The following is a 115,343-nucleotide window of genomic DNA, read 5'->3' on the forward strand; positions in this document are numbered from 1 at the left end:
CGGGTCTCCTGACGAAATGCCGTGTTCACCGCTCAATACCCTCAAACAACTCAATCCAAGGGCGAACGTAACGGTACACCCCCACAAAGCAAGACGGAAATGCCGCACACGCAGAATGAATTCGGCCTGACGGCGAACCGCCACACCACGGTCAAACGCGTAGGAACGCAAAATGCCGCACCCGGTGTGACGTGGGCGCGGCACAGTCAGTTTGGCGGCGGCAGCCAAGGCGATTGCCTCTTGGGAGAATTCGACGCCACACATGTTCGCGATCGCAGCGAATGGCCGGTTTGACGGCCGGATTGCAGCCACCTCCCGACTTGGTCCACGGCAGCTCTGCGCTGCTAGCGCCGCACCGGCTGGAACGTGGGCGCTAGCATGGGACGACGCAGACTATCTGCGCCGCCCCTTTCTTTTCTTTTCCAGCCAGAACGGCGGTACATCGCCTGCCATCATGCAGCCGTAGGGGTCAATGTAGTCGACGATTTCCGCCAGTCCGAACTTTCCGATCTGACGAACCACATTGTCGGCGTTCTTGTAGGACGACGGCAATTCTGACGCGTCAATCCCGCCCGCCGGAAAGCGGACATCTAGGCCCTTTGTCTCCGCCTCCAGCGCCTGTTGGGCTGTTGTCTCGCCCAGACGCCGCCTGTGTTCGGTCCGGGAAAAGTTCCGGCCGGCCCCATGCGGCGAGAAGCCAAGCGAATGCCCCGCGTCCTTCCCCCGCACCACCAGCACAGGCTGTGCCATGTTGAGCGGAATCAGGGTCAGGCCCGTTGCGTCCGCGGCATAGTCGTCCCAGCCCGGTGTGGCCCCCTTGCCGTGGTAGAACAGATCGTCCCGTTTGAAGACGAAGTTGTGTTCGTTCCAGAACCGGTCCTTCGGCTGGGCACCCGAGAACTCGACCGTGGCCTGATGGATGGCGTTGTGGTTTGCCTTGGTCCACTTGCGGATCAGCTGCAACGCGTCCCAATAGGCCTGCCCATCCTCGGTGTCGGCAGGGATCCAGGCGTTCTGCTTCAACGTCTCGGGTGACAGCCGCTTGCGGTATCTCTCGGCGACCTCCATCCCCAGTTTGTAAAGCACCGCGCCCGGCCCGCGCGATCCATGGTGCGTGACCATGGCCGTGCGTCCCGTGTTGCGGGACCGGCCCACGAACAGGAAGTGGTTGCCATCGCCCTGCGTGCCGAGGTGTTCGACCGCCATCCGCAAGATCTTGGGGTTGCTCAGAAACCGGTTCGCGCGGAAGTCGTCCATCAGCGCCTGCGACATGGTGAACCGCTGACCGTTGCGCCGCCCGCCGGGGCCGAAGTGCGTGACCTTTTCGGCTGCGTCCAAGACCGTCTTGGGGTCGATCTCGCCCAGATCCGTCATCATGACGGAACAGCAAATGTCGGCCGAGTGCATCCCCGGGTGAATCGCATTGCGCGTGGCAACGACGCCGCCAACGGGGATCGTGCCCTCGGGTCCTGCGGGGCAGGCATCGGGCATCACCGCGGCCGAGACCACCGTCGGGGTCCGCACCACGATCTCCATTGTCTTGCGCACATCCTGAAGGTTCTTGACCTCGTCAGCGTCGTCGCTGGCTTCGATGTTGAAATGCAACGGCACGTCCGCCGCATGTTGCAGCGTCAGCGCGGGCGGCGGCTTCATGGCATCAAGCTTGGCGCGGATCTGGTCGTGACCGATGCCCGCGGCCTCTGCGGCCTGCGCGATTTCAAGAAGGCGGCCAAAATCCCGGCCGGGAATATGGCCCCACGCTTTCAGTGTGTCACTCGTGATTTCAATCTGTGTCATCATTCATACTTTCAACTTGCACGGAGACCGGAACAAGGGCCGTGCAGGATAACAATCCGTCACGACGCCTGCTCTGGCCAGGGACGAGCCTGCCGTCCCTCCTGTCGTCTGGCTGGAAGGGCAGGGATCGAACCTGCGACCTGCGGTACCAAAAACCGTTGCTCTGCCAGCTGAGCTACCTTCCAATTCTGGCGTGGATGCCGGCGGTTGAACCTGCGACATCCGGGATGGGGGAGGACAAGGGCTTGGCGAGACGCATACATTTGGAAGATGTAGTCCCGCCGGCATTCCTCCGGTTCGTGTTGGGTCTGGCAACAAGGGTTTGGCGAAACGAACTTGCTCGACCAACTGAGCTGCCCTGAGAAGTGAAATCAGGGACGGGAATCGAACCCGCGACACTGTAGTTCCGCCGGCATTTGCCAGAGTCTTGGGGTTTGGCGACAAGGGTGAAGAAACAGTTGGGGTCCCGCCCCCGCCCATTTGCATGGGCAGTTTGCCGTCTGGGCGCCTGCAAGGAGAGGAGTCGAACCGTCTCGGATGATCCCATGGGGAGCAATGTAGTTCCTTCGGCATTCGCCAAGTTTTTCTGCGATCCCGGCGACAAGTTTTGGTGAAACATGTTGTCTAAGCTACACGGCGTGAACCGTGGCGGGGATCGAACCCGCGACCTCCGATCCTGCGACCGGCGCTCTACCAGGGAGTTCCACCAGCATCCGCCGGGGTGATGTCCTTTGCGTTTTTTTTCTGTGCGGGCCGGGCAAATCTGCCCGACCCCTTTTTTCAGATGGCGATCTTTTCGATCTCGCCGACCCAGTGATCCGGACCCATCCTGCCGCCTGCATAGGCGGCGATCTGGTCAAAGACCGCGTCCGAGAACCCGCCGACGTTCAACACGTCGTCGCGTTCTTTCGCCTGTGCCGTCCCGTAGGGGGCGATATCGATGCAGACCAGCCTGGCCCCCGGGTTCCGCTGCTTCAGCTTTTCCCAGGCGTGCATCATCGCCGTCCCGGACCCGCCATGGGCATTGTGTGCCCAGGACTGGTTGTCCGAAACCATGACCACCAGATCGACCGGCTTGCGCCGTGCCAGCAGCCATTCCAACGGTGCCGCGCAGTTGGTCCCGCCGCCCCACTTTTCCGCCAAACGCCCGGCGTTTGTCAGGATCGTGTCGCGGGGTTCCAGCCGCATTTCCCGGACCTCCACCTCGAACGGCAGGACCAGTGCGGACGGGTTGCGCCGAAGCACGGCCGCCGCGACCAGACCGGCCACATCCACGAACCGCGTCGCGGTGGTGGCCCCCTTGCGGTAGCCGGTCACCGGACCAGACATGGAGCCCGAGACATCCGGACAGACGACAACCCGACCCGGAAGTTCCGGCACATTGCGTACCGCAAGCTCCATCGCGTCGTGCAGCGCATCCCTGATCTCTTCAGGCATCTCCGCCGACATGGCCTGATAGGCCGTCATCAGCTGGTACGGGAAGACCCGCGCCTTGGCGATCAGTGCCGGATCCCGCAGACGCGCCGCGATCATCCGGCGCATCTCGGGCAGGGCCAGAACCCCGTGCCGCAGAAACGTGTTCAGGTTCATGCGGGTCATCTGCCAGGATGCGTTTTCAGCGATCTCTGCCCATTGTTTCGTGGACAAAGGCAACTGCGTCAGCATCTGGAACGGAACATCGGGCACAGGGCCCGTGCCCGCCTCTTTGAACCGCAGGAAATCCTGCACGGCGTCCGGCAGCAACGCGACATCACACGGCTTGCCGATGATCCAGGCAAACAGCGCCTCACGCGCCGGGTTGCCCGGTTTCGGGTGCACCAACTTGACCACATCCGCCAGCGACGGATCGTTGCCCACGGCGGCCTGCAAAAGCGCCTTGTCGGACGCTTCGATCAGCCAGTTTGCAACCATCCGCTTGGGTGCCGAACCGAGCGATTTCCGCCCGGTCTGGCCCGACCGCATGATCTGCACGAAGGTCCGAAGCATCTTGCCGTTATCGACAACCTGCCCAAAGACCTGCCGGAACAGAACCGGATCCCGGCCCGCCAGCACCGCCAACAGCAGCGCGGGCATGTCCTTCATGTTACCGGACTTGCGCGTGTAGACGGCGGTCTTTGCCAGAAAGGTCGGGTCGACCGCGTTTGCGGCTGCCAGCACCTTCGCAAGCTCCTGCAGCGGGTCCTGATAGAATGTTGCGCCAAAGGTCCCGGTCATCGACAGCTGGGCCAAGGCATGGGCATCGGAATAGGCGTAGGCCGGCGCTTGCGCCAGATTGGTCGTGTCCGCCTTGGACAAGAACCGGCCTTTGATCGATGCAAACACGGATTTGTTTGCCATTGCTTTCGTCCTTCTTCGTTTGGTGAGGCTGTTTTCGGACAAAAGACGCATCCAGCGAAGATAAATCTGCTTTCCTTATAACCTATTGATTTAATGGTATAAATCGGCGTTACCGGGCGGATCCCCGTCCGCAACTATATTATTTCATATAGTATATTATCCTGTAATATAGGGTCATGAAAAAGAGCGTCGTCATAGGGTTTCTGGGCACGAATCTGGATGCAGGAAAGCGCCGTCGCTGGCGGCCTTCTGTTCAGATCAATGACCACCCCGACTTTCCGATTGATCGGCTCGAACTCATCCATGGCCGTCGGTGGAGCGGTCTGGCGAACAAGATCAAGGCCGAGGTAGAGCGCAGAAACCCCGAAACCGAAGTGCTCTTGCATCAGATGGAAATCGCGGACCCCTGGGATTTCGAGGAAATGTACGGCGCGATGTTCGATTTTGCCCGCGATTACGGGTTCGACGATGATCGCGAAGACTACTTCGTGCATCTGACGACCGGCACCCATGTCGCACAGATTTGCTGGTTCCTGCTGACCGAGGCACGGCATATCCCCGCGAAACTGGTTCAGACCGGCCCGCCCCGGGGGGATGACGACGGTCCGGGGTCCTTGCAGATCGTTGATTTGGACCTGTCCAAGTACAACGCGCTGCAGCAGCGCTTTGACCTCATTACCAAGGAATACAACACTCTTCTCAAGGGGGGGATCGACACCCGGAACGCCGCCTTCAACGCCATGATCGACCGGATGGAAGTGGTCACGTCCAATTCTGACGCGCCGCTACTTCTGGTGGGGCCGACGGGGTCGGGGAAATCCGACCTTGCCGGTCGGTTGTACGAGTTGAAACTGCAGCGCCGCCGCATCAAGGGTCGGCTGGTGCATGTGAATTGCTCGACCCTGAAGGGGGAACGGGCCATGTCCACGCTGTTCGGCCACAGGCGGCAGGCGATCCCGGGCGCGGCGGCGGACCGGCGCGGTCTTCTGCAGGAGGCGGACGGCGGGGTGCTGTTCCTCGATGAGATCGACGAACTTGGCCTCGATGAGCAGGCGATGATCCTGCATGCGATCGAGACCGGGAAATACTTTCCCCTTGGGTCGGATTATGAGGTCACGAGCCGGTTTCATCTCATCGCCGGGGCCAGCCGAAACCTTGCCGCTCTCGTGGCCGAAAACCGGTTTCGCGCGGATCTCTATGCGAGGCTCAACCTTTGGACCTTTGTCTTGCCGGCCCTGAGGGATCGGCCGGAGGATATTGCGCCAAACATTGCAAGCGAGATGGCCCAGATGGAAAAGAAGCTGGGGCTGCGGGTTACGTTCAATGCCGATGCCCACGCGGCCTATCTCGCCTTTGCGACAGATCCCGGGACCCAGTGGCTTGGAAACTTCCGGGATCTCGGGGCCTCGATACAGCGGCTTTGCACACTGGCCCCACGCGGACGGATCACCCAGGCCATGGTCGCCGAAGAAATCGCCATGCTTCAATCCACCTGGCAGGAATCGTCGCGCGACGAGGATATGCAATTGCTGACCGATCTGATCGGGCCGGAGGCGCTTGGCATTGACGAATTCGACAGGGTGCAGCTTGCAGCGGTCGTTCGGATTTGTCGCCAATCCTCCAGCCTCAGCGCCGCGGGACGGCGCCTTTTTGCAGCGTCACGGACGATGAAGACCAGCCGAAACGATGCCGACCGGCTCAAGAAGTACCTTGCACGGTTCGGGCTGGATTGGTCGGCCTGCCAGCAATAACCGGATCACCTGCAATCTCGGTCGGACGGATATTCCCCCTCATTGCTCTGCAAGTACAACAGCCTGACCCGCGAACCGCCGGAAACACCTTCGTGCCGAGTGGGCGTATGTGATTTGACCTGTGTCATGGCGGTGCACTGCCGCCCGACCTAGGCTGGGACTATGGGTGCGGGCCGGTCCGCGCCCCAACCCGCGAGGCCTAGATGATCATGCAACACATCTCATCCGACCCAACCGAAATCCGGGCCGAGATCGACGACCTTTTGGCCCTGATCGCCCGCAGCCCGACCCGCCGTCCGGCCGCGCAACCGCGCCTGCATCGGCTGTTGACGGCCCTGAAGGCGGCGGGCGCGCCTGTCCCGCTTGATCTTCTGGCGCTTGACCAGAAGCTGGTGGATGAAGCGGTTGAAGATATGTTCGACAACCTGCCGGTCTAGAGGGCGGGGTCCACGGCGGCCAAGTAGCCCTTGCCTCTTGGGGCGCCTTCTTGCCTAATGGTGCCAGCTAGGGGAAACCGGGGGCGGTCTGAATGGTTGGTTTGGTGAAATCCCGCATACATGACGGGATCGCCGTGATTGCCTTGGACAATCCGCCGGTCAATGCGCTTGGCGCTGGCCTGCGACGGGATCTGGCGGGCATTCTGGATCACCTGCGCGGTCGTTCGGGCGTTCTGGGCGCGGTCATCGGGGCACCGGGGCGGTCGTTTTCGGCCGGGCTTGACCTTCAGGATCTGGATGCCCCCATCACCCCGCCGTCCCTGCGTCAAATATGCGACCAGATCGAGGGGCTGCCCTTTCCAACCGTTGCGGTCCTGACCGGAAGCACCCTTGGCGCGGGTCTGGAACTTGCACTGTCCTGCACCTGGCGTCTGTCCGACCCCGAGGCGGTGATCGGCCTTCCGGATGTGACCCTTGGCCTTGTGCCGGGCGCGGGCGGAACCCAACGCCTGCCACGGATCGTGGGGGCGGCGCAGGCGCTGAACATGCTGATGAGCGGGCAATCCATTAAACCCGGCGCGGCACAGAAGGCCGGGTTGGTGGACGGGATCGTGCGGGGGGAACCCCTGTCCGGCGGGGTACATTTCCTGAAGGCCAAGCAGGCATCGGGCGCGCCTGTGGTGGCCAGCCGGGACCGGCGCGACGGCTTTGCCGACCCGGATGCCTATTTGCGGCTGGTCTCGGAACGCAAGACCGCGCTGCGACAGTCCCGCTATCTTGCGCCGCGCCGCATTGCCGACTGTGTCGAGGCGGCGATCCTCTTGCCATTTGACGCCGGAATGGAGTTCGAGGCGGTCGCGCATGAGGAATGCCGGTCGGGGCCGCAATCCCATGCCCTGCGCCACATGTTCCGGGCCGAGCGCCGGATCGACCCGCGCTTTCTGTCGCGCGCAGACGGCAAGGGATGGGCGCTGCATCCGGAGGGCGAGGCGGTGGCCGAACGGCTGCGCCGGGCCTTGCGGGCGGCGGTGGACCATTTGGCAAGTCTCGGCGTGACGCCCGAGGCGATTGACCGCGCTTTGCTGGATCTGGGGTTCACCCAGGTGCCGTTCGGGCATCGGGTTGCGGGTGGCGCGTCGTCACGGGGGCATGACGCGGTGCAGCGGCGGGTCGTTGCCGCGCTGATGGCCGAAGGGTGCCGGATGGTCGAGGCGGGCGTTGTCGCCCGCGCGTCAGACATCGACGCCATCGCCGTCCACGGCATGTCCTACCCGCGCTGGCGCGGCGGGCCGATGCGCACTTCGGTGCAGTTCGGGTTGCTGGGATTGAAACGGGACATGGCCCATTGGGCCAAGGAAAGCCGCATCTGGGAGGCGCCCGCGCTGGTCGGTGAGGCCGTCAAATACGCCGCCGGGTTCGAGGCGCTGCCGACCGTCTAACCTTGGTCGCTCAGGTCAGGATGACCCCGACCAGAACCAGAAGAAGCCCAAGGATCGACAAGAGCAGCGCGCCGATGTTGATCGGCAGGATGCGCGACATCCGCGCGCGCAGGGCATCGTCGTCCAGCCCGGCTTTGCGGGCACGGGCCACGGCGAAAATGCTCCAGACAATGCCGATCAGGCCGATGACAGAAATGCCTGCGCCGATCCAAACCAGTAGTTCCATCTTGCCCGTTCCCGTCGTTTCAATTTCCGCCGACTGCCTAGACCCATCGCCCCCGACAGGCAAGGGCAAGCGGGCTTGCAGGACCGGGCGCGGCGGGCTAGGGAAGGGGCCTTGAATGCAACTTCCGATCAGGTCCGGGGGCCCAATGTCCGAAAACGAATCCAGCGGCGGCGTCTATGGCGCAGAACTGCGCCAGTTCATCGAGCGCTTCGAACGGCTTGAAGCCGAAAAGAAAGACATCGCCGATGCCCAGAAAGAGGTGATGGCCGAGGCCAAGGGCCGGGGCTATGACACCAAGGTCATGCGCAAGGTGATTGCGCTGCGCAAGCGCGAACCCGATGATCTGGCCGAGGAAGAGGCGATGCTGGAAATGTACAAGGCCGCGCTGGGCATGTGACCCGGCCTTGGGCCAGAACGACAAAGGGCGCCGCTGGCGCCCTTTTGCATTTTCAGCCCAATCATTTGATGCCGGTCAGGGCGCGATGAAATTGACCCCCGGCATCCGGGCGATTTCGTGGACGTCGTCGTCGTAAAGCTCGGTCAGCTGGTCCATCACCTCTTCGGTCCAGCCGGGCAGGTCGTATTCCTCTTCCACCTCGTCATCCTTGGCGAATTTGTCGAGGAAGGCCGAGATGATCCGCCGTTTCTGCAATTCGGACTTTGGCGGATGGCCCTTGATGTAGGCCAGAAACCGGCTCATGCCTTCGTCGGTCATGATCGACTGGATCAGGTCGAACCCACCCTTGATCGGGGTCAGCGGGTCGATGCCCGACAATTCGCGCAGCAGCTGCGCCCAGATCAGCGGCGTGTCTTCGTTGCACCAGACCGTGACCGACGCGCGCGGGACAGCGGCCCGGATCCGGGCGATCAGGCTGGACCAACGAATGTCATCCAACGCGATCCCCCCCAGAAACTGGGCAAAGTCGTTGCGGTTGTCGCAGTCCCGAAAGACCGCCGGAACAAAGGTGGCCGGATTGCGGATGCCGATGAACAATTCCAGATCGTCCTGCGGAAACAGGTCGGACAGGCCGGTGACCTTTTGTTCGGCAAGACCGTAGAACTGCCCCTCTTCAAACACCCGGTGCGGAAAGCAGATGAACCGGTCGTGGCTCATCACCACCCGGTTGGCCTGTTCGTCGTCCAGGATCGCATCCAACAGGATATCACGCGTGTCGGGCGCGGGCTGTGCCCCATCAAGGTTCTGAATCGTTTCGCGGATCAGGCGGCGGTATTTCCCCGGCCCGGGAACCTTGATTCCCTGATCGGTGAAGGACTGCGCGTTCTTCAAAAGGGATTTGAGGAGCCGCTCCTCATCGGTGCAATTAGCCCCGATATGGTAGACGATCTGCATTTCCCGACCTGCCCGTCGTTCGTGTTCCGGTTTTCGTTTTGGGCAGTATAACGTCATTTCTGGACAGTGAAACCGGTTTCCGATAACCGAGCCATATGTCCGAGCAAACTGGTCAGATATTCACGCCGCGCCGGTTCCGCACCGATCCCTGGTCGGTCGGGGCGATTGTGATCGCCGTTCTTGTCCTGCTGCCGATCGTGGCGGTTCTTTGGTTCGCCGCGACGCCGACCGACAATATCTGGCCGCACCTGATGCGCACGACCCTGCCACGCTATCTGGGCAATACGGCGATCCTGATGTTCGGGGTTGGGCTGCTTACGGCGGCCATCGGCACCGGGGCGGCCTGGCTGGTGACGATGTACCGCTTTCCCGGAGTGGGCTGGATTCAATGGGCGCTTTTGCTTCCGTTGGCGGTTCCAGCCTATGTCGGGGCCTTTGCCCTGGTGGATTTCCTTGAATATGCGGGGCCGGTGCAAACCGCGCTTCGGACGGCCTTCGGTTGGGGCAATGCGCAGGACTACTGGTTCCCCGCGATCCGGACCCGGACGGCGGCGATCATCGTGCTTGCCGCCTCGCTGTACCCCTACGTCTACATCCTTGCCCGCGCGGCGTTCCGCGAACAAAGCGGCGCCGGGTTCGAGGTCGCCCGCGCGTTGGGTGTCGGTCCCCTTGGGCGGCTTCTTCGTGTCGGCCTGCCGCTGGCGCGCCCGGCCATCGCCGCCGGTGTGGCCGTGGTGATGATGGAAACGGTCAATGACTTCGGCACGGTCGATTATTTCGCGGTCCAGACGCTGACGACGGGCATTTTCACCGTCTGGCTTCAGGGCGGCAACCTTGGCGGTGCGGCGCAACTGGCGACGGTCGTGCTTGGGCTGGTGGTCATTCTGGTGACGCTGGAAAAGATCAGCCGCCGCAAAAGCAGGGTCTACGGGTCGGCGCGCGGGATGCGCCCGGTCACGGCCACGCCCTTGCCGGGGCTGGCGGGCTGGGCGGCGACGCTGGCCTGCCTGCTGCCTTTCACGGCGGGGTTCCTGTTGCCGGTGGGTGTGCTTCTGAGCCATGCGTTCGACGCCTCGGACTGGGCCGCGCCGGGGCTGGTGCGGGCGCTGTGGCACACGGTTGCGGTGGGCGGCATTGCCGCCTTTCTGACGGTGCTTGGCGGGGTCTTCATGGTCTATGGGGTCCGGCTGTCGGGCTATCGCCTGCCGCGGCTTCTGATGCCTGTCACGGCGATCGGCTATGCCGCGCCGGGGGCGGTTCTGGGCTTGGGCATTCTGGTGCCGCTGGCGGCCTTGGACAACCGGGTGGCCGATGCGATCTGGGGCGCGACGGGCTGGGACCCCGGCCTGATCCTGACCGGCAGCGCGGCGGCGCTGGTCGTCGCCTATGTGGTGCGGTTCTTTGCGATTGCGCAGGGGGCGGCGGATGCGGCGCTGGGCCGGGTGTCACCGTCCCTGCCAATGGCCGCGCGGTCGCTGGGGCAAACAGCGGGGGGCGCCTTGCGCCGGGTCTACGTGCCGCTGATCCGTGCCTCGATCGGGTCGACCCTGCTTCTGGTCTTCGTGGATTGCGTCAAGGAACTGCCCGCGACCCTGCTGCTGCGCCCCTTCAACTACGACACGCTGGCGACGCGGGTGCATGAAAAGGCCAGCCTTGAAAATATCACCGAGGCGTCGACCGCCGCGCTGATGATCGTGGCGGTGGGGCTGATCGCGGTCGGTCTTTTGGCGCGCGCGAACCGCTGAAACAGGGTTGCAAGGGCCGCGCCGCCCGCGTAAATCCGTGCCCGAGTGCCCCTATAGCTCAGCTGGTAGAGCAACTGATTTGTAATCAGTGGGTCGGGAGTTCGAGTCTCTCTGGGGGCACCATTTCAGCAAAGGGCCTGCCCGATCGGGGCGGGCCCTTTGCTTTGTCTGATGTGGCAAAGCGCGGTCTGGCGCGCGACGGCATCAAACGGCCAGCCTTGCAGGCTGCATCGCCGATATCTGCCTGATTTTTGTGCGCGACCGGGCCGACTGCCTGAAAGGCGGGCGCGTCCGTGGCGCAATTGCCTTTCCACATGCGGGATTTTGTCTGTAGCGTGAGGGAGATGTCTGGCCATGATTACGAAGGACTGGGGAAGACCTGATGACCGACGCGGCACTATTCGACGAGATGTGGGGCAGCGACAACGCCCTGCGCGACCCCTATCGTACGTTTCACGGTTGGCTGGATCAGGAAGACCCGGCCCGGCTGCGGGCCAAGCAGCGCGAGGCGGAAGACCTGTTTCGCCTTACCGGCATTACATTCAACGTCTATGGCAAGGCCGATGCCGAGGAGCGGCTGATCCCCTTCGACATCATCCCGCGCATCATTTCCGGCGCGGAATGGTACCGGTTGTCGCGTGGGATCGAACAGCGGGTCCGGGCAATCAACGCATTTCTGCACGACATCTACCACAAGCAGGAGATCGTGAAGGCCGGGCGCATCCCCGAAGAGATGATCAGCCGGAACGAGGCCTTCCTGCCGCAGATGATCGGGGTGGAGCCGCCGGGTGGTGTCTATACCCATATCGTGGGCATCGACCTTGTGCGTACTGGTCCGGGCGAGTTTTTCGTGCTCGAGGACAACGCCCGCACCCCGTCCGGGGTGAGCTATATGCTGGAAAACCGGGAAACCATGCTGCAGATGTTCCCAGAACTGTTCTCGCAGAACCGCGTGCAGTCGGTGCAGAACTATCCGGTGGATCTGCGCCGGTCCCTGTCGGCCTGCGCGCCCGCCTGTGCGGCGGCGGATCCGGTGGTCGCGGTGCTGACGCCCGGGATCTACAATTCGGCCTATTACGAACATGCCTTCCTTGCCGACCAGATGGGCGTGGAACTGGTCGAAGGGCACGATCTGCGGGTCGTTGACGGGCGGGTCGCCATGCGCACCACCCGTGGCTACAAGGCGATTGACGTGCTGTATCGCCGGGTCGACGACGATTTCCTTGATCCGCTGAATTTCGATCCCGAAAGCATGTTGGGCGTTCCGGGGATCATGGATGTCTACCGGGCCGGGGGGATCACCATCGCCAACGCGCCGGGCACCGGCATTGCCGACGACAAGGCGATCTACAGCTACATGCCCGAGATCGTGGAATTCTACACCGGAGAGCAGCCGCTGCTGCCGAACGTCCAGACGTGGCGCTGTTCGGAACCGGACGCGCTGGCCTATGTCCTCGACAATCTAGAAGATCTCGTCGTGAAAGAGGTGCACGGGTCGGGCGGCTATGGGATGCTGATCGGCCCGACCGCGACGAAGAAGGATATCGCGACCTTCCGCAAGAAACTTCAGGCGCGGCCGGGAAACTACATCGCCCAACCGACGCTGTCGCTGTCCACCGTGCCTATCTTTTCCCGCGCGGGGCTGACCCCCCGCCACGTGGACCTGCGGCCCTTCGTCCTTGTCAGCCCCGGCAAGGTGCATGTCACCCCCGGCGGGTTGACCCGCGTGGCCCTGAAGAAGGGGTCGCTCGTGGTCAATTCCTCGCAAGGGGGCGGGACCAAGGACACCTGGGTGCTGGAGGACTGATGGCCATGCTGGGGAAAACTGCAAACGGGCTGTTCTGGATGTCCCGCTATCTTGAGCGGGCGGAGAATATCGCGCGGCTGATCGAAACCGGGCAGCGGATCGGGCTGACCCGCCTGGGCAATAGCGAAGAGGAATGGACTTCGGTGCTGGAATCCGCCGGGTCGCTGGGGGCCTTTCTGGCGGAAAACGGCACGGTGACGAAGGAGGCGGCGATCAACTGGATGTTGCGCGCCCGCGAAAATCCGTCGTCGATTCAGTCCTGTATCCATTCGGCCCGCCAGAACGCGCGGCTTGTGCGCACCGCGATCACGGGCGAACTGTGGGAGGCGATCAACGCCACCTATATGGACAGCAAGACCCTGCTGGCCCGCAAGGTTTCGGAACGGGACATGCCCCATGTCATGCGGCTGATCCGGCAGAACGCGGCACTGGTGCGGGGCATGACCCACGGGACAATGCTGCGCAATGAAATCTATGATTTCCTGCGCCTTGGCACCTTTCTGGAACGGGCCGACAACACCGCCCGCATTCTTGACGTGAAATACTACGTCCTGCTTCCCTCGGTCCGGTCGGTCGGCACCTCGATCGACAACGTCCAGTGGGAAAGCATCCTGCGGTCGGTGTCGGCGCGGGGCGGGTTCCGCATGGAATACGGGGCCACCGGCGGGCCGCAGGAAATCACGCATTTCCTGATCCTCGACAAACGGATGCCGCGCAGCCTTGCCTTCTGCGTCAACAAACTGAAAACCAACCTCGGATACCTCAATTCCGGCCAGCCGCAGCGCTGCCCGGCGCAGCGGCTCGTTGCCGATTTGGAAAGCCGCTACCTGTCGCACGACGTCGCTGCGATCTTCGACTACGGGCTGCACGAATTCATCCAGGATGTGCTGGACAGCCTGTCAAAGGTGTCGCGGCAAATCGAAATCGACTTCAGGTTCTATGAGTGACCCCATGCGTCTGACCATCCATCACACGACCCGCTATCGCTTTGCCGAACCGGTGACCTTTGCCTTGCAGCAAGTGCGCAAGACGCCAAAATCGACCGCCCAGCAAACGGTTGTCGACTGGCAGACCAATGTGCAGGGCGGGCGCAAGGAGTTGTCGTTCGAAGACCATCACAACAACACCGTCGAACTGGTCAGCATGGACCGCGGGGTTGTCGAACTGGACATCGTGTCGGATGGGACAGTGGACTTGACCGAAACACACGGCGTTGTCGGGCCGCACCGGGGGCCGGCGCCGCTGTGGCTCTACCTGCGGTCCACCGACCGGACCGAGGCCGGGCCGGGCGTCCGGGACCTGCTGCGCGGCATGGACGCAGACCAGCCGCTTCCCGCCCTGCATGAGCTGTCCGAACGGATTCGTGACAGGATCGCCTATGAGATCGGCGCTTCTGAATCCAGCTGGGGCGCAGAAGAGGCGATCGCCGCCGGGCGCGGCGTTTGTCAGGACCATGCCCACGCCTTTCTTGCCTGCGCCCGCCGCCTTGGCATCCCCGCACGGTATGTGTCGGGCTATCTGATGCTGGACGACCGGACCACGCAGGACGCGATGCACGCCTGGGCCGAAGCCCATGTCGAGGGGCTGGGCTGGGTCGGGTTCGACGTGTCAAACGGCATTTCCCCTGATACCCGCTATGTCCGGGTCGCAACGGGGCTGGACTATTCCGATGCCGCGCCGGTATCTGGCACACGGGTCGGCGGCGCGGGCGAGGTGCTCGAGGTGCGGATCGACGTGGCACAGCAGTGAGGGCCGGATGACATATTGCGTTGGAATGATGCTGGACGCGGGCCTTGTGTTCATGTCCGACACCCGCACGAACGCCGGCATCGACAATATCTCCAGCTTTCGCAAGATGACGGTCTGGGAAGAGCCGGGCGACAGGGTCATTACCCTTCTGTCCTCTGGCAATCTTGCCACCACGCAGGCCGTTGTCAGCCTGCTGGACGAACGCACCAAGACGCCCGAGGATCGACAGCCTTCCCTGCTGGCCGCCCCGTCGATGTTTCAGGCGGCGCGGCTGGTTGCCGCGACCCTGCGCGAGGTGATCAGCCAGCACCGCGAGGGCGGGCAGGAAGCAGCAAGCTCTTTTGGGGCGACCCTGATCCTTGGCGGGCAGATCGCGGGCGGGCCGCCGCGCCTGTTCCTGATCTACCCCGAAGGCAATTTCATCGAGGCCAGCCCCGACACCCCGTTCTTCCAGATCGGCGAGACGAAGTATGGCCGTCCGATCCTTGTCCGGGCCTACAATCCCGCCATGGGCTTTGAAGAGGCGATGCGCCTTTTGCTGGTCAGCTTCGATTCGACGGTAAAGGCCAATCTTTCGGTGGGCGCGCCGTTCGATTTCCATATCTACAGCACCGACAGCCTTGCGGTCGAAACCCGAGGCCGGATCGACGCGGATGATCCCTATCTTCTGTCGATCTCGGAGGGGTGGGGCGACGCGCTGAAGGCGGCGCTGGACCGGCTGCCGCCCTTTACCCTGCCCGCGGAATAGGCGCGGGTCAGCAGTAGCGTTCGACCGACTTCCATTGGCCTTCCGAATATCGGTCACCGTGGGCAAAGCCCGCGGGCAGGACGGATTCGATCCGGGCAATGTCTTCGGCCGAGAGATGGATCGTATCCGCATCGGCCCAGTCTGACAGGTGTTCGGCGGTCCGTGTGCCGGGGATCGGGATCACCCGGTCGCTGCGCGACAAGAGCCAGGCCAGCGCCAGCGCCGACGGGGTCTGTCCCATCTCTTCGGCAAGGGTGCGGAACCGCTGGATATGGGCAAGGTTGGCAGGGTAGTTTGCGGGCGAAAACCGGGGAATGTCGCGACGCAGGTCGTTTTCGCCCATGGTCGCCGGATCCGGCGCGACCCGCCCGAACATGCCCCGCGCCAGCGGTGCAAAGGCGACAAGGCTGATCCCCAGCGCCTCGCAAGTCTGAAGCACGCCCAGTTCCGGCAGCCGGGTCCAAAGCGAATATTCGCTTTGCACTGCAAGGCAGGGGTGGATGGCATGGGCGGCGCGGATCGTGTGCGGGGCCACCTCGGACAATCCATAGCCGCCGATCTTGCCCTCCGCCACAAGGTCGGCCAGCCCGCCGATCGTGTCCTCCAGCGGCACCGAAGGATCACGCCGGTGGACGTAATAGAGGTCCACCCGGTCCACCCCCAGTCGCGCCAGCGATCCCTCCAGTTCAGCCCGCAGATAGGCGGGGTCGTTGTTGGTAGGCCGGGCCGGGTCGCGGGTGATGCCGCCTTTGGTGGCCAGCGTGACCTGCGTGCCCGTAGATTTCAGCCAGCGGCCCAGAACCTCTTCTGACCGGCCCGCGCCATAGATATTGGCCGTGTCCAGAAAGGTGATCCCGGCATCGACGGCGGCGTCCAGACAGCGAAAGCTGTCCTCGTCCCGCGCCGTGCCGAAGGCCCCGGCAAAGCTCATGCAGCCCAGTCCGATGGCGGGGATCGTTGGCCCGTTCTGGCCCAGTGTCCGGTCTTGCATGGTGCGTCCTTTCGTTGGGTCAGGCGTAGCGGCGGTCGGGGGCAAAACCTGCGATGGGCAGGTTCGGCTGCCGACCTTCGGCAAGGTCCGCGACGATCCGCCCGGTGATCCCTCCAAGGGTCAGCCCAAGGTGCTGATGCCCGAAAGCATGGATGATCCTGTCGCTGTGCGGCGCGCGGCCAATCACCGGCAGGCTATCGGGCATGGTCGGCCGGTAGCCCAGCCAATGGCTGGTCGGTTCGGGCAGGGGGCCAAGCATTTCGGCCCCTTTACGGGCGATATAGGCGAGCCGACCCTGATTGACCCGCTTGCGCAGGGATGCGATTTCAACCGTTCCGGCAAGGCGCAGCCCCTGTGCCATGGGCACCGCGTAGAACCCGCCTTCGGCCCAGCCGACGGGGCGGGTGACCCGGTGCTTCTCCCCACCAAAGATCAGGTGATAGCCCCGTTCGGTCCCCAGCGGCAGATGTTCGGCCCCCGACCCGCGCACCGATTTCGAATGGGCCCCGGCGGTGATCACCACATGGGCGGCATCAATCCGATCCTCGCCGCAGGTCACTTCGACGCCGCCCGTGTAGGCCCGTGTTTCGGTGACGGCGGCCTGTTTCCACTGCCCGCCAAGCGCAAGGAACCTGCGGTGCATCCGGGTGATCAGCTCCTGTGGGTCTTCGATGGACCGGGCGGCGTGGTAGTGCACTGCTGAATGGATCGGCTGTTTCAGGCCGGGTTCGAGGGCCAGCGCTTCTGCCGGTCCGATTTCGCGAAATGGAATGCCCTGTGCCTTGCGGAACTCCAGCCCGGCGCGGTCGCCTTCTGCAGCCGCACGGGTGGACCAGACGGACAATTGCCCGCGATTGTGGATCAGGTCTTCGGCCCCGGCCTCGGCGATCAAGGGGTTCAGCCCGGCATCGGCATGGCCCATGATATCCGCCAGTTGCCGGGCGATATGATCGGCGCGGGCGGGGCGGCAATTGGCCAGAAAGGACAGCATCCACAGGGGGTTGCGCATCGCGTGCAGGTAGTCGACCGACAACGGGCTGTCCGATCCGAACATCAGTTTCGGCAGGTTGCGCAGGATGGACGGGTTGTTGACCGGCATCACCGCATAGGTCGCCAGCGTGCAGGCATTGCCGAAACTGGTGCCCGATCCGGGCGGGTTCGGGTCGCACAAAAGCACCGACAACCCCCGCTTGCGCGCCCATAGGGCCGAGGCCGTGCCGACGATCCCGGCGCCTACCACCACAAGGTCAAAGTCCTGCATCCACGTCCCCTTTGCTTGCGGCAGAAGTGGCCACGGGGCGGGGGGCTTGTCAATTGGCCTTGGTTGACTTGGCTTCGGGTGACCCGCATAGGTTTGGCCGAGTGTTCAACGGGGCTTGGCGCATGGGACTTCGTCGCCGGATCGAGAATTCCGACCTGCTGGCCGGGCTGATTGCCCGCGGGCTGGCGGGATACCTGCGCCTGTCGTTTCGCAGCATGTCCTGGCAGATCGAAGGGCGGGATGCCTTTGAACAGGCGGCCCGGTCGGGTCCGGTGGTTCTGGTCATGTGGCATTCGCGTATCCTGCTGGCCCCGGCGATCGTGAAACCCACGGGCGCGCGGTTGGTCACCCTGCGCGATCCGTCGCCTATGGGCCGGGTGTCGGGCGCGGTGCAGCAGCGGTTCGGATTCCTGTCGCTGGCGATGTCCGCGGCGGCGTCGAACCGGGCCACGTCCAAGGCGATCATGCGCCAGTTGAAGGACGGCCACGGTATCGCCCTGACTGCCGACGGCCCGACGGGCCCGGCGCGGGTGCTGAAGGCGCCACCGCTGGAATGGGCGCGGATCAGCGGCGCGCCGGTCTTCACCTTTGCCTTTTCGACCACGCGGCAGCGGCGGCTGAACAGTTGGGACCGGATGCTGTTTCCCCGTCTGTTCGGGCGCGGGGCGGCGGTGTTTACCCGCTGGGACCACGAGGTGCCGCGCAAGCGATCTGAGGCGGAGCTGGCCGACCTGACCGAGGCACTGACCGGGGCGCTGAACCAGACGCAGGCGCAGGCCGACGCGCTGTTGGACCTGCCACCGGGGCCTTAGCCGATTTCACACAAGGGGCAGGCACGCGCCCGTCCGGGTGGGCGTGGAACACGCCCGCCTTGGGGGCGGGCGTGTGCCGGGCCGCTGCGCAACCCGGCGATGACCTAGTGGAAATCCCGGCTTTTGGGGATGATCCTTGCGTTGCGTGGGTGCCGGTGGGTCGGGCCGGGGATCGGTTTGACCACCTCGTCGGCATGGGACAGGGGCGGCGCGATCCCTTCCGGGGCCAGCCGCATCAGCGCATCGGTCCGGTCTTCCAGATGCTGGGCGATGACATGGATGATCTCGGCATCGCGCTGCACATAGCCTTCGATCATCAGCAGGCGCGATTGCATCACCACCTTGCGATAGACCTCCATCACCTTGGGCCAGACCACAAGGTTGGCGACGCCCACCTCGTCCTCGATGGTGATGAAACAGACGCCCTTGGCGGTGCCGGGGCGCTGCCGGATCAGGACCAGCCCGGCCATGCGCACCTTTTGCCAGTTCTGGGTGGATTTCAGCGCGGCGATGTCGATGAACCCCTGCTTGCGCATGCTTTGACGCAGAAAGGACATCGGGTGCGCCTTCAGGGACAGGCGCAGGGTCTGGTAATCGGCAACCACCTGTTCGCAGACCGGCATGACGGGCAGGGGGACGGGCACCTCGTCCCCTTCATCGCGGGAGGTGCGGAACAGGGGCAGGTCGGGGGCATCGCGCAGGGCCTTCGCCTCCCACAGGGCCTGACGGCGGTCGATGAACAGGGACCGCATCGCGTCGGCCTCGGCCAGCCGGCGGATATGGGCGGCGGACAGGCGGCCCCGTTCCTGCAGATCCTTCACGTCGCGATAGGGCGCGTCGCGGGCGGCGATCAGCCGGGCGGCGGCCTCTTCCCGGAACCCGCCGATCTGACGCAGCCCCAACCGCAGGGCAAACCGGGGCGGCCCGCCAGCCCGGCGCGGGGTGGTGTCGTATCGGTCGGCGATGGGTTCCAGCGTGTTGTCCCAGTCGGAATAATTCACATCCGGCGCGCGCACCTCGACCCCGTGGTCCTGCGCGTCGCGGACGATCTGGGCCGGGGCGTAGAAGCCCATCGGCTGGGAATTGAGAAGGGCACAGGCAAAGGCCGCCGGGTAATGCCGTTTCAGCCAACTTGAGACATAGACCAGATGGGCGAAACTGGCGGCGTGGCTTTCGGGAAACCCGTATTCGCCAAAGCCCTTGATCTGATCAAAGCAGCGGTGGGCAAAGTCGGGGTCATAGCCACGGGCGACCATGCGGCCGACCATCTTGTCTTCCAACAGACCGATGGTGCCCTTGGACCGAAATGTCGCCATGGCCTTGCGCAGCTCGTTCGCCTCGGCCGGGGAAAACTTGGCCGCGTCGATGGCGATCTTCATCGCCTGTTCCTGAAAGATCGGCACACCAAGGGTGCGGCCCAGGATGTTTTTCAGTTCCAGCGGGTCGTGCGGCGGCGCGGGCGAGGGGTATTCGACCGCCTCTTCGCCATTCCGGCGGCGCAGGTAGGGATGGACCATATCGCCCTGGATCGGGCCGGGGCGGACGATGGCGACCTCGATCACAAGGTCGTAAAATTCGCGCGGACGCAACCGGGGCAGCATGTTGATCTGGGCCCGGCTTTCCACCTGAAACACGCCCACGCTGTCACCCTTGCACAGCATGTCATAGACGCGCGGGTCTTCGCGCGGGGTATCGGCCAGCGTCAGCGGGCGGTGGTAATGGGCCTTTAGCAGATCGAACACCTTGCGGATGCAGGTCAGCATCCCCAGTGCCAGAATATCGACCTTGAGGATCCCCAGCGCGTCGATGTCGTCCTTGTCCCATTCGATGAAGGACCGGTCGACCATGGCCCCGTTGCCGATGGGCACGGTTTCGGTCAGCGGGCGTTCGGTCAGGATAAAGCCGCCGACATGCTGGCCCAGATGCCGGGGCATCCCGATCAACTGGCGGGCGACGATCAGGGTGCGGCGCAGGGTCCGGTCGGACAGGTCCACGCCCGCCTCTTTCGCGTGGCTTTCATCGACGGTGGTGCCCCAGCTGCCCCAGACGGTTTTCGCCAGCGCCCCGGTCACATCCTCGGACAGGCCCATGACCTTGCCCACCTCGCGGATCGCCGAGCGGGGGCGGTAATGGATCACCGTGGCGCAGAGCCCCGCCCGGTCGCGCCCGTATTTCTGGTAGATGTGCTGGATCACCTCCTCGCGCCGTTCGTGTTCGAAATCCACGTCGATGTCGGGCGGCTCTTTCCGTTCCTCGCTGATGAAGCGTTCGAACAAAAGCTGGTGCTGGGCCGGGTCCACGGCGGTGATCCCAAGAACAAAGCAGACGGCGGAATTGGCCGCCGATCCGCGCCCCTGGCACAGGATCGGCGGGGTCGCCTCGTGCCGGGCATAGCGGATGATGTCATGGATGGTCAGGAAATAGCGGGCGATGTCGAGTTTCTCGATCATCGCCAGTTCCTTTTTCAGAACCGCGCGCGTGGGCAGGGGGATGCCTTCCGGGTAACGCTCTGCCGCGCCCGCCCATGTGAGCTGCTCCAGATAGGCTTGCGGGGTCATGTCCGGCGGCGTCACCTCGCGCGGGTATTCATAGGACAGGTCGGACAGGTCAAAGGTGATCCGGTCGGCGATTTCGCGGCTGGCGCGGATCGCGTGGGGCCATTCGGCGAACAGGCGGACCATCTCGGACGGGGGGCGCAGGTGGCGTTCGGCGTTGGGTTCCAACAGGCGGCCCGCGCGGGCCAGCGTGGTCTTTTCCCGGATGCAGGTCATCACGTCCTGAAGCGGGCGGCGGTCGGGCGCGTGATACAGGACATCGCCCGTGGCCAGCAGGGCCAACCCGTGGCGGGTGGCCAGCCGGTCCAGCCGGGTGATCCGGGCCCGGTCGTCGCCCCGGAACCGGTGGGCGGCGGCGATATGGGACAGGGTCGGCAGGCGGCGGATCAGCCGGGGCAGGGCGCGGGCGAACCCCTCCAGATCCTCGGGCGGGACCGCGATCAGGATCAGCCCCTCGGCATGGGCGGCCAGATCATTCAGCGTCAGGTCGCAGACCCCCTTGGCCTGCCACGTGCCGTCAGGATCGTGCCGCTTGCCCTTGGTCAGCAGGCGGGACAGGCGGCCATAGGCCTCCCGGTCGGTGGGATAGGTCAGAAACTCCTCGCCCCCCAGAAGCCGCAGGCGGCAGCCGGTCAGCGGGCGCAGGCTGGCCTTGCGGGCCTCGGACCACAGGCGCACCACCCCGGCCAGCGTGTTCAGGTCGGCGCAGCCGATCGTGTCATAGCCCTGCGCCCAGGCCTCCTGCGCGATGTCCACCGCGTCCGAGGCGCCGCGCAGGAAGGAAAAACAGGTGGCCAGTCCCAGTTCGACAAAGGGCGCGCGCGGGTTGGGGGGGAAGTTGCCATCCTCGGGCAGGGTGCGGCGGGGGATCGCATGGTCATTTTCCGGCATGACGGCCCCCGCCGGCGGGCCATGGGTTGAAACCCATGGTGACTTGGTGCGCAGCGGTCGGGATGGCGCAGGTCGGCGGGCCGGGCAGGGGGGCGCTGCCCCCCGTCCGCTTGCGCGGCCTCCCCCCGGGATATTTGTAACCCAAAGAAGACAGGGGACAGGTCCAGCCCCCCGGACGGTTCAACGCTGCCGGGGGGCCTTCTCCGGGTGCGGCCATCGGCGTCCCCGCCTGTTCCGCACCTTCTTCATGGCCCATTAAGGTTAATGGTTCCTTGCTTCTTTGGGTCAATAAATATCCCGGGGGTGAATTCGCGCAGCGAAGAGGGGGCAGAGCCCCCTGCCTTTCCTTGCCGCCGGGGGCCCCACGGCGGGCGTGTTCCCCGCCCCCCCGGGCGGTTGCGTGCCTGTGGTGGATATCCCCCTCTTCGTAGGTCATCGGAACACCCCGTGCACGAACCATTGTGGCATGTGCCCCCGCTGGTCCCCCAACACCCCGTCCCGGTAGATCCACAGCCGCAGCCCATGGTCGCTTTCGACCTTGTAGTAGTCCCGCAGCCGGGTGCCGGGGCTGTCGGCCCACCATTCCGGGGCGATCCGTTCGGGTCCGGAAAACCGCGCCACCCGGCGCGGCACCCGGCGCCAGACGAACTGCGCGGGCGGCCCTTCGGGCACGGCGTAGAGCACCCGGATTTCCTCGGGCGTGTCGAACAGGTGCAGCGGCCGGTCCGGCCCGGCGGGGGCGGTGGCGGCGGCCCGCCCGGCGGGGGCATGAGGCCAGCGTTCGGCCCGTTCGGGGATATGGCTGTGCGACAGCGCCGGAGACCGCAGCGTGCCCGGCCCCAGCCGCGCGCCGATCCGGTCCATCAGCCGCGCCACTTCGGTCCCGTCGTCGCTGCCGCCCTCGATCCGGGTTTGCACCCGGTCCACCGGTTCGGTCAGCCCGGCCTCGAGCGTGATCAGGTCAAAGCCGAAGCCGGGGTCGATCCGGTCGAGCCGCCCGTCGAACAGCCGCGCCATATGCGCCCCGTCCCGGCTGGCCTGCGCCAGCCGCAGGCTGACCGAGGAGACCTCTCCATCCGTGCGGTAGACCGTCAGCCGGACCTGCCGCGCGCCCATGCCCGCCGCCGCCAGCCCGCCGCATAATTCGTCGCACAGCCCCGGCACCCAGTCCGAGGGATCGGCCACGGGATCGGCCAGCCGCGATTGCACGGCAAAGCGGGGCGGCTCTTCGGGCGGGCTGACCGGTTCGGCCAGCCGTCCCATCATCTGGTCCAGCCGCAACAGGGGATTGTCGGGCAGCTCTGCGCGGTTGAACCGCCGCGCCAGCGACAGCCGGGGCACGGCGGCAAGGTCGCCCACGGTTTTCAGCCCCAGCCGGTTGAGGAGTTGCACCGCATCGCCCCGCAGCCGCAGCGCCCGGACCGGCATCGGCCCCATCCGCAGGGCCAGCCGGTCCGGGGCGCAGACCTCGCGCACGCGGCCGAACCGCGCCAGCGCCCAGGCCGCCCCATGGGTGGGCGCCACCGCCAGCGCGGCGCTAAGCCCCAGCCGCGACAGCTCCTCCTCCATCCCGCGCAGCATCGCCGCCTCGCCGCCCATCAGGTGATCCGATCCGGTGGTGTCCAGAACCAGCCCGTCATCGCCGTCCACCGCCGTCCAGGGGCACCAGCGCCGCGCCCAGAGCATCAGCCGCTCCAGCGCGGCCCGGTCCCCGGCGAGATCGGCGTAATCGACCCGCAGTTCGGGGCAGAGCGCGCGCATGTCCACCACCCGCGCGCCCCGGTGCACCCCGGCCTGTTCAGCGGGCCGGTTGGTGGCATGGATCACCGGCCCGTGCGGCCCTTCCACGGCCAGCGCGACGGGCAGGTCATCGGGCGGGGCATCGTTGCGCCCGGCGGCCCATTTCTGCCAGCGTTCCATGGCGAAGCGGGGCAGGTGGATCGCGGTGATCCGCCGCCCCAGCGGATTGCGTTCGTCCCGGTCCCGGCCTTCGCGCTGGGCGGGGGTGGCGGCCCCGGCCCGGTCGGCGCGGGCCTTGCCGGGATCACCCCCGGCCCGCCAGGCGGGGCGCGCGGCGGGGCTGTCCTGCCGGGGCAGTTGGCGCAGGTCCGCCTCCAGCGCCCCGCGCAGCACGGACAGCGCCTCGTCAAAGGCGGTTTTGTCGCCCGTCTGCGGGGCCTGCTGGGCAGTCTGCGAGAGGACGGGCAGCTTGTCCTCGTGTTTCATCGGGTTCGTGTCCTGCGTTAACCTGTCCGTTCTTCGGGTGGGGCGGCGTTCTGTTCCATGCCGTGGTCAAGGTGCAGCCCGCCGTCCTGCATCGGCCGGGCCACCCATTGCCCCGGGGGCCGCCAGCGGGCGCGGAACAGGTCGGCCTGCCAGACGGGCGCGCCGGGCGCGCGGCTGTCGTCGGGGTGGGTCAGCGATTGCAGCGATCCGACCCGCCAGCGTTCCCGCGCCGCGGACAGGTTTGCCTGCCCGCCCCGCCGGATCAGCCAGCAGGGCACGCCATGCGCCTCGGCCCGCATTGCCAGCCGTTTCGTTGCGGTGAAATCCAGCGCGGGCGGATCGCCCCAAAGCTCTCCGATCACGGCGCCAAGGCCGGGGCAGCCGACCCCCTGTTCCAGCACCCACAAAAGATCGGCGGCCTTGCCGACGCAGGCGTAGAGGATCGGCCGGTCGTGTCCGGCCTGCGCCAGCCCGTGCAGATAGGGGCGGCCCATGTCGCGCCGGGTCACCCGGTCCTGCACCCAGAGGATCGGCTTGTCCGTCGCGCCCTTGCGCCCGGCCTGATCGGCGCGCAGCCGGGCCAGCACGAATCCCGTCGCCGCCCCGTCCATTGGGCTGTCGGCAAAGACCTCGGCCAGGGTTGGAGCAGAGACGGAGGCCTCGTCCGTCCTGTCCGTCTGTCCGGGGCGCGTGGCGCGGCCCCGCAGCAACTGGGTCGCGGTTTTCGGAGGGGGAGGGGCGCTGTGCATGAGTCTCCTCGCCGGTTAATGTTCTCTTTTTGTTCTAGTCCGGAAGGCGGGATTGGTCAAGAAAAGGGAGGGGGTGATCTGACCGGCATGGACCGGGCGACCAGCCCGGAGCGGGCGCGGCCCTCAATGGCGCGGGAACAAGGCCGAAGGCCGCCCGCGCATCGCCGGCCCGTCCCGGCGGGCTGGCGATATGGGGACGTCCGGAAGCCGCGGCAATGTCATTCGGGGTGACCCGATAAATCGCGCCGCCCAACCGGCACAATCGCCATCCCACGGGCCGGCGACGCGCGGGCAATGCGCCTCTCAGGCTGCGACGGCCTTGCGCACGAGGTTGAGGTAGATCTCTTCGATCTCGGCAAGGTCAAGACGGCCGCCCTTGCGATACCAGTTCGTCACCCCGGTCAAGAGGGCGATCACCGCCATGGTGGTCACCCGCAGGTCGGTGACGCTGAAATCGCCGGTTTCGACGCCGGCCTGCAAAACGGCCTCCAGCCGGTCCTCGTAGGCGCGGCGCATCGCTTCGACCCGGGCGAAATTGTCCGGCTCCAGATTGCGCAATTCCATATAGGCGATGAACACCTGATCGGCCCGGTCCATGTGGAACCCGATATGGTGACGCACGAAATGGTCCAGCCGGGCCGGGGGCGGGGCAGTGGGGGCTGCCGTGCCATCGAAAGAGGCCAGCAATTCCGACAGGTGGTCCTCCATCAGGTCGAACAGCAGGCTTTGCTTGTCCGGGGTGTAGTTATACAGCGCCCCGGCCTGCACCCCGACCTCGGCCGCGATCTGGCGCATCGACACGGCGGCATAGCCGTGACGGGCGAACAGCCGCCGGGCGGCCTCGCGCACCTTGGGGCCTGTGATATCAGAATGGGAACCGCGTTTCCGTGCCATGCACCCATGTAACTGAACGAATGTTCATTTGAAAAGGGGGCGGCCGCGCCGGGCGGGCCTTGCGGGAGGGGGCGGGCTGCCTGTATCGTCGGGCGAAACCACGGGGCCGTCACGCCGAATGAAATTCAAGTATCTGATACCATTGGCACTTCTTGCCGCTTGCGCCGAATTTCCGGCGCTGGACCGGGTCGATGTCGCTTCGGCGGAACGGGCCCCCTATCCGGCGATCATTCCGCTGGGTCCGGTTCTGGCCGGGCTGGACCAGACCAGCGGCCAAAGCCCGCTGACGCCGGAGTTTGCCGCGAGCCTGACCGCCCGGCTGCGGGCGTTGCAGGCACGGGCGGCGCGGCTGCGGGGTCCGGTGATCGACGGCACCACCCGCGCCCGAATGCGGGCCGGGGTGAACAGCACCGCGTTGCAGTAGGGCCGACTTCCGGGTAACAGCCTTTCGAACTTGCAAGAAACCTACGGGAATCCCCATGTCCGAACCCCTTCGTCTTGGTATCGCCGGTCTTGGCACTGTCGGCGTGGGCGTCGTCAAGATCGTCCGAAAACACGCCGCCCTGCTGGAGGCCCGCGCGGGCCGTCCGGTGACCATTTCGGCGGTCTCGGCCCGGTCGCGCGGCAAAGATCGTGGCGTGTCGATTTCGGACTTCGCATGGGAAGACGACCCTGTCACGTTGGCCAAGCGGGACGATGTGGATGTCTTCGTCGAACTGATGGGCGGGGAAAACGGCCCGGCCAAGGCCGCGACCGAGGCGGCGCTGGCCGCGGGCAAGGATGTGGTCACCGCCAACAAGGCGCTTCTGGCCCACCACGGGCAGGCGCTGGCCATTCAGGCCGAGGCCGCAGGTCGGTCGATCCGCTACGAGGCGGCCGTCGCGGGCGGCATCCCGGTAATCAAATCCCTGCTGGAAGGGCTGGCCGGGAACCAGATTTCCCGCGTCATGGGCGTGATGAATGGCACCTGCAATTACATCCTGACCCGGATGGAAAGCGCGGGCCTGACCTATGATCAGGCCTTTGCCGAAGCCGACGGGCTGGGCTACCTCGAGGCCGATCCGCAGTTGGACGTGGGCGGCATCGACGCGGGCCACAAACTGTCGATCCTGTCGGCCATCGCGTTTGGAACGCAGGTGGATTTCGACGCGGTCGAGCTTGAGGGGATCGGCGCGATCACCATCGAAGACATCCGCGCCGCCGCCGACATGGACTATAAGATCAAGCTTCTGGGTGTGGCTCAGATGACGGGCCGGGGGCTGGAACAGCGCATGTCGCCCTGTCTCGTGCCCGACAGCTCGCCGCTGGGTCAGTTGCAGGGTGGAACCAATATGGTCGTGCTGGAAGGTGACAGCGTGGGCCAGATCGTTCTGCGCGGCGCCGGTGCGGGCGAAGGCCCGACCGCCAGCGCGGTGATGGGCGACATCGTCGATATCGCGCGCGGGATCCGGCTGCCGGTCTTCGGCCAGCCCGCGACCGGGCTGCGCAATGTGCCCGCCGCCCGCGCCGCCGTGCCCGCCCCCTATTACCTACGCATCCAGTTGCAGGACAAACCCGGCGCGCTGGCCAAGATCGCGCGGGTTCTGGGCGAAAGCGGCATCTCGATCGACCGGATGCGCCAATATGGGCATGAAGACACCACCGCACCGGTTCTGATCGTGACGCACAAGACCACGCGGTCGGCGCTGGAACAGGCGCTTGCCGGGTTCCGCGAAACCGGCGTGGTCGAGGGCGAACCGGTCGCGATCCGCATCGAAGCGGTCTGATCGCGGCGGGCGCTGTGCCCGTTAGCGTTATCATCCCTCTGCGGTTGCGGGTCGGGCTTGTCATCGGGGCGTGTGGGCGGCTAGGTGACCGTCAACGCACTCCGGAACAAGGGACCGACCATGGCCAAGGCTTCTGAATTTCACGACCGCATGTTGTCCCTGGGCCTTGCCCGCGTGTCCGAGGCGGCGGCGCTTGCCTCGGCCGGGCTAATCGGGCGCGGCGACGAAAAGGCGGCGGATCAGGCCGCGGTCAACGCCATGCGCGAACAGCTGAACCTGCTGGACATCGCCGGCGTCGTGGTGATCGGCGAGGGCGAGCGGGACGAGGCACCGATGTTGTTCATCGGCGAAGAGGTCGGCACCGGCAACGGCCCGGCGGTGGATATCGCGCTGGACCCGCTGGAAGGCACCACCCTGACCGCCAAGGATATGCCCAACGCGCTGACCGTCATCGCCATGGGGCCGCGCGGGTCGATGCTGCACGCCCCCGACACCTATATGGACAAGCTGGCCATTGGGCCGGGGCTGAAGCCGGGCACCGTGACCCTTGCCATGTCCCCGTCCGAACGGGTGTCGGCGCTGGCCGCCGCCAAGGGCTGTTCGACCGAGGATATCACTGTCTGCGTCCTTGACCGCCCCCGGCACGAAGAGATGATCGCCGAGATCCGGTCCACCGGCGCGGCGATCCGACTGATCACCGATGGCGACGTGGCCGGCGTGATGCATTGCGCCGAACCCACCACGGGCATCGACATGTATATGGGGCAGGGCGGCGCGCCCGAGGGCGTTCTGGCCGCCGCCGCGCTGAAGTGCATGGGCGGGCAGATGTTTGGCAAGCTGGTGTTCCGCAACGAAGACGAGAAGGCCCGCGCCGCGAAGGCCGGGATCACCAACTTTGACCGGGTTTACACCCGCGACGACATGGTGACGGGCGACGTAATCTTTGCCGCGACCGGCGTGACCGACGGATCGATCCTTCAGGGGATCAAGCGTGATCCGGGGATGCTGACCGCCGAAACCATCCTGATGCGGTCCAAGACCGGGTCGGTCCGGCGGATGACCTACCAGCACCCCACCGGGAAATGACAGCGCCCGCGCTGATCCTGATTGATATCCAGACCGGTTTCGACAGCCCGGTCTGGGGCGACCGGAACAACCCCGACGCCGAGGACAAGGCGGGTGATCTTCTGGCCCGCTGGCGAAGGGCGGGCGCGCCGGTAATCCACATCCGTCACGTCAGCACCGAACCGGGCAGTCCGCTAGGCCCCGCGACGGGCGGCACCGCGTTCAAACCGCAGGTCACGCCTGTGGCCGGCGAGGTGATTTTCGACAAATCGGTCAACTCTGCCTTCATCGGAACCGGGCTGGAGGCGCATTTGCGTGACATCGGGGCGACCGATCTGGTGATTTGCGGTCTGACCACGCCGCATTGCGTGTCGACCACTTGCCGGATGGCCGCGAACCTTGGGTTCCGGGTCAGCCTTGCCCATGATGCCTGCGCCGCCTTTACGGGCAATGCGAACAGCGGGTGGGCCGACCTGCCCGCGATGACGGCGACAGAGATACACACCAGCGCCGTGTCGCATCTGCATGGCGAGTTCGTCACGGCGGTCCGGGCGGAAGACGCGCGACCCTAGGCCCTACTCGGCCGCCAGCGCATCCGGCAGGTATTGGGCCACGATATGGCGGACAAGGCGGCGCACGATGAATTGCGACACATGCACCTTGTCGGCGTCGTAGGCCACGATCCCGGCGGTGCGCACCGTTTCGTAGATCGGGACATAGTCCAGATGGGAATGCGCCTGCCAAAGCTCCTCGACCACGATGCGCAGCACGGATTTCGAATATTCATTGGCGGTGACGCAATCCATCCCGGTAAAGCTGTTGCCGATGGGGACCGGGGACACCGTCAGGATCACGTTGACCCTCAGATCGCCCAAGCGTCCGATTGCGGGGTCGAGGAGCGACAGCGCCGTGTCTGGCCCAAGACGGCGAAAGGTGAACCGGTTCGGGTCGCGTTCGGCGATGCGCGGGTCCGGCAGACGGTTCAGGTAGCATTGGGTCAGATGGTCGAACCAACTTTCGACATGACCCAACGTGATCACGACGGTCGAGGATTGCGGCAACCAGCGATAAAGCTGGTCGATCTCCGCACGCCGGTCCAGCGCGCGCTCACGCGTCACGGGCTGGCCACCAGCCAAAAGAAGATCCGAAAAGGCTTCTGGTTCTACCTCGACAATGGTTTCTGCGGGGATTTCAGTGCCCTGCACCGCCCAGTTGATCCGCTGCGCCATGGTGCCGGGGGTGAATTCGTTCAGGATTCCATTGGCGCGGGGCCAGGGCCATTCCGATTTCGGAACTCCGTATCCGGCGACAGGAACATTGGCACCTTGCCGTTCCAATTCGGATTCTACGTTGCGGGCAAAACAGGACCCGAGGGTAAAGACCGGACGTCCATCAGTCAGGTTCATCGTGAACCTTGGCGACAGTTTCGGCAGGATCAGCCCATCCACTTCGCGCGGGTCATTGCGGCCCGGATACTTGCGTGCCGGTCCGATCTGACGCATCTGCGCCATGGCGGTTTCGAACGAAACCTCGGGGATGCTGGTGGGGCTGCTCACTAGATCCTGTGTCTTATTGGTTTGGGTCACCCTCAGGATTTGTGGCCGATATGTCAACGTGCACAATAGGTGGTAGGCGCGTCGGTCAGGTCGCGCCGGGCCGGGCCAGACCTCATGCTTTGCGTCAAGGCTGCCGCCTAAGGCCCCCGGATATCAAAACTTTCCAAAATCGAACATTTGGATGCACAGGAATTAACCATCTGTGGGTAACTCGGGGGAGGAATCGGCGGACCCTGCACTTAGGGTCATGGTCAACAGATTTTTCCTACATCTAGTCTAAAAATAACCGTTGACCCCCTAGGGGTAGATACGCCAGTTTGTGCGAGCCGGCCGATACGATACAACATTTAGTGGCAGGGACGGCGCAAACAGAACGAAACAAGGGTTGCCCGTGACGCGGGTGATTCACACTGACGCGGTTCGTCTGCTGGGGCGGGCCGCGACCGGGATCGGTTTGCGCGGGGGCCCACTTGTATCGCATCGGCCACGAGAGAGAGAGGGCGGCATCTGGGTGTCGCAGGACAAGGGATCAGCCGCAACGTCGGCAACCAAGGGGCAAGGCGCGATGAAGATCGAACGCAACTTCACGAAGGCAGGCAAGGACGCATATGCAGAGGTCGAATTCCGGACCACGTCGTCCGAGATTCGCAACCCGGACGGCACCGTCGTCTTCAAGCTGGACAACTGCGAAGTTCCGGTGAAATGGAGCCAGGTGGCCTCTGACGTCATCGCGCAGAAGTATTTCCGCAAGGCGGGTGTTCCCTCCGAAATGAAGAAGGTCAAGGAAAAGGGCGTGCCCGAATTCCTGTGGCGGTCGGCACCGGCCGAAGGCGCGACCTTCTCGGGCGAAACCTCGGCCAAGCAGGTATTCGACCGTCTGGCCGGCGCCTGGGCCTATTGGGGCTGGAAGGGCGGCTATTTCTCGACCGAGGAAGACGCCCGCGCCTATTACGACGAAATGCGCTTCATGCTGGCCACCCAGCGCGCCGCGCCGAACAGCCCGCAGTGGTTCAACACCGGCCTGCATTGGGCTTACGGCATCGACGGCCCGGCGCAGGGTCACCACTATGTCGACTACAAGACCGGCAAGCTGACGAAATCGACCTCGTCCTACGAGCATCCGCAGCCGCACGCCTGCTTCATCCAGTCGGTCAGCGATGACCTTGTGAACGATGGCGGCATCATGGACCTTTGGGTGCGCGAGGCGCGCCTGTTCAAATACGGCTCTGGCACCGGCACCAACTTCTCGTCCCTGCGGGCCGAGGGCGAGGGCCTGTCCGGTGGCGGCAAGTCGTCGGGCCTGATGGGCTTCCTCAAGATTGGCGACCGCGCCGCGGGTGCGATCAAGTCGGGCGGCACCACCCGCCGCGCGGCCAAGATGGTGATCGTCGACGCCGACCACCCGGATATCGAGGACTTCATCGACTGGAAGGTTCTGGAAGAACAGAAGGTCGCCAGCATCGTCGCCGGATCGAAGATGCACGAGCAAAAGCTGAACGGCATCTTCAAGGCGATCAAGACATGGGACGGCAAGGCGGACGACGCCTATGACCCGTCGGTGAACGACGCGCTGAAAGAGGCCGTGCGCGATGCCAAGCGGGTCGCCATCCCGGAAACCTACATCAAGCGGGTGCTGGATTACGCCAAGCAGGGCTATGACAGCATCGAATTCCCGACCTACGACACCGATTGGGACAGCGAAGCCTACAACTCCGTTTCGGGCCAGAACTCGAACAACTCGATCCGCGTGACCGATGCCTTCCTGCAGGCCGTCCGGGATGACGCCGATTGGGATCTGATCAACCGCACCAACGGCAAGGTCGCCAAGACCGTCAAGGCCCGCGATCTGTGGGAAAAGGTCGGCCATGCCGCCTGGGCCTGTGCCGATCCGGGCATCCAGTTCCACGACACCGTCAACGCCTGGCACACCTGCCCCGAAGACGGGCAGATCCGCGGGTCGAACCCCTGTTCGGAATACATGTTCCTTGACGACACGGCCTGTAACCTCGCGTCGATGAACCTGCTGACCTTCTACAAGAACGGCGAGTTCCAGGTCGAAGACTACATGCACGCGACCCGCCTGTGGACCGTGACGCTGGAAATCTCGGTCATGATGGCGCAGTTCCCGTCCAAGGAGATCGCGCAGCGGTCCTATGACTTCCGGACCCTTGGTCTTGGCTATGCCAACATCGGCGGGCTGTTGATGAACATGGGTTTTGGCTATGACAGCGACGAGGGCCGCGCGCTGGCCGGTGCCCTGACTGCGATCATGACCGGTGTGGCCTATGCCACCTCGGCCGAGATGGCGGGCGAGCTGGGCGCCTTCGCCAAGTTTGACAAGAACCGCGACCACATGCTGCGGGTGATCCGCAACCACCGGACCGCGGCCTATGGCAAAGCCGAGGGTTATGAGCAGCTTGCGGTCAAGCCGGTCGCGCTGGACCACGCCAACTGCCCCGACCAGCGTCTGGTCAAGCTGGCCATGGAAGCCTGGGACGAGGCGCTGAGCCTTGGGGAAAAGCACGGCTACCGCAACGCCCAGACCAGCGTGATCGCCCCCACCGGCACCATCGGTCTGGTGATGGACTGCGACACCACCGGGATTGAACCGGACTTTGCGCTGGTGAAGTTCAAAAAGCTGGCCGGTGGCGGCTACTTCAAGATCATCAACCAGTCGGTTCCCGCCGCGCTTGAAAAGCTGGGCTATGGCAGCGCCGAGATCGAAGAGATCATCGCCTATGCGGTCGGCCACGGCTCCATCGGGCAGGCCCCGGCGATCAACCACACCTCGCTGATCGGCCACGGCTTTGGTCAGGCGGAACTGGACAAGGTTGAAGCGGCGCTGAAATCCGCCTTCGACATCCGCTTTGTCTTCAACCAGTGGACCCTGGGCGAGGCGTTCTGCCAGAAGACGCTGGGTATCCCGGCGGAGAAGCTGAACGACCCGACCTTCGATCTGCTGCGCCATCTTGGGTTCTCGAAAGCCGAGATCGACGCCGCCAACGATCATGTCTGCGGGACGATGACGCTGGAAGGGGCACCGCACCTGAAGGAAGAGCACCTGACCGTGTTCGACTGCGCCAACCCCTGCGGCAAGAAGGGCAAGCGGTATCTGTCGGTCAACAGCCATATCTACATGATGGCCGCCGCACAGTCCTTCATCTCGGGCGCGATCTCCAAGACGATCAACATGGCCAACCACGCCTCGATCGAAGATTGCCAGAAGGCCTACGAGCTGTCCTGGTCGCTGGGGATCAAGGCCAACGCGCTCTATCGGGATGGCTCCAAGCTGTCGCAGCCGCTGGCCGCCGCGCTGGTCGAGGATGACGACGAGGCTGCCGAGACCCTCGCAACAGGGTCCGCACAGGAAAAGGCCGCCGTTCTGGCCGAGAAGGTGGTCGAAAAGATCATCATCAAGGAAGTCCTGCGCACCCAACGCGAAAAGATGCCGGAGCGCCGCAAGGGCTATACCCAGAAGGCGATCGTCGGGGGCCACAAGGTCTATCTGCGGACGGGCGAATATCAGGACGGCAGCCTTGGCGAGATCTTCATCGACATGCACAAGGAAGGCGCTGGCTTCCGGGCGATGATGAACAACTTCGCCATCGCGGTGTCCGTGGGCCTGCAATACGGGGTGCCGCTGGAAGAGTTCGTCGATGCTTTCACCTTCACCAAGTTCGAACCGGCCGGGATGGTGCAGGGCAACGACTCGATCAAGTCGGCGACCTCGATCCTCGACTACATCTTCCGCGAACTGGCCGTGTCCTATCTGGACCGCACCGATCTGGCCCATGTGAAGCCCGAAGGCGCGTCCTTCGACGATCTGGGCCGGGGCGAGGAAGAGGGCGTGTCGAACGTGACCACCCCCTCCGAAAGCGCCGCCTCCAAGTCGCTGGAAGTGCTCAAGCAGATCAGCTCCACCGGCTACCTGCGCAAGCGTCTTCCGCAGGAACTGGTCGTGCTTCAAGGCGGGATCGGGGCCACGGCATTTGCCGGGGCGGGCGATGCCTCAGCCGCGCTGCAAACGCTGGTGCCCGAAGTGGCCACGGCACAGGTCGCCGTCGGAGGAAGCACCGCGCTCTCGTCCGGATCGGTCAGCATCTCGGCCCGCGACAAGGCCAAGATGCAGGGCTACGAAGGCGATCCCTGCGGGGAATGCGGCAACTACACGCTGGTGCGCAACGGCACCTGCATGAAGTGCAACACCTGCGGGGGGACCAGCGGGTGTAGCTAAGAAGATTGACGGGGCAGACTCATGTCTGCCCCGTCGGAACGCCTCTGGCGTTCCAACGTGGTCCGGCGAGGGTGCGCCCGCGCCGCCGACGTTCAGGCCGCAGGCAGAAACCGGGCGGTACACAGAATGAGCCTGAACGGCGAAACTTTCAGAGGGGCTTCGGCCCCTCTTTTTTCTTGTTCCGCAACGGGTTGTCGGGCGGTGTTCAGGTGGCGCGCGCGGCCCCGTCGATCCCTTCGAAGACCTTCAGAAAGCTGTCGGGCAGCGGCATCTTCCCCGACCCATCGGGATACATCGCAACCATGATCCCACGGAACCGGCTGCACAGCCTGCCGCCGGCCCAAAGTTCGTTTTCAAGGGTAAAGCTGGAGGTGCGGAAGCCCACGCAGCGGCAGGTGATGACATAGTCCTGTTCCGCGAAAAGCTCTGCCAGATAGTCGATCTCGGCCCGGAAGATGACAAGACGCGGCTCGTCCGGGCCAAAGCTGGTCAGCCCGTGATGCCGCAAATACCGAACCCGCGCGGTTTCATACCAGACGGTATAGGCCGCGTTGTTGGCATGCCCCAGCGCGTCGATCTCGTTAAAGCGGACCCGGTCGGCAAGGGCGAAGGGGGCAGGGCTTGCCACGCCTGCGGCGCGCTGTTCGTCGTCGGTCAGGCAGTCGTGATAGCGCATGGTCAATCGTCCTTTGCGGGGATGTCAAAGTCGGGCGGGGCCAGTTCAAAGCCGCTGAACTGAAAACCGGGCGACACGGTGCAGCCGACCAGCGTGTAGTCGCCGGTTGTCTGCGCGGATTGCCAGAACCCTTCGGGAACAATGGCTTGCGGGCCGGTGTTCGTCTCGATCTCCGGGCAAAGCCGGTGCCGCATGGCAGGCCCCGCCGCTGTTTCCGCGATGAACAGGTCAAGCGGCGCGCCCGCGTAGAAATGCCAGATCTCGACCGCGTCGACCCGGTGCCAATGGCTCCGCTCGCCCGCCTTCAGCAGGAAATAGATGCAGGTGCCGGCCGGGCGGCCCGGTCCCCCGGCAACCCATGTCTGGCGGTAATGGCCACCTTCGGGATGCGGCTCCAGCCCCAATTGGGCGATAATGTCGTCTGCCGTGCTCAAACCTTGTCCGCCAAGTCGTTGAAATCGCGTGCGATGATGTCCCATTTGTCGCCGGGTTCCAGATCCGCGGTCTGGGTCGGGCCGTATTCCGTCGGGCGGGGAATGAACCCGGTTTTCAGGCCCGTCGCCCGGGCCGCGTGCAGGTCGCCATTGTGGGCGGCGACCATCATCACCTCGGACGGGTCAAGGCGCAGCGCGGCGCAGGCGGCCAGATAGACCGCGGGCTTGGGTTTGTAATCGCGGGCAATCTCGGCCCCTAGGATGCAGTCCCATGGCAGCCCCGCATAGCGCGCAAGGCGGGTCATCAGGGCAATGGACCCGTTGGAGCACGGTGCGATGATTGCCTTTTGTTTCAAACGGCTAAGGCCCGAAGTTACATCGGCCCATGGGTCCAGACGTTCCCATGCTGCGTTCAGGCTGTCCGGGGCGTCCACCCCAAACCGCCGGGCCACGGTGCGCAGGTTTTCCAGGTGCAGATCGTCCAGCGGCACATAGCCCCGGTTCCCCTCGCGCACCCGCGCCATCGCCGGGTCATATTCCGCGCGCCAGGCATCGGCAAAGGCCAGCGCGTCAACCTGAGGCAGCACCGCTGCAACCTCGCGCGCGACGGAGGTGCGCCAGTCCACGCAGGTGCCGAAAACATCGAAGATGAACGCCTTGACCATGGGGGCAGAGTGCCTGCGCACCCAGCCCCCTTCAAGGCGAAAAGATCAGCCGCGCAGGATCGAACGACCGGCGAATTCGGCGGAGGCGCCGAGCATTTCTTCGATCCGGATCAATTGGTTGTATTTGGCCAACCGGTCGGACCGGGCAAGCGAGCCGGTCTTGATCTGGCCGCAGTTCGTGGCGACGGCGAGGTCCGCGATGGTCGCATCCTCGGTTTCGCCCGAGCGGTGGGACATGACGTTGGTCATGCGGGCGCGGTGGGCCATTTCGACGGCCTTCAGCGTCTCGGTCAGGGTGCCGATCTGGTTGACCTTCACCAGCATGGAGTTGGCGCAGCCGCGCGCGATCCCGTCGGCCAGACGGGCCGGGTTGGTCACGAACAGGTCGTCTCCGACCAGCTGAACCTTGTCACCCAGACGGTCGGTCAGGGCCTTCCAGCCGTCCCAGTCGTCCTCGCTCATTCCGTCTTCGATCGAGATGATCGGATAGTCGTTCACCAGCGCGGCGAGGTAGTCGACGTTTTCATCGGAGGACAGGGTTTTCCCTTCGCCGGAAAGGACATACTTGCCGTCCTTGAAGTATTCGGTCGCCGCGCAATCGAGCGCGAGGAAGATTTCCTCGCCCGGTTTGTAGCCTGCTTTCTCGATAGACTTCAGGATGAAATCGAGCGCGTCGCGGGTGGACGACAGGTTGGGCGCAAAGCCGCCTTCGTCGCCGATCCCGGTGGACAGGCCCGCGGCAGAGAGTTCTTTCTTCAGGGTGTGGAACACTTCGGAGCCCATGCGCACGGCCTCGCGGATGTTTTCCGCAGCCACCGGCATGATCATGAATTCCTGAATGTCGATCGGGTTGTCGGCGTGTTCGCCACCGTTGATGATGTTCATCATAGGCACCGGCAGGACGCGGGCCGAGGTGCCGCCGATGTAGCGGTAGAGCGGCTGCGCGGTGTACTCGGCGGCGGCCTTAGCCACGGCCATCGACACGCCGAGGATCGCGTTGGCGCCAAGCCGGCCCTTGTTCGGGGTGCCGTCCAGTTCGATCATCAGCTCGTCAATCTCGACCTGATCGGTGGCGTCCGCGCCGATGACGTTCTCGGCAATTTCGCCATTCACGGCGGCGACGGCTTCCAGCACGCCTTTGCCCATATAGCGGGCCTTGTCCCCGTCGCGGCGTTCGACCGCCTCGTAGGCGCCGGTGGAGGCGCCGGACGGCACAGCGGCGCGGCCCATGGTGCCGTCTTCCAGCGTCACGTCCACCTCAACAGTGGGGTTGCCGCGGCTGTCGAGGATTTCGCGGGCGTGAATGTCGATGATGGTGCTCATGGGATGCTCCTATCGGGCAGGGATGTTAGCGATAACGGGCGCTCTATAGCGCCTCGGGTTTGGAAAGGGAAGCGCGGCGCTTTGCCTGAGTTTCGCGCCAAAAACTGTAAAGGCCAGAGACGACGATGATGACAGCCCCCAAAAGGGTCCAGCCATCGAGGGTTTCGCGGAAGATGATGACGCCAAGGGCAAGGCCAAAGACGATCCGTGTGTAGCGGAAGGGGGCGACAAAACTGACATCGCCGACCCGCATCGAGGCAACCATCGCGTAGACCGCCGGGATGAACAGGAAGCAGGCCCCACCAAGGTAGAGCCATGCCATGCCTTCGGGCCGAAGGGGCGGCGTGTTCTGCGCCACGCCCAGCAGGAAGCCCGCCGCGATCAGGGCCACGAAGGCCGCAGCCGACAGTTGCAGCGTGTGAATATCGCGGTTGACCATACGGGTGACAATGTCGCGCGAGGCTTGCAGGATGACGCCCAGAACCACGAGGATCGCGGCGGGCGTGAAACTGTCGCCAGTCGGTCGCAGCACGATCAGCACACCGCACAGCCCGACCATGATCGCGGTCCAGCGGCGCCAGCCGACCGGTTCGCCCAGAAAGATGGCGGCCCCAAGGACGACCAGCAGCGGGTTGGCCTGAACAATTGTGGTGAACAGCGACAGGTCCACATCCCGCAGCGCAAAGACGAAAAAGACCGATGCGCCCGCGTCGAAGACCCCCCGCATCAGCGCAGCACCCCGAAAGACCTGCACGGGCAGCGGTTTCAGTCCCTTGGATTTCGCGGCGAGCGAGAAGGCGACCAGACCGACGATCCCGATTGCCACCAGCACCTGTGCCTTGGGCATGGTTTCGGTGGCCAGTTTGATGCAGCTGTCCACGATGGCATAAAGCCCCATGGCCAAGGTCATCCAGCCCGCGCCCTTGAGGTTGCCCACCTAGGATTTCCTGTCTTTCAGAGGGACGCCGTAGAGTTCCAGCCGGTGCCCCTTGATTTCATAGCCCAGCTTGCGGGCGATCTTTTCCTGCAGCGCCTCGATCTCCTCGTCGACGAATTCGATGACGTCGCCGCTGTTGAGGTCGATCAGGTGATCGTGGTGGGCCCGGTCTGCCGCCTCATAGCGGGCGCGCCCATCGCCGAATTCGTGCTTTTCAAGGATGCCGGATTCTTCGAGCAGTTTGACGGTGCGGTAGACCGTGGCGAGCGAGATTCGGTTGTCGCGGTCGCTGGCCCGGCGGTAAAGCTCTTCGACATCCGGGTGATCGTCGGAATCCTGCAAAACCGAGGCAATGACCCGGCGCTGGTCGGTCATACGCAGGCCCTTGGCCTCGCAACGGTCAAGAATGGTCTCGGTCATCTTGGGGCAGTCTTTAGGGGAAAGCGGCGCGTGGCTCCACACCCAATTTGCGGGCTGGGCGCTAACACGCAAGGGTTCCGGCCATGGTGCGGACGGCGTTGCCCGAAATGGTGACCATCCCGTCACCGGTTTCGGCCCGGATGACCGAGGGGCGGCCCATGTCCATGCCCTGATGGATCGTCAGGGTCTGGTCGGCCTTGCCGATCCGGGCCAGCAAGGCGGTCAGGGTCGCCGCGGCGCTGCCGGTGGCCGGATCTTCGGGGATGTTGTCCAAGGGCGCGAACATGCGCGCATCCACCCGGTCGCCGTCCCGCACATAGGCATATATCGCGAAATCCAGCGGGGTGGGGAACCGGCGGGCGCCTTCGCGGAAGGCGTCGGTCACGGGCAGGCAGGCCGACAGGCTGTCGCGGCTGTCCAGCCGGACAAAGGTGAAGGGCAAGCCCAGAGAGCATTGGATCGGCGCGTGGACGGTACAGTCCACCGCCGCGGCAGGCAGGCCAAGGCAGGCGGCGACAAGGTCCGGGTCAGGCTGGCCGAAATCTTCCAGTTTCGCCGGGACGCTGAATTCGGCGGCGCCATCCTTCGCGTGGGCGGGCAGGGGGCCGATGCCAAGCTCCAGGATCATCTCCGGCCCCTTGCCAAGGTCGGACAGGGCCACCGCCGCGCCAATGGTCGGGTGGCCGGCAAAGGGCACCTCCATCGTCGGGGTGAAGATCCGCAGCCGGGCGGTGTGTTCAGCGGCATGGGACGGGTAAAGGAACACGGTCTCCGAGAAATTGAATTCGCGCGCGATCTTTTGCAGCTTGTCTTCGGGCAGGGCCGTGGCGTCGGGGATCACCGCAAGCTGGTTGCCGCCAAAGGGCGCGTCGGTGAAGACGTCATAGACGAAGAACTCAGTCATGGGGCAACTCCGGCGCGCGGCCAAACCGTTCGGCCACACGCGTTACGGTCAGACCCTGCACGATGATCGAGAAGATCACGACGATATAGGTGCAGGTCAGGATCAGCGGTTTCCATTCGGTGTCGGGCAGGGACAGGGCCAGTGCGACCGATATCCCACCCTTCAGGCCGCCCCACGTCATGATCGGGATCACGCCGGGACTGAAGTCGCGGAACGGGCGCAGGACAAGGATGGGGACCGCGACGGCCGCCAGCCGCGCGACCAATGCCAGCGCAATGGACAGGGCCCCGGTCAGGAGGAAGCTGGTATCAAAGGCGACGGCGAAGACCTCGAACCCGATCATCAGGAACAGGACGGCGTTCAGGATTTCGTCGATCAGTTTCCAGAAGGCTTCGACGTATCTGCGGGTTTCTTCGGACATGCCGTATTTCGCGCCCACGTCGCCGATCAGCAGTCCGGCGCAGACCGCCATGATCGGGGCCGAAACATGCAGCCAAACGGCCAGTTCGTAGCCGCCGAAGGCAAGGCCAAGCGTGATCAGCACCTCGAGCGAATAATCGTCGATCAGGCGCATGACCCGGAAGGTCAGCCAGCCCAGGACGATCCCCAGAAGTGCGCCGCCAATCGCCTCTTGCACGAACAGGGTCAGCGCGGCGGACAGACCAGAGGCGTGATGGTCGCCTGCGGGAAAGGCCAGCCCGATCAGCACAAGGAAGACGACGTAGCCAACCCCGTCGTTGAACAGGCTTTCGCCCGCGATCTTGGTTTCCAGCGATTTGCGCAGGTCGGCTTCGCGCAGGACCCCCAGAACGGCGACAGGGTCGGTCGGCGAAATCAACGCGCCGAAGACCAGCGCGACCAGCAGCGGCATCCCGGTGATCCAGCTGAACCCGACCCCGACGATCAGGGTGGATAGACCGACCCCCAGCGTCGCCATCAAGAGGACGGGCAGCCATTGCGCACGAAGGTCGCCCAGTTTCACATGCAGCGCACCCGCGAACAGCAGAAGGCCCAGCATCCCTTCAAGAAGGGCGTCGGAAAACTCGATCTCCAGCACCTCGGCGCGGATCGCCTCTTCGACCGTCAGCGCGGGGAACAGCGCATCGGTCGCGATCACAGCAAAAGAGGCCAGAAGCGCCACCACAAGGATGCCGATGGCAGAGGGCAGCCGCAGAAACAGGTAGTTGATGGCCCCGAACGCCCCAGCGAGGACAATCAGGAGAGAGGCGATCTGCAAAAGCGACATGGGGTGGCCCGGCTGTTTCGTTTCACCCGTTATAGCGGCCTGCGGGCCGCCGGGGGAACCGCAAACCGTTCCCGGCTTATCCCGCGCGTGTCAGGCGCAGCCAGCTTCCTCCCAACGGGATCGCCTCTGCCCCGCTGCCCAGTTTGAACCGGGCGAGGCCGGGGGCGGCTTCGGTGTCGATGGTGCCAAGGTCGATCCGGCGAATGCCCCGGTCCGCCAGCCAGTCCGACGCCCGCGCAAGCAGCAGGTTATGGGCGTGCATTTCCCGCCCGATCGCCCCGTTCCAGCCGATCTGATAGGTGGCCACGGGCCCATGCATCAGAAACAGCATGGCCGCGACCCGTTCCCGCCCGTCATAGGCCACGAACAGACGGGCCTTGCCCGGGTTCTGGGTGGCCCAGGCCGCCGAGAAAGCAGGCGGAAACCCCTTGTATTTTTTCGCCTTCTGCTGGCGCGCCTCTTCCGCCAAAAGCCAATGATCCGCCTCCCCTTCGTACCGCAGGGATCGCCAGCGCAGCCCGCTGCGTTCCGCGCGCGACAGGCGGTTTCGCCATTTCACATCCATCCGGGCGCGGCGGGCATCCTCGCCCCCGCGAAGGTCCAGTTGGGCGATATGGGCGGCGGTCATCACCTTACGAAACCCTGCATCGGTCAGGGCCCCGTCTTCGCCGCTGGTGGCATTGATCAGGCGCACGCCCTGTGCCGAGAGGCCGCGGAACCCGTCGATCCGTTCGGCAATGGTGGGGGGATTGGCCCAATAGGGGCCCTGCGATACCAATCCGAACCGCCCCATGACCAAGGTATTGCGTGCGACCATGACCGCGTGACCCAATCGGTGCGGCCCGGACCGTAGCGTCAGGCAACAGGCGTCCCGCCCCATCGCACAGAGGGTCTGGGCGAATTGCGGATGCTGCTGCAGGGGCAGCGGCAACTGGGGGTCAGGAAGGGCGTCGGTAATCTGCATCCCCGCCGTTAAGGCAGAGGAAACCTAAATCCCGGTTAATCAGGGCATGAGCCGCAGCGATTCTCGATCCGTTTCAGACGTCTATGGCACCTCCGCCCCGTCGGTTCGGTTGACGGTTCGGGGCGCGGCGCTGCTTGCGGCGGCGGCCGCCCTTGCGGGCGGCGCGCTGTTGTTGATCGGCGAGGTTGTGGTTCGGGTTCTCTGGTGATTATCCCAGTTGAACCAGCGCGTGGCGCTTCTTGCCCGCGCTCAGCTTGACCGGGGTGGCCATATCGGCGGCGCTGAACATCCGACCGGCATCGGTGCAGGTCTCGTCGTTCACCTTCAACCCGCCCTCGGCGATCAGGCGCTTGCCATCCTTTCCCGACTTGGCAAGGCCCGAGCGGACGACAAGCTGGGCCAGTGAAATGCCCTCTGCCGCCTCGGACGCGGGCAGGGTGAGGGTGGGCAGGTCATCGCCCACGCCGCCCTTCTCGAATACCTCGCGGGCGGTGGCCTCGGCCGCGGCGGCGGCCTCGGCCCCGTGCAAAAGGGTCGTCACCTCATTCGCCAGAACGATCTTGGCGTCGTTGATCTCGGACCCTTCCAATGCGCCCAGACGGTTGCACTCCTCGACCGGAAGCTCGGTATAGAGCTTCAGGAACCGGCCCACATCGGCATCGGTTGTGTTGCGCCAGAACTGCCAGAATTCATAGGGCGAGCGCATGTCGGCGTTCAGCCAGACCGCGCCATCGGCGGATTTGCCCATCTTCTTGCCGTCCGAGGTGGTCAGAAGCGGCGAGGTCAGCCCGTAGATTTCATGATCCAGCACCCGGCGGGTCAGGTCGATCCCGTTGACGATATTGCCCCACTGGTCCGACCCGCCCATCTGCAACAGACAGCCATAGCGGCGGTTCAACTCAAGAAAGTCATAGGCCTGCAGGATCATGTAGTTGAATTCGAGGAAGGACAGGCTCTGTTCCCGGTCCAGCCGCGATTTCACCGATTCAAACGACAACATCCGGTTGACGCTGAAATGCCGCCCGATGTCGCGCAGGAAATCGAGGTAGTTCAGCCCGTCCAGCCATTCGGCGTTGTTCAGCATCAGGGCAGGGTTCTCGGCACGGTCATAGTCGATGTAGGCCGCAAAGACCTTCTTGATCCCGGCGATGTTGTCGTCGATCTGGTCCGCCGTCAAAAGCGGGCGTTCATCAGCGCGGAACGACGGGTCGCCCACCTTGGTGGTGCCGCCGCCCATCAGGGTGATCGGCTGGTGGCCGGTCTTTTGCAGCCAGCGCAGCATCATGATCTGGATGAGAGAGCCCACGTGAAGGGACTTGGCGGTGGCGTCAAAGCCGATATAGGCGGGGACGACGCCCTTTACCAATGCCTCGTCGAGGCCCTGGTAATCCGTGCAGTCCGACAGGAACCCGCGTTCCATCATGACGGCCATGAAATCGGATTTGGGATGGTAGGTCATCGTCTTGTCCTTCGGCTTTGGTCGGGGCACTCTATAAGCGGCAGGGAGCGCAAGGAAAAGCAGATGTTGAAGGGTGAACCGGTTCGGGTGCTTGGGGCCATGTCCGGGACCTCGCTGGATGGGGTGGATGCGGCGGTGCTGACCACCGATGGAGAGCGGATTCTGGACTTTGGCGAAAGCCGATTTCGCCCCTATTCGGCAGAGGAACAAGCGATCCTGCGCGCGGCCCTTGGGAAGTGGGAGGGGCCAGAAGTCATTGCGGCGGCCGAACTGACATTGACCGCCCATATTGAGGCGCTGTCGGGGGTCGGGCCGGTCGACCTTGTCGGCTTTCACGGGCAGACCGTGGCCCATGATCCGGCCGGATGCGGCACGCTGCAACTGGGCGACGGGGCGGCCCTGGCCGAGGCGCTGGGCCTGCCGGTGGTTTGGGATTTCCGCAGCGCCGATGTGCGTCTGGGCGGGCAGGGGGCGCCGCTGGCCCCCTTCTATCATTTCGCGCTGGCCAAATGGATCGGCGCCGATGCGCCGCTGGCCTTTTTGAACCTTGGGGGCGTGGGCAACCTGACATGGGTGGACCCGGGCAAGAATCGGCCCGAGGCAGAGGGCGCGCTTCTGGCCTTTGACACCGGCCCGGCGAATGCGCCGATCAACGACCTGATGCAGGAACGGCGTGGAGAGCCCTATGACCAGGACGGGGCGCTGGCCGCAATCGGGCAGGTGGTCGATGGCGCGCTGGAACTGTTCCTGGACGAGGGGTATTTTCTGAAGGTGCCGCCGAAGTCATTGGACCGGAATGATTTTTCCCTGATGCTGGATCTTGTACGGGAGTTGGGCGATGCCGATGCCGCCGCCACCATGACCGCGATGAGTGCGGCGGCGGTGATGCAGGGGATGCAATTTTGCCCGCGCCCGCCGGACCGCGTTCTGGTTACCGGAGGCGGGCGGCATAACCCTGTAATGATGGAAATGCTCGCCGCCGGTCTGGATTGCCCCGTCGAGCCGGTGGAGGCGGTCGGGCTTGACGGCGATATGCTGGAAGCGCAGGCCTTTGCCTTTCTTGCGGCGCGGGTCGCGCGGGGATTGCCCACCTCTGGCCCCGCTACGACAGGCGTGCGGGCGCTGGTCGGCGGCGGCACGATCAGCACCCCCGGCGGCGTGTAATCCAATTGCGCGGCTGCCGCCGCATTCCGATTCTTGAAATCGGCACCGCGACACGATGGTTTTGGCGTTGCGCGTGCCGAGGCGGCGGATGCCTCCGGCGGGAGTATTTGGGGCAAAATGAGAGTGGCCTCATCTTGCCCCAAACGGTGGGTCTGAACCCTCACCTTGCACGGTCATCGGCTCTCCAGCCTGTACCGTGCCTCCTATCTGCGCCGTTAACCTTAATGCGGCATTAACGGCTCTCATTTTGCCAGAAATACTCCGGGGGTGAGGCCCGGACCGGGCCGAGGGGGCAGCGCCCCCTTAGCCCGGTAGGTGAATGCGGAAACGTTCGCGGATCGCCGCGTCGGTGGCCGGGTCGAAGCGGGCCGCGGCCCGTTCGGACAGGATCCGCTCTTTCCGCGCGGTGGCCTTTTCGATCAGGTCGGGTTTGCCCTTTTCCGCCCATTCCTTGGGTGAGGTTCGGTCGCCAAGTGTCGGATATACGTGATCCTTTTGCATCCGGCTGAGCGTTGCGTCGGTCCCAAGATAATGCCCGGTTCCGCCGAGGCAGACCTCGCGCATCTGTTCCAGCGCAAGGGTGGTGTCGTCCACCTCGATCCCGCGCACGCAGCGCAGCGCCTGCCCGATCAGGTCGTCCCCGAGGATCAGGCTTTCGTGGCAGAACCCGAGGAGAGAGGCATGCATCCCTGCCGCCTCGTAGACCATGTTCAGACCGGCCAGACCGGCCATCACGTTGGAACACATCTGTTCCCAGCCCGCCTGCATGTCCGGCAGTTTGCTGTCGGCGATCCCGGCGGCGGCCCCGCCGGGCAGGTCGTAGAATTTGTGCATCTGGGCGCAGCCTGCGGTCAGCAGGGCCTGTTCCCCGGACCCGCCGGTCATCGCCCCGGTGCGCAGGTCCAGCCCGAAGGGCCATGTGCCGAAGATCGCCGGGTGTCCGGGCTTGATCGCGTTCACATAGACGACCCCCGCAAGACATTCGGCCACGGCCTGCACGATCGCACCTGCCACGGTCGAGGGCGCGGTGGCCCCGGCCATGCCCGCGGACAGAAGCAGCACCGGCATACCGCCCGCGATGCATTCCTCCATCACCTTGCAGCTTTCGGTGGCGAATTTCATCGGCGGCACGACGAAGCAGTTGGAGTTCGACACGAAGGGCCGGGCGCGCCATTCGGCCTCTCCCCCGGCGATCATGTGCAACATTTCCATCGCGTCGCCGACATAGTCGGGATCGGTGAAGGAGACGCCCACATGTTTCGTGGTTCCAGCACAGCTGGCATAGACCGAGTTGAGGTCCATTTCCCGGTTGTCGGCGATGTCCCGGCACACCATGGGGCGTTGCAGGAAGTGGATGTTGTCCAGCTGGTCGACGATCCGGGCGGCGTCGTGCAGGTCCTGCACTGTGCTGTCGCGGTAGTTTTTCCCGGCCACGTCAACCATATGCACCGCGGCCCCGGCGGTGCCGTAGTGCACATTGGCGCCAGCAAGGTGCAGGTCACGGGCCGGGTCGCGCCCGTGCAGGGTGATCCCGCGGGCGGCCTTGGCCAGCATGTCTTCGACCAGCGCGCGGGGAATGCGGATGCGCCCGTCATCGCCAAGGATCGCGCCTGCGCCGGTCAGGATCTCGACCCCGCTGGGCGGCGCGTCGGCCAGACCGATCTGTTCCAGCGCCTGAAGCGCGGTTTCGTGAATTCGGGCCACCTGCGCATCGGTCAGGGGCTTGTACTGGCCGCCCGGCATACCGGGCCGGATCGGGCGCATATCATCGGACAGGGGGGCGGCGCGGGCGGCCTTGCGGGCGGCGCGGCCACCGGAGCGGCTGCCCCGGGCGCTGGTGTTGGACGGGGTCGGGGTTTCGATTTCAATCGACATGGATCAGCCTGTAGCAGGACACGGGGAATAGCGGGGAAGGCGGGCAGAAAAGATCGAGGGGGCCGATTACGGACGGCCGCGCGCAGCACGGCCCCGCCGCGCACCGATGGTGCGGGTCACGAGGTCGAGGATGCTGGTTTCGCTCATCTTGATCCTGCGGAGGGGCCGGTTGGGCCGATGATCCGACTATTCAAGTGATTCATCCGCCATTCTTTCCCAATTGCGACAGGGCGTCGTTTTTGGTGGGCCGGTTGCCGCCAGCCCGTCGGCGAAACGCTGCCTTGGGCTGGGATGGATGGGGCCGGCGCGTGCCCGCGGGCAGAAGTTTGCCAGTTGTATCCGGGTGTTTCAGCGGCTTTGCGCCGCGATTTTCCGGGGGGCTTGGAAAGTGGCTGCGGCGGTTTCACCTAGGGTCCGATCACAGGATCACCCGTCGCGACCCTGCGGCGGGCAGGACTCGAGACAGTAAGGACAAGCCTCATGAAGAAGACACTTCCGACCCTTTCCGCGATGGTGCTGACCACCGCGCTTGCCGCCCCGGCCTTTGCGGGCGGCCCAACCGAGCCGATCATCGAACCGGCGCCGATGCCGGTCATCACGCCTGCCCCTGTCGCGACGGGCGGGGACTGGACCGGATTCTATGCGGGTGGATCGCTTGGCTATGCCGATGTCACCGGGTCCTCGACCCTTGGGGACGAGGTCAACGGGCTGACCTATGGCGTGCACGCGGGCTATCTTCAGGATCTCGGCAGCATCGTCCTGGGCGGCGAGCTGGAGCTGTCGGGCGCCGATATCACCGATGACGTCAGCGGGCTGTCGGTGGACAGCGTGGCACGAGCCAAGGCGCGTGTTGGTTATGACGCGGGCCAGTTCATGCCCTATCTGACCGCCGGTGCGGCGCAGCTGACCACCTCGGGCGCGATTGACGACAAGGACACCGGATACTTCGGCGGGATCGGGCTGGACTACCAACTGTCCGACCAGTTGACCATCGGGGGCGAGGTGCTTCAGCACAAGTTCGACGACTTCGCGGGCAGCGGCATTGACGTTGAAGCGATGAGCGTCAGCGCGCGGGTCAGCTTCCGCTTCTGACCTGTGTGCGGGGCCGGGCGGGAGGGCTACCAGCTTCCGCCCGCGCCTCCGCCACCGGATGACCCGCCCCCGAAACTGCCGCCCGAGCTGGAACTGTTCGACGACGTTGACAGGGCCGCGATGGCATAGGTGCTTGTCGCGACGTGGCCGCAATGCGGGCAGGTCAGGGTCAGCCGTCCCTCGCCCTTTCGGCCGCGGGTTGCCTTGGTCAGCACTTCCTTCTGCCGGTTCAGCCCTTTCTGGCCGCAGCTTTCGCAGGGCTGATTGCGTCGCCGCCATGCGGCAAAGCCAAAGCCACCGGCAACAAGGGCAATCGGGATGCCGAGGAAGGCCGCAAGGATCGCGAAACCATTGGTCCCGCCGCCGCTGCGTTCCGGGGCATCGGCGCCTGCCTTGAACGGGGTCACGATCCGCCGGATCAGCCCCTCGACCCCAGCCTCGATCCCCGCGGAATAGTTGCCGTCGCGAAACTGGGGCAAGATATCTGTGTTGACCGTTCCCTGGGCTTCGTAGTTCCAGTTGTTGTCATAGCCGAGGCCCAGTTCGATCCACAGCTCGCGGTCGTCGCGGAAGACCATCATCAGGATGCCATCATTGGTTGCAGCCTTGCCCACCCCCCAATGGTCGAACAGTGCGCGGGCATATTCTTCGACGGTCATGTCTTCGGCGTAATAGGCGAGCGACGACAGGGTGACGACGGTCAGTTCGACACCGGTCTCGGCTTCCAGCTTGGTCAAGGTTTCGACCAGCCGGACCGTCGTTTCGTCGTCGATCAGGCCCGAGAAATCGTTGACCGTGGTGCTGTCCGGGTCCGGGAACAGTTGCGCCTGCGCCATAAAGGGCAGGAGGGCGGAAAACAGGAAAGCGGCAAGAAAACGGATCATGACTATCCCCCAATGAAATATGGGGGAAGTCTGCATGATCGGGGGGGCTTTGGGCAAGGTCCGCGTGATCAGACCTGTTCGACGGCAACCTTGGACGGGTAGAAGGCCAGATATCCGGCGATCTCCTTCGCCACCTCTTTCGGGGTCTCATAGCTCCACGCCGCGTCGTTGATCGGGCCGCTTTTCGCGATGATGTTGAAATAGACAGCGTCGCCCTTGAACGGGCAATGCGACCCGGTGGCCGAGGCGTCAAGGAAGGCCATCGCGATGTCGTCACGCGGGAAATAGATGACTGGCGGGTAGTCGCCTTCGACCAGTTCCAGCGCCGCCTTGCTTTCGCCGATGACGGCCCCGCCGGCGCGAACCACCCATGTGCCATCTGCCGGGCGGATCTTGATATGGTCGGTCATTGTCGTTTCTCCCTCGTCGTCTGTCATAGGAACCCCGTGCCACGAAGGCGGGTCGCCATCGTGCGGGGCAGTCTGAACCGTTTTCGTAACGGTGGTGCGTCAGAGCGGCGCGCAGGCCGCCTTCAGCCAGTCGGACGCAGCGCCATCCAGCCGCGGTCCGATCCGCGCCAACGTATCCGCATGATAGGCATCAATCCAAGCCTTTTCGTCTGGTGACAGGAGGGATGCGTCAATCAGCCCGCGATCCAGCGGCACGAAGGTCAGCGTTTCAAAGCCCATCAGCGCCCGATGTGCATCCCCGCCGGGGAACGGGGCGGGGTCGGTCACGGCCACAAGGTTTTCGATCCGGATGCCAAAGGCCCCGTTGCGATAGTAGCCGGGTTCGTTCGACAGGATCATGCCGGGCTCCAGCGGCACGGAGGACCGGCGCGACAGCCCCTGCGGCCCTTCGTGGACGCAGAGGTAGACGCCCACCCCATGCCCGGTGCCGTGGTCGAAATCCATTCCGTCCGCCCAAAGCGGCGCGCGGGCGAGCGCATCAAGATGCTGTCCGCCAACCCCCTTGGGAAAGCGGGCGCGGGAAATGGCGACCATTCCCTGTAGGACCCGGGTGTAGCAGCGCCGTTCGTCCGCCCCGACCGTGCCGATCCCCATCGTCCGCGTGATGTCGGTCGTCCCGTCGATGTATTGGCCGCCGGAATCCACCACGATCAGATCGCCGTCTTTTAGCGCGCGATTGGTCCGGTTCGTCACCCGGTAATGCATGATCGCCCCGTTCGGCCCGGTTCCGGCGATCGTATCGAAGGAAATATCCAGAAGCGCGTTGGTGTCCCGCCGGAAGCCTTCCAGCGCGGTGACCACGTCGATCTCGGTCAGGGTGCCCTTGGGCGCGGCCTCGGACAGCCAGTGCAGGAACCGGCACATGGCCGCGCCGTCGCGCAGGTGCGCCTCGCGCATGCCCTTCAGCTCGGTCGGGTTCTTGCGGGCCTTGGGCAGGGCGCAGGGGTCTGCGCCGTCTTCCGTGGCCACCTTTGCGCCCGCCAGCGCATCGGCCAGCGCGCGGGGGGTGGATTTCGGGTCGATCAGGACTGGCCCGGTCAGGTCCGCAAGGTCGCGGGTCAGGTCGTCCAACAGGTGAACCGTGACCTCGGCGCCAAGGTGATCCCGGATCGCGTCGGCCCTGCCGTCGCGGGCATAAAGGGCGCAAGTGCCGTTCGCGCGCAGGATCGCGAAGGATTGGGGCACCGGGTTCTTTTCGATATCCGCGCCGCGGATGTTCAGCAGCCAGGCGATGGAATCGGGCTGGCACAGAAGGGCGGCGGTCTGGCCGTTTCCGGACAGGGATTTGCCCAGACGTGCCCGTTTGTCCACGCTGGTTTCGCCCGCATTTTCAATCGGGTAGGCGAAGAAGGGCGCATCGGGCGGGGCGGGGCGGTCGGGCCAGATCGGGTCGATCAGGTTGGGCGTCGCCCGCAGGGTAAGCCCCTTCTTTTCCAGCGTGCTCCGCAGGGTGTCGACCTCGGCCACGGTATGCAGCCAGGGGTCGAACCCGACCACCGCGCCAGGGGCCAACCGTTCGGTCAGCCAGTCGCCCAGCTGCACCTCGGGCCAGTCGACGGGGGTGAAGACATCCGCCACCTCGTCATGGACCTGCACCCGGTAGCGGCCATCGACAAAGACCCCCGCCTGATCGGCCAGAACGGCGCAGAACCCGGCCGATCCGGTGAAACCGGTCAGCCATGCCAACCGTTCGTCGCAGGGGGCCACATATTCGCCCTGCCAGGCATCGGCGCGCGGCACGATGAAGGCATCCAGCCGCGCAGCCGCCATCCCGGCCCGCAGCGCGGCAAGCCGTTCCGGCCCTTTGGACCCATCGGCCTTTTCATCGAAGGTCTGAAACATCTGCGGCCTTCCCATCGTCTGACGGCGGTTATCCGACCCTGCGCATCCCCAGCACACGGGCGCGTTTGCGCGGGTCGCTGTCGAACAGGCTGGCCAATTGTTCGGTCATTGCCCCGGCAAGCTGGTCCACATCGGTGATCGTCACCGCGCGGTTGTAATAGCGGGTCACGTCATGGCCGATGCCGATGGCGATCAGTTCAACGAATTTCTTCTTTTCCACCATGGCGATAACGTCGCGCAGGTGTTTTTCCAGATAGTTCGCCGGGTTGACCGACAGGGTGCTGTCATCAACCGGGGCGCCATCGGAAATGACCATCAGGATCTTGCGCGCCTCGGGGCGGCCCATCATCCGGCGATAGGCCCATTCCAGCGCCTCGCCGTCGATGTTTTCCTTCAGCAGCCCTTCCTTCATCATCAGCCCAAGGTTGGGCCGGGTCCGCCGCCACGGGGCATCGGCGGATTTGTAGATGATATGGCGCAGGTCGTTCAGGCGGCCCGGTTGCAGCGGGCGGCCATCGGCCAGCCATTTTTCGCGGCTTTGCCCGCCCTTCCACGCGCGGGTGGTGAACCCAAGGATTTCCACCTTCACGTTGCAGCGTTCCAGCGTCCGGGCCAGCACATCGGCGCAGATCGCCGCGATGGAAATCGGGCGTCCGCGCATCGAACCGGAGTTGTCCAGAAGCAGCGTCACCACGGTGTCGCGGAATTCAGTGTCTTTTTCGACCTTGAAGGACAGCGGCGTCGTCGGGTTGGCCACCACGCGGGCAAGGCGGCCCGCGTCAAGGATGCCTTCCTCGCGGTCGAATTCCCAGCTGCGGTTCTGCTGGGCCTGAAGGCGGCGCTGCAGCTTGTTGGCCAGCCGGGACACCGCGCCCTTCAACGGTTCCAACTGCTGGTCAAGATAGGCGCGCAGCCGTTCTAGTTCGGCCGGTTCGGCAAGGTCTTCGGCACCGATCTCTTCGTCGAAGTCGGTCAGCCAGGCGCTGTAGTCCGGGTCGGCGTCGGAAATGGGGGCGGGCGGCGGCGGCTCCAGCGGGGCCTCGCCCTCGGGCATTTCCGCCTCTTCGTCCAGTTCGGCGTCGGCCATGTCATCGGCCGAGACCTCGGCCTGACTGTCGTCCTGGGTTTCTTCCTGGCTTTGCTCGGGGCTGGCCTCGGTCTGCTCTTCCTCGGACTGGTCCTCGCCGGTCGAGTCCGGGTCGTCCTCTGCCGCCTCTTCGCTGGCGTCGTCGGGGGCCTCGTCGTCCTCCATGTCCGGGTCGTCGCCCAGCTGGTCGCCATAACCGAGGTCGGAGATGACCTGTCGCGCGAATTTGGCGAATGCCTTCTGGTCGTCCAGCGCCTCGGTCAGACCGTCCAGCGTGCCGCCGGCCTGATCCTCGATGAACCCGCGCCACAGTTCCATCACGTTGTCGGCGCCGCGGGGCAGGGGGCGGCCGGTGGCCAGATGCCGGATCAGGTAGCCCGCGGCCACCGACAGGGGCGCGTCCGAGGCCTGGGTGATCTGGTCATATCCCTTGCGGGCGGCCTCGTTCCCGATCTTGGCGTCGATGTTGCCCGCCGTGCCGGGCATGTATTTCGCGCCCACGGCTTCGACCCGGGCGGCCTCCATCGCGTCGTAAAGATCGCGGGCCATCTGGCCCTGCGGCATGTAGCGGTTGGCGACAGCCTCGTCATGGAACTTGTGGCGCAGCGCAAAGGCATCCGCCGTGCCGCGCGCCAGAAGCACCTCGTCGCGGGTCATGCGGCGGCTGACCTGCGGCAGGCGCACGCTGTCGTTCGACAGGCCGGGTGGGTCGACCGAATAGGTGACCGACAATTCGGGATTGTCGGCCAGAACCTTGGTCGCCTCGGCCAGCGCCTTCTTGAACGGATCGGCGGGGTTGTCGCTGGGTTTGCTCATGGCAAGAGGCCCGCTGTTTCGTCATAGCCCGCCGCCAGCCCTTCGCAGAAGGCGCGCGACTGGTCGATCATCGCCTGTGCCGAGGGGTTGCTGTCGTAGGTCTGGAAGAAGGGAACCAGCATCGGGGTCGTGCCCTCCAGCTTGGCCGCGACATCCGCCTCGGCCTGGCCAGATGTGCGGGCGGCCAGCGCGACAAAGCCCGCCGCCAGCGGCTGGTCCGCGCCCAGATGCGCGCCTTCGGCAAGGTAGAAGCCCGCGCAATAGCCGATCTGCTGATCTTCGGGCAGGGTGTCGAACCCCTGCGCCTGCGCGGCCCCGCCCAAAAGGGCAAGGCCAAGGGCGATATGAAGCGCCTTAGCCAAGGCTCGCACTGGCTGCCGACTCTGGCAGTTCCTCGTCAAAGCAGCGCTGGTAGAATTCGGCGACCGTCTGCCGTTCCAGTTCGTCGCATTTGTTCAGGAACGACAGGCGGAAGGCATAGCCCACGTCGCGGAAGATTTGGGCGTTCTGGGCCCAGTTGATCACGGTCCGGGGCGACATGACGGTGGACAGGTCGCCGTTCATGAAGGCGGTCCGGGTCAGGTCGGCGACGGTGACCATCTGGCTGACGGTCTTGCGCCCCTCGGCGGTGTTGTAGGTCGGCGATTTCGACAGGACGATCGCGGCCTCGGCGTCATGCGACAGGTAGTTGAGGGTGGACACAAGGCTCCACCGGTCCATCTGCGCCTGGTTGATCTGCTGGGTGCCGTGATAGAGGCCCGTCGTGTCGCCCAGACCCACGGTGTTGGCCGTGGCGAACAGGCGGAAATACTTGTGCGGGGTGATGATCTCGTTCTGGTCCAGCAAGGTCAGCTTGCCGTCGTGTTCCAGAACCCGCTGGATCACGAACATCACGTCGGCGCGGCCGGCGTCGTATTCGTCGAACACGATGGCAACGGGATTGCGCAGCGCCCAGGGCAGGATGCCTTCGTGGAATTCCGTCACCTGCTTACCATCACGCAGCTTGATCGCGTCTTTGCCGATCAGGTCGATCCGGCTGATGTGGCTGTCAAGGTTGACGCGCACGGCGGGCCAGTTCAGCCGGGCGGCGACCTGTTCGATATGGGTGGATTTCCCGGTGCCGTGGTAGCCCTGGATCATCACCCGGCGGTTCCAGCCAAAGCCCGCAAGGATCGCCAGCGTGGTTTCGGGATCGAACTTGTAGGTGGGGTCGATTTCCGGCACCCGGTCTGACCGCTCTGCAAAGCCCTTGATGGTCATATCGGTATTGATACCGAACACCTCGCGAACCGAGATTTCCTCGGTCGGTTTCATCTGCGGGTCAAGCGTAAGGTCGGACATGCGGCAGGCTTTCCTGAAATATCTTTCGTCGGATTCGGGATGCAACATAACGGGCGGGGCGGCAAGGGAAAGGCCAAGCGGCGACATTTGCCGGGGAAATTCGCCTGATCCGCGGCGGAACCTTCACGCCCTGTCACAAGGACGTGCGTCACGGGCTTGCGACTGGGCGGGGCGGGGGTGGGCCTGATATTGCTGGCACGAACAGGAAAGGACCCCGTTATGAACCGTCGCATGTTTACCCGTCTTGGCCTTGCCAGCCTTCTGGCCCCCGCCGCCACCGCCCTGCGCGCCCAGAGTTTCGAGGTGACCCGCACGGACGCGGAATGGCGGGCGATGCTGTCCGACCTTGAATATCGGGTCATGCGGCATGAAGCGACGGAACGGGCCGGGTCCAGCCCGCTGGACAAGAACTATGCCGCGGGCGTCTATCACTGCCGCGGCTGCGATCTGGCGCTCTACTCCTCGGCCCATAAATTCGACAGTGGCACCGGCTGGCCCAGCTTCTGGCAATCGCTGCCCAATGCCATCGGCACCAAAGAGGACAACACCCTGTTCACCACCCGGACCGAATGCCATTGCCGCCGCTGCGGATCGCATCTTGGGCATATCTTCAACGATGGCCCGGCCCCGACAGGCAAGCGGCATTGCATCAATGGGGTCAGCCTTGTGTTCCGGGCCGCCTGACGTTCTTGCGCCGGGCGCGGCCGATTCCACCGGCCCGCAAACAATGCGTTTCAGGGCCTGATATTGCACCCCGCGCGGGGACAATTATCCCGAAAATTGTTGAAAAATGTGAAGGACTTCAGGAAGTTCTGGATTGGCAGGCGGAATTGCCGCATTCATCAGGTGCAACCTGCCAAATCCGGATCCGATGAAGCGACACCTGCAAAAACTGACAGGGGCGACAGACGGCGACAAATGTCGCTGGCTTGCCTATGCGCTGATCGCCGCCTTTGGCGCGGGGATCAGCCTTGTCGCGGTTGCGCGGATCGGACATGGGGCCGGGCTGTCCCACGCCATGTCGGCCTATGAACAGTGGATCGTGGTCGCCGGGGCGATCGGCGCGGCCACGGGGCTGTTCGTCGCGCGGGACCGGTTTGGCCTGCCGGGGATGCAGGGGGCGCTGCGGGCAGCACGCGGCGGGGTGATCGCCACGATCACCGGTCCGGTTGTCGCGGGCACCTTGGCGCTGCCGCTTTATGGCACGATGTTCGGGCCGTTCACCTTTGTGGTGATGCTGGCAGGCGCGCCCATTCTGGCGGTTCTGTGGGTTCTGAACCTGTCGGCGATCCATGTCCTGTTCCGGGCATGGCGCAAGGAACGGGACAGTATTTTCACCGGGACTGACGACAGCCCGCAAAGCCGGCGGCCCCGCATGGGGCGACTGGCGCGGGGATAGCCCGGCGCGGGGTCAGTCCTTGAAGTGGCGGCTGACCTTGATCTGATCCCAGGCCCAGACCACCTCGGTCAGCTGTTCTTCCTGACTGCGGTCGCCGCCGTTCATGTCCGGGTGCAGCACCTTGATCAGCGATTTGTAGACCTTGCGGATTTCCGCCTTGGTCATGTTGTCCTTGGCATCAAGGATTTCGATCGCCTTGCGTTCGGTCGGGGGCAGCTTGCGGCCCGCGCCCGCCGCGCGGCCGGGATTGCGGGTGGCGTTTTCGCCCAGAACCTGATGCGGGTCATCGACGCCCAGCCGGGCCCAGGCCCGTTCCTCGGCCGACCGCTTGAACGGCTTGGTCTCGCGTTCCCAGACCCGGTCCTTGTCGACCTGGGCCATATATTCCGCCTCGGTCGCGCCGTCGAAGAAGTTCCACTTCAGGTTATATTCGCGCACGTGGTCTTTGCAGAACCAGAAGAAGTCATCGAGGATATCGGGGCTTTTGGGCGCCCGGTACTGTCCCGCTTCCTGGCAACCGTCATGATCGCAGACGCGGGTCGACGTTTCGAAGGCACCTGACATGCCCCGGCGACCGCGCGGATTTTTCTTCTTCGACGCGGATACCGACATATCGAACCCGAAGGGATCTGGTTTGGGCATGGGCAAAGCCTCGCTTTTCGACTCGGACGCAGGAGTTTAAGCGATGTGTCACGAGATTGAAGGGGGTCAGGAAAAATAATGGGACTTGCGGAACAGATCGAAATGCGCCTGCGCGAGGCATTCGCGCCAGAACAGCTTGAGGTGCGCAACGACAGCGCCCGTCACGCGGGCCACGCGGGCGATGACGGAACCGGCGAAAGCCACTGGCACGTCACCATCGTTTCGGCGGGCTTTGCCGGCCAGTCGCGGATCGCCCGTCACCGCGCGGTTCACGCGGCGCTGGGCGCAGACATCATGGGCCGGATACACGCGCTGGGGCTGGACCTGCGCGAAGTGTAGGTGACGCGTCAGGCCTTTTCCTGCTCGGGCAGGGGCGTCTCCTCGCCGGCGTCCTCCCCGACCTCCGGCTCGGCTGGCTCGGCATCAGCGGGGGGCAGGGCCTCGTCCTCATCGGCTTCCGGGTCATCGGCAAGGTCCGCAGTCTCGTCATGGGATTCGGCAAGGATCTGGTCAAGGATCTCTTCGTCCGTGGGCGGCAGGGCCCGGCGGAACACCAGCAGGTTCTGGTAGACGGTCGTGCGCCCGGTCAACCCGCTGCGCTCTTCCGAGGGCAGGGTGTCGGCGCGGATGTATTCCCAGCCCTCTGCGGCAAGCCCGTTGATGACCTGCTCCATCGACAGCGCAAAGCGGTCTTCGGCGGTCTTTACCCCACGTGCCTTGGTGCCGCGTTTCGGCGCCGGCACGATCTTGTACTCGAACATTCCCATACTGGACTTTCCTTCAGGTTGGCCGCTGTTGTCCGCCGCCGCGTATAGCAACCGCATGGGCACAGTCCAAGCCCGCAATGAAAAAGGGCGCCTTCATGGTCGAAGGCGCCCCGGAAACTGTCGTGAATCTGGCCGATTATTCGGCTTGGGCTTCTTCCTCTTCCTCTTCTCCGGCCGAGAAGGTCGCGAGGTAGGCGTAGATGTCTTCGGCATCGTCTTCCGAGCGGACGCGGAACGACATCTTGGACCGCGCGCGGCGGTCATCAAGGGTCACGCGCAGCCAATCGGTCGGGTCCTGGACGTAGGCGACAAAGCTGTCTTCGTCCCAGATCGCCCCGGCCTCACCGGCGGCAAGGATCGCCTCGCCGTAGTTGAAGCCTTCCACGGCCCCGACGGGCCCGCCGATGATCCCGAACAGGTTCGGGCCGGTGCGGGCATTGCGCCCGGCCAGCACCTCGCCCTCGGCGTTGGCGACGACGTGGCAGGACACGCATTGGCGGCCGAACAGCTCTTCCCCGGCGGCTGCATCCCCTTCGGCAAGAACGGGCGTTCCCAGAACGGCGACAAGGGCGGCGAGTTTCAGCTTGGTCATGATCGACTCCTGACTGGTTGGCCGGGTGATCCGGCCCTGATGGGTTCTGTGCAGACCATAGTCCTGTCGCCGGACGGGGAAAAGGGGCCGCGCCAATTCGCCACGTTTCAGGGGGGAATTCACCGCTGGGGACTTCCCAAGGCGCGCGGTTCGGGGCAAGAGGCGGCCATGACTGGACAAGACCAACAGATGATCCCGACCTGGGTGGAGGGGGTGCTGACCCCGGTGGAGAAGCTGGAGGCGCATATCCGCGGCCTGCGGCACCGCGCGGTCAGCGTCTTTCTGCGCGATCCCGCCGGACGGTTGCTGATCCAGCGCCGGGCGCTGGGCAAGTATCACACCCCCGGCCTGTGGGCGAATACCTGCTGCACCCATCCCCTGTGGGACGAGGCGCCGCTGGACTGCGCAAACCGGCGTCTGGATCAGGAACTGGGCATCACCGGGGTGGTACCGGTCTGGCGGCAACAGGTGGAATACCGGGCCGACGTGGGCGGCGGGCTGACCGAACATGAGGTCGTGGACATCTTCCTTGTGGACACGCCGGAGGACGTGGCCGTCACCCCGAACCCGGAAGAGGTGATGGACACCGACTGGCTGACCCTGCCCGAGTTGGAGAGCCAGATCGCCCTGGCACCTGAGCGGTACACCCCGTGGCTGCGGATCTATCTGGACCAGCACAAGGCGGCGATCTTCGGATAGGATGGTGGGTTGAAACCCACCTTACGTAGGGGCGCAGTCCCGGAGCCACGCAAGGTCCGGCTGACCTGATGAAACGTGGAGGGTCAGATGGGCGGGCGACGGGGGATCAGGTCGGAGCCGGTGTGTTGCAATCACGAAAGGGGCGACCAAGTACTCGGACGGTCATTGGGAAGCGAGGCTAGCTGCCTGATCCGATGCAGCCATTGCCCCAAAATCCTTCCAAACCTGAACTTCGCATCGCTTCGCCGAAGTCTGTCAGCGAAGACCCTTCCAACCGGCTACAAGGCATTGCCCCGAGAGAACCATCCAGATAGATTTCAGTTTCCCCTCCCTCTGAGAAAAAATTGCAGCTTCGGCGTTGCAGTCGTCGTAGAGACTCACGGGGAATAAATGTCTCCATGGGGACCGCTTCTCCTGGCCCAACCCGCGTTAGCTCGGGTTCCGCCAGCACCCCAGGTGGCCTTCCTTCGAACCCAAGATGGTTCTTGTCGTGAGCGGCGTCCGCACAGCTTGCCGAATTACCCCCCTCACCATTTCTCAAATGAACAAATCCGAGCCAGCCGATTCCGCCACGGGTTATGAGGCACAGTGGCTCGTTTAGTTCATTCGTGAGGCGGAGTTCAAATCTCAGACCACTTGCTATCGAGCCTTCTACGGTTTCCACAACCAGACGCCCCGGCAATCGTTCCAAAGAGTGAACGGATGAACGGCAATCCGCAGCGTAGGAGCCGGTTCCTGCCAGCGCCAGAAGAATGGATAAGAGCTTCAATATAGCTGACCTCAAAATACTCCAAACACATGCAACCTATTGCCATTTCGGGCAGGGAAGAAGAGCCATTTTCAGCCGACAGCTGCGCGTTTGCCAGACTGTAGATCGCTATCTCGTGCGGCTACGCAAGAGTCCGCCAGAATAGTTGGCCACGCCCGGCCCGTGGTGGGTCAAGACCCACCTTACCCCATAGACACTCTGGCCCCTGACCTAGGGTGACATAACCAAATCTTCACCGTGGAAAAATCGCTCTTCCATTAAATCACTTTCAGCTCTGATGAGTTGCTTGTTTAGTATGACCGCCTCCAGCAACTCGTGGCCCGTATCATCAACAGAGCATCTAGATATGAGAATTGACCAGATGAATTGATATTCAAAACTGGCATTGATCGCCCGCATGCTTTCCTGAACATCACGGTCAGCCTCATCCGGATCCCCATGTCCCAAGACCACTATTCTGCCATTTCTGTCGATATCAATCTTCCCATCTACTCCAATTGATAGACCAGCGTCGGCAGGAAGAACCAAGACCTCTTCGGGCGCGCGAATGACCGGCCTCAACACTGTCTGCAAGAGGGGAGAACCTATCGGACGATCATCAAGCGCAAGGAGATCGACCCCAAAGCCATAGAGGCACAGCATGTCCCCCGAAACGTTTTGCAGATCGGCATGACCTTCGAATTGAAAGCCCTCTTTTGCTAAAACTGCGGATTGATGCAGGTCGACCCATCCGGTGTGGATGGGATAGACCGAGCCCGGACCACTGGGAGAGGGCACATAATCACATGCCGTCAATGCGAGCAGTCCCGAACAAGCCGCCATCAACAATCTGTACATTTCCAAAAAACCTCGAAGAAGAACGGCGCAGAAGGCACCAAACTTTGCTTGTGTCCATTTTCCACACCCGGCCCGTGGTGGGTCAAGACCCACCTTACCACCAACGCCGCCCCCGTAAGGTGGGTTTCAACCCACCGCCCCCATTGATTTTCCCGCCCCTTTGCCGCAAACCGCTGCGAGGACCGCAGAAGGGAGCCCCGCATGACTCGGATCGACGCAAAATTCGCCGCCCTGAAGGCTGAGGGTCGCAAGGCGTTCGTCGCCTATGTCATGGCGGGTGACCCGGACTATGATACCTCGGTCGAGATCGTGAAGGGCCTGCCGGGCGCGGGCGTGGATATCATCGAACTGGGCCTGCCCTTTACCGACCCGATGGCCGATGGCCCAACGATCCAGCTGGCCGGTCAGCGGGCGCTGGAGGGGGGGCAAACCCTTCTCAAGACCCTTCAGATCGCGCGCGAGTTGCGCAAAGAAGACGATACAACCCCGATCGTCCTGATGGGCTATTACAACCCGATCTATTCGCGCGGCGTAGACCGGTTTTTGGCCGAGGCGAAAGAGGCCGGGATCGACGGTCTGATCGTCGTGGACCTGCCGCCCGAAGAGGATGCGGAACTGTGCATTCCGGCGCAGGCGGCGGGAATGAATTTCATCCGTCTTGCCACGCCCACGACCGATGACAAGCGCCTGCCCAAGGTGCTGCAGAACACCAGTGGCTTTGTCTATTACGTGTCGATCACCGGGATCACCGGGGCCGCGAATGCCGAGGCTGGCGATGTCGGCCCGGAAGTGGCCCGGATCAAGTCCCAGACCGACCTGCCGGTGATCGTCGGCTTTGGCATCAAGACCCCCGAGGCCGCCGAGACCATCGCCAAGGTGGCCGATGGCGCCGTGGTCGGGTCGGCCATCGTCGACCGGATCGGCAAGGGCGACAACGTGGCCGATGTGCTGGCCTTCGTCAAAGGGCTGGCCTATGGGGCGCACCGCGCCTGAGGCCCCGTGGCGGGGCCGGGGGCGCGACAGGCTGTCCCCACCCCTTGCCCAAGGTGCCGCCCCGCAATAGCTTGCGCCGCAACCCATGCAAGCTGACAGGTGCCCGATGGCCGACAAACCCCGCTCCATCTTTGAAGATGTCCAGACCAGCCAGAAGCCGGCCGCCGCGCCGGGCGCGATTGACCGCGCAGGCGGGCAGGGGGCGCGGGGCGCGATCCGCCGCTGGCTGATGGTGATCTTTGCCCTTGTGGCCCTGATGATCGCCGTGGGCGGCATGACCCGCCTGACCGACAGCGGGCTGTCGATCACCGAATGGAAGCCCGTCACCGGGGCGATCCCGCCGATGACCGCCGCCGCTTGGGAGGTGGAGTTCGAAAAATACCGCGCCATTCCCGAATACCAGTTGCAGAACGCCGGCATGACCCTGTCCGAGTTCAAGGCAATCTATTGGTGGGAATGGGGGCATCGGCAGCTGGGTCGGGTGATCGGACTTGTCTGGGCGCTGGGCTTTGCGTGGTTCTACCTTGCCCGCAAGATCCCCACCGGCTGGACCCGCCGCCTGCTGCTTCTGGGGGCTTTGGGCGGCCTGCAGGGCGCAATCGGCTGGTGGATGGTCCATTCGGGCCTGCAAGAGGGGATGCTGGATGTCGCCTCTTACCGGTTGGCGACCCATCTTGGCCTGGCCTTCGTGATCTTCGGGTTCCTCGCCTGGTATGTGTTCCTTCTGGGCCGGCGCGAGGCCGACCTGATGCAGGCCCGCCGCGCCGGAGAGTCCCACCTGTTCGGGATGAGCACCGGGCTGATGCATTTCGCCTTTCTGCAAATCATCCTTGGCGCCTTGGTCGCGGGGATCGACGCGGGCCGGGCCTTTCCCACCTGGCCGCTGATGGGCGACGGGTTCCTGCCGCCTGATCCCTTCACCCTGACACCGCTGTGGCGAAACTTTTTCGAAGATGCCGGGCTGGTGCAATTCGTGCACCGGATGGTGGCCTATGGCCTGTTCGCCTATGGCATTTTCGTCTGGACCCGTGCCCGGCGCAGTCCGAACCACCGCACCCGCTTTGCCTTTAACGCGATGCTGGCGGTGATGTTCCTTCAGGTCGTTCTGGGGATTGTCACGGCGCTTTACTCTGCCCCGGTCCAGATCGCGATCCTGCATCAGATCGGCGCGGTGGCCCTGTGGGTGCTGATCCTGCGGGCCCGCTACCTTGCCCGCTACCCGCTGGCGCAATCCATCCGCGAAGGGGCATAGAATGACCGCATTCGACGACTTGATGGCCTTCCAGCGCGAGACAGAGGCGCTGGGCCAGATTGCGGGCCGCCTTGGCTGGGATCAGGAAACCATGATGCCCGAAGGCGCGACCGACCAGCGGGCCGAGGAACATGGCGCGATTGCCAATGTCCTGCACGCCCGCCGGACCGATCCGCGCATCGGCGACTGGCTCGACCGGGCCGAGGCCCCGGATGCCGCGGGCGCCGCGCAACTGCGCCTGATCCGCCGCAGCTATGACCGGACGATGAAGGTGTCCGCCGCGCTGGCCGCCGAGATCGCCCGCACCACCAGCCGGGCGCATAGGGTCTGGGCCGATGCCCGCGCGGCCGAGGACGTGGCCGCCTTTTTGCCGATGCTGGACAAGGTGGTGGCGCTGCGCCGGGAAGAGGCCGCTGCACTGGCGCAGGGTGGCGATCTTTATGATGCGCTGATCGACGATTACGAACCCGGCGCCAGCGGTGCAGAGCTGGCCGCGATGTTCGATGCGATGCGCCCGCGCCTTGTGGCCCTGCGGGCGGCGATCCTTGATCGCCCGCAACCCAAGGGGCTGTCTGGCAATTTCGACGAGGCGGGGCAGCTGAAACTGTCCACCTTGCTGGCCCGGACCTTTGGCTATGACATGAACCTCGGCCGGATCGACAAGGCAGTGCATCCGTTCTCTTCCGGCTCGGGTCTTGATGTGCGGATTACAACGCGGACCGCCCCGGAGGATCCGTTCAACTGCTTCTATTCCACCATTCACGAGGTCGGCCACGCCGCCTATGAACAGGGGATCGACCGGGCCTATCTTCTGACCCCGCTTGGGTCGGGCGTGTCGATGGGCGTGCACGAAAGCCAAAGCCGGATCTACGAAAACCAATTGGGGCGCAGCCGCGCCTTCACCGGCTGGCTGTATGGCCAGATGTGCGACACCTTCGGGGATATCGGCGTGGAAGGGCCGGACGCCTTCTATGCCGCCGTCAATGCGGTGCGGAACGGATACATCCGGACCGAGGCGGATGAGGTGCAATACAACCTGCACATCATGCTGCGCTTTGATCTGGAACGCGCCCTGATTGCCGGGGATTTGCAGGTGGGCGATCTGGAAGCCGCGTGGAACGACAGGTTCGCCGCCGATTTCGGCTATGCAGTGGACCGGCCATCGAACGGGGTCTTGCAGGATGTGCACTGGTCCGAAGGGTTGTTCGGATATTTCCCGACCTACAGCTTGGGAAATGTCTACGCCGGGTGCCTTTACAAGGCGCTGGCCCGCGATGTGCCGCAGGTGAACGAAGGCTTGGCCAAGGGCGATACCAGCCCTGCCACCGGCTGGCTGCGGCAGAACCTGCAACAGTTCGGCGGGTTGCGCGACCCGAAGGCCACGATCGAACACGCCTGCGGCGAAGCGCCGTCGGAAGCGCCGCTTCTGGGCTATCTCGAAGCGAAGTTCGGCGAGCTGTACGACCTTTAGGCGATCTGTGGGGCGGCAGGCCACGCTGCCCCACCGTTCCCCCTTGGCCTGCCTGATGGGGGGCGCTAAGACAGGCGTCCGACCCCAGTTCAGACGGAGGCCCTCTTGGACATCGCAGCCCGTATCGCCGCCACCATCGCCACTGAAATCGACGCAAGGCCGCAGCAGGTTTCCGCCGCCGTGGCCCTGTTGGACGAGGGGGCGACCGTGCCCTTCATTGCGCGCTATCGCAAAGAGGTGACGGGCGGGCTGGACGATACGCAGTTGCGCAAGTTGGCCGATCGGCTGAGCTATTTGCGCGAGATGGAAGACCGGCGCGCCGCCATCCTTCAGTCGATCCAATCGCAGGACAAGCTGACCGACGATCTGGCCAAAGCGATTGCACAGGCCGAAACCAAGGCCGCGCTGGAAGACATCTACCTGCCTTACAAGCCCAAGCGGCGGACCCGCGCCATGATCGCCCGCGAAAACGGGCTGGAGCCGCTTCTGGACGCGATCCTTGCTGACCACGCGGCCGAGCCTGAGGCCTTGGCTGCGGGTTATGTAACAGAGGCCGTGCCGGGGGTGAAAGAGGCGTTGGACGGTGCCCGCGATATCCTTGCCGAACGGCTGGCCGAGGATGCGGGCCTTCTGGGCCGGTTGCGCCAGTACATGCAGGCCGAGGCGCTGGTGACCTCGCGGGTGATTGAGGGCAAGGAACAGGAAGGCGCGAAGTTTTCCGATTATTTCGCCCATTCCGAACCGTGGTCCAAGGTGCCGTCGCACCGGGCGCTGGCCATGCTGCGGGCCTCGAAAGAAGGCATCGTCACGATGGATATCGCGCCCGAGCCCGAGGCTGGCGCGGCGCGGGCCGAAGGGATCGTTGCCGCCCATATCGGCATTCCGGGGCAGGGCGCGGGCGACCTGTGGCTGCGCAAGGTCGCGGGCTGGACCTGGCGGGTCAAGCTGTCCACCTCGATGATGCTGGACCTTCTGTCCGATCTTCGGGCGCGGGCGCAGGAAGAGGCCATTCAGGTCTTTGCCCGCAACCTCAAGGATCTGTTGCTGGCCGCCCCCGCCGGGGCGCGCGCGACGCTGGGTCTAGATCCGGGCATTCGGACCGGGGTCAAGGCGGCGGTGGTGGATGCCACGGGCCGGGTTCTGGCGACGGACACGCTTTATCCCTTCCAACCGAAGAACGACCTGCGGGGCGCGCAGGCGGCGGTTCTGCGTCTGGTGCAGGCGCACGGGGTGGACCTGATCGCCATCGGCAACGGCACCGCCAGCCGCGAGACGGAACGGTTCGTCGCCGAGGCGCTGAAGATGTTGCCGCAGGGGGTGAAACAGCCGACCAAGGTCGTGGTGTCCGAAGCGGGGGCGTCGGTCTATTCGGCCTCCGAACTCGCGGCACGGGAGTTTCCCGATCTGGACGTGTCCCTGCGTGGGGCGGTGTCAATTGCCCGCCGGTTGCAGGACCCGCTGGCCGAACTGGTCAAGATCGAGCCGAAATCCATCGGGGTCGGCCAGTATCAGCATGACGTGGACCAGCACCGGCTGGCCAAATCTCTGGAAGCGGTGGTCGAGGACGCGGTGAACGCGGTTGGGGTGGACCTCAACACCGCCTCGGCCCCACTGCTGTCCTATGTCTCGGGCCTGGGCCACAGCCTCGCCGAGGCGATCGTGGACCACCGCAACAGCCACGGGGCCTTCACCTCGCGGCAAGAGCTTTTGAAGGTCGCGCGCCTTGGACCACGGGCCTTTGAACAGGCCGCCGGGTTCCTGCGGATCCGGGACGGGGCCGAACCGCTGGATGCCTCCTCCGTCCACCCGGAGGCCTACGGCGTCGCCCGGCGGATCGTGGCCGCCTGCGGTCGCGACATCCGCAGCCTGATGGGCGATGAAACGACGTTGCGGGGGCTGCGCGCGGACCAATTCGTCGATGAGACCTTTGGCCTGCCGACGGTGCGCGACATCCTGTCGGAACTGGAAAAGCCGGGGCGCGACCCGCGGCCCGAATTCAAGACCGCCAGCTTTGCCGACGGGGTCGAGGACATCAAGGACTTGAAGCCGGGCATGGTGCTGGAAGGGACGGTGACCAATGTGGCGGCCTTTGGGGCCTTCGTGGACATCGGGGTACATCAGGACGGGCTTGTGCACGTCAGCCAGCTTGCCGACCGCTTCGTCAAGGACCCGCATGAGGTGGTCAAGGCCGGCGATATCGTCCGCGTCCGGGTGACAGAGGTGGACGTGCCCCGCAAACGGATCGGGCTGTCGATGAAGAAGGACGGCGGGGCCTCGGCCCGCGAAGACCGGGCCGCACAGGGGCAGACGCGCGGGCAGGACCGGCCCAAGGGGCCGGGCGGCAAACCCCGCCACACCGCCAAACCCGCCCCGCAAAAGGGCAGCGACACCGGCGCGCTAGGCGCGGCGTTGCTGAACGCGATGCGGAAGACCTGATTGTGGGGGGCGACATTCGATGTATGGTGGGCTTAAACCCACCTTGCTTCCTCAGGTACCCGCAATGGGTAGTTGACGCCGTTGCTTGATGCGCACGATCAGCATCGTGATTTCGCGATGATTTCTTATCAGAACCTTTGCGCAAAAAGCGGACTTTGCAAAACTGCAAACTTTGGCCGTCGTTCTCGAGAGGACTGTCCCATACCGGCCGCTCACCAAGATGTCCGGCGCCGCAGTGCAGCTTCACCAAACCGGGCGTTCGCTGCGAGTGCCATATTCCAGTTGTGCTCTAGGTCCTCTGTGCGAACAAAAACGCCCTTTCGCTGCATCTGCGCCAACGGCCGCTCCGGAAGAATCCTCGTATCCTGTTAGTTCGGATCGGGCTCCCCTATGGTGTACCAAACAAACATTGCAACGATGACACCCAAGGTCACAAAAACTGCTGTTGTTTGTGCAAGCATGAGCCAACCGTAGGCGGTCAAAACACCGTCAACTTCCATTATGTGTTTGCCGCCACTTACAAAACTACTTTGCAGGTCGAGAGATTGCCTCCATCCATTAATGCGACCAACGACGATACTCAATAATGCAATGGTAAATGCAACTATTCCTCCGGTAGTTGCGGCCTTTAGCGCGGTGACCCGCTTGCGCATGGTGCGCCTCAATATTGGAGCGCCTATCAACCAGCAGCAGAAGAAAGAAATCGGCAGACCGAATATGGCTGCATAAACAAGCAGGGATAGTCCAGTTGCCACGGTCATTGGTATCGATATGAGTGCCCACGCTGCCAACGCAGACAGGTTCACTGCCCGAACCCATTGTCTTCGCGAGTATACCGACCATTGGCTCATGCACCGAATTTACCCCCCAATAATGCCCCTTTCGAGACAAAACTCTTCTGAAAGCCGCCATTTGTAGCTCATGCAGCATCGGTGAGTTTGGGCTCAGAGCAGACTTGCGGCGTCGCAGCATCGTTTTCGTGTCTCAGGCCATTTCGACCGCATGTGGCCCAGAGTCGCCATGCGACCGCTTCTTCTCAAGGTTCTCCGACCACCCATGGCGTTGGTCTGTCCGCTGGCCTTAGTCAGATCAAACAGGACATAGGTTCTGCAACGGCACCTTCAGCGCCCTTCCTCGGGAGGGCGGGGGGACTCCGACGTTTATTACGCTCAGCTTAGTGGTCTGCTTTGCCAGGTTCGCTTATACGCTTTTTCAATGCGTTCATCTCACGCGCGCAGTCGACTGCCTCGGAATGACAGTCGGTGTCGCCATGCGGATTTCGGCCTTGAGCGTATCGGTCGCGTGGGTAAGCAAATCGAGTGCCTCGACGGCGATCTGGTCGAAGGGAACCCGGACCGTTGTCAGGGGGGTGGGCAGCATGCTGACAAGCGGTATGTCGTTATAGCCGATCAGGGAGACATCGCCGGGTACCGACAGGCCGCGGCGCAAAATCGTCGACATCGCGCCGATCGCCGTGTTGTCGTTGACGGCAAAGATTGCGCTCGGCGGACGCCGCTGCGAGAGCAGGGCCCCAGCGGCCTCGGCGCCCGATTCAATGCCGAAAGAGGATGGCACGATTAATTCGGGGTCCAGCTCGATCCCGGCCTCGCGCATGGCCTGGCGGTAGCCCTCGGTCCGCAGACGCGAGCTGGACGCGAAACTCGGGCCTGCGATCAGTCCGATCCGGCGATGGCCGAGGTCCAGCAAATGCCGCGTCGCGAGAAAGCCACCCAGCTGGTCGTCGCCAACCGATGAAGCGCTATGTCCATCGGTTCGCAGTGCGAGCACGAACGGGACGCCGCGGTCCTTCAGCTCGTCGGTGAAATCATCGTCGTCGCGCGCGGTGGCCAGAATCAGTCCATCGACGCCGCGCCGCAACAGGGATTCGGCGGCGGCTCGGACCGCGCCCGGGTTGTCTTCGGCGGTGGCGACAATCGCGAAGCGGCCGACGCGGGCACTGGCGCGCGCCAGCGATTCGTAAAGCATCGCCATCACGGTGTCAGTCAGGCGCGGCACAATCACGCCGATTGTCAGGCTCTGCCCGCGCCGCAGGTTCGCGGCGCTGACGTCGCGCATATAGCCCAGGTCGGTGGCGACCTGGCGCACGCGGTCGGCGGTGGCGTTCTGGGCGCGCGGCAGGCGTTCATCGAGGATGCGCGAGACGGTGGACTTGGACACGCCCGCCGCCGCGGCGACGTCGTGCAGCGTCACGCGCCCCGTGCGGTTGCGGTCGGACACATCGTTGGCCATGGCACCCTCCTGTTCGGTTTCTGTCTATCGACCCCGGTGCGCGTTGTCATTTTTTTGCTTGACGCTGCGAGTGAGTCGGCTCTAGATGGGAACGTTCCCACAAACGTTCTCACACAGCCTCAGACTCACTGCAAGCAAAAACACACCCACAAACGGGAACGTTCCCGCAAACGTTTCTATCCAAGGAGAAACCCATGACCCCGATGAACCTGCGCGGCCTTAGCCCCGCCCCCGTCACCGCCTTCAAGAAGAACGGCGAAGTCGACTTTGACGCGAACGTCCGGATCGCCAAATGGCTGGCTTCGTTCGAAGATGTCACCTCGCTCGTGATCCTCGGCCACGCCGGTGAGGGCACCTTCCTGACCGAGGGCGAGCGTCTGGACATGATCCGCGCCTATGCTGATGCGGTCGATATCCCGATTATCGCGGGCATCACCGGCGAAGGCACGAAGGTTGCCGCAGAGGAAGCCAAGAAGTGCAAGGATGCGGGTGCCACCGGTGCCCTGGTCTATCCGAACCACGGCTGGCTGCGGTTCGGCTTCCAGAAGGGCGCGCCGCAGGACCGCTACAAGGCGATCTGGGAAGCGTCGGGTCTCCAGGAGATCCTGTTCCAATATCCCGATGCGACCAAGGCCAGCTATGACCTGGACACGCAGCTGGAAATCGCCGCACAGCCGGGCGTCGTTGCGACCAAGAACGGCGTGCGCAACATGAAGCGCTGGTATGTCGAGATTCCTGCCCTGAAGGCGGCTCAGCCTGACCTGCAGATCCTGTCCTGCCACGACGAATGGCTGCTGCCGACCATGTTCGACGTTGACGGCCTGCTTGTCGGCTATGGCAACATCGCGCCCGAGCTGCTGATCGACCTGATCAAGGCTGGCAAGGCGCAGGACTACCCGACCGCCCGCGCGATCTTCGAGCGTTTGCTGCCGGTAACCCGTGCCGTTTACCATCGCGGTTCGCACATGGAAGGTACCGTGGCTCTGAAACTGGGCTTGGTGAAGCGCGGCCTTCTGGATCACGCGACAATCCGCGAGCCGCTAAAGAATTTGGGTGAGGCGGCCGAAGCCGAAATTTTTGCAGCTTTCGACGCTGCGGGCATCGGTCGGGTTGAGAACCTGATGGCTGCCGAATGAACCGTTGCCCCCGCACTTGGTGCGGGGGCATAGTTTTCTGTCAAGGGAGGAAATCCAATGATCCGATATATCAAGGCTGGCGTTCGCGCCGCCACGTTCAGCCTGGCCGCGCTGGCCATCACCGCAACCACTGCTTTGGCCCAAGACATCCGCATCGGCGCTATGCGCGAGGGCACGTCGTGGTACGTGTTCGCGGCAACGCTTGAGCAAATGATCGAACCCATGTTCGGTGCGAATTCCGTCGAGGTCGTCGCCCGAGGTGGTGGCGTCGCCAATCCGATGGTGGTGCAGAACGGCCGTGCCGAGATCGCATTGTCGAACGTCGCGACCGCAGTTTGGGCCTACAACGGCAACCCGGTCTACGAAGGTGCCTCGGCGCCGGATATCCGCGCGCTGGTCGGGGGGCTGAACAACGTCTACGTCGGCGTTATGGCCCGTCAGGCATTCCTGGACGAACGCGGCACCACGGATCTCGCCGAAATCCTCGCCTCGGGCGAGCCGGTACGAATCCTGATCAAGCCGGTCGGATCCAGCGCCGTACCCGCCGCCGAGATGATCCTCGAAGGGCTGGGCACAAATGTGGAGGGAATCCGCGCCAATGGCGGCGACGTGATTCAGGTCGACACCCCGCAGATCCCCGACATCCTGCGCAACGGTGACGCGGACATCTACATCGACACCGTGATCCGCAACCATCCAACGATCACCGAAGTGACGCTCACGGCCGGAATGCGCTTCCTCGACATTCCGCAAGCGGCGATGGACGTGTTGACCGCGAATGGCCTGGCTGCCGGTACCTATGGTCCGTGGTTCGAAGGGCAGGACGACGCGAACATAGGCGCCAACCTTGGCACCGTTCTGATTGCGAACGCGTCGCTGTCGGATGACGCGGCTTACCAGATCACCCGGACCCTGATCGAGCACGCTGCCGAGATGGGCGAAGCCCATGCCGCATGGCGCGCGTTCAACCCGGAAAATGCGTGGCGGCCGGAAAACACGGGTATCCCGCTGCATCCGGGTGCCGAGCGCTACTTCCGCGAACGCGGCTGGATGTAAGTCCTTGGGGCCGGCGAGATGACCCGCCGGCCCGAATTCAACCCGCAGCGAGGAGCAACCCATATGCCTACCGCATCCATCGGTAAGTCCGTATTGTCCCCGAAATTTCTGCTCGGCGTCGGGTTCATCCTGTTTCAGGCGTGGATCTTGCTTGAGCCGCAACAACCGCTTTTCGAGCGTCCCGTCCATCTGGTTCTCGCGCTGCTCTTGTTGTTTCTCTACCAGCCGCTGAAATCGGAACGGCTGCCCAAACCGGTGCGCATCGGCATTGACGCGGCACTTGTTGTCGCGACGCTCGGGGTGGGCGCCTATTACTTGATCGAATTCGACCGTTTGACGTCCCGAATGGAAAACGTCTCTCCGGTCTTTGACCTGGATCTTTGGGCAGGTGTCGTCCTGATCGGGTTGCTTCTCGAAGGCGCACGGCGCGCGGTGGGATGGGTCCTTGTCGGCGTGCTGGCCGTGTTCATCCTGTACGCCTTCTGGGGCAACCTTCTGCCCGGATGGCTGTCATTCCGGGGCTTTGGTTTGGACGCTGCGATCGAGATCTCGACCATGACGACCGCGGGGGTTCTGGGCATCACCACGTCGACCTCGGTCAGCTTCATCTTCTACTTCATAATGTTCGGCGCCTTCTATTCGGCGGCGGGAGGCGGACAATTGTTCATTGACCTTGCTGTGCGAGTAGCCGGTCGCGCCACGGGCGGAACTGCCAAAGCCGCTGTCATTTCGTCGTCGCTCATGGGGTCGATCTCGGGTTCGGCGGTCGCCAACGTTGTCTCGACCGGCGTGCTGACGATCCCATTGATGAAACGCACCGGACTCAGCGCCCACCGCGCGGCTGGGATCGAGGCAATTGCCTCGACCGGTGGGCAACTGATGCCTCCGATCATGGGGGTTGCGGCCTTCATCATGGCCGAAATGCTGAATGTCCCCTATGCCCGCATCGCGCTGGCCGGGTTGATTCCGGCACTGGCCTTCTATCTGGCTCTGTTGATGGTGGTCGACTTGTCCTCACGCCGCGACGGGGTGCGGCCCATGACCGCCGAGGAAATCGCCGCCGTCGACCCGATCACCCCACGGCTGCATCTGTTGTTGCCGCCGCTGATCCTGATCGGCGCGCTGGTTTGGGGGTACTCAGCCGCGTATTCGGCGGTCATCGCTTCGATCAGTTGCTTTGCTGTGCCATTCTTGCGCCGGAGCACCTGGATCGGCTGGCGTCAGGTCGTCGACGGTTTGCGCGAAGCGCCAAAACAGGCTGCCGAAGTTGCGGTTCCGATCGCGTCGATCGGCCTCGTGATCGCGGTTGCCGTCCAGTCGAACCTCGCGCTCAAGTTCGCGGGCTCGCTTGTGACGCTGGCTGAAGGGTCGATTTTCCTCTCGCTCGCTTTGGCCATGGTCGGTTGCATCATCATGGGCATGGGATTGCCTACCGTCGCCGCCTATATCATCGGCGCGGTGCTGTTCGTGCCGGCGATCCAGAACCTGGGGGTAGAGCCGCTGGCGGCGCATTTCTTCATCTTTTACTACTGCGTTCTGTCGATGGTGACGCCGCCTGTTGCATTAGCTTCATTCGCGGCTGCGGGCGTAGGTGAAGCCCCTGTCATGAAGACCAGTTGGTCGGCCTTCGGACTCAGCCTCGTTGCGTTCTTCGTGCCGTTTAGCTTTGTGTTCGATCCGGCAATTCTGTGGCAGGGCACGACGCTGGCGATTACGACCGGAGCGCTCGCCATGCTTGCCTCAACCGCGCTTTGGGCGATTGCCTTCGGCGGCTGGTGCGGGCGGTCTTTGGGCTGGACCTCGCGGGCGGTGATCGGAGCCGCCGGGCTGGTCTCGGTCATCGCTCCCACGGGCTCGTTGACCTGGGCCATCGGATTTGTAGTCGGATGGGTGCTTGCAGCTGTGGTGTACTTCTCGTCGCGGCGCAGGGGCTCGCTGACCACGAAGCTTGCCCACTGAAAATGGCCTGGCTCGAATTCCCACCCGAGGGGCGCGTTATCGAGGAGACGGATCGGGGGGTCGTGCGGCAAGTGACCGCGCACCCCTCGATCCACCACCACCCGTTTTTCTTCGTCGATTCCTGGGATGACGCCATGCGCGCGTTGGTCTTTGTCTCACATCGGTCGGGCAAACCACAGATATACTTGGAACTGACAGACACCCGAGCCCTGATCTGCCTGACCGATGAGCGCGACCTTGCCGAATGGTCGGTGATCCCGTCAAAGGACGGCGCATGGATCTACTTTGTCTCGGGGCAGACAGGCAAACGGGTGTCGCCGCGGACAGGTGTCGTGGAAGTGCTTGTGTCCTTTGGCCCTGCCGAGATGCGCGAAGCCGGGATGGTCGGGGCGGCCATGGGCACCACCGCGCTGTCAGCGAACGGCCGCTACTGGGCAGTGCCTGTAAAGACGGGCGCGGTCAGTAGGTTTTGGCTGATCGACACCAGAAGCGGCACGGCAAAGGTTTTTCTTGAAGCCCCGACCATTGGCCATCCGCAATTCTGCCCGGACGACGATGATTTGATCCTCTATGCCGGGCCGATGACCGACCGGGTCTGGGTCACCGACCGGTCAGGCAACGCGCGGCGGATCTTTACCCGCGAACACGACTTGCAATGGATCACGCACGAAGTCTGGCGCCCAGGACACCGGAGTGTGCTGTTCGTCGATTGGCCCAACGGGATGGGCGAGATCGACGTCGAGTCTGGTCGGGTACGCCGGGTGACCGAATTCCCAATATGGCATGGCGCCCCTGATGCGACAGGCAAGCGCCTTGTGGGTGATACCAATTTTCCGGACATTGGTCTGTACCTTGTAGACTTGGACGGCGCGACGACGGCGCGCCACCTGCATGCACCTCTCGCGTCTTCGCAAGGGGCCCACTGGGCGCATCCATTTCCGTACAACAACGGCCCGGTCAAGGTTCACGCTCCACAGCACACTCACCCGCACCCACGGTTCTCTCCCGATGGACGTCAGGTGGTATTCACATCGGACAGAAGCGGGTTTGCTCAGGTATATGTCGCAACACTGACCAACTAAATTCGAAGCGCCACCCTTTGTCTGCGTTTGCATCGCTATGGGTTGATTTGGAACGAAGTTAGACCCGGCGACGGACTCCCGAAGTTAGGAATGGAGGGGAAGGGAGCGTGACCCAAACGCCCAGTTGAAGGCGCGGACTTGCGCCGCAAAGATGACGTACTTCTCAAAAGGGCTCCCTGCCACCTTTCATTGCGTCACAGCTTCGGCAGGCCAGAGTCTGGTCTACATCACCGCGGCGCGGCCCGTTGGAGCCGCCATTTGTGCACCTTGCAGCAATTGAGCGACTTAATCGTCGTTCTGTGCACGACGAACTGGTCCAGCTACGGCTCATCGCTGCGCAAGCTGGGATCGCTGCTGATCTGGGTCGGCAAGGACATGAGTTGGCGCGCGCCGCGTGACGGTCGGCCCGGTCGTCCGCCCGTCTATTCCGATGCGGCTATCCGGTTCTGCCTGTCGATCACAGTGCTGATCAAGCTGCCACTTCGCGAGACCGCCGAGATCATCCGCTTGGCATGACGTCAGCGGGTTAAGGGGCAGTCACGCCTCAAGCGCGTGTTGCGCAACAACGCCATTTTGATGACAGCAGCGTTTCGAATGTTGTGCGTTTCTTAGAACTGCATAGGCTTCATATGGCTCCAGTACAGTGACGGAGTCTATGCTGTGGCGCGAAGCAATATTTGAGACTAGCGGCTGGCCTTGACCGCAAAGCGCCGGCGGAGCCACGAATTCCACAGAGTCCGCCGACATGTTTGCCACCACCGCAATTGTCTGATCCCCAAGCTCGCGCGTATAGGCGCAGACCTGTTTGTGATCGACGACGTGGAAAGTGGTGCGACCTTCGCGCACGACCGCGCTGGTCTTGCGCATCTCGATCAACTGTTTGTAGGTGTGAATGATCCCGTCAGGGTCGGCGCCGTCGGCGGCGACGTTGATCGTGGTGTGATTCATGTTCACATCGATCCAGGGCGCACCGGCGCCGAAGCCCGCGTTTTCCCCCGCCGTCCATTGCATCGGGGTGCGGGCATTGTCGCGTGCATTGCGGCGCGCTCCTTCAAGAAACACTTCCACCGTACTGCCCTTTTCGAGCGCCTCCGCCAAGCGTCCAGCCACTTCGAGGTCGCGGTATTGTTCCAGTGAGTGGAAATTCGCGTTTGTCATGCCGATCTCTTCGCCTTGATAGACAAAGGGGGTGCCCTTGAGCAGGTGCATCATGATGGCGAGCATTTTCGCGGATCGGTTGCGGTAGGTGCCGTCGTCTCCATATCGCGAGACCTGCCGCGGCAGGTCGTGGTTGGACAGAAAGAGCGAGTTCCAGCCGCTGTCTTCCAGCGCATATTGCCAATTGGCCAAGGTCGTCTTGAAGCGCGGCAGGTCTACCGGGACGTTCTTCCACTTGCCGAATTCGGGATCCCAGGTCGCCTTGATATGGTCGAACTGGAAGATCATCGAGAGCTCGTCCCGATCCTCACCGCAGTAGAGCGGGCCGGTCTCGGGGCTGGCGCACCAGCTTTCGCCGACGGTCAGCACGTCGCGACCTTTCACCGTCTGACTGTGCATTTCCTGAAGAAAGTCGTGCAGATATGGGCCTTCAGCCAGCTTTCCGGCCCCGACATCCTTGCCGATCAGATCGATGACATCCATCCGAAAGCCCGCGATGCCGCGATCCAGCCACCAATTCATCATTGCGTAGATTTCCGCCCGCAATTCTGGATTTTGCCAGTTCAGGTCGGGCTGTCCGCTTGCGAATTGATGGAAGTAGAATTTCCCGACCTCGGGCAGATGGGTCCAGGCGGGGCCGCCAAAGACCGACTCGATGTCGCTAGGCAGGACATCCGGGCCGTCCGTTGCGTCGGCCCAGATGAAATAGTCGTGTTCGCGACATACCGAAGAGGCAACGGCCTTCCTGAACCACGCGTGCTGATCCGAACAATGGTTCACGACTAGGTCCATGACCAGACCAATGCCGCGGTTGGCCGCCTCATCGATCAGCCGGTCCAAATCCTGCATCGTGCCGTATTCAGGCGCGACATCCTGGTAGTCCGAGATGTCGTAGCCGTTATCGACCATCGGCGAGCGATAGACCGGCGACAACCAGATGAACCCGATGCCCAGATCCTGAAGATGATCCAGTTTCGAGATGATACCCGGAATGTCGCCGATCCCGTCGCCGTTGCTGTCGCAAAAGCTGCGCGGATAGATCTGATACCCCGTCGCCTTCTTCCACCACGGCGTAGTCACGGCACCATCGCGCGCGGACGGCCTTGTCATTTTGATATCATGCAATGTCATGGATCAGTCCCGCAGGTTGCGTCTTTACGACATTCGCTTGCCGTCGGCGAACAGGTGCCAGTTGCTGCGATCAGCCGTCAGCGAGATGCTGTCCCCGATCGACAGCCGTTCCTTGCCGTCGATGCGGATCAAGATCTCACCCGCCTGCTGTGTCTTGACATAGGCGACCGTCTCGGCGCCAAGGTTTTCCGCATGGCGCACCGTGCCCGACAGAAGCGCATCGTCAGGCGCGCAGCGATAGAGATGTTCCGGGCGAATGCCCAGCACGTCGCAGCCATGCTCCTTGGCGATCTGCCCTTCCATCAGATTCATGTTGGGCGACCCGATGAAGCCGGCGACGAAGGGCGTCATTGGCTTTTCATATAGTGTCATCGGGCTGCCCACCTGTTCGATCACGCCTGCGCGCAGCACCACGATCTGATCGGCCATCGTCATGGCCTCGACCTGATCATGGGTGACGTAGATCATCGTCGCGCCCATGTTGCGGTGCAGGTCGGACAGTTCGACCCGCATCTGCCCGCGCAGCGAGGCGTCGAGGTTGGATAGCGGCTCGTCAAAGAGCAGCACGCCCGCATCGCGCACGATGGCCCGGCCGATGGCGACCCGCTGACGCTGACCGCCGGAGAGATCTTTGGGCTTACGCGTCAGAAGAGCATCCAGTTGCAGCATGTCGGCTGCCTTGGCCACTGCCGCGTTGATCTCGGTTTGCGGGCGCTTCAGCACCTTCAGCGGGAAGGCGATGTTATCGGCAACCGTCATATGCGGATAGAGTGCGTAGGACTGGAAGACCATTGCGATCCCGCGATCTGACGGTTCCGATGTGGTAACGTCGCGACCGCCGATCTCCAGAGTGCCGGTCGAGACTTCCTCCAGCCCGGCAATCAACCGCAAGAGTGTGGACTTGCCGCAGCCCGAGGGGCCGACGAAGACGGTAAACGATCCTTCCGGTATCTCCAGATCCAGAGGCGGGATGACCGTGACGGCCCCAAAGGATTTTTCGACTTTTTTGAGTATTACAGAAGTCATCTTGGCTCTCCTTAACCCTTGACGGCGCCGCGGGTCACACCGCTGATGATCCAGCGTTGCGCGACGATGTAGACCAGCAGCAGCGGCAGCATGGCCAGTAGGTAGCTGGCGAAGGCCAGCGTGTAGTCGGTGTTGAATTGTCCTTGCAAAGCAAACTGCTTGAGTGGCAGCGTGGCCATCTCAGGTTCCGCCAGGATGACCAGCGGCAACATGAAATCGTTCCAAGTCCAGAGCACCGTGAAGATCGCAACGGTCGCGTTGATCGGGCGCAGTAGCGGGAAGATGATTTTCCAGAAGGTCTGCCAGGGTCCGCAACCATCCACGCGTGCCGCCTCTTCGAGTTCCTCGGGCAGCGAGGCGATGTATCCGACATAGAGGAAGACGTTAAAGGCCAGCCCGTAGACGGTGTAGAGGATCACAAGGCCCACCTGGTTCGAGATCCCCAGCTGCGATGTGAGCTTCACGATCGGCAGCATGATGATCGGAAACGGAATGAACATCGCGCTGATGAAGTAGTAGTATAGGGACTGGAACGACCTCTTCTTCATGTTGCGGGCAATGGCGTAGGCGACGAAGGAATTGGTAAAGACCGTCAGGATGACAGCGCCGGTCGTGATCAAGAAAGAGTTGAAGAACGCGCCCCAGTAGTTGGTGATCTCGATCGCCTTGGAGAAGTTCTCCCAGACGATCGGGTTCGGCCAGGATAGGATCGACTCTCCGAGTTGATCGCGCGACTTGAGTGCGATCACCACTGTCAGGTAAAGCGGGAAAAAGATGATCGACGATGCGGCGATCAGTGCGGCGGTGCCGCTCCAGTTTGTCTTCTTTCCTGCAGCCATATCAGTTCTCCCTCAGCTTGAGTGCACGCAGCTGGACAATCGACAGCACGAGGATGACGATGAAGTAGATGACGGCGTTCGCGGATTGGTAGGCGAACTGTCCACCTTCGAAACCGCCACGATAAATCACGATCGAGATCGATTCCGTTGCCCGGCCGGGCCCCCCTCCCGTCAGCGCCATGATATGATCGAAGGCCATCAGGAAGTTCTTCAGCGCCAACACCATGTTGATGGTGAAGAAAGGCGCAATCAGCGGGAAAGTGATCATCCGGAACTGCTGCCAGCGGCTGGCCCCGTCGATATTTGCGGCCTCATAGAGGTCGTCCGAAATCGTCTGCAAACCTGCCAGATAGAGCAGTGTGTTGAACGCCATGGCTTGCCAGACCGCCACGATGACGATTCCTATCCAGGCCAAATCGGGGTTGCCTAGGATGTTTCGGCTGAGGACCGACCCGTCGGGGAAGATGCCCGGCACGAGGTTCGACAAGATGAACTTGAAGATGAAGCCGACAATCAAGATCGAAAGCACGTTTGGGATGAAGTAGACAGCCCGTAGAAAAGTCTTGAGCTTGATGTTCGAGTTTAGTCCGACCGCGATTGCAAGGCTTGCGATGTTGGTCAGGATCGTCGCAACAATGGCGAATTGCAGAGTGAAGAAGTAGGCGCTGAGCGCGCGCGAGTCCTTAAAGACGTTGATGTAGTTCTTGAAGCCGACGAATTCCCAGTTTCCGTAGCCCCTGAAATTCGTGAAGCTGTAGAACAGCCCCTGAAGTGCCGGGTAAGTGTGGAAACCAAAGAAAAGAATGAACGCCGGCAAGACCATCCACCAGTAGTGGGAGCGGTTGCCAAACATTGAAATCTCCGAATTGGTAGTTTTGGCGCGGCACGACAAGGGAGGATTTGTCACGCCGCGCCTTCAGCCAGCGCAGTCGATTATCGCTGAGCTACCGCATCCCACTCGCTGTCGAGCTTTTGCAGGAATGCCTCTTTGTCGCCGTTCAGGAGGAACTCCTGGATAAGCGTCGAAACGTTCATACCGGCCTCGTAGTAGTGGTCAGCAAAACTAGTGATCCGGCCGCTTTCAAAGTACGGCTTCAACTCGTCGAAGATCGGATCGCTCTGGAAGACTCCATTCAGTGTCGAGAATTGTTTCTGCTCATTGATGAAACGGGTAGCGATCTCCGGCTGTTGCATAAAGGCGATGAATGCCTTGGAGTCGTCGATGTTGTCGCTCTCGGCGGAGATGGCGAAGAGTGTGTCGACACCCGAAATCAGCTTGTTCTGACTGGCGTCGTTCAGCACCGGCATCGCAAAAGCACCGATATTGATTTCAGGGTTATTCGATTGAACTGCGGGAATGGCCCAGACGCCTTGCACCAGCATGGCAGACTCGCCGTTGGCGAACGCCCGGTTGCCGTCGTCGTAGCCCGCGCCAAAGTTGTCCTCATGGCCAAGCGCCAGCAGCTGCAGCATTTTATCGGCCACGTCCGGGTATTGTTCGGCGAAGGTGGTGTCGCCAGAAGCCCTTGCTGCTGCAAAATCGGCCGACTGAATATTCGAGGCCAGCGAGTTCCACGGCACCATCAGTGTCCAGCTGTCGAGGTAGGTGTGGTAGAAGGGCGTGATGCCCGCAGCCCTCGAGGCCTCGGCCACGGCGATGAACTCGTCCCATGTGGTGGGCGTCGACCAGCCGTTCGCCTCGAAAATCTCTTTGTTGTAGAGAACCGTGTTGGCGTTGGCGGTGTAGGGTAGACCGTAGTTGCCTTCAACCTCGGTGAGGCGGGCAATCATATCGAGGTAGGCCGGCTGCACAGCCGAAGCCAGTCCCGTGTCGGAGACCTCCAGCAGGACACCGGCATCGGCCAAGTCTGCGAAGGTATTGTTCCCGTCGGTCGCGATGATGTCGGGGAGATCGCCACGCACCATCCGGGTGCGCAGAACGGTACCGGCATCGGGCATCTCGACGAGATTCACGGTGATGTCTGGATGGGCCGCCTCGAACTCGGCGATGAGCGCGACATAGGTGTTATGCGCCTCGGCTTTCGTTTGGAAAAGTTCGATCTCTCCAGCTGTCGCCGCCGAGGCCAGCGCAAGGGCCGATAGGCCTCCAGCCATCGCAGCTGCTTTTCCAATGTTCCAATTTTCTCGGCTCATGCCGGCCTCCCTGATGTTGTTGGTCGTCAAGTTTGGGTTCTCCGGTATGACCTACCGGGGTGGCGGAGACGGATAAAATATTATTGATCGTTGGAGGTATAGACATTATCTATACCCCGTCACGAGGAGGGATGCCGATGGACCGGGCGTTACGTCAGTTCTTGGCCGTTGCTGAGCATGGAAGTATCACCCGTGCTGCACGGCATCTGAACGTCACCCAACCGACGATCACGGTGAATATGCGCAAGCTTGAAGAGATCTACGGCGTGGATCTTTTCGATCGCGGTCCGAAGGGCATGACGCTGACGGAATTCGGCTCGATCCTTTATGACAATGCTCATGTCATTTCGCGCATCGAAGAACGCGCGAACCGAATGATCGCGGACCGGAAAAGGAACATTAATCAAACGCTTGCCATCGGTTGCGGTAATGTATGGTGGGAGGTATTTCTACGCGATGTGATCGTCTCGCTGGACCAGTCATCGCCCTATGCATCAATCCACGTCGAAAGCGGAAGCAACCTGTATTGCATGTGGAAACTGCTGGCCGGCGAAATCAACCTGTCTATCAGTCATAAGATCGAGCGCCTCAGCCCACGGCTCTATGTGGAGTACATTCCCCTCTTCCGCGCGAGGGACCAGTTCTACGTCCATGAGCACCACGCCCTGGCCGGAAAGCGCTGTACGATGAAGGATTTGGAGAAGTTGGATGAAATCAGCGTCGCCAGATCCGACAGCCAGCTCGACCATATCATTCAAAGCTCGCAAGAGAATGCCCTGCCTGAAACCGGTCGACGCATATTGTCGGCAAACTCGATCATATGCTGCGCAGACATGTCTTTGTACTTCAACGCTTTCCTTCGATATCCGGAACAGGGGGAGAAGCTTTTGAAAAGACTGAGGATGGTTCCACTACAAATAGAAGACAGCAATAGCGACCTTCAGGAGGTTGGAATCTACATCCCATCGGAAACCCATCATGACACTTGGTTCGCTGATCTCGTGACGGCAATTAAGGAAAAATCTCGAGAGTTCCCAATTGGTTAGGGTCTGGACACATTGGTTTCCATCTAACGGCATGACTCATCGGTTAGAAACGAGCGGTGAACATGTCTGATCTATTCTGGTTGAGCGAAGCGTTGATGCGGGTCTGAACCCCTATTTCCCAAAATCCCAAGGTAAGCCGTGCGTCGATGACCGACGTGTGTTGAGGGGGATTATCTGCATCAACCGCGACGGCCTACGATCGCGCAACGCACCGGCGGCATATGGGCCGCACAGGACGCGCTACAACCGTTGGAAGCGTTGGAGCGAAAGGCATCTTTTCTCGGTGGATGACGGCTCTGGCCGCCAGTCATGGCAAAGAGAAGACCGTAATGATCGACGCAACGTATCATCCGCCTCGCAGAGATAGTGTGTCCGACAACGACATCGCGTCACAGAGTAAACTTTGATCCATCCTGTTTGGACAGTTTCCCCATTAGGTTTCGAAGTTGGGTGACTTCGTCCTTCGTGTATACCGACAACAACTTTTCTTCGATCTGCAACATAAGGGGAACGAGGTCCTCGTATGCTCTCGCGCCGGCATTCGACAACCGAACCAGCCGGCTCCGGCCATCAAGTTTGTTGGGCTTGAATAACACCCACTTTCTAGTCTTTAGAGCCGAGATTGCGCGACTGACCGATACTTTATCCATACTCGATTTGACGACGATATCGTTTGCGGTGAACTCGCCATCGGTGCCCAGAATGGCCATGGTCCGCCACTCATAGGGTTTGAGGCCGTATCGGGTTTCGTAGATTCTTGATACCGCCGAACTGACTTGCCGATAGAACATTCGCGTTTGGAACGGAAAAAATTCTTCAAGGATCAGTGACGCCATCTTTTAGGTCCTTTTCGCCGAGCCAGTGCAGTTGAAGTAGAATCTGTGCCTCCACGGTTGTAAAGTCGGTTCGCCATCAAGATGTCTAGTCGGGCCGAGTTTGACGACTTCAACCACGAGACATACCGAGTCCAGATGAGCGAGACCGACATGGACCATCCCGAGCCTCGGCAAAGGTAGAACGGCGGCGACTTCCTTCGCGCCTCCTCCAGGGCCGTCCGTTAACTGCCAATAGAAGTCGATGTCTGAGGGCTGGTTCGCGACTGCGAGAAAGTAGCCGACAGGTTAACGCAAGACCCGGCGCGACGGCTAACGAGCGCGCGCGCTCGATCCCCATCTGGGCACGCTGAATCTGAAGGGGGCCAAGTTACCGCAGGGCGGTTCTTCTCCTTGTTTCCAGCAGGCTACAAGACAAACCTCACCACCCTGACAGTTTTGACCGGTTCCCTTTGACAGGCCTGAACTCGCCCGCCCGCGAAGTCCGGACACTCCGAACGGCCCGTCTGCAAAGGAGCGAAAGGTGGCGAAAATTAAAGTTTCAAATGATATTATAGTTGACATGATTTCAAATGAAACCAATGCTCACTCTTGAACCGTGAAGAACGGCGACTGTGAAGGAGGAATGAGAGACAATGACAGACACAACTTCGAGAGAAGGCGGCGCGTTGGCCAGCCTTGAGGCAAGGCTGGCGGCAATTGCAAAGCCCTTGGATGACATCGCCTGGGTCGCGCTGCGCGTGGCAACGGGTCTTATGCTGATGCCGCATGGGGCGCAGAAGCTATTCGGATTGTTCGGTGGTGGCGGAATCTCTGGCACGGCCGGCTTTCTCGAGTCCGTCGGCTATCCAGCGCCGACGCTGATGGCGCTACTGATCGGCCTTGTCGAGTTCTTCGGCGGTCTGATGCTGGTCACCGGCTTCCTGACCCGCTTTGCCGCCGTCGCCGTCGCGGTCTTCATGGCCTTCGCCGTCGCCTTTCACCTCGGCAACGGGTTCTTCTGGACCGCGCGCGGCTACGAATACCCGCTGCTCTGGGGCATCACCGCGGTGTTTTTCGCCGTGAAAGGCGGAGGGCCGCTCTCGATCGACGCCGGTCGTCGCGTCTGATCCGGAACCGTCACTTACAAAGGGAATACCCTTGACCAGAACGGCCCTGTTGCCTGAAAGGGGGTGTGCTTGCACACCCCCTTTCCCCAGACAGATTTAGCCTGCGACCTCGGCAATGGGTATGCGTGCCGTCGGGTCATAGATTGGCCCGCCGCAGTCGCAAGGCGTTGGTTATCACCGAGACCGACGACAGGCTCATGGCCGCTGCCGCGATCATCGGCGAAAGGAGAAGTCCCGTGACGGGGTAGAGCAACCCGGCTGCGATAGGGACGCCTAGCGCGTTGTAGGCAAAGGCGAAGAACAGGTTCTGCTTGATGTTGCGCAAGGTGGCGCGGGCAAGCTTGCGCGCCCGCACGATGCCCATCAGGTCGCCGCCCAGCAGGGTGATGCCGGCGCTTTCCATCGCCACATCCGCGCCCGTTCCCATGGCGATGCCCACATCGGCTGCGGCCAGAGCCGGGGCGTCGTTCACTCCGTCGCCCGCCATCGCGATCTTGTGGCCGTCGCGGCGCAACTGGTCGATCAGGTCCTTCTTGGCTTCGGGCAGGACGCCCGCGAACACCTCGTCGATCCCCAGCTTGCCCGCCACCGCCTGCGCGGTGCGCTCATTGTCGCCCGTGGCCATGATGACGCGCAGCCCCTGAGCATGGAGTTCCCGGATCGCCTGCGCGGTGCTGTCCTTGATCGGGTCAGCAACGGCCACGATGCCCACAAGCGCGCCATCGACGGCGATGAACATCGCGGTCTTGCCTTCGGCGCGCAGGGTGTCGGCCTGCGCCTCGGCTGCCCGCGTGTCCAGTCCCATCTCCGTCATCATCGCAGCATTGCCGAGCGCCACCGCGCGGTCGCCGACCCGGCCCTGCACGCCCTTGCCCGTGACGGCGTCGAAGGCTGTGGCCTCCAGTCGCGGGGAGCCCTTTGCTTCTGCCCCCTCAACTATCGCCTCGGCCAGCGGGTGCTCCGAGCCGCGCGGCAAGCGTGGTCGCCAGTGTCAATTCAGCGATGCGGCGATCCAGAACTGCCTGACGCTGAAGGTTCTGTTCGGAATGCCATTGCGGCAAACTACGGGCTTCGTCGAAAGCCTATTGCGATTGGCCGGACTGGACTGGGCGGTGCCCGACTACAGCACCCTTTGCCGCCGCCAGAGAACGCTGAATGTGGCCCTTCCGTATCACGGTGGAACCGGCCCGCTGAACCTCCTCATCGACAGCACCGGCATCAAGGCCGAGGGTGAAGGTGAGTCGAATGCCCGCAAGCATGGCGGCCCGAAACGCCGGATATGGCGCAAGATACACATAGGGATCGACGAGGAAACACTGGAGGTCCGAGCTGTTGAGGTCACCACCAGCAATGTTGGCGATGCCCCCATGCTGCCCGAGTTAATGAACCAAATCCCCCCTGATCAGAACATCGGTTCAGTCACAGCCGATGGTGCCTATGATACCCGCAAATGCCACGATGCGATTGCCTCCCGTGGCGCTCACGCTGTCATCCCACCCCGCAAAAATGCCAAGCCGTGGAAACCCACGAGCGCCGGGGCCGTCGCCAGAAACGAAGCGATCAATGCTTCGCGATACCTGGGCCGTGCCCAGTGGCGACGATGGAGCGGATACCACCGTAGAAGCCGTGTCGAAACGAAGATGCATTGCGTGAAACTAATGGGCCAACGCCTCATGGCGAGGGACTTCGACCGACTGGTCGCGGAAATCCAGGTCCGCATTGCCGTGCTCAATCGTTACACCGCGCTCGGCATTCCCGTCACAGAGGCTGTAGGACAAGTCCGTCCCGGGAAAGGGAAACCCCGCCAATCAGTGGATTTGTGCAACAAAGCCCCCCCAAAGCGGATTCAGACGGACAAGCTCATCAAGCGCAATGCCGGCGACGCCCGCAAGATCAAAGCTGCGAAAAAGAAGGGCCGCCCTGCCCTGCTCGATGCCGATATCGACCGCGCGGCACAAGAAACGCGATATTTTCTGGACATGGCCGAGATTCAGCAGCAGTTTTGGGCGCATTGGGAAAGCACAGGCAAGCCAGATTTCAAAAAGGGTGTGGCGCAAGCGTTCATGGGCTTCACCAAGCGGAAGTATGGCCAGATGAAGCACGGCAAGAGGTAATTATTAAACAATGGCAGAAATTACAAAGAGCCACATTTTTACGGCATTGGGCGTAGTGGCAGCTCTAGGCCTTGGGTATTTTAAATATCAAGAAAGGTCTTCCAGAGTTTATTCGGCTGAAAGAGATCAATTTGCATTTGTCTCGGCAACTCAAACAACACTGACAGTACACAATACAGGCGGTGCTGTTACAGCATATGTATTTTGGTGGGTGCCTAGCAGTCAACAATTTCATTGTCTTCAATCGACATACTTCTCTGCCAATGAACGAAGAACAGTAGGTCAGCCATGTCCAGAGCTTATACAATATCCTGCAACCACTCCCGTCATACTTGCGGTATTGGAACGGTCCGTTTTTGAGAACTCGAATTGGAGAGAACGCCCTCTCTTTCAACCGTGACCAAACTACCCCACCAACCGCGCCCACAATCCCTTGCGCGGCGGCTCTGAGGGCTTTTCACGCTGATCTGTCAAAAGCGCCGTAAGCTGACGGCGCTCTGACTTCTCGTCACTCAACATCTGCTGCAAACTTTCGATGCGGTCGGTCAGTTGTTCACGCTCGCGGGTGCGCTCAAGCTCTGCCGTTGCAATCTGCTGACGTAGCGCTTCAACTTCGGCTGATAGGGCGCTGTTTCCACTATATTTTGTGGTGTTTCGAAGGCGATCAATGCCCCGAGTTCGGCACCGATCACGACCTGTACGGTGCCCCAGAAATGCCCGTAGGCCGCACCGGCTGCCAGCGCGATTGGCGCGCTTGGGATCGGGCTGGCGACAACTGCGAGGGTCATGAGCGTGACGATCAGGACCGGCCCCCAGATTCCGGCGCGCGCTATCAACAGGTCCAGACGCTCGCCGTCCATCAGGCCGCGTGCCTGATCGAAAGTAGACGGCGCGAACTGCCATACACCGAGCACGGCGATCCCGATGATCGCCATTGCCACGAGGATGATTGAGCGCACCTTCATCTCAGATCGAGGCAACCGCCTTCGCGAGAAGGTCTCGGACCTGGCCCGCAACTGCCGTAAGATCGCTGTTCTCGATTGCCTGCATCGACGCAACCGGGTCGATGGCGCTGACCTCGACGCCATCCTCGACTTCGCGCAGGATGACGTTGCACGGCAGCATTGCACCCACACGCGGCTCGATCCCGATGGCATGATGCGCCATCTTGGGATTGCAGGCGCCGAGGATGCGATAGGCCGGCATCTCGATATCCAGCTTCTTCTTCATCGTCGCCTTGACGTCGATCTCGGTCAGGACGCCGAAGCCATGATCCGCCAACGCCTTTCGTGCGCGTGCGTCGACGTCTTCGATCCCGGCGTCGGGGATCATGCGATTGATTGTGTAGGCCATTTGGACCTCCTTTCGTCTATTTTCGAAGATATTTGACCAGCGCAGCTATGGCCAAAACCACCAGTACGAAGATCAGCAGGCCGAAGAGCCAGCCATACCCCATTCCGAAACCCATTCCGGGGCCCATGTCGTTCCAGTTCATCGACTCATCCTCCTGATTTTCACCCGCATGATGCGCCGTTTGACCCGGCTTCACGACAACATGGAACAGGACAACTCAAGATCGGTGCCGATACGTCGGGGCGCATTATCCGGGCACCCCGACCGGATCAGATCGACGCCGTGACTGCGAACTCGGTCATCATGCCGGTCGCAAGGTGCGGCATGTGATGACAATGCAGCATCCAGCGCGCAGCCTCGCCGGCGTCCAAGGCAACATCGACCATCGACATCGGCGGTACGTGTACCGTGTCGCGTATTGCACCGGCCAAACGCCGCCCATTGATCCCCACCACCTGGAACACATGCCCGTGCAGATGCATCGGGTGGGCCATCATCGACATGTTGTGGAACGACAGAACAACTCGTTCGCCGCTGCGTGCGGAGATCGGTTGGTGTTGGCCCCAGACGGCCCCGTTTATGGTCCAGGCATAGGGCTGCATGGCGCCACCCAGCATCAGCATATGACTGCGGTCGACGGGGCGATCCGGTAGTGCGTTCGGTGCAATCAGGCGCGACTCCTGTGCAAGATCCCTGTCGAAGGCAGGCGCTTCGGACTCCGCCATGCCATTGAGGCGCCGCACCTCTGCGCCCAGCGTGGCAAGGATCAGGCCGGTGCGCTCGCGCGCGCCTTCCCGCAGCGCAAGGATTGGCCAGGCGCCACCTTCGTTCGGCAGGTCGATCTCGATGTCCAATCGCTGGCCCATCGCCAGTCCGAACCGGTTGCCTGCGACAGGTTGAACGGCGTGCCCATCCGCTGCGACCAGTCGCGCCTCGGCGACTCCGGTGTCGATCCAGAACACCGTCGCCGCGGCGGCGTTGATAACCCGCAGCCGGATGCGCCCGCCACGCTCGACCCGCACCACCTCGGGGTCTGACAGCGTCCGGTCATTGGCGAGATAGGCGTCCCAGTCATAGTCGTTCAGGTCCATGGCCATGCCGCCCATGGCGCTGTGGTCCATCCCTTGCATCGCCCCCATGCCTCCCATGGGAGCGCCTTGATCGGGCGCCGCACCGGCACCATGGCCTGCGCCGTGTCCGCCACCATGACCGCCGTTGATCTCTGACAGGACCTCCTCAGGGGCGTTGAACGAGAAGTCATGCAGGAACATTACGACCTCCTGTCGGTCGGCAGTCTGGTCCTCATGCGAGCGCACGATCAACGGCGCGGCGAGCAGCTGCATCTCTTGGGTTGGCACATGACTGTGCATCCAATGGGTGCCCGGCCGCGCCTCGAAGTCGTAGGATCGGGTTTCGCCTGGGGCGAGAAGGGGCATCGGCATGTCAGGGACGCCGTCCTGCACATTTGGCGGGATCTGACCGTGCCAGTGGATGATGGTGCCCACGTTGAGATTGTTGATTAAATCGACACGAAACCTCTGACCGGGGTCAAGGATCAGCCCCTGACCGGCGGGGCCGGCAAGGCCGAAGACCGTAGCGGCGCGCCCTTCGATATCGAGGGTCCGGGTCACGGCGGCGAGGCTGATCGGCGCCACATCTTGCGCAAAGGCGATGCGTGGCATCTGTGCTGCGCCAATGGCGGCAGTACTCGCGGCAAGAAAGCCGCGTCGTGAAAATGTGTCCATGGTCGTCTCCTCAGGACATCGCGTCCTGTTCATAAAGGCAAATGGAACGCCGCGGGCAATGGCCCGGACGTGATCAGACGAAACGGAGTTTGGGAGGTCGTTTGTTAAGCGCAGGCGCACGGCTGACGTGAATTACATCGGACGAAATGTCATGGTGAACCGACCCGTGGAAGTGCTTTGCCTGCTCGTCAGGCGACGTCGGAAACGCCGAAAAACCCGTGCATACATATTCGCACATCTCGGCGGCTGCTGATCCGCACTGCTGACCAGCTTCACAGGCAAGATCCTCAGAGTGCATTGTCTCGTCTGCGTGCATCATATGGCTCGGACCGGAATTCATACCAATTGCATGTGCCGAACCCACCGTCGTCACTACGGTGATCGCAAGCGTGGCGAGCATGATGATGAGACGCGAAAACATACTGGAAAGATAGGTACTGCTCATGAGGATGACCATTGTCGCTCTTGGCGCTTAACTGGTAGAAATCCGCAACAGCATGAAGCCTTTGGACTTCTGCTGTGGTCGAGGCACCTACAAACTTTTTGGTAAGCCCCGTGGGAGCTTTGCACCCGGTTGATTGGCGCCATCTTTGCAAGATCCGCAACCTGCGCGTCGCGGCCTTTGGGACTGTGTGCATCACAAAGAACACTGAATCGCTGCGATGAAGGCCCGCCTACTGGTATCCGACACGATGCCCTAGCAGACGCAGCGAAGGACTGCTTTTCGCCCGGCCGGCAGGCGCTAAAATCCAAAACTGCTGCAAAACGAATGTCTTGATTGGGCTGGCTACAGTCAGCAGGCCGATCAGGGCCAAAGGGTGGTCGGGGGACCTTGCGCTGCGATGCATCCGATGGCGGGTCTGAAGAGCCCGGAGCGGGCATTGGTACGCGGTCCTTTCAGTCAGGAAATCGATCTTTTGGACGAACGTGCTATGACTACTCAGAGGAGGATTCCCACTATGCCAGAGGTCCAGCCAGAACTGCCTCACTATCGCTGGGTCATTGTGTCGGCGTCCGCATTGATTTTGGCACTTGCTCTGGGCTCGATCGTCAACGGCATGTCTGCGTATGTCGTGCCGCTTGAAGAGTTGCACGGCTGGGATCGTGCGGACGTGTCGCTCATCAATGTTTCCGGGATCATGGGGCTAGCGCTTGGTGGCCTGCTCATGGGGAGCATCGCGGACCGGTTCGGCACACGGATTGTGGTCTTGGCAGGGAGCGCAGTTATGGGCCTCTCATATCTTGGCGCGGCCTTCGCGGATGAGCTTTGGCACTACTACCTGCTGATGTTCGTTGCCGGTTTCTTCGGTGCTGCTGGAATATTCGCCCCAATAATGTCGCTTGTCGGAAAGTGGTTTCCGATCGGCGCGGGCCTCGCGATCGGCATCGCGTCTGCCGGGCAGGCCCTTGGGCAAGGCTTCGTACCATTCGGCTCGGCCATCCTGATCAACTCAATAGGCGTTTCTGGATCGTTTGCCGTCACTGGAGGGCTCATGTTGATCGTGCTGCTTCCGTTGGCTTCCCTGTTGCGCCCCGTTGCCCTTCTCAAGGCTGGACAGCGTGTCGCCGTTGTTGAGAAGGATTATCCCCCGTTCCAACTGGTTGTGCCGATGATGTGCCTAGCAATATTGCTCTGCTGCACGTGCATGTCGGTCCCACTGATGCACCTCGTACCGCACATCCAGGGGCGTGGATACTCGGCTGATCAGGCCGGTGGTGTCATCTTCCTAATGCTCATGGTGGGCATCCTCGGACGTGTCGCCTTTGGCAAGCTCGCCGACGTGATTGGCGCTATCCCCGCCTACATGACTGCGACTGCTTGGATGACGCTTCTGATCTATGGCTTCATTCTGATCGACGACCTGTCGACATTCTACCTTTACGCTCCGATTTACGGTTTCGGGTATGCAGGGGTTATGACAGGTGTGCTCGCTACTGTGGCAGCCCATACTCCACCCGAACGTCGCGGTCTTGCGATGGGTGTTGTCACCATGTTCGGCTGGTTTGGCCATGCTAACGGCGGTTTCCTAGGCGGCTATCTCTACGATATGACCGGTGGATACTCGGCCGCTTATGGCTTGGCGGCTTTGGCTGGTGGCCTCAACCTCTTGGTTGTTGGAGTACTGTTCTGGAAAATTCGAGGGCCGGGCGCTGCTAGCCAAACAACGGCCTAAAGCGAACGACGGCTTCGTCCCGCTTGCTACCCTCGGGTTTAGCTCCAGCGTCGTGGCCGACGGTTCCTAGCGATAGATGGCCGCTTTCTTGTACTCCGACATGTTTCCCTTGCAAGCGCAGCGAAGGTCGGCACGCGCCCGGTCCCGCAGGCGGTGCCATCCAACTTAGCTTCAGAACGAATGTCTTTTTTGGGCTGATGATGCGTTCATCCGCTCGGCGACAGCCGACTTTGATCGCCTTGCGTCAAGTGTAGAGTCGTTCGTCCGAACGATGAACATGAGGGCAGGACACAGCCACGATTGAATCGGCATCGCGCCATTGGAACTGGACCTCGAACGCGCCTGAACGCTGATTTTCTGGTCATACTGGGGCCGCGCACGATGTCGTTTGCAGCTGTCCCGTCGCCAATTGCTCCAACCGCCGAAGGATAGCATACAGAAAGGGACCAAGCTCAACCTACGAGTGGAAATCAAGAAGGGAGCGGGTCAATCAAACCGGTGCAGCCTGCAGGGAACGAGCACTTGGGTTCCGGGCGTTTCCGGATGACCGATGAAACTGAAGGCCTTGCCCAGCATGCCCGAAACATCCTGTTCCACCATGCCCACATTTCCCGGAAGGAAGGACCCGAACGGATCCCAGTCGAAACAGCCATAGCGAACCTGTGCAGCCCGTGTGCCCAGGGTCCGGTGCCAGCGGACGACGCCTTCCAGCGAGATCGTCGAGTTGACGAATATCCCCGCCGGTCCGTCGGGTCGAAAATCCGCAAGAACCCTTGCGGCGCTGTCGGCGGAATACCCGGCCGCCAAGACATGATGGTCGGGCACCTCGATCCCGCGATCCCGATGAGCTGCGAGAAAGCCTTCGAGGCGCGCGGCGGTGTTATGATCGGCCAGCCGCCCGCCGACAAAACGCAAAGAGCCGGACCAACCCAGATCCTGGAGGCAGCGATCAAGGATCAGCATGGTCAGATCATATGCTCCCGCGCGGTTGTCAGAGATGACCGAGGGCACCTTGGTTCCCGGCAGGTCGAGGTTGATTGACTGGACACCCGCGGCCGAACAGAAATCCGAGATCCGGTCGGGATCGGTGGCCCCGGTCGAGATCAGGCATTCCGCCTGATACGAGATCAGTTCCCGTGCGGCCTCGAATTCCAGATCGGGATCGCGCTGGGTGCAGGTGACAACAGGAAACATGCCGCGGGCCCGCGCCAGTTCCTCGAATTGCTCGGCGATCTCCCCGAAATAGCGGTTGTCGTATTTCGGGACGATCATGCCGACGATGTTGGACTTTTCGCGGCGCAACAGACTGGCCTGCACGTTCACGGCATAGCCCTGTTCTTCCGCGATACGCATGACACGCGCCGCCAGTTTCCGACTCAGTCGGCGTTTCTCCCATGTGCCATTGAGCACCGCGCTGACCGCACTGGGCGAGGCATCTGCCAGGGCAGCGATATCGTAGATCGTTGTTTTCTTCTTGTTTTTGTTCATTTCGCCCTCGCTCGCATGGCCCCGACAAGGCCCCTCAGTCCGATTATTGACAAAACTCAATCGATGTAGCAACGTTTGCGCAATCGATAGAGCAACCTGTTCAATCGATTGCGCTTTGGGAGAGGCGCAAATCTTGGCTTGGAGGAGTAAAGCAAATGACCAAGAAGACAGTACTGATGGCGTCCGTTGCGCTCATGGGTGCGTCCATCGCCAGCAACGTGGCCGCAGAGACCGTCGCGTTTCTGATGCCCGATCAGGCGTCGACCCGCTACGAAGAACACGATTGGCCCGGTTTCCAGTCCGCCATGGGCGAACTGTGCCCCGACTGCACTTTGATCTACCAGAACGGCAATGCTGACGTGGCGCTGCAACAGCAGCAATTCAACTCTGTCATCGCACAGGGTGCCAGCGTCGTGGTTCTGGATCCCGTGGACTCTGCCGCCGCCGCCGCCCTGGTAGAGATCGCCCATTCGCAAGGCGTCAAGGTCATCGCCTATGACCGCCCGATCCCCGACACTCCGGCGGATTTCTACGTGTCCTTCGATAACGAGGGTATCGGTTATGCCATCGCACAGTCGCTGGTCGAACACCTTCAGGCTGAAGGCGTGCCGGAAGGTGCAGGCGTCCTGCAGATCAACGGCTCGCCCACCGATGCCGCTGCAGGCCTGATCCGCGACGGGATCGATCGGGCACTTGACGCGTCGCCCTACGTAACCCTGTCGGAATTCGACACGCCGGATTGGGCTCCGCCCAAAGCGCAGGAATGGGCCGCGGGCCAGATTACCCGCTTTGGGGCCGACATCCGCGGCATCGTGGCTGCGAACGACGGCACCGGTGGTGGCGCCATTGCGGCGCTGAAAGCTGCTGGCGTGGATCCGCTTCCGCCGGTGACTGGCAACGACGCGACCATTGCGGCGCTGCAACTGATCATCGCAGGAGATCAGTACAACACCATCTCTAAACCGTCCGAGATCGTGGCCGCTGCCGCAGCAGAGGTTGCGGTGCAGCTTCTCAACGGCGAAACGCCGGAAGCGACCTCCTCGCTTTACGATACGCCCTCGCAGCTGTTTGTACCGGCGGTCGTGACGCAGGAGAACATCAAGGAACTGATCTTCGACGCTGGCATCCAATCGGCGGAAGAGGTCTGCACGGCAGAATACGCCGATGCCTGCGCTGCGCTCGGAATCGAGTAAGCTAAACTGAACCGGCGTGGCGCCGCCCCGGAGGTGGCGCCACGTGTTCCTTGGGAGGACGACGTCTTGGTACAGGCCATGAATGCCCGTGAAAAAGGGGAGCTGATCCTGCGTCTGCGCGGGATCGGAAAGCAATTCGGCGCGGTCACCGCGCTTGAAGACATCGAGCTGGATGTTCATGCAGGCGAGGTGGTTGCGCTGGTGGGCGACAATGGCGCGGGCAAGTCCACATTGGTCAAGGTCCTCGCAGGGGTGCATCAGGCCACCGCGGGAACGATCGAATACCTCGGCAAAGAGGTAACGCTGGACACCCCCGGCACCGCTCTGGAACTGGGCATCGCGACGGTTTTCCAAGACCTGGCTCTTTGCGAAAACCTTGATGTCGTGGCCAACCTGTTTCTGGGTCACGAACTGTCACCCTGGCGCCTTGACGAGGTGCAGATGGAGGTTCGCGCCTGGACGCTGTTGCAGGAACTGGCGGCGCGCATCCCGTCGGTCCGCGAACCCATCGCTTCGCTGTCCGGCGGCCAGCGCCAGACGGTGGCAATCGCCCGGTCGCTTCTGCTGGACCCGAAAATCATCATGCTGGACGAACCGACCGCCGCCTTGGGCGTTGCGCAGACTGCCGAGGTCCTGAACCTGATCGAAAGGGTCCGGGACCGGGGCCACGGCGTCATCCTGATTTCTCACAACATGGAAGATGTCCGCGCCGTGGCTGACCGGATCGTGGTCCTGCGCCTGGGCAGGAACAACGGCGTGTTTACGGCCGAATCCTCGCATGAAGACCTTGTCGCCGCCATAACGGGCGCCTCTGAAAACTCGGTGTCTCGTCGTGCCGCGCGCAAACTGGAAGTAACGGGGGACGAGAAATGACCAACGACGTACAAACCAGCCAAACTGCCCCCCAGCTTGACCGCGCTGATAGCCGGGTGCGCCATGACGAAGGCCTGTCGGGTGCGCTGCGCGCCTTTGTGGATCAGGTCCGATCGGGGGATCTGGGCATGTTGCCAGTCTTTGTCGGGCTATTGTTGATCTCAGTTGTCTTCACCGCCCTCAATCCGGTGTTCCTTGCTCCGAACAACCTTGTGAACCTTCTATTCGACGCCGCTGCAGTAGGGCTGATCTCGCTTGGTGTTGTCTGCGTGCTGTTGCTAGGCGAGATTGACCTGTCCATCGGTTCCATGAGCGGCCTGGCCTCGGCCATGACGGGTGTTCTGTGGGTAAATGCGGGGGTGTCGCTGCCGCTGACAATCTTGGCCGTGCTTGTCACAGGCATGGCGGTCGGTGCGATCTATGGATTTCTGCGCAACCGTTTCGAGATGCCAAGTTTCGTCGCGACGCTCGCGGGCCTGCTGGCGCTTCTGGGGCTGCAACTCTATATTCTTGGTCCGACCGGGTCGATCAATCTGCCCTTCACCTCACCCATCGTGCGGTTCGGCCAGATCCTGATCATGCCGGCCTGGCTGTCCTACATGTTGGCGATCCTGCCCGGTGTCCTGATTGTCTGGAACGGCATCCGGACAGGACAGAAACGGCGGGCGGCCAATCTGTCGGCCCGCGGTCTGAGCGTGACGCTGGCTAAGGCGCTGATCCTGACGGCGGCCCTGGTCTTCGCAGTATTCTACCTTGAAAAGGGGCGCGGCGTCCCCTGGATGTTCGGAGCCTTTACCCTGCTGGTTGTCCTGCTCGACTACGCCCTGACGCGCACGAAATGGGGCCGCTCCATGTTTGCCGTGGGTGGCAATGCCGAGGCCGCGCGCCGGTCGGGCATCAACGTGCGGCGCATTCGCCTCAGCGCCTTCATGATCTGCTCCAGCCTCGCAGCGCTTGGGGGCGTCTTCGCGGCGGCGCGGCTGGCCTCGGCCAGTCAGCAGGCCGGCACGGGCGATGTGAACCTCAATGCCATCGCCGCCGCGGTCATCGGGGGCACCTCGCTTTTTGGCGGGCGCGGTTCGGCCTGGTCTGCCCTGCTCGGCGTGATTGTCATCATGGCAATTTCAAACGGATTGACCCTTCTCAACCTCAGCTCCTCGCTGCGTTACATGATCACCGGCGCCGTGTTGGCAATCGCCGTCATCGTCGACTCGCTCGCGCGGCGGTCCCGCGCCAGCCATGGCCGCGCCTGAACCGGGAAAGGAAAACCAGATGACCGACGCACTGAAAGGCAAGACCGCCGCCATCACGGGCGCGGCATCGGGGATCGGGCTGGAATGCGCCCGGATCCTGATCGAGGAAGGCGCGCAGGTCGTGTTGATCGACCGGGCCGAGGATCGACTGAACGCACTTTGCGCAGAGCTGGGCGAGGCTGCGCATCCGCTGGTGGTCGACCTGCTCGACGGGGCGCAGGTATCGGGGATGTTGCCCCGGATCGAGGCACTGGTCGGGCCGCTGGACATCTTCCACGCCAATGCCGGCGCTTATGTGGGCGGTCCGGCAGCCGAAGGCGATCCTGACCAGTGGGACATGGTGCTAAACCTGAACGTCAACGCCGCGTTCCGCTGTGTGCAGGCCGTGCTGCCCGCGATGATCGAACGGCGCACCGGCGACGTGATCTTTACCAGTTCGGTTGCTGGGGTCGTGCCGGTCGTCTGGGAGCCTGTCTATACCGCATCGAAATTCGCGGTTCAGGCCTTCCTGCATGCCACGCGACGGCAGGTGTCCGAATACGGCATCCGCATGGGTGCCGTCCTCCCGGGGCCAGTCGTCACGGCATTGCTGGACGACTGGCCGACCGAGAAGATGGAGGAAGCCCTTGCCAACGGGTCGCTGATGCAGCCGCGCGAAGTCGCCGAGGCGGTTCTGTTCATGCTGACCCGTCCGCGCGGCGTGGTGATCCGCGACTTGGTGATCCTGCCCAACAGTGTCGACCTCTAGGCGGGCGGGGCAATGACAGCGACGCAAACAGACCCGCGCCTTTTGATCGGAGTCGATGTCGGGACGGGCAGCGCCCGCGCCGGCGTCTTTACCACTGACGGGCAGATGATCGGTACAGCGAAACACCCCATCGCCATGCATCGCGAAGGCGGCGTCATCGCCGAACAATCCAGCGAAGATATCTGGCAAGCGGTTGCGGCGTCGGTACGCGGAGCAATGACTGCGGCCGGAGCTGACCCGGAACAGGTTGCGGGGATCGGCTTCGACGCGACCTGTTCTCTGGTGGTCTTGGGGCAGGGCGGCACGCCGCTTCCGGTGGGAGACCCGGCCCATCCCGAACGCAACATCATCGTCTGGATGGACCACCGCGCGGTTGAACAAGCCGAGCGGATCAACTCATCGGGTCACCGGGTTCTGGACTATGTGGGCGGGCGCATCTCGCCCGAGATGGAAACGCCCAAGCTTCTGTGGCTTAAAGAGAACCTGCCCGATGTCTTTGCGCGGGCCTGGCAATTCATGGACCTGACCGATTTCCTGACCTGGCGGGCCAGCGGCGACCTGTCCCGATCGGTCTGCACAGTCACCTGCAAATGGACCTACATGGCCCATGAAGACGCATGGGATGCCGGGTATTTCCGACAGATCGGGCTGCCTGAGCTGGCTGATGAGGGGTTTGACCGCATCGGGACCTCGATCGTGCCGGCGGGATCCGCGCTCGGCGCGGGCCTGTCCGAGGCCGCAGCGAACGCTCTGGGCTTGCGGGTCGGAACTCCCGTCGGGGCGGGGTTGATCGATGCCCATGCAGGCGGTGTCGGCAGCATCGGCGCAGAGGGCGGCGGCGGGGCCGAAGCGAACATGGCCTATGTATTCGGCACGTCTTCCTGCACCATGACGACGACGGCAGAGCCTGTCTTTGTACCGGGGGTTTGGGGGCCATATCATTCGGCAATGGTGCCGGGGTTGTGGCTGAACGAGGGTGGCCAATCCGCGGCCGGGGCCGCGATCGAGGCGCTCTTGGCACTCCATCCGCTTGCTGCACAAATACGGGCCGAGGCGGAGGCGTCAGGCACGTCGCTCCCGGATCGAATGGCCACCGAGGTCGCGCAGCGTGTGGCCGATGGGGCGGATCTGGAAAGCTTGGCCCAAGACGTTCACGTTGTCCCTGAATTCCTCGGCAACCGCGCCCCCTTCGCCGACCCGCATGCCCGTGCGATCATCGCCGGGCTGGGCATGGAGCAGGACCTCGACAGCCTTGTCGCACTTTACGTCGCCGGGCTGTGCGGGATCGGCTACGGCCTACGCCAGATCATCGAAGCCCAAACCCGCGCAGGAGCCCCAGTCGGGCGGATCGTGATTAGCGGCGGTGCGGGGCGCAGCGATGTTGTCCGGCAGTTGCTGGCGAATACGACCGGGGTGGAGGTTGCCGCACCCGAGGCCGAGGAACCGGTGCTTCTGGGGGCCGCCATTCTGGGCAGCGTGGCCGGGGGCGTGACGCGGAATATTCCCGATGCCATGGCCGCAATGTCCAGGTTTTCAACCCGCTACGAGCCGAAAGGCGGTGCGGTGCGCCGATGGCACGAGGCTCGCTTCCGAATCTTCGAAAACCTACAGACCGCGGTTCGGCCATCTGCCAAGACTTGACCATTGCAGCATTGAAAACTGAGGCCCTGGATAAATTTCCATCGCGTCGAGCAGCCACACGGCATCACGCTGCTGGGATGAAAAGCGACGGTAGAACGGTGCGGACAAGGCTCCACCCTACCGGATGCCCTTAGTCGTCCAAGCAAGCCAGGCTTTGGCGTAGTGGCAGCCGATTGGCGCTTTGTCCCGCGATGTCTGAGGTCGAGCGTCCTCAGATCCCGCGCATACAGCGGACCGCGGCTATGCGGGCTGCGACTGCAGCATTTAATGAGTTTTCAACGTCCGTTTTGGCCTGGGAGCATTCTTTCCCGTCCTGCTCTCATCACCCCAGTCCGAATTTTCTGTGGCGCTCTGAACCCGGTCCAATCCACCACGAAATACGGATACCCACATTCCTAAAACTCGATCTGGGCGGGCAGGGCGCGGGCGATGACCCGTTCGGCGTTGGGGATGTCGTTGCCTTCGGCCCGGCGGGTCGCGGCGGTGCGGGACAGCCCATGTGTCAGCCAGCGCTGGATCAGCCGCCCCCGCAGTTCCGAAATCGGCGGGCTGATCCGGGCGGTGACGTCCCACAGGGGGGCAAGGTCGGACCACGGGGCCTCGTCGAACAGCAGGTAGTTGCCTTCGACGATCACCACCTCCAGATCGGCGGGGATGATGACGGCCCCGGCGATGGCGATGTCGCGGGCGCGGTCAAAGACCGGCACGGCGACCTCTTCCCCCGCTTTCAGGCGGCGGATCATGTGGACGAAGCCTGCGGCGTCAAAGGTTTCCGGCGCGCCCTTGCGGGGCAGTAAACCCCGCGCCTCAAGCACCCGGTTGTCCAGATGGAACCCGTCCATCGGCACGACCTGCGCCGGATGCTTCTGGGCGTTCAGTCGGCGGGCCAGTTCCTCGGACAGGGTGGATTTGCCGCTGGCGGGTGCGCCGACGATGGCCACGAGCAGGCGCTGACCCTCGATGCGGGCTGCGTCCACTGCCTCGGCCAATCTGTTGATTTGCGGTGTGAGATCCAACATCTGCTGCCCCTTGTCCGACTCGCGCGGACAATAGCCCCAAGGGGCGGGGGCCGGTAGCCCCCGACGGCCAGTTTTCCGCCGGGGGCAGGCGATCAGCTGCGCATATTGCCGCCGTTCGGGTCGTAGGCGGGGGCGCCCAGAATGGTGGCGGGATACATCTCGCCCAAGATCTCGACCGACAGGACGGTTCCCGGCGTGGCGGCCTCGGTCGCGACGTAGCCCATGGCCATGGACTGGCCGGTCCGGTGGGCATAGCCGCCCGAGGAGACGTAGCCGACCGCTGCGCCGTCCTGCAGCACGGCCTCGTCGCCGGATACGTCGATCCCGTCGACCTCGATCACCATGGTCACCAGCTTGCGGGCGGGGCCCGTCGCGCGCTGCTTTTCCGCTGCGGATTTGCCGACGAAATCCTTCTTCCAGTTGATGAAGGCGTCCATGCCGCTTTCCACCGCGTTGAAGTCGGGCCGGAATTCCAGCGTCCAGACGCCCCAGCCCTTTTCCAGCCGCATCGACATCAGCGCCCGCGCCCCATACCAGCGATAGCCCAGATCGGCCCCGGCCTCTTCGACCGCCTCGGCCAGACGCAACAGGTATTGCGGCTTGCAATAGATTTCATAGCCCAACTCGCCCGAGAAGCTGATCCGGTTCAGGATCACCGGCACCCCACCGACGAAGGTCTGGCGCAGGTCGCGGAACTTGAAGGCCTCGGCGCGGACATCCTCGCGGGTGATCCGCTGAAGCAACGCGCGCGATTTTGGCCCCGACAGGGCGATCCCGTGCCAATCGTCGCTGACATTGGCATAAGTGACATCGGCGGGCAGATCGCGGGTGAACCAGCGGCGGTGCGCCTCTTGCATGGCGCCAGACCCGAACAGCATAAAGTGATCATCGGCCAGACAGGCGACCGTCAGATCGCCATAGAGCCGCCCCTTGGGGGTCAGCATCGGGGTCAGGGTCAGGCGGCCGGGTTTCGGCACATAGCCCGCAAGAATGCGGTCAAGATAGGCGCGCGCGCCCGGTCCTTTGAATTCGTGTTTGGCGAAGTTGGCGATCTCGATCCCGCCCACGGCCTCTTGTACGACCTTCACCTCGCGCGCGACATAGTCGTGGCTGCGGTTGCGTTCAAAGGTCGGGGTTTCATGCGCGTCGTCCGGCCCGTCGGCGAACCACAGCGCATGTTCAAGGCCAAAGCCCTGACCCATGCGCGCGCCCTTGGCCACCAGCCGGTCATAGAGGGCCGTGGTCTTTTGCAGCCGCCCCTTGGGCAGGGTTTCGTTGGGGAAGGTCATCACGAAGCGGCGTTCGTAGTTTTCGGTCGATTTGACGGTGCCCCAGTCGGGGGTCGCCCAATCGCCGAAGCGGGCCACATCCATCGCCCAGACGTCGATGGACGGCTCACCGTCGATCATCCATTCGGCCAGCGTCAGGCCGACGCCGCCCCCTTGGCAGAAGCCCGCCATGACGCCCACCGCGCACCAGTAGTTGCGCATTCCCGGAACCGGCCCGATCATCGGGTTGCCGTCCGGGCCAAAGGTGAAGGGGCCGTTGATCGCGTCCTTGATCCCGGCCTCGGCCAGTGCGGGCACCCGTTCAAAGGCCAGTTCCAGACGGTCGGCGATGTTTTCCAGCTTGGGTGGCAGCAGTTCGTGCCCAAACTCCCACGGGGTGCCGCCGACCTTCCACGGCGTGCCGACGGGCTCGTAGGTGCCCAGAAGCATCCCGTCGCGTTCCTGCCGGAAATAGATGTTCGCCTCGTAGTCGATGCCGCAGGGCAGGCGGCGGCCGGCGTTGGCGATCTCTTCGATCCGGTCGGTAATCAGGTAATGGTGTTCCATCGGTTGAACCGGGAAATTCAGCCCGGCCATGTGGCCCACCTCGCGCGCCCAAAGACCGCCGCAGTTGACCACATGCTCGGCGATGACCGTGCCGCGTTCCGTCTTGACCTCCCACTGGCCATCGGGGCGCATGGTGGTGCCGATCACCGGGGTATGGGTGAAGTACTGGCCACCAAAGGTGCGGGCCGCCTTGGCGAAGGCATAGGTGGTGCCGGACGGGTCAAGATCGCCGTCCTGATCGTCCCACAGGGCTGCGTAGTAATGTTTCGGGTCGATCAGCGGATGCCGGTCGGCGATTTCCTTCAGGTCGATCCATTCCTGATGCAGGCCCATGTAGCGGGCCTTGGACCGTTCCCGCTTCAGGTAGTCATACCAGGTCTTGTTGGACGCCAGATAGAAGCCGCCGGTCATGTGCAGGCCGACGGACTGGCCCGACAGTTCCTCGATCTCTTTGTACAGCCCGATGGTATAGCTTTGCAGGCGGCTGATGTTGGGGTCAGAGCTGATCGTGTGGATCTGCCCGGCGGCGTGCCAGGAAGAGCCCGAGGTCAGTTCATTCCGTTCCAGCAGGATCACGTCCTTCCAGCCGAATTTTGACAGGTGGAACAGGATCGAACAGCCCACGACCCCGCCGCCGATGATCACGGCCTTGGCGTGGGAGGGCAGGGGCTTGCCCCGGCTGCTGTCGTCGGTCTGCTTGTTCAGCGTGGATTGGACAAGGTTGTCATCGGTCATTGGGGTCTCCTGATCTCTGCGCGGGCCGGTCAATACCAGGCGTCGGGCAGCTCTTCCTTGCGTTTGGCGACAAAGGCGTCGAGCGCCTCTTTCGTCGCGATTTCAATGGCGGGCGCTTCATAGTCGCGCAGCATCTTGGTCCATCGGGCATGGGCGCGGGCGCGCATGTCCAGACTGCCGCCCTCTTCCCAGCTTTCCACGTTTTCGCTGTCCGACAGGGCAGGTTCATAGAACGCCGTCTGGTAGTTGCGCATTGTGTGGGCGCAGCCGAGGAAATGGCCGCCTGCGGGCACCTCGGCATAGGCGTCACGGGCAAAGGCCTCGTCCGAGCAATCAAGCCCCTGATCCAGCACTTTCTGATAGCCGCCCAGCCGGTCGGCATCCATCACCAGCTTTTCAAACCCGGTGCACAGCCCACCTTCCATCCAGCCCGCGGCGTGCAGCACGAAATTCGCGCCCGCCAGCATGGTTGAATGCATGCTGTCCGCGCTTTCATAGGCGGCCTGCGCGTCCTCGATCTTGGAGGCGGTCAGCGACCCGCCGCAGCGCAGCGGCAAGCCGATCCGCCGGGCCAATTGACCGATAGCATAGTTGGACATGACCGGTTCCGGCATCCCGAAGGTGGGCGCCCCGGATTTCAGCGACATGGAGGACAGGAAATTGCCCAGAACAAAGGGCGCGCCGGGGCGGATCAACTGGGTGAAGGCGCAGACCATCATCGCCTCGGCCATGGCCTGCGCGACCGACGCCGCCGTGCTGACCGGACCCATCGCGCCGGACAGGATGAACGGCACAACGATCAACCCCTGACCGCGCCCACAGTAGACCCGCGCGGCCTCGGTCACGACCTTGTCCACCAGAAGGGGCGAGTTCGTGTTGACGTTGCCCATGATGACGCAATTGCTGTCCATCACCTCCCGCCCGTGCAGGATTTCGGCCATGTCGACACTGTCCTGCGCCCGGCTCATTTCCGTGATCGCGCCAAGGTGGGGTTTGTCGGACACGGTCATATGGGCGTGGACCATGTCCAGATGCCGCTTGGACACGGGAACGTCCGTCGGCTCGGCGATGACCAGCCCGGTGTGGTGCAGTTGCGGCAGCATATAGGCCAGCTTCACCAGTTTTTCGAAATCGTCGAAGGTGGCGTAGCGGCGGCCGCCTTCCAGATCACGGACAAAGGGGGCGCCATAGATCGGGGCAAAGACCTGATTGTTGCCGCCGATGACCACCGATCGGGCAGGGTTGCGGGCCACTTGGGTAAACTCGCGCGGGGCCTTGGCGCAAAGCGCGCGGATCATCTGCGCGTCGGCCTTGATCAGGTCGCCATGCTCGCCCGTGGGCATGACGCCCGCCTTGCGCCAGATCTCCAGCGCCTCCGGGTCGTCCCGGAAGGCGATGCCGATGTTTTCTATGATCCAATCGACCTGCGCGTCGATCTTTTCCAACTGGTCTTCGTCCAGCGGATCGAAGAAGGGCAGAACCCGCCGGATATAGGGCGAGGCGGGCGCGGCCTGTGGGCCGGTGTCGGTGCCCCGGTCGCGGCGGCGGGCGGATCGGGTGCGGCGGGATTCGGTCATGTGGGACTCCGTGGAACGGGTGCCAAAGTATGACCTTTTCAAAACCGCGTATTCCCCCTATTTTCTTTTGTAGATCATAATCAGGAATTATGAATTGAAAGACGGGTTGTCGCATAGCCTGCCGCATCTTTTGGCGTTCGAGGCCGCGGCGCGTCACGGGTCGTTCACCCGCGCGGCGGAAGAACTGGGCGTCAGCCAGCCCGCGATCAGCCAGTCAGTGCGCAAGCTGGAGGACCGGATCGGCGTGGCGCTGTTCACCCGCAACCGCAAATCCATCGCCCTGACCGAGGCGGGCAGGATCTTGGGTGAAGATGCCGAACGGGCCTTTGGCCGCTTGGGCAATACCCTGCGCCAGTTGCGACAGATGGGGCGGCCAGATCACGTGACCCTTTCGGTCTCTTCGGCCTTTGCGCATTACTGGATGGTCCCGCGCCTGCAATCCTTTCACGCCGCCCATCCGGGCATCGACCTGCGGATGCAGCAGACGGACAAGGACATTGATCCGGGGCAGGAAGGCGTATCGCTGGCGGTCTGGCGCGGGCAGGGGGACTGGAAAGGCTGCCGGTCGCATCTGATCGCGGCGGAACAGGTCTGGCCTGTCGCCTCGCCCGCCTGGGTGGCCCGGAACGGTCATCCGGACAGCATCGCGGACCTTGCCGGGTCTGCCCTGATCACGCTGGAAGAACCGTTTCGCTATCGCCCCGGCTGGGCCGATTATTTCGCCGCTTTCGGGGTGTCTTACGCGGACCGGGGCGGGGGGTTGCGTCTGAACGACTATGCGCTTGTCCTTCAGGCCGCGATGGCGGGTGAAGGCGTGGCCTTTGGCTGGGGGCATGTGACGCAGACGCTTGTCGACAAGGGGATGCTGGTGCGGCTGGGGGACTGGTGCTGGACCTCGGGGGCGGGGTTCTACCTTGTCTGGTCCGAGGTGGCGGACATGCCGCCGGAAGTGGCGCAGGTGCGGGATTGGATCATCTCGGTGGCAGAGGAGCGGGCATGAGCGGTTGGTATGGGCGGGTGCGGGCCATCCTGCGCGAGGCGAACGCGGTGACGACCCGCAACGATCTGGACCTGATCGCCGCCGGGGTGGCCTTCTACGGTCTGTTTTCGATTTTCCCGGCGCTGGCTGCGACCATCGCCATCCTTGGCCTTATCTCTGATCCCGTAGTGGTCGAGGCCCAGCTTGACCTGATGCGCGATGTGATCCCGGCGGATGTCTACGCCATCTTTGATGACCAGATCGCCCGGCTTTTGTCCGCCGGGGGCGGTACGTTGGGCTGGACGACCGTTGTGTCGGTTCTGGTCGCGCTCTGGTCTGCGCGGGCCGGGGTCGGGGCGTTGATGCGCGGTGTGAACGCGATCTTCGGCAACCCGCCGCGCGGAGGACTGCGGCACCTGTTCGCCGCGCTTGTGATGACCGTTTCCTTGATCGCTGTTGCGCTGGTGGCGCTCGCTGCGGTTGTCGGCGCCCCCATTGCCATCGCACTTTTGCCCGAAAACGCGCCCACAGCCCGGATGCTTGAAGGGGTCCGCTGGATTGTCGCGCTGGGGGTGCTACTGGCGGCCCTGGCGATCCTCTACCGATATGGCCCGAACAGCCGGGGCGCGCGGGGCGGATGGCTGACGCCGGGGGCGATCATCGCGCTGGTGCTGTGGTTCGGCGCGTCTTGGGCCTTTTCCGAATACCTTTCCAACTTCGGCCGCTACAACGAGGTCTACGGATCACTGGGGGCGGTCATCGCGCTTTTGATGTGGTTCTACATCAGCGCCTACCTCATCCTTCTGGGGGCGGTGTTTGATGTGTCGCTGGCCACCCGGCCCGCAGATCCCACCACCTCTGATTGAGCGGCAAGTCCTTCAAATTTCCCCTAGAATTTGTGATTCGTTCCAGATATTGTGTCGGATAACAAAAAGTGGGCCGGTTGTTCCCGGACCCGCGTATGAGGCGGAGTGAGTATTATGTCAGCGATTGAGTTCGTTGTCCGCGATTCTGCGGGCACTGTTCGGCACGGGTCTGTAGCGAGTGAAACGGGTGGAATGCAGTCCATCATCGTCTCCGCTGACCAGGAAATTTCCCTAAACCTTCACCGAAGCCAGGTCGTGTCCTACCGACGCGAAGGGCAGGCGTTGGAACTGACCTTGATCGACGGTCGTGTGATCGTGATCGAGGGGTTCTTCACGCCCGACGGGATTGCCGAGAACCGGCTGTTCCTGTCGGCGGATGGTCTTCTGGCCGAGGTGGAGCTTTCGGCGGGCGAGGGGGGCAGCTATTACGCCGCCTATTCGGACGCGGACGCTGTCGGTAAATGGAGCGCGGACGACGCCCTGTATTTCATGCGCAGTCCTGATGTGATGCTGGCCAATTACGAGGCGATCGCGGTCGCGGATGGCGAGGCGGGGATGCTGGCCGCGCCCCTTCTGACCGGGATTGGCGGGATTGGCGGCGCGCTGGGCGCTGGCGCTGCCGTTATCGGCGGCGGCATCCTGATTGATCAGGTCTTTGATGGCGGCGGCGGGTCGTCCGGCCCGGTCGTGACGATCGAGGAAGGCACGCAAGGCACGGGCACCGTGGTGAACGGCGATGATGCCGCCGACGGGATCGAAATCTCGGGCACCGGCACGCCCGGCGGCACCGTCACCGTCACGATTGACGGGGATACCACGCAGACCACGACAGTCGACGAAAACGGCGAGTGGACCGTTGTCTTCGATCCCGAAGATGTGGGCGATGGCGAACATGATGTGACCGTGACCATCACCGATGGGAACGGGTCGACGACCGTCACCGATACCGTGCTTGTCGATACGGTTGCGACGGTTGACTTTGATGGCAGCACCGTCACCGGGGATGGCATTGTAAACGCTACGGAAAATGGCGGTTCCGTCACCCTGTCCGGCACGGTCGAGGCTGGGTCGACCGTTGTCGTCGAAATCAACGGCAACACTTATGAGGCGACCGTGACGGGAACCGAGTGGGAGCTGATCCTGCCCGCCGGCACCCTGCCGGGTGGAGAGTACGAACTGGACGTGACGGTGATCGCGACCGATGGCGCGGGCAACAGTGCCGCCACCGTCGGCACCATCACCGTGGACACTGTCACTACGATCGGGATGGACACCACCACGATCGGCGGGGATGGGTCCGTCAACGCGACCGAACTTGCCGGCGGCGTGACCGTGATTGGCACGGCGGAGCCGGGCGCGACGGTCGATGTCACCATCGGCCTTGTGACCCTGACCACCACTGCGGGTGTCGATGGCAACTGGTCCGTCGTGTTCGGGTCGGGCGATATCGCGCCGGGGACCTATGTGGCCGATGTCACCGCCACCGCCACGGACCTTGCGGGCAATACTGCGACCTCCAGCGGCACGATCCAGATCGACACCGAGATGAACCTGACCGTCAACACCGCGACGGTCGAAGGCAACGGGATTGTCAACGCGGCCGAAGCGTCCGATGGGATCAGCCTGTCGGGCACGGCGGAACCGGGGGCGCAGGTCACGGTCACCCTGAATGGCTATAGCCAGACCGTCACCGCGTCGGGCAACGGCACCTGGACCACCACCTGGCCCGCCGGGCAATTGCCGACGGGCGAAACCCAGTCGACCGTATCGGTCACGGCGGTTGATGCGGCAGGCAACAGCGAAACCACCTCGGGTACGATCACCTTTGACACGCTGGTGAACCAGCTGAACCTGACCTCTGGTCCGGTTGCGGGCGACAATATCGTTAACGGCTCTGAAATCGGCGAAGCGATCACCCTGAGCGGGCAGGTCGAGGCCGGGTCGACCGTCTGGGTCAACCTTGGCGGCAGCACGCTTCAGGCGGCGGTGGATGGCAATGGCAACTGGTCCGTCACCTTCCCCGGCGGCACGCTGGCGGCTGGCGAATACAACACCAACCTGGTGATCACCGCGCAGGACGCCGCGGGGAATACCTCGTCCATCAGTCAGGCGGTGCAGGTCGATACCGTGGCCGGGCACCTGACCATGATCGACGGCGATCAGGTCGCGGGCGACGGCACCATCAACGCGCAAGAGGCCGAAGGCGGCGTGCTGCTGTCCGGCACCGCGACGCCGGGCATGATCGTAACCGTCACCATGGCCGGGGCAACCCATCAAGTGTTGGCCGATGGCAACGGCAACTGGTCGTCGCTGTTCAGTGACGCGGAAATCCCCGATGGGACGACCACGGCGCAAATCTCGGCCTCGATCACCGATGCGGCAGGCAATACGACCACGATCACCGACACCGTCCAGATCGATACGATCGTCGATGACCTTGCCTTTGTGACCAACCCGGCAGGCGGCGACGGCACGATCAGCGGCAGAGAGTCGTCCGGGTCTTTCGTGACGCTGACCGGCACGGTCGAACCCTTCTCGAACGTGGTTGTGACGCTGGGCGGCCAGACCGTCACGACGACGTCGGACGCAAATGGCAACTGGACCGCGAATTTCCCGGCCTCCGTCGTGCCGACGGGCGAGGGCGATCTGGCGATGACCGTGACCGCCACCGACCCTGCGGGCAACGTGAACACGATCTCTGACACGGTGGCCTACGACACCGTCGTCAACGCGCTGTCCTCCAACGGGGCGACGATCACCGGCAACGGGTCGGTCAACGCGACCGAAGCCGGGCAGGGCATCACCCTGACCGGTCAGGTCGAACCCGGTTCGACGGTCTTCGTGACCTTCAACGGGGTCACCCATCAGGCGACCGTTCTGGCCGATGGCAGCTGGTCGGTCGATTTCTCGGCGGCCGAGGTTCCGGCTGGCGAATACACGGCCGAAGTGACGATCAGCGCGACGGATGCGGTCGGCAACACGGCCACGATCACCGATACCTTCCTTGTCGACACGGTCGCGCCCGAAACCCCGTTTATCACCGGGATCGACGATGGCCGAAGCGGGCTGCGCGGGATTTCCGTTGCGGATGAAGATACCTCGCTTCAGGTGCATCAGCTGAACGCCGACGGGTCTGTGACCGAGGTGGCCTTCGATCCTACGGTCGACAGTGCCTATGACGAGGTCGATCTGGCCTTCGCCGCCCCGGTTCCGGACGGATCGCAACTGGTCGTGACCTCGACCGACGCGGCGGGCAACCAGAACGCGACCCTGTTCGTGCTGGACGAGGCCGGATCGAACGTGGTGGACCTGTCCCATGCGGGGCTGGACGGTATCAACATCGGCGCGATCGACCTGAACTTTGCCGAATACAGCGAGTTGACGATCTCGGCCGCCGATCTTGAGGCGCTGACCAGCATCACTAACGAACTGGTGATCCACGGCGACCAGTACGACACCGTTAACCTGCAGGGCGCGACCATCGTCGATACCCGCACGATCGATCAGGTCGATTATACCGTCTACGAAATGGGATCGGCAGGAGAGCTGGTGGTGATCCAGGACGAGATCACCGTGAACAACACGATCATCTGATCGCGCATGGGGGCGAGCACGTCGCCCCCATCAGAACGCCTAAAAGAACGACTGGGGCACAACCCATGAGGCAGGGACAGCGGATACTGAGGGCAGGGGTGGCGGGCGCCGCGCTTCTTGCCCTTGCGGGCTGCATGTCCGATGGGGGCGGCACGGTCAGCCGGGGCGCCTTCGGCTTTCTTGGCGGCTCTGACTCCACTGCGCCCACGGATCAGCCAACGCAGGCGATGACCGCCGATCTGGGCGACGGCAGTCAGTCGGTCCTGATCGAGGGGCTGATCGACCGCCGGTCTGTCCTGTCGCCCGGACCGCTTCAAACGGTTACCGATGCGGTGCTGGCGGCCAATTCCCGCGCCGCCGAAGCCGAATTGCGCGCTGCCCGCCTGCGGGCCGAGGCACAAAGCCGCAACTGGCTGCCGACCCTCGGGCCGTCGATCTCTCTCAATTCGCTGGGGCAGGTGGTGACCTCGCTGTTCGTGGAACAGGTGCTGTTCGACAACGGGCGCAAACGGGCCGAACGCGATTTCGCCAAAGCGGATGTCGAGGTGGCCGCCGTTGCGCTGGCCGAAGACACCAACGACCGGGTCCGGCAGGCGCTGGACCTGTACCTGACCGCCGAGGCGCACCGTGCCCGCGCCGCCGTCAATGCCGCCGCGATGGAGCGGATGGAGCATTTCGAATATGTCATGCGCGAACGGGTCCGGGGCGGTGTGTCGGACCGGTCCGATCTGAACGTCGTGACCCAGAAACTGAACCAGCTGCGCGCCGATCTGGCCGCCGATCAGGATGCGGCCAATACGGCCATGGCGGAATTGTCGGCGATGTCGGCGCAACCGCTTGCCGGGCTGTCCGGCCTGTCGCCCATGGCCGATCCTGCCGGGCTGCGCCCCCTGGCCGCCGTAAAGGCCGATGCCGAAGCGACCCGCGCGATGGCCAGCGCCGATGCGGCCCGCGCCGGGTTTCTGCCCGGCCTGACCCTTGGCGGCACGGTTACAGGCGACGGCAACAACCTTGGCCTGAACGTCGCGGCCCCCAACGGCTTTGGCTTCGGCACCGGCGCATCCCTTCAGGCGATCGAGGCAGAGCGCGCCGCGTCGCAGGCCCGCATCGGACAGGTGGAAGAAGACACCAACCGCCGCCTGCGGGCGCTGGAAGGGCAGTTGGCCAGCCTTCTGCGGCAAGAGGATCAGGCCCGGACACTGGCCGCTCAGGCCGCTGCCAACTACGATATTTTCGCCGCGCAACTGGCCGAGGGGCAACGCGCGGTGCCCGAGGTCGTCGGCATTTTCGAAACCAAGATCCGGACCGAGCGCGAGGCGGTTGTCGTTGCCTATGACATCGCCCGCATCCGGGTGCAGATCGCCGCCATTCATGGCGCGCTTGTTGATGGGTCCCGGATATGAGCGGCCCGGTCATCGCCTTTGACATCAACGCGACGCGCGGCGGCAAGCTGACGCGGCTGTCCTCAGCAGAAACGCCGGACCAGCCGCAGGCCTCCAAGGTGATCCGGGTTGGGCCAGCGCAACCTGCCGCGGCTTCCGCAACCCAACCGCCGTCGCGCATTCAGGCCCGCGCCGATCTGGTGGTGGTCTATGCCGGGCTTCTGGGAGTCGATGTGACCCGCGCCGATGTGCTGGACGGGATGACAACGGCGGGCGATGCCACGCCAGAGGTTCCCGCCGCCAAGGCGATCCCCGCCGCGCTGGACCGGACCGGCCTTGTGACCCGGTCCGAACCCGCTCCGACCATTCCCGCCGACCGCCTGCCGGTTCTGGCGGTGATGTCGTCGGGGCAGGTGGTTCTGGTTCTGGAACATTTTGCCGATACCGTCGTCCTGCATGACACAACCCAGCCCGGCAACCGGGCCGAGGTGCCGTGGGACGAATTCAACGCGCATTTCGCGGGCCGCCTGATCCGGGCCGACCTGCCGGTCGAGGAACTGACCCGCCGTCATGCCAGGGACGAGGCCCTGCCGCATTGGTTCTGGGGCGAGGTGACCAAGTTCCGCCGCCATATCATCGAGGTGGCGCTGGGGTCTTTCGTCGCCAATCTTCTTGCGGTCGCCGTGGCTCTGTTTTCGCTTCAGGTCTACGACCGGGTAATCCCGCATCAATCGGTGGCGACCCTTTGGGTGCTGGCCATCGGCGCGGGGCTGGCCATGCTGCTGGAAGCCTTCCTTCGGATCGCGCGGGCGCGGTTGATGGATGGCGCCGGTCGCCGGATCGAGATGAAGGTGCAGGCCGTGCTGATGGACCGTATCCTCGGCATGCAGGGCGGGGCCAAACGGCAGGCTCCGTCGCAGTTGTTCTCGGCAGTGCGCGATTTCGGGTCGATCCGCGAATTCTTTACCGCCTCGACCATCGGCACATTGACGGACTTGCCGTTCATTGTGCTGTTCCTTGCGCTTGTCGCTTCGATCGGGGGCAATGTGGTCTGGGTTCTGTTCATCGGCGGTTTGCTGATGGTGCTCCCGTCGTTCTTTCTGCAACGCAAGATGATCACGCTGACCACCCAGACGCAGGGGGCGAACGCGAAATCCGCCCGGCTGCTGCACGAGGTGATCTACGAGGCGGACACGATCAAGGCGCAGCGGGGCGAGGAACGGTTTCGGCGGCTGTGGGGGGAAATGACCGCCCTGTCGTCGCTGGCAACCAGCGAACAACGCAAGTTGGCCTCGACCCTGACCTTCTGGGCGCAGGGGGTGCAGCAGGCAACCTATGTCGCCGCCGTGGTGGCGGGCACCTTCATGGTCTTCATGGGCGAATTCACCGTGGGCACCATCATCGCCGTGGGTATCTTGACCAGCCGGACGCTTGGCCCTTTGACCCAACTGGCAGCGACGCTGGCCCGCTGGTCCAACGTCAAGGCGGCGCTGACGGCGCTGGACGAGGTGGCCAACGCCCCGCAGGACGTGGACGCAGCCCGCACCTACCTGCGCCGCGACAAGATCGACGGTGGGTTCGAGGTGCGCGACCTGACCTTTGCCTATGACGAGGACACCGGCCGGGCGCTGGATATTCCCGGCCTGTCCATCGCGGCGGGAAGCCATGTAGCGGTTCTGGGTGCGAACGGGTCGGGCAAATCGACCTTCCTGAAGATCCTTGCCGGTCTCTACCCGCCCGCCTCGGGCCGGGTGATGATCGACGGGGTGGACATGGGGCAGGTGATGCCGCGCGACCTGCGCCGGCACATCGGATATTTGGGCCAAGAGGTGCGACTGTTCGCGGGCACCCTGCGCGACAACCTGAACCTGACCATGCTGGAACGCGATGACGACCGGCTGCTTCAGGCGCTGGATTTCGCGGGTCTTGGCCCGTTCGTGCGCGGTCACCCCAAGGGGCTGGACCTGCCGATTTCGGACGGGGGCGCGGGGCTGTCCATCGGCCAGCGCCAGTCGATCGGCTGGGCGCGGCTGTGGTTGCAGGACCCGAAGGTCTGCCTGCTGGACGAACCGACGGCGGCTCTGGATTCCACGCTGGAAACCACGCTGGTCAGCCGCCTTGAAACCTGGCTGACTGGCCGGACCGCGATCATCGCGACCCACCGGGTGCCGATCCTGCAACTGACCGACCGGACCGTGATCCTGCAAAACGGGCGGCTGGCCGTGGATGGGCCGCGCGACGAGGTGCTGAACCATCTGCGTTCCAACCGGACGGCGGGCTGACCATGGCGACGGTGGACACTGAATTTGAACGGGGGATCAGCGGGTCGCGGCTGATCATCTGGCTGGTCGGCCTGACGGTGCTCGTCTTCATCCTCTGGGCCAAATTCGCTTGGATTGATGAAATCGTCCGCGCAGAGGGGCAGGTCGTCTCGGCCGCCCGTCCCCAGATCGTCCAGAACCTTGAAGGCGGGATGCTGGCCGAACTTCTGGTCGCCGAAGGGGATGTGGTGGAACCGGGGCAGGTGCTGGCCCGGCTGGCCTCTACCCAGTTTGAAACCAATGTGGCCGATCTGACCGACCAGCTGGTCGCTGCCGAAATCCGCCGCCTGCGGCTCGAGGCGGAAATGGCGGGCGAGTCCGATTTCGGCGTGCCCGCGATCTATGCCCAGCACGCGCCGGGGATCATCTCGTCCGAACTGGCGCTGCTTCAGGCGCGGCTGGCGGACTATTCTTCCAAGGTCGCCAGCGCGCAGGCGGTGCAGCGCGAAACCCGGCGCGAGCTGGACTCGATGGAAGATATGTATTCGCGTGAGATCGTCGCGCTGTTCGAGGTGACCCGCGCCCGCAAGGCGCAGTCGGACGCCGAGGCCAAGCTGAACGAGATCGTCACCGGGGCCGAACTGGAGCGGGCCGGGGCCTATTCCGAGGTCTTGCAGGTCATCGCCACCCTGCGGCAGGAGTTGCGGCTGGCACAGGACCGGCTTGGCCGGACCACGATTACCGCGCCGATGCGCGGGATCGTGAACAACCTGGGCGTCACCACCATCGGCGGCGTTGTCCGCCCGGGCGAAGAGATTTTCCAGATCATCCCCTTGGGGGACGAATTGTTCGTCGAGGCGCAGGTCAAGCCCGAGGACATCGCCAACGTCGTTCCCGGGCAGCGGGCCACGATCAAGTTCACCGCCTATGACTACACGATCTTTGGCAGCCTTGATGGCGAGGTCGAGGTCATTTCCGCCGACACCTTCAAGGACGAACGGCGGCCCGAGGCCGAGGCGCATTACCGGGTCACGCTGCGGGTCGATCTGGCGGATCTTGACGACCGGCAACGGCAGATCACCATCCGGCCCGGGATGCAGGCAACGGTCGAGTTGCACACGGGTCAGCGGACGGTGCTGCAATACCTGACCAAGCCCCTGTATCGCGGCAGCGAGGCGCTGCACGAGCGATAGGGCGCCGCAGGGCGGACAGAAGCCGCAATCACCCCCTTCGGGGCGAATCACCGGGCAATCAATCCAATGTGTGTGCCGCAGGTTCAGACACCACCCATGGGTGCCCCTGCCGCGTTAACCCCATAATAATGTGTTTTTGGCACATCAGTGCCGCATCCGCGCCACACCCTTGCCCGATTGATTGGCGACAATTTGCCCAATGCGGCGATGGTTCTAATTGCGGGTGCATCGAGTCCTATCGGCCTCTATGGAGCCGCCTACGAAGCAACAACGCATCCATGCGTGACTACAGGCACAGGAGCATACTCATGTCTTCAACGTATGCGGCCTTCTTGGTCGCCTTGAAACTTATGGAGTCCGGCGGGGATTACCAGTCGGTCAACACGCTCAACTACCTAGGCGCGTATCAGTTCGGCGAGGCGGCTTTGACCGACCTTGGCTATGTTCGTTATGACGGTGATGCCTTCGACAACAACTACAGCGGCGGCTTCACCGGCAAGGACGGTGTGCGGTCGGTGCAGGACTTCCTCAACAGCGCCCGCGCGCAGGACCGTGCCGCCCAGGAATGGATGCGGCTGATGTGGTCCTATATCGAGATGTATAACATCGACCACTACGCCGGGCGTGAAGTCGGCGGCCAGACCCTGACGGTCAGCGGAATGCTGGCGGCAACCCATCTTCTCGGGCCGGGTGCGCTGAAGGAATACATCGACTCCGATGGCAAGGCCGATCTGCGCGACCCCTATGGCACGCCGATCGTCCAGTACATCAACCAGTTCGGTGGCTACGAAGTGCCCTTCGTCCGCGTTCGGGTGGCCCAGAACTCCTGACGGCGCGTGTCCGGTCAGGTCAGCATCCTGGCGATGGCCGTCAGGATGATGCCGTTTGTGTTTACGTCACTATAGTTGCGCATGGCCTCTTGGCTGTGCGCATAGACGCCTGCCGAAAATCCCAGCCCCGCAATCCGGGTCTTTTCGCGGATTAGGCCCAGCATCCGCCCCACATGCGGATGATCGACCGTCGCCGCCCATAGAAAGGCCGATTTGGTACTGATGACCTCGGCGGAGTCGCGGAACTCGGCGCTGGCAAAACGGCGGTCACCCTCGATGAACTCGACAACCCAGTCCTCCCCCTCGGGCCGGTCGAACCGCAGCCCCTGATAGGAAAACCAAGGCGCGAAATCCAAGAGCGTTTCCGAAGCGCATTTGATTTCCCCGGTGCGTTCGAACCAGCGCAACTGGGCGTCGAACAGAACCTCGGACAAGTAGTCGGTCGGGGCATCAGGCCCCAGTTCGATCCGGTGCAGCAGACCCGGTTCGGTTCCGAAATGGCCGATCTTCGCGGCGTCATACAGCAGCCGTATCCGCCTGTCGGTTTCGGTCTCTTCCGCAGGCTGCGCAAAGGGACTGTCCATGCCGATCCCAATTGTCCCGTAGCCGACGCGGGAATACTGCGAACAATGCGATTGGAACCGGTCGATCCAGCGGCCGTTCGTCAGGTTATAGGGGTGGCCGTCGCGGACGGTTTCCCCAAGATCCCAGCCCGGCAGCAGATCGCGCAGCTCTGGCCGGGTCATGATCCCCGCCGAAACGATGGCATTTGCCGCGATCAGGAACCGTCCGGTATCGCAGGCATCAAAATCGCGGTTGTTGGCGCGTGCCGTCGCGGTGTTCAGCCGGGCAGGGGGAAGGTGCACCTCTTCGGCGGTGATGGTCGGCAGATTGGCCAGCAGAAGGTCCAGGCGATCCCGGGCGTCTTCTGTCGGGATCAGGCCAAGGGCGCGGGCGGAAATGATGCCCTGGATCTGGCTGGCGACGTCCCACATAGTCGCGTCAGGGTTGATCAGCCCGTCCGGACCGCCCCGCACCGTTCCCGCGCAAAGCCCCGTTGTTGGATGGGTGTGACGGTCGATGAAGGCCCATGCAATCCCGGCGTCTTGCATCAGTTCGGCGTGCTCTTCCGCCGCCGGATCAACCCGGGTGATCCCCACGTTCACGCCTCGGGCGCGCGTCGTCCTGAACTTGTCCAGGATCGGCTCCTGCGCCGCGATATGACGGGCCAATTCACCCAGATGAAACAGTTTTGCCCGTCCTTCGCGTCGCATCGACACAAGTCGATGTACCACCGCAGCCCGGTCCAGATAGGTCGAAATCAAAGTATCGGGAACCAAGACCGCCATGTCCGAGACAGGATCGAGCGGCAGCAGCATGTCCAGTGACATCCCGGACGCCCCGTGACCTGCCAGTTGAAACTGCCCGTCAGGGTGCAACCCGAACTGTCCGTCGGCAATTCCGGGCAGCACCAGGCGGGTCGCGGCTGCGGGCATTGCATCGGGGTTGCCGTCCGTGACGACCTGAATGAAACCACCGGCCCCATCCGGCAGAAAGCCGTGTTCGTCCCTGTTGTCCAGACGTTCATAGGGGACATTTGCGGCATCCAGTTGGCCGGCGAAGGCGGCAACGGCAAGGTTCTTGTCCCTGTCCTCGTCCCGGTCTGAAAGGGCTGGCAGGATCAGTCCAATACCGGGCGCGGGCTCGGTTCCGGCCTGTAAAAGAAGGTCGATGGGGCGCACGACGAAGATCTCGCCGGAAAGACTGGCCCGTTGGAGGTCATCCGTAAACGATCCGAAATGCTCTTCGATCTCGTCGCTGGTCAGTGCCGCCAACTGATCGACAGAGTAGGAGATGATAATGTCCTC

At 63.3% G+C, this 115,343-nt stretch carries 96 protein-coding genes, 2 tRNA genes and 4 pseudogenes (1 of these 102 running past the window's edge); 49 read left to right on the forward strand and 53 right to left on the reverse strand.

What is annotated here, in order from left to right; translation table 11 throughout:
* The 4 genes from EU803_RS18705 to EU803_RS04390 all read right to left on the reverse strand — a co-directional run.
* A partial coding sequence (locus EU803_RS18705; RefSeq protein WP_207209166.1) for a hypothetical protein occupies window positions 1–312 on the reverse strand: 312 nt, incomplete at its 3' end.
* 81 nt (window positions 313–393) lie between these two features.
* Window positions 394–1,797, reverse strand: coding sequence for an RtcB family protein (locus EU803_RS04380; protein WP_242494279.1), 1,404 nt, complete (start codon window positions 1,795–1,797; stop codon window positions 394–396).
* A 109-nt stretch (window positions 1,798–1,906) separates the two neighbouring features.
* Window positions 1,907–1,982 (reverse strand) — tRNA-Gln (locus tag EU803_RS04385).
* Window positions 1,983–2,577: 595 nt separating this feature from the next.
* Entirely contained in the window at window positions 2,578–4,134 is a 1,557-nt protein-coding gene (locus EU803_RS04390) for a TROVE domain-containing protein (RefSeq protein WP_129680197.1), read from the reverse strand.
* A gap of 176 nt (window positions 4,135–4,310) precedes the next feature.
* Between EU803_RS04390 and rtcR the strand changes: the two genes are divergently transcribed.
* The 3 genes from rtcR (at window position 4,311) to EU803_RS04405 (ending at window position 7,761) form a co-directional block, all read left to right on the forward strand.
* A complete protein-coding gene (gene rtcR / locus EU803_RS04395; RefSeq protein ID WP_129680199.1) occupies window positions 4,311–5,885 on the forward strand; it encodes an RNA repair transcriptional activator RtcR in 1,575 nt (524 codons plus the stop codon).
* 209 nt (window positions 5,886–6,094) lie between these two features.
* Window positions 6,095–6,322, forward strand: a complete 228-nt coding sequence (locus EU803_RS04400; RefSeq protein ID WP_129680201.1) for a hypothetical protein — start codon at window positions 6,095–6,097, stop codon at window positions 6,320–6,322.
* A 104-nt stretch (window positions 6,323–6,426) separates the two neighbouring features.
* A complete protein-coding gene (locus EU803_RS04405; protein ID WP_207209167.1) occupies window positions 6,427–7,761 on the forward strand; it encodes an enoyl-CoA hydratase-related protein in 1,335 nt (444 codons plus the stop codon).
* A 10-nt stretch (window positions 7,762–7,771) separates the two neighbouring features.
* Here EU803_RS04405 and EU803_RS04410 read toward each other — a convergent pair whose 3' ends face one another.
* The gene (locus tag EU803_RS04410; RefSeq protein ID WP_129680206.1) at window positions 7,772–7,987 is read right to left on the reverse strand and encodes a hypothetical protein; all 216 of its coding nucleotides are present in this window, start codon (window positions 7,985–7,987) and stop codon (window positions 7,772–7,774) included.
* Between the two features lie 145 nt (window positions 7,988–8,132).
* Between EU803_RS04410 and EU803_RS04415 the strand changes: the two genes are divergently transcribed.
* Window positions 8,133–8,384: a DUF2312 domain-containing protein gene (locus tag EU803_RS04415; RefSeq protein ID WP_129680208.1), complete on the forward strand. Its 252-nt coding sequence runs from the start codon at window positions 8,133–8,135 to the stop codon at window positions 8,382–8,384.
* 75 nt (window positions 8,385–8,459) lie between these two features.
* On the opposite strand, the gene EU803_RS04420 is transcribed toward EU803_RS04415, so the two are convergent.
* Window positions 8,460–9,338: a hypothetical protein gene (locus tag EU803_RS04420; protein ID WP_129680210.1), complete on the reverse strand. Its 879-nt coding sequence runs from the start codon at window positions 9,336–9,338 to the stop codon at window positions 8,460–8,462.
* Window positions 9,339–9,433: 95 nt separating this feature from the next.
* On the opposite strand from EU803_RS04420, the gene EU803_RS04425 reads away from it, so the two are divergent.
* The 6 genes from EU803_RS04425 to EU803_RS04450 all read left to right on the forward strand — a co-directional run bounded on the left by EU803_RS04425 (window position 9,434) and on the right by EU803_RS04450 (window position 15,387).
* Entirely contained in the window at window positions 9,434–11,083 is a 1,650-nt protein-coding gene (locus EU803_RS04425; RefSeq protein WP_129680212.1) for an iron ABC transporter permease, read from the forward strand.
* A gap of 47 nt (window positions 11,084–11,130) precedes the next feature.
* A tRNA-Thr gene (locus EU803_RS04430) sits at window positions 11,131–11,206 on the forward strand.
* A 259-nt stretch (window positions 11,207–11,465) separates the two neighbouring features.
* Window positions 11,466–12,890, forward strand: a complete 1,425-nt coding sequence (locus EU803_RS04435) for a circularly permuted type 2 ATP-grasp protein (protein ID WP_129680214.1) — start codon at window positions 11,466–11,468, stop codon at window positions 12,888–12,890.
* A 5-nt stretch (window positions 12,891–12,895) separates the two neighbouring features.
* On the forward strand, window positions 12,896–13,837 hold the full coding sequence (locus EU803_RS04440; protein WP_129680216.1) for an alpha-E domain-containing protein: 942 nt from the start codon (window positions 12,896–12,898) through the stop codon (window positions 13,835–13,837).
* Between the two features lie 4 nt (window positions 13,838–13,841).
* A complete protein-coding gene (locus EU803_RS04445; RefSeq protein ID WP_129680218.1) occupies window positions 13,842–14,639 on the forward strand; it encodes a transglutaminase family protein in 798 nt (265 codons plus the stop codon).
* A 7-nt stretch (window positions 14,640–14,646) separates the two neighbouring features.
* Window positions 14,647–15,387, forward strand: coding sequence for a proteasome-type protease (locus EU803_RS04450; RefSeq protein ID WP_129680220.1), 741 nt, complete (start codon window positions 14,647–14,649; stop codon window positions 15,385–15,387).
* A gap of 7 nt (window positions 15,388–15,394) precedes the next feature.
* Here EU803_RS04450 and EU803_RS04455 read toward each other — a convergent pair whose 3' ends face one another.
* The gene (locus EU803_RS04455; protein ID WP_129680222.1) at window positions 15,395–16,378 is read right to left on the reverse strand and encodes an aldo/keto reductase; all 984 of its coding nucleotides are present in this window, start codon (window positions 16,376–16,378) and stop codon (window positions 15,395–15,397) included.
* A gap of 19 nt (window positions 16,379–16,397) precedes the next feature.
* Window positions 16,398–17,639 (reverse strand): FAD-dependent oxidoreductase, encoded by a 1,242-nt coding sequence (locus EU803_RS04460; RefSeq protein ID WP_129680224.1) that lies wholly within the window; start codon window positions 17,637–17,639, stop codon window positions 16,398–16,400.
* A gap of 122 nt (window positions 17,640–17,761) precedes the next feature.
* On the opposite strand from EU803_RS04460, the gene EU803_RS04465 reads away from it, so the two are divergent.
* Window positions 17,762–18,451 (forward strand): DUF374 domain-containing protein, encoded by a 690-nt coding sequence (locus EU803_RS04465; RefSeq protein ID WP_129680226.1) that lies wholly within the window; start codon window positions 17,762–17,764, stop codon window positions 18,449–18,451.
* A gap of 104 nt (window positions 18,452–18,555) precedes the next feature.
* On the opposite strand, the gene EU803_RS04470 is transcribed toward EU803_RS04465, so the two are convergent.
* The 4 genes from EU803_RS04470 to EU803_RS04485 all read right to left on the reverse strand — a co-directional run bounded on the left by EU803_RS04470 (window position 18,556) and on the right by EU803_RS04485 (window position 25,766).
* A complete protein-coding gene (locus EU803_RS04470; RefSeq protein WP_129680228.1) occupies window positions 18,556–21,897 on the reverse strand; it encodes an error-prone DNA polymerase in 3,342 nt (1,113 codons plus the stop codon).
* A gap of 432 nt (window positions 21,898–22,329) precedes the next feature.
* Window positions 22,330–24,123, reverse strand: a complete 1,794-nt coding sequence (locus EU803_RS04475; protein ID WP_129680230.1) for a DNA polymerase Y family protein — start codon at window positions 24,121–24,123, stop codon at window positions 22,330–22,332.
* Between the two features lie 17 nt (window positions 24,124–24,140).
* Window positions 24,141–24,872 carry a hypothetical protein gene (locus tag EU803_RS04480; protein WP_129680232.1) on the reverse strand — a complete coding sequence of 244 codons (732 nt, stop codon included), beginning with the start codon at window positions 24,870–24,872 and terminating at the stop codon, window positions 24,141–24,143.
* Window positions 24,873–25,175: 303 nt separating this feature from the next.
* Window positions 25,176–25,766 carry a TetR/AcrR family transcriptional regulator gene (locus EU803_RS04485; RefSeq protein WP_129680234.1) on the reverse strand — a complete coding sequence of 197 codons (591 nt, stop codon included), beginning with the start codon at window positions 25,764–25,766 and terminating at the stop codon, window positions 25,176–25,178.
* A gap of 118 nt (window positions 25,767–25,884) precedes the next feature.
* Here EU803_RS04485 and EU803_RS04490 point away from each other — a divergent pair, with 118 nt between their 5' ends.
* The 4 genes from EU803_RS04490 (at window position 25,885) to EU803_RS04505 (ending at window position 29,169) form a co-directional block, all read left to right on the forward strand.
* Window positions 25,885–26,190: a hypothetical protein gene (locus EU803_RS04490; protein WP_129680236.1), complete on the forward strand. Its 306-nt coding sequence runs from the start codon at window positions 25,885–25,887 to the stop codon at window positions 26,188–26,190.
* 55 nt (window positions 26,191–26,245) lie between these two features.
* Complete coding sequence (locus EU803_RS04495) at window positions 26,246–27,532, forward strand: homoserine dehydrogenase (RefSeq protein WP_129680238.1); 1,287 nt, start codon at window positions 26,246–26,248, stop codon at window positions 27,530–27,532.
* 120 nt (window positions 27,533–27,652) lie between these two features.
* The gene (gene glpX, locus EU803_RS04500) at window positions 27,653–28,618 is read left to right on the forward strand and encodes a class II fructose-bisphosphatase (protein WP_129680240.1); all 966 of its coding nucleotides are present in this window, start codon (window positions 27,653–27,655) and stop codon (window positions 28,616–28,618) included.
* Window positions 28,615–29,169 (forward strand): cysteine hydrolase family protein, encoded by a 555-nt coding sequence (locus EU803_RS04505; RefSeq protein WP_129680242.1) that lies wholly within the window; start codon window positions 28,615–28,617, stop codon window positions 29,167–29,169. The genes glpX and EU803_RS04505 overlap by 4 nt, the downstream gene beginning before the upstream one ends.
* Window positions 29,170–29,172: 3 nt before the next feature.
* On the opposite strand, the gene EU803_RS04510 is transcribed toward EU803_RS04505, so the two are convergent.
* Window positions 29,173–30,153: a GSCFA domain-containing protein gene (locus EU803_RS04510; protein ID WP_129680244.1), complete on the reverse strand. Its 981-nt coding sequence runs from the start codon at window positions 30,151–30,153 to the stop codon at window positions 29,173–29,175.
* Between the two features lie 565 nt (window positions 30,154–30,718).
* On the opposite strand from EU803_RS04510, the gene EU803_RS04515 reads away from it, so the two are divergent.
* Window positions 30,719–34,387: a vitamin B12-dependent ribonucleotide reductase gene (locus tag EU803_RS04515; protein WP_129680246.1), complete on the forward strand. Its 3,669-nt coding sequence runs from the start codon at window positions 30,719–30,721 to the stop codon at window positions 34,385–34,387.
* A gap of 205 nt (window positions 34,388–34,592) precedes the next feature.
* On the opposite strand, the gene EU803_RS04520 is transcribed toward EU803_RS04515, so the two are convergent.
* From EU803_RS04520 to EU803_RS04560, 9 genes are all read right to left on the reverse strand, one after another.
* On the reverse strand, window positions 34,593–35,063 hold the full coding sequence (locus tag EU803_RS04520; RefSeq protein WP_129680249.1) for a thioesterase family protein: 471 nt from the start codon (window positions 35,061–35,063) through the stop codon (window positions 34,593–34,595).
* A 2-nt stretch (window positions 35,064–35,065) separates the two neighbouring features.
* Window positions 35,066–35,497, reverse strand: a complete 432-nt coding sequence (locus EU803_RS04525) for a cupin domain-containing protein (RefSeq protein WP_242494280.1) — start codon at window positions 35,495–35,497, stop codon at window positions 35,066–35,068.
* A complete protein-coding gene (locus tag EU803_RS04530) occupies window positions 35,494–36,162 on the reverse strand; it encodes a haloacid dehalogenase type II (protein ID WP_129680253.1) in 669 nt (222 codons plus the stop codon). The genes EU803_RS04525 and EU803_RS04530 overlap by 4 nt, the downstream gene beginning before the upstream one ends.
* A gap of 45 nt (window positions 36,163–36,207) precedes the next feature.
* Window positions 36,208–37,485, reverse strand: a complete 1,278-nt coding sequence (eno, locus tag EU803_RS04535) for a phosphopyruvate hydratase (RefSeq protein WP_129680255.1) — start codon at window positions 37,483–37,485, stop codon at window positions 36,208–36,210.
* Window positions 37,486–37,528: 43 nt separating this feature from the next.
* Window positions 37,529–38,422, reverse strand: coding sequence for a DMT family transporter (locus EU803_RS04540; protein WP_129680257.1), 894 nt, complete (start codon window positions 38,420–38,422; stop codon window positions 37,529–37,531).
* Window positions 38,423–38,842, reverse strand: a complete 420-nt coding sequence (locus tag EU803_RS04545) for a Fur family transcriptional regulator (protein WP_129680259.1) — start codon at window positions 38,840–38,842, stop codon at window positions 38,423–38,425.
* Window positions 38,843–38,903: 61 nt separating this feature from the next.
* Entirely contained in the window at window positions 38,904–39,746 is an 843-nt protein-coding gene (locus EU803_RS04550) for a PhzF family phenazine biosynthesis protein (protein ID WP_129680261.1), read from the reverse strand.
* Complete coding sequence (locus EU803_RS04555) at window positions 39,739–40,992, reverse strand: sodium:proton antiporter (RefSeq protein WP_129680263.1); 1,254 nt, start codon at window positions 40,990–40,992, stop codon at window positions 39,739–39,741. Before EU803_RS04555 ends, EU803_RS04550 begins: the two co-directional genes overlap by 8 nt.
* A 76-nt stretch (window positions 40,993–41,068) precedes the next feature.
* Complete coding sequence (locus tag EU803_RS04560) at window positions 41,069–41,956, reverse strand: GNAT family N-acetyltransferase (RefSeq protein WP_129680265.1); 888 nt, start codon at window positions 41,954–41,956, stop codon at window positions 41,069–41,071.
* A 46-nt stretch (window positions 41,957–42,002) separates the two neighbouring features.
* On the opposite strand from EU803_RS04560, the gene EU803_RS18510 reads away from it, so the two are divergent.
* The gene (locus EU803_RS18510; protein WP_165352777.1) at window positions 42,003–42,164 is read left to right on the forward strand and encodes a hypothetical protein; all 162 of its coding nucleotides are present in this window, start codon (window positions 42,003–42,005) and stop codon (window positions 42,162–42,164) included.
* Here EU803_RS18510 and tyrS read toward each other — a convergent pair whose 3' ends face one another.
* Window positions 42,165–43,415: a tyrosine--tRNA ligase gene (gene tyrS / locus EU803_RS04565; protein ID WP_129680267.1), complete on the reverse strand. Its 1,251-nt coding sequence runs from the start codon at window positions 43,413–43,415 to the stop codon at window positions 42,165–42,167.
* 63 nt (window positions 43,416–43,478) lie between these two features.
* Between tyrS and EU803_RS04570 the strand changes: the two genes are divergently transcribed.
* A complete protein-coding gene (locus EU803_RS04570; RefSeq protein ID WP_129680270.1) occupies window positions 43,479–44,579 on the forward strand; it encodes an anhydro-N-acetylmuramic acid kinase in 1,101 nt (366 codons plus the stop codon).
* A gap of 303 nt (window positions 44,580–44,882) precedes the next feature.
* On the opposite strand, the gene EU803_RS04575 is transcribed toward EU803_RS04570, so the two are convergent.
* On the reverse strand, window positions 44,883–46,454 hold the full coding sequence (locus EU803_RS04575) for a trimethylamine methyltransferase family protein (RefSeq protein ID WP_129680272.1): 1,572 nt from the start codon (window positions 46,452–46,454) through the stop codon (window positions 44,883–44,885).
* Window positions 46,455–46,934: 480 nt separating this feature from the next.
* Between EU803_RS04575 and EU803_RS04580 the strand changes: the two genes are divergently transcribed.
* Window positions 46,935–47,546: a porin family protein gene (locus EU803_RS04580; RefSeq protein ID WP_129680274.1), complete on the forward strand. Its 612-nt coding sequence runs from the start codon at window positions 46,935–46,937 to the stop codon at window positions 47,544–47,546.
* 26 nt (window positions 47,547–47,572) lie between these two features.
* Here the strand turns inward: EU803_RS04580 and EU803_RS04585 are convergent, their stop codons facing one another.
* The 6 genes from EU803_RS04585 to cobS all read right to left on the reverse strand — a co-directional run bounded on the left by EU803_RS04585 (window position 47,573) and on the right by cobS (window position 53,986).
* Window positions 47,573–48,430: a TPM domain-containing protein gene (locus EU803_RS04585; protein ID WP_165352778.1), complete on the reverse strand. Its 858-nt coding sequence runs from the start codon at window positions 48,428–48,430 to the stop codon at window positions 47,573–47,575.
* A 68-nt stretch (window positions 48,431–48,498) separates the two neighbouring features.
* Window positions 48,499–48,840: a DUF427 domain-containing protein gene (locus EU803_RS04590; protein WP_129680279.1), complete on the reverse strand. Its 342-nt coding sequence runs from the start codon at window positions 48,838–48,840 to the stop codon at window positions 48,499–48,501.
* Window positions 48,841–48,939: 99 nt separating this feature from the next.
* A complete protein-coding gene (locus tag EU803_RS04595) occupies window positions 48,940–50,742 on the reverse strand; it encodes an aminopeptidase P family protein (protein ID WP_129680281.1) in 1,803 nt (600 codons plus the stop codon).
* A gap of 28 nt (window positions 50,743–50,770) precedes the next feature.
* Entirely contained in the window at window positions 50,771–52,645 is a 1,875-nt protein-coding gene (cobT, locus tag EU803_RS04600) for a cobaltochelatase subunit CobT (RefSeq protein WP_129680283.1), read from the reverse strand.
* Entirely contained in the window at window positions 52,642–53,007 is a 366-nt protein-coding gene (locus EU803_RS04605; RefSeq protein WP_129680285.1) for a hypothetical protein, read from the reverse strand. Before EU803_RS04605 ends, cobT begins: the two co-directional genes overlap by 4 nt.
* Window positions 53,000–53,986, reverse strand: a complete 987-nt coding sequence (gene cobS / locus EU803_RS04610; protein ID WP_129680287.1) for a cobaltochelatase subunit CobS — start codon at window positions 53,984–53,986, stop codon at window positions 53,000–53,002. Before cobS ends, EU803_RS04605 begins: the two co-directional genes overlap by 8 nt.
* A 219-nt stretch (window positions 53,987–54,205) precedes the next feature.
* On the opposite strand from cobS, the gene msrB reads away from it, so the two are divergent.
* Both msrB and EU803_RS04620 read left to right on the forward strand, forming a co-directional pair.
* Complete coding sequence (gene msrB, locus EU803_RS04615) at window positions 54,206–54,670, forward strand: peptide-methionine (R)-S-oxide reductase MsrB (RefSeq protein WP_129680290.1); 465 nt, start codon at window positions 54,206–54,208, stop codon at window positions 54,668–54,670.
* A 187-nt stretch (window positions 54,671–54,857) separates the two neighbouring features.
* Window positions 54,858–55,385 carry a hypothetical protein gene (locus tag EU803_RS04620; protein WP_129680292.1) on the forward strand — a complete coding sequence of 176 codons (528 nt, stop codon included), beginning with the start codon at window positions 54,858–54,860 and terminating at the stop codon, window positions 55,383–55,385.
* A gap of 12 nt (window positions 55,386–55,397) precedes the next feature.
* Here EU803_RS04620 and EU803_RS04625 read toward each other — a convergent pair whose 3' ends face one another.
* Entirely contained in the window at window positions 55,398–56,027 is a 630-nt protein-coding gene (locus EU803_RS04625) for a J domain-containing protein (protein ID WP_129680294.1), read from the reverse strand.
* A gap of 78 nt (window positions 56,028–56,105) precedes the next feature.
* On the opposite strand from EU803_RS04625, the gene EU803_RS04630 reads away from it, so the two are divergent.
* Entirely contained in the window at window positions 56,106–56,366 is a 261-nt protein-coding gene (locus EU803_RS04630) for a BolA family protein (protein ID WP_129680296.1), read from the forward strand.
* 8 nt (window positions 56,367–56,374) lie between these two features.
* Here the strand turns inward: EU803_RS04630 and EU803_RS04635 are convergent, their stop codons facing one another.
* Together EU803_RS04635 and EU803_RS04640 are read right to left on the reverse strand one after the other, a co-directional pair.
* The gene (locus tag EU803_RS04635; RefSeq protein ID WP_129680298.1) at window positions 56,375–56,794 is read right to left on the reverse strand and encodes a DUF4177 domain-containing protein; all 420 of its coding nucleotides are present in this window, start codon (window positions 56,792–56,794) and stop codon (window positions 56,375–56,377) included.
* Window positions 56,795–56,930: 136 nt separating this feature from the next.
* A complete protein-coding gene (locus tag EU803_RS04640; protein ID WP_129680300.1) occupies window positions 56,931–57,386 on the reverse strand; it encodes a c-type cytochrome in 456 nt (151 codons plus the stop codon).
* A 168-nt stretch (window positions 57,387–57,554) separates the two neighbouring features.
* Between EU803_RS04640 and idi the strand changes: the two genes are divergently transcribed.
* Window positions 57,555–58,085 carry an isopentenyl-diphosphate Delta-isomerase gene (gene idi / locus EU803_RS04645; RefSeq protein WP_129680302.1) on the forward strand — a complete coding sequence of 177 codons (531 nt, stop codon included), beginning with the start codon at window positions 57,555–57,557 and terminating at the stop codon, window positions 58,083–58,085.
* A gap of 979 nt (window positions 58,086–59,064) precedes the next feature.
* On the opposite strand, the gene EU803_RS04650 is transcribed toward idi, so the two are convergent.
* Window positions 59,065–59,691 carry a hypothetical protein gene (locus EU803_RS04650; protein ID WP_129680304.1) on the reverse strand — a complete coding sequence of 209 codons (627 nt, stop codon included), beginning with the start codon at window positions 59,689–59,691 and terminating at the stop codon, window positions 59,065–59,067.
* Between the two features lie 201 nt (window positions 59,692–59,892).
* Between EU803_RS04650 and trpA the strand changes: the two genes are divergently transcribed.
* The 4 genes from trpA to EU803_RS04670 all read left to right on the forward strand — a co-directional run bounded on the left by trpA (window position 59,893) and on the right by EU803_RS04670 (window position 65,843).
* Window positions 59,893–60,684, forward strand: coding sequence for a tryptophan synthase subunit alpha (gene trpA, locus EU803_RS04655; protein WP_129680306.1), 792 nt, complete (start codon window positions 59,893–59,895; stop codon window positions 60,682–60,684).
* A gap of 106 nt (window positions 60,685–60,790) precedes the next feature.
* On the forward strand, window positions 60,791–61,936 hold the full coding sequence (gene ctaA, locus EU803_RS04660) for a heme A synthase (RefSeq protein WP_129680309.1): 1,146 nt from the start codon (window positions 60,791–60,793) through the stop codon (window positions 61,934–61,936).
* A gap of 1 nt (window position 61,937) precedes the next feature.
* Window positions 61,938–63,407 (forward strand): carboxypeptidase M32, encoded by a 1,470-nt coding sequence (locus tag EU803_RS04665; RefSeq protein WP_129680311.1) that lies wholly within the window; start codon window positions 61,938–61,940, stop codon window positions 63,405–63,407.
* Between the two features lie 105 nt (window positions 63,408–63,512).
* Window positions 63,513–65,843 (forward strand): Tex family protein, encoded by a 2,331-nt coding sequence (locus EU803_RS04670; protein ID WP_129680313.1) that lies wholly within the window; start codon window positions 63,513–63,515, stop codon window positions 65,841–65,843.
* A 368-nt stretch (window positions 65,844–66,211) separates the two neighbouring features.
* On the opposite strand, the gene EU803_RS04675 is transcribed toward EU803_RS04670, so the two are convergent.
* Together EU803_RS04675 and EU803_RS04680 are read right to left on the reverse strand one after the other, a co-directional pair.
* Window positions 66,212–66,604, reverse strand: a complete 393-nt coding sequence (locus tag EU803_RS04675) for a hypothetical protein (RefSeq protein ID WP_129680315.1) — start codon at window positions 66,602–66,604, stop codon at window positions 66,212–66,214.
* A 460-nt stretch (window positions 66,605–67,064) separates the two neighbouring features.
* The gene (locus tag EU803_RS04680) at window positions 67,065–68,093 is read right to left on the reverse strand and encodes a LacI family DNA-binding transcriptional regulator (RefSeq protein ID WP_129680317.1); all 1,029 of its coding nucleotides are present in this window, start codon (window positions 68,091–68,093) and stop codon (window positions 67,065–67,067) included.
* 194 nt (window positions 68,094–68,287) lie between these two features.
* Here EU803_RS04680 and EU803_RS04685 point away from each other — a divergent pair, with 194 nt between their 5' ends.
* From EU803_RS04685 to EU803_RS04705, 5 genes and pseudogenes are all read left to right on the forward strand, one after another.
* Window positions 68,288–69,229 carry a dihydrodipicolinate synthase family protein gene (locus EU803_RS04685; RefSeq protein WP_165352779.1) on the forward strand — a complete coding sequence of 314 codons (942 nt, stop codon included), beginning with the start codon at window positions 68,288–68,290 and terminating at the stop codon, window positions 69,227–69,229.
* A gap of 57 nt (window positions 69,230–69,286) precedes the next feature.
* Window positions 69,287–70,285 (forward strand): TAXI family TRAP transporter solute-binding subunit, encoded by a 999-nt coding sequence (locus EU803_RS04690; protein ID WP_129680319.1) that lies wholly within the window; start codon window positions 69,287–69,289, stop codon window positions 70,283–70,285.
* Between the two features lie 18 nt (window positions 70,286–70,303).
* Entirely contained in the window at window positions 70,304–72,244 is a 1,941-nt protein-coding gene (locus EU803_RS04695) for a TRAP transporter fused permease subunit (RefSeq protein WP_242494281.1), read from the forward strand.
* Window positions 72,245–72,246: 2 nt separating this feature from the next.
* Window positions 72,247–73,326, forward strand: coding sequence for an oligogalacturonate lyase family protein (locus tag EU803_RS04700; protein WP_129680321.1), 1,080 nt, complete (start codon window positions 72,247–72,249; stop codon window positions 73,324–73,326).
* Between the two features lie 276 nt (window positions 73,327–73,602).
* Window positions 73,603–73,839, forward strand: a pseudogene (locus EU803_RS04705) (transposase); the annotation flags it as partial.
* 24 nt (window positions 73,840–73,863) lie between these two features.
* Here EU803_RS04705 and EU803_RS04710 read toward each other — a convergent pair.
* The 5 genes from EU803_RS04710 to EU803_RS04730 form a co-directional block, all read right to left on the reverse strand.
* On the reverse strand, window positions 73,864–75,615 hold the full coding sequence (locus EU803_RS04710; protein ID WP_347400077.1) for an alpha-glucosidase: 1,752 nt from the start codon (window positions 75,613–75,615) through the stop codon (window positions 73,864–73,866).
* Window positions 75,616–75,639: 24 nt separating this feature from the next.
* Window positions 75,640–76,641 (reverse strand): ATP-binding cassette domain-containing protein, encoded by a 1,002-nt coding sequence (locus tag EU803_RS04715; RefSeq protein ID WP_129680325.1) that lies wholly within the window; start codon window positions 76,639–76,641, stop codon window positions 75,640–75,642.
* An 11-nt stretch (window positions 76,642–76,652) separates the two neighbouring features.
* Window positions 76,653–77,480: a carbohydrate ABC transporter permease gene (locus tag EU803_RS04720; protein WP_129680327.1), complete on the reverse strand. Its 828-nt coding sequence runs from the start codon at window positions 77,478–77,480 to the stop codon at window positions 76,653–76,655.
* A 1-nt stretch (window position 77,481) separates the two neighbouring features.
* Window positions 77,482–78,333, reverse strand: coding sequence for a sugar ABC transporter permease (locus EU803_RS04725; protein WP_129680329.1), 852 nt, complete (start codon window positions 78,331–78,333; stop codon window positions 77,482–77,484).
* Window positions 78,334–78,413: 80 nt separating this feature from the next.
* Window positions 78,414–79,664: an extracellular solute-binding protein gene (locus EU803_RS04730; protein WP_129680331.1), complete on the reverse strand. Its 1,251-nt coding sequence runs from the start codon at window positions 79,662–79,664 to the stop codon at window positions 78,414–78,416.
* A gap of 107 nt (window positions 79,665–79,771) precedes the next feature.
* Between EU803_RS04730 and EU803_RS04735 the strand changes: the two genes are divergently transcribed.
* A complete protein-coding gene (locus tag EU803_RS04735; RefSeq protein ID WP_165352780.1) occupies window positions 79,772–80,680 on the forward strand; it encodes a LysR family transcriptional regulator in 909 nt (302 codons plus the stop codon).
* A gap of 62 nt (window positions 80,681–80,742) precedes the next feature.
* Window positions 80,743–81,027 (forward strand): annotated as a pseudogene (locus EU803_RS04740) (transposase); the annotation flags it as partial.
* A 42-nt stretch (window positions 81,028–81,069) separates the two neighbouring features.
* On the opposite strand, the gene EU803_RS04745 reads toward EU803_RS04740, so the two are convergent.
* On the reverse strand, window positions 81,070–81,516 hold the full coding sequence (locus EU803_RS04745) for a MarR family winged helix-turn-helix transcriptional regulator (protein WP_129680335.1): 447 nt from the start codon (window positions 81,514–81,516) through the stop codon (window positions 81,070–81,072).
* A gap of 632 nt (window positions 81,517–82,148) precedes the next feature.
* Here EU803_RS04745 and EU803_RS04750 point away from each other — a divergent pair.
* Window positions 82,149–82,622, forward strand: a complete 474-nt coding sequence (locus tag EU803_RS04750; protein ID WP_129680337.1) for a DoxX family protein — start codon at window positions 82,149–82,151, stop codon at window positions 82,620–82,622.
* A gap of 136 nt (window positions 82,623–82,758) precedes the next feature.
* On the opposite strand, the pseudogene EU803_RS04755 reads toward EU803_RS04750, so the two are convergent.
* Window positions 82,759–83,598 (reverse strand): annotated as a pseudogene (locus EU803_RS04755) (HAD-IC family P-type ATPase); the annotation flags it as partial.
* On the opposite strand from EU803_RS04755, the pseudogene EU803_RS04760 reads away from it, so the two are divergent.
* Window positions 83,594–84,397 (forward strand): annotated as a pseudogene (locus EU803_RS04760) (IS5 family transposase); the annotation flags it as partial. The pseudogenes EU803_RS04755 and EU803_RS04760 sit on opposite strands and share 5 nt — an antisense overlap.
* 884 nt (window positions 84,398–85,281) lie before the next feature.
* On the opposite strand, the gene EU803_RS04770 reads toward EU803_RS04760, so the two are convergent.
* The 5 genes from EU803_RS04770 to EU803_RS04785 form a co-directional block, all read right to left on the reverse strand.
* The gene (locus tag EU803_RS04770; protein ID WP_242494282.1) at window positions 85,282–85,701 is read right to left on the reverse strand and encodes a hypothetical protein; all 420 of its coding nucleotides are present in this window, start codon (window positions 85,699–85,701) and stop codon (window positions 85,282–85,284) included.
* A 1-nt stretch (window position 85,702) separates the two neighbouring features.
* Window positions 85,703–86,089 (reverse strand): DUF302 domain-containing protein, encoded by a 387-nt coding sequence (locus EU803_RS04775; RefSeq protein ID WP_129680341.1) that lies wholly within the window; start codon window positions 86,087–86,089, stop codon window positions 85,703–85,705.
* Between the two features lie 16 nt (window positions 86,090–86,105).
* A complete protein-coding gene (locus tag EU803_RS18860; RefSeq protein WP_277985701.1) occupies window positions 86,106–86,231 on the reverse strand; it encodes a hypothetical protein in 126 nt (41 codons plus the stop codon).
* Window positions 86,232–86,358: 127 nt separating this feature from the next.
* Window positions 86,359–87,834, reverse strand: a complete 1,476-nt coding sequence (locus tag EU803_RS04780) for a multicopper oxidase domain-containing protein (RefSeq protein WP_129680343.1) — start codon at window positions 87,832–87,834, stop codon at window positions 86,359–86,361.
* Between the two features lie 73 nt (window positions 87,835–87,907).
* Complete coding sequence (locus EU803_RS04785; RefSeq protein WP_129680345.1) at window positions 87,908–88,279, reverse strand: hypothetical protein; 372 nt, start codon at window positions 88,277–88,279, stop codon at window positions 87,908–87,910.
* Between the two features lie 514 nt (window positions 88,280–88,793).
* On the opposite strand from EU803_RS04785, the gene EU803_RS04790 reads away from it, so the two are divergent.
* The gene (locus EU803_RS04790; RefSeq protein WP_129680347.1) at window positions 88,794–90,008 is read left to right on the forward strand and encodes an MFS transporter; all 1,215 of its coding nucleotides are present in this window, start codon (window positions 88,794–88,796) and stop codon (window positions 90,006–90,008) included.
* A gap of 486 nt (window positions 90,009–90,494) precedes the next feature.
* On the opposite strand, the gene EU803_RS04795 is transcribed toward EU803_RS04790, so the two are convergent.
* Window positions 90,495–91,496, reverse strand: coding sequence for a LacI family DNA-binding transcriptional regulator (locus EU803_RS04795; RefSeq protein WP_129680349.1), 1,002 nt, complete (start codon window positions 91,494–91,496; stop codon window positions 90,495–90,497).
* A 155-nt stretch (window positions 91,497–91,651) separates the two neighbouring features.
* On the opposite strand from EU803_RS04795, the gene EU803_RS04800 reads away from it, so the two are divergent.
* From EU803_RS04800 to EU803_RS04820, 5 genes are all read left to right on the forward strand, one after another.
* Window positions 91,652–92,689, forward strand: a complete 1,038-nt coding sequence (locus EU803_RS04800; protein WP_129680351.1) for a sugar ABC transporter substrate-binding protein — start codon at window positions 91,652–91,654, stop codon at window positions 92,687–92,689.
* A gap of 78 nt (window positions 92,690–92,767) precedes the next feature.
* Entirely contained in the window at window positions 92,768–93,562 is a 795-nt protein-coding gene (locus tag EU803_RS04805; RefSeq protein WP_129681552.1) for an ATP-binding cassette domain-containing protein, read from the forward strand.
* A complete protein-coding gene (locus tag EU803_RS04810) occupies window positions 93,559–94,815 on the forward strand; it encodes a sugar ABC transporter permease (protein ID WP_129680353.1) in 1,257 nt (418 codons plus the stop codon). The genes EU803_RS04805 and EU803_RS04810 overlap by 4 nt, the downstream gene beginning before the upstream one ends.
* 19 nt (window positions 94,816–94,834) lie before the next feature.
* Window positions 94,835–95,563, forward strand: coding sequence for an SDR family oxidoreductase (locus EU803_RS04815; RefSeq protein ID WP_129680354.1), 729 nt, complete (start codon window positions 94,835–94,837; stop codon window positions 95,561–95,563).
* A gap of 12 nt (window positions 95,564–95,575) precedes the next feature.
* Window positions 95,576–97,204, forward strand: a complete 1,629-nt coding sequence (locus EU803_RS04820; protein ID WP_129680356.1) for an FGGY-family carbohydrate kinase — start codon at window positions 95,576–95,578, stop codon at window positions 97,202–97,204.
* A 395-nt stretch (window positions 97,205–97,599) separates the two neighbouring features.
* Here the strand turns inward: EU803_RS04820 and EU803_RS04825 are convergent, their stop codons facing one another.
* The 3 genes from EU803_RS04825 to EU803_RS04835 form a co-directional block, all read right to left on the reverse strand.
* Window positions 97,600–98,223, reverse strand: coding sequence for a nucleoside/nucleotide kinase family protein (locus EU803_RS04825; RefSeq protein ID WP_129680358.1), 624 nt, complete (start codon window positions 98,221–98,223; stop codon window positions 97,600–97,602).
* A 92-nt stretch (window positions 98,224–98,315) separates the two neighbouring features.
* Window positions 98,316–100,793 carry an FAD-dependent oxidoreductase gene (locus tag EU803_RS04830; protein WP_129680360.1) on the reverse strand — a complete coding sequence of 826 codons (2,478 nt, stop codon included), beginning with the start codon at window positions 100,791–100,793 and terminating at the stop codon, window positions 98,316–98,318.
* A 29-nt stretch (window positions 100,794–100,822) separates the two neighbouring features.
* On the reverse strand, window positions 100,823–102,370 hold the full coding sequence (locus tag EU803_RS04835; RefSeq protein WP_129680362.1) for a trimethylamine methyltransferase family protein: 1,548 nt from the start codon (window positions 102,368–102,370) through the stop codon (window positions 100,823–100,825).
* Window positions 102,371–102,464: 94 nt separating this feature from the next.
* Between EU803_RS04835 and EU803_RS04840 the strand changes: the two genes are divergently transcribed.
* From EU803_RS04840 to EU803_RS04870, 7 genes are all read left to right on the forward strand, one after another.
* Complete coding sequence (locus EU803_RS04840) at window positions 102,465–103,370, forward strand: LysR substrate-binding domain-containing protein (protein ID WP_129680364.1); 906 nt, start codon at window positions 102,465–102,467, stop codon at window positions 103,368–103,370.
* Window positions 103,367–104,215, forward strand: coding sequence for a YihY/virulence factor BrkB family protein (locus EU803_RS04845; protein WP_129680366.1), 849 nt, complete (start codon window positions 103,367–103,369; stop codon window positions 104,213–104,215). The genes EU803_RS04840 and EU803_RS04845 overlap by 4 nt, the downstream gene beginning before the upstream one ends.
* A gap of 114 nt (window positions 104,216–104,329) precedes the next feature.
* Window positions 104,330–107,809, forward strand: coding sequence for an Ig-like domain-containing protein (locus tag EU803_RS04850; RefSeq protein ID WP_129680368.1), 3,480 nt, complete (start codon window positions 104,330–104,332; stop codon window positions 107,807–107,809).
* Between the two features lie 65 nt (window positions 107,810–107,874).
* Window positions 107,875–109,212 carry a TolC family protein gene (locus EU803_RS04855; RefSeq protein ID WP_129680370.1) on the forward strand — a complete coding sequence of 446 codons (1,338 nt, stop codon included), beginning with the start codon at window positions 107,875–107,877 and terminating at the stop codon, window positions 109,210–109,212.
* Window positions 109,209–111,473, forward strand: coding sequence for an ATP-binding cassette domain-containing protein (locus EU803_RS04860; RefSeq protein ID WP_129680373.1), 2,265 nt, complete (start codon window positions 109,209–109,211; stop codon window positions 111,471–111,473). The genes EU803_RS04855 and EU803_RS04860 overlap by 4 nt, the downstream gene beginning before the upstream one ends.
* A gap of 2 nt (window positions 111,474–111,475) precedes the next feature.
* Window positions 111,476–112,645, forward strand: a complete 1,170-nt coding sequence (locus EU803_RS04865; protein ID WP_129680375.1) for an HlyD family efflux transporter periplasmic adaptor subunit — start codon at window positions 111,476–111,478, stop codon at window positions 112,643–112,645.
* A gap of 308 nt (window positions 112,646–112,953) precedes the next feature.
* Complete coding sequence (locus EU803_RS04870; protein ID WP_129680377.1) at window positions 112,954–113,475, forward strand: hypothetical protein; 522 nt, start codon at window positions 112,954–112,956, stop codon at window positions 113,473–113,475.
* 14 nt (window positions 113,476–113,489) lie between these two features.
* Here EU803_RS04870 and EU803_RS04875 read toward each other — a convergent pair whose 3' ends face one another.
* Window positions 113,490–115,343 carry the 3' portion of a DUF3131 domain-containing protein gene (locus tag EU803_RS04875; RefSeq protein ID WP_165352782.1) on the reverse strand. 357 nt of this gene lie beyond the right edge of the window, so only the last 1,854 of its 2,211 coding nucleotides appear in the window; its start codon lies beyond the right edge, outside the window — the gene reads right to left on this strand; its stop codon occupies window positions 113,490–113,492.

Source organism: Loktanella sp. IMCC34160, assembly GCF_004145845.1.
In the GTDB taxonomy this organism is placed as follows: Bacteria; Pseudomonadota; Alphaproteobacteria; order Rhodobacterales; family Rhodobacteraceae; genus SELP01.

What these genes read in the sequence shown, in the direction of transcription:
- EU803_RS04380 (WP_242494279.1), bottom strand. Translation starts at nt 1,797, where the DNA reads ATGACACAGATTGAAATCACGAGTGACACACTGAAAGCGTGGGGCCAT.
- EU803_RS04390 (WP_129680197.1), bottom strand. Translation starts at nt 4,134, where the DNA reads ATGGCAAACAAATCCGTGTTTGCATCGATCAAAGGCCGGTTCTTGTCC.
- rtcR (WP_129680199.1), top strand. Translation starts at nt 4,311, where the DNA reads ATGAAAAAGAGCGTCGTCATAGGGTTTCTGGGCACGAATCTGGATGCA.
- EU803_RS04400 (WP_129680201.1), top strand. Translation starts at nt 6,095, where the DNA reads ATGCAACACATCTCATCCGACCCAACCGAAATCCGGGCCGAGATCGAC.
- EU803_RS04410 (WP_129680206.1), bottom strand. Translation starts at nt 7,987, where the DNA reads ATGGAACTACTGGTTTGGATCGGCGCAGGCATTTCTGTCATCGGCCTG.
- EU803_RS04415 (WP_129680208.1), top strand. Translation starts at nt 8,133, where the DNA reads ATGTCCGAAAACGAATCCAGCGGCGGCGTCTATGGCGCAGAACTGCGC.
- EU803_RS04420 (WP_129680210.1), bottom strand. Translation starts at nt 9,338, where the DNA reads ATGCAGATCGTCTACCATATCGGGGCTAATTGCACCGATGAGGAGCGG.
- EU803_RS04425 (WP_129680212.1), top strand. Translation starts at nt 9,434, where the DNA reads ATGTCCGAGCAAACTGGTCAGATATTCACGCCGCGCCGGTTCCGCACC.
- EU803_RS04435 (WP_129680214.1), top strand. Translation starts at nt 11,466, where the DNA reads ATGACCGACGCGGCACTATTCGACGAGATGTGGGGCAGCGACAACGCC.
- EU803_RS04440 (WP_129680216.1), top strand. Translation starts at nt 12,896, where the DNA reads ATGCTGGGGAAAACTGCAAACGGGCTGTTCTGGATGTCCCGCTATCTT.
- EU803_RS04445 (WP_129680218.1), top strand. Translation starts at nt 13,842, where the DNA reads ATGCGTCTGACCATCCATCACACGACCCGCTATCGCTTTGCCGAACCG.
- EU803_RS04450 (WP_129680220.1), top strand. Translation starts at nt 14,647, where the DNA reads ATGACATATTGCGTTGGAATGATGCTGGACGCGGGCCTTGTGTTCATG.
- EU803_RS04455 (WP_129680222.1), bottom strand. Translation starts at nt 16,378, where the DNA reads ATGCAAGACCGGACACTGGGCCAGAACGGGCCAACGATCCCCGCCATC.
- EU803_RS04460 (WP_129680224.1), bottom strand. Translation starts at nt 17,639, where the DNA reads ATGCAGGACTTTGACCTTGTGGTGGTAGGCGCCGGGATCGTCGGCACG.
- EU803_RS04465 (WP_129680226.1), top strand. Translation starts at nt 17,762, where the DNA reads ATGGGACTTCGTCGCCGGATCGAGAATTCCGACCTGCTGGCCGGGCTG.
- EU803_RS04470 (WP_129680228.1), bottom strand. Translation starts at nt 21,897, where the DNA reads ATGCCGGAAAATGACCATGCGATCCCCCGCCGCACCCTGCCCGAGGAT.
- EU803_RS04475 (WP_129680230.1), bottom strand. Translation starts at nt 24,123, where the DNA reads ATGAAACACGAGGACAAGCTGCCCGTCCTCTCGCAGACTGCCCAGCAG.
- EU803_RS04480 (WP_129680232.1), bottom strand. Translation starts at nt 24,872, where the DNA reads ATGCACAGCGCCCCTCCCCCTCCGAAAACCGCGACCCAGTTGCTGCGG.
- EU803_RS04485 (WP_129680234.1), bottom strand. Translation starts at nt 25,766, where the DNA reads ATGGCACGGAAACGCGGTTCCCATTCTGATATCACAGGCCCCAAGGTG.
- EU803_RS04490 (WP_129680236.1), top strand. Translation starts at nt 25,885, where the DNA reads ATGAAATTCAAGTATCTGATACCATTGGCACTTCTTGCCGCTTGCGCC.
- EU803_RS04495 (WP_129680238.1), top strand. Translation starts at nt 26,246, where the DNA reads ATGTCCGAACCCCTTCGTCTTGGTATCGCCGGTCTTGGCACTGTCGGC.
- glpX (WP_129680240.1), top strand. Translation starts at nt 27,653, where the DNA reads ATGGCCAAGGCTTCTGAATTTCACGACCGCATGTTGTCCCTGGGCCTT.
- EU803_RS04505 (WP_129680242.1), top strand. Translation starts at nt 28,615, where the DNA reads ATGACAGCGCCCGCGCTGATCCTGATTGATATCCAGACCGGTTTCGAC.
- EU803_RS04515 (WP_129680246.1), top strand. Translation starts at nt 30,719, where the DNA reads ATGAAGATCGAACGCAACTTCACGAAGGCAGGCAAGGACGCATATGCA.
- EU803_RS04520 (WP_129680249.1), bottom strand. Translation starts at nt 35,063, where the DNA reads ATGCGCTATCACGACTGCCTGACCGACGACGAACAGCGCGCCGCAGGC.
- EU803_RS04530 (WP_129680253.1), bottom strand. Translation starts at nt 36,162, where the DNA reads ATGGTCAAGGCGTTCATCTTCGATGTTTTCGGCACCTGCGTGGACTGG.
- eno (WP_129680255.1), bottom strand. Translation starts at nt 37,485, where the DNA reads ATGAGCACCATCATCGACATTCACGCCCGCGAAATCCTCGACAGCCGC.
- EU803_RS04545 (WP_129680259.1), bottom strand. Translation starts at nt 38,842, where the DNA reads ATGACCGAGACCATTCTTGACCGTTGCGAGGCCAAGGGCCTGCGTATG.
- EU803_RS04550 (WP_129680261.1), bottom strand. Translation starts at nt 39,746, where the DNA reads ATGACTGAGTTCTTCGTCTATGACGTCTTCACCGACGCGCCCTTTGGC.
- EU803_RS04555 (WP_129680263.1), bottom strand. Translation starts at nt 40,992, where the DNA reads ATGTCGCTTTTGCAGATCGCCTCTCTCCTGATTGTCCTCGCTGGGGCG.
- EU803_RS04560 (WP_129680265.1), bottom strand. Translation starts at nt 41,956, where the DNA reads ATGCAGATTACCGACGCCCTTCCTGACCCCCAGTTGCCGCTGCCCCTG.
- EU803_RS18510 (WP_165352777.1), top strand. Translation starts at nt 42,003, where the DNA reads ATGAGCCGCAGCGATTCTCGATCCGTTTCAGACGTCTATGGCACCTCC.
- tyrS (WP_129680267.1), bottom strand. Translation starts at nt 43,415, where the DNA reads ATGACCTACCATCCCAAATCCGATTTCATGGCCGTCATGATGGAACGC.
- EU803_RS04570 (WP_129680270.1), top strand. Translation starts at nt 43,479, where the DNA reads ATGTTGAAGGGTGAACCGGTTCGGGTGCTTGGGGCCATGTCCGGGACC.
- EU803_RS04575 (WP_129680272.1), bottom strand. Translation starts at nt 46,454, where the DNA reads ATGTCGATTGAAATCGAAACCCCGACCCCGTCCAACACCAGCGCCCGG.
- EU803_RS04580 (WP_129680274.1), top strand. Translation starts at nt 46,935, where the DNA reads ATGAAGAAGACACTTCCGACCCTTTCCGCGATGGTGCTGACCACCGCG.
- EU803_RS04585 (WP_165352778.1), bottom strand. Translation starts at nt 48,430, where the DNA reads ATGATCCGTTTTCTTGCCGCTTTCCTGTTTTCCGCCCTCCTGCCCTTT.
- EU803_RS04590 (WP_129680279.1), bottom strand. Translation starts at nt 48,840, where the DNA reads ATGACCGACCATATCAAGATCCGCCCGGCAGATGGCACATGGGTGGTT.
- EU803_RS04595 (WP_129680281.1), bottom strand. Translation starts at nt 50,742, where the DNA reads ATGTTTCAGACCTTCGATGAAAAGGCCGATGGGTCCAAAGGGCCGGAA.
- cobT (WP_129680283.1), bottom strand. Translation starts at nt 52,645, where the DNA reads ATGAGCAAACCCAGCGACAACCCCGCCGATCCGTTCAAGAAGGCGCTG.
- cobS (WP_129680287.1), bottom strand. Translation starts at nt 53,986, where the DNA reads ATGTCCGACCTTACGCTTGACCCGCAGATGAAACCGACCGAGGAAATC.
- msrB (WP_129680290.1), top strand. Translation starts at nt 54,206, where the DNA reads ATGAACCGTCGCATGTTTACCCGTCTTGGCCTTGCCAGCCTTCTGGCC.
- EU803_RS04620 (WP_129680292.1), top strand. Translation starts at nt 54,858, where the DNA reads ATGAAGCGACACCTGCAAAAACTGACAGGGGCGACAGACGGCGACAAA.
- EU803_RS04625 (WP_129680294.1), bottom strand. Translation starts at nt 56,027, where the DNA reads ATGCCCAAACCAGATCCCTTCGGGTTCGATATGTCGGTATCCGCGTCG.
- EU803_RS04630 (WP_129680296.1), top strand. Translation starts at nt 56,106, where the DNA reads ATGGGACTTGCGGAACAGATCGAAATGCGCCTGCGCGAGGCATTCGCG.
- EU803_RS04635 (WP_129680298.1), bottom strand. Translation starts at nt 56,794, where the DNA reads ATGGGAATGTTCGAGTACAAGATCGTGCCGGCGCCGAAACGCGGCACC.
- EU803_RS04640 (WP_129680300.1), bottom strand. Translation starts at nt 57,386, where the DNA reads ATGACCAAGCTGAAACTCGCCGCCCTTGTCGCCGTTCTGGGAACGCCC.
- idi (WP_129680302.1), top strand. Translation starts at nt 57,555, where the DNA reads ATGACTGGACAAGACCAACAGATGATCCCGACCTGGGTGGAGGGGGTG.
- EU803_RS04650 (WP_129680304.1), bottom strand. Translation starts at nt 59,691, where the DNA reads ATGTACAGATTGTTGATGGCGGCTTGTTCGGGACTGCTCGCATTGACG.
- trpA (WP_129680306.1), top strand. Translation starts at nt 59,893, where the DNA reads ATGACTCGGATCGACGCAAAATTCGCCGCCCTGAAGGCTGAGGGTCGC.
- ctaA (WP_129680309.1), top strand. Translation starts at nt 60,791, where the DNA reads ATGGCCGACAAACCCCGCTCCATCTTTGAAGATGTCCAGACCAGCCAG.
- EU803_RS04665 (WP_129680311.1), top strand. Translation starts at nt 61,938, where the DNA reads ATGACCGCATTCGACGACTTGATGGCCTTCCAGCGCGAGACAGAGGCG.
- EU803_RS04675 (WP_129680315.1), bottom strand. Translation starts at nt 66,604, where the DNA reads ATGACCGTGGCAACTGGACTATCCCTGCTTGTTTATGCAGCCATATTC.
- EU803_RS04680 (WP_129680317.1), bottom strand. Translation starts at nt 68,093, where the DNA reads ATGGCCAACGATGTGTCCGACCGCAACCGCACGGGGCGCGTGACGCTG.
- EU803_RS04685 (WP_165352779.1), top strand. Translation starts at nt 68,288, where the DNA reads ATGACCCCGATGAACCTGCGCGGCCTTAGCCCCGCCCCCGTCACCGCC.
- EU803_RS04690 (WP_129680319.1), top strand. Translation starts at nt 69,287, where the DNA reads ATGATCCGATATATCAAGGCTGGCGTTCGCGCCGCCACGTTCAGCCTG.
- EU803_RS04695 (WP_242494281.1), top strand. Translation starts at nt 70,304, where the DNA reads ATGACCCGCCGGCCCGAATTCAACCCGCAGCGAGGAGCAACCCATATG.
- EU803_RS04700 (WP_129680321.1), top strand. Translation starts at nt 72,247, where the DNA reads ATGGCCTGGCTCGAATTCCCACCCGAGGGGCGCGTTATCGAGGAGACG.
- EU803_RS04710 (WP_347400077.1), bottom strand. Translation starts at nt 75,615, where the DNA reads ATGACATTGCATGATATCAAAATGACAAGGCCGTCCGCGCGCGATGGT.
- EU803_RS04715 (WP_129680325.1), bottom strand. Translation starts at nt 76,641, where the DNA reads ATGACTTCTGTAATACTCAAAAAAGTCGAAAAATCCTTTGGGGCCGTC.
- EU803_RS04720 (WP_129680327.1), bottom strand. Translation starts at nt 77,480, where the DNA reads ATGGCTGCAGGAAAGAAGACAAACTGGAGCGGCACCGCCGCACTGATC.
- EU803_RS04725 (WP_129680329.1), bottom strand. Translation starts at nt 78,333, where the DNA reads ATGTTTGGCAACCGCTCCCACTACTGGTGGATGGTCTTGCCGGCGTTC.
- EU803_RS04735 (WP_165352780.1), top strand. Translation starts at nt 79,772, where the DNA reads ATGGACCGGGCGTTACGTCAGTTCTTGGCCGTTGCTGAGCATGGAAGT.
- EU803_RS04745 (WP_129680335.1), bottom strand. Translation starts at nt 81,516, where the DNA reads ATGGCGTCACTGATCCTTGAAGAATTTTTTCCGTTCCAAACGCGAATG.
- EU803_RS04750 (WP_129680337.1), top strand. Translation starts at nt 82,149, where the DNA reads ATGACAGACACAACTTCGAGAGAAGGCGGCGCGTTGGCCAGCCTTGAG.
- EU803_RS04770 (WP_242494282.1), bottom strand. Translation starts at nt 85,701, where the DNA reads ATGAAGGTGCGCTCAATCATCCTCGTGGCAATGGCGATCATCGGGATC.
- EU803_RS04775 (WP_129680341.1), bottom strand. Translation starts at nt 86,089, where the DNA reads ATGGCCTACACAATCAATCGCATGATCCCCGACGCCGGGATCGAAGAC.
- EU803_RS18860 (WP_277985701.1), bottom strand. Translation starts at nt 86,231, where the DNA reads ATGAACTGGAACGACATGGGCCCCGGAATGGGTTTCGGAATGGGGTAT.
- EU803_RS04780 (WP_129680343.1), bottom strand. Translation starts at nt 87,834, where the DNA reads ATGGACACATTTTCACGACGCGGCTTTCTTGCCGCGAGTACTGCCGCC.
- EU803_RS04785 (WP_129680345.1), bottom strand. Translation starts at nt 88,279, where the DNA reads ATGAGCAGTACCTATCTTTCCAGTATGTTTTCGCGTCTCATCATCATG.
- EU803_RS04790 (WP_129680347.1), top strand. Translation starts at nt 88,794, where the DNA reads ATGCCAGAGGTCCAGCCAGAACTGCCTCACTATCGCTGGGTCATTGTG.
- EU803_RS04795 (WP_129680349.1), bottom strand. Translation starts at nt 91,496, where the DNA reads ATGAACAAAAACAAGAAGAAAACAACGATCTACGATATCGCTGCCCTG.
- EU803_RS04800 (WP_129680351.1), top strand. Translation starts at nt 91,652, where the DNA reads ATGACCAAGAAGACAGTACTGATGGCGTCCGTTGCGCTCATGGGTGCG.
- EU803_RS04805 (WP_129681552.1), top strand. Translation starts at nt 92,768, where the DNA reads ATGAATGCCCGTGAAAAAGGGGAGCTGATCCTGCGTCTGCGCGGGATC.
- EU803_RS04810 (WP_129680353.1), top strand. Translation starts at nt 93,559, where the DNA reads ATGACCAACGACGTACAAACCAGCCAAACTGCCCCCCAGCTTGACCGC.
- EU803_RS04815 (WP_129680354.1), top strand. Translation starts at nt 94,835, where the DNA reads ATGACCGACGCACTGAAAGGCAAGACCGCCGCCATCACGGGCGCGGCA.
- EU803_RS04820 (WP_129680356.1), top strand. Translation starts at nt 95,576, where the DNA reads ATGACAGCGACGCAAACAGACCCGCGCCTTTTGATCGGAGTCGATGTC.
- EU803_RS04825 (WP_129680358.1), bottom strand. Translation starts at nt 98,223, where the DNA reads ATGTTGGATCTCACACCGCAAATCAACAGATTGGCCGAGGCAGTGGAC.
- EU803_RS04830 (WP_129680360.1), bottom strand. Translation starts at nt 100,793, where the DNA reads ATGACCGATGACAACCTTGTCCAATCCACGCTGAACAAGCAGACCGAC.
- EU803_RS04835 (WP_129680362.1), bottom strand. Translation starts at nt 102,370, where the DNA reads ATGACCGAATCCCGCCGCACCCGATCCGCCCGCCGCCGCGACCGGGGC.
- EU803_RS04845 (WP_129680366.1), top strand. Translation starts at nt 103,367, where the DNA reads ATGAGCGGTTGGTATGGGCGGGTGCGGGCCATCCTGCGCGAGGCGAAC.
- EU803_RS04850 (WP_129680368.1), top strand. Translation starts at nt 104,330, where the DNA reads ATGTCAGCGATTGAGTTCGTTGTCCGCGATTCTGCGGGCACTGTTCGG.
- EU803_RS04855 (WP_129680370.1), top strand. Translation starts at nt 107,875, where the DNA reads ATGAGGCAGGGACAGCGGATACTGAGGGCAGGGGTGGCGGGCGCCGCG.
- EU803_RS04860 (WP_129680373.1), top strand. Translation starts at nt 109,209, where the DNA reads ATGAGCGGCCCGGTCATCGCCTTTGACATCAACGCGACGCGCGGCGGC.
- EU803_RS04865 (WP_129680375.1), top strand. Translation starts at nt 111,476, where the DNA reads ATGGCGACGGTGGACACTGAATTTGAACGGGGGATCAGCGGGTCGCGG.
- EU803_RS04870 (WP_129680377.1), top strand. Translation starts at nt 112,954, where the DNA reads ATGTCTTCAACGTATGCGGCCTTCTTGGTCGCCTTGAAACTTATGGAG.